The organism is Agrobacterium sp. DKPNP3, assembly GCF_052686535.1.
Window position 1 is genome coordinate 56,065 of sequence record NZ_JBQYSN010000001.1, and the last position, 85,201, is coordinate 141,265.

The 85,201-nt window shown below is 58.5% G+C and carries 93 protein-coding genes and 1 tRNA gene (1 of these 94 cut by a window edge); 43 read left to right on the forward strand and 51 right to left on the reverse strand.

All coding sequences use genetic code 11. From position 1 onward, the window contains the following. The 5 genes from ACUTJJ_RS00285 to ACUTJJ_RS00305 all read right to left on the reverse strand — a co-directional run. Positions 1–157, reverse strand: partial view of a type II and III secretion system protein family protein gene (locus tag ACUTJJ_RS00285; RefSeq protein ID WP_445540928.1) — the start only. 1,433 nt of this gene lie to the left of the window's left edge; only the first 157 of its 1,590 coding nucleotides appear in the window; the start codon lies at positions 155–157; its stop codon lies beyond the left edge, outside the window. Next, positions 154–960, reverse strand: coding sequence for a Flp pilus assembly protein CpaB (cpaB, locus tag ACUTJJ_RS00290; RefSeq protein WP_445540929.1), 807 nt, complete (start codon positions 958–960; stop codon positions 154–156). Before cpaB ends, ACUTJJ_RS00285 begins: the two co-directional genes overlap by 4 nt. A gap of 126 nt (positions 961–1,086) precedes the next feature. After that, positions 1,087–1,599: an A24 family peptidase gene (locus ACUTJJ_RS00295; RefSeq protein WP_445540930.1), complete on the reverse strand. Its 513-nt coding sequence runs from the start codon at positions 1,597–1,599 to the stop codon at positions 1,087–1,089. Positions 1,600–1,676: 77 nt separating this feature from the next. Continuing rightward, positions 1,677–1,868 (reverse strand): Flp family type IVb pilin, encoded by a 192-nt coding sequence (locus tag ACUTJJ_RS00300; RefSeq protein WP_445540931.1) that lies wholly within the window; start codon positions 1,866–1,868, stop codon positions 1,677–1,679. Positions 1,869–1,937: 69 nt separating this feature from the next. Continuing rightward, positions 1,938–2,171, reverse strand: a complete 234-nt coding sequence (locus tag ACUTJJ_RS00305) for a hypothetical protein (RefSeq protein ID WP_445540932.1) — start codon at positions 2,169–2,171, stop codon at positions 1,938–1,940. Positions 2,172–2,307: 136 nt separating this feature from the next. Here ACUTJJ_RS00305 and ACUTJJ_RS00310 point away from each other — a divergent pair, with 136 nt between their 5' ends. Then, the gene (locus tag ACUTJJ_RS00310; RefSeq protein ID WP_445540983.1) at positions 2,308–2,691 is read left to right on the forward strand and encodes a pilus assembly protein N-terminal domain-containing protein; all 384 of its coding nucleotides are present in this window, start codon (positions 2,308–2,310) and stop codon (positions 2,689–2,691) included. A gap of 182 nt (positions 2,692–2,873) precedes the next feature. On the opposite strand, the gene ACUTJJ_RS00315 is transcribed toward ACUTJJ_RS00310, so the two are convergent. After that, a tRNA-Leu gene (locus tag ACUTJJ_RS00315) sits at positions 2,874–2,960 on the reverse strand. Between the two features lie 119 nt (positions 2,961–3,079). Beyond that, the gene (locus ACUTJJ_RS00320; protein WP_063949463.1) at positions 3,080–3,385 is read right to left on the reverse strand and encodes a SelT/SelW/SelH family protein; all 306 of its coding nucleotides are present in this window, start codon (positions 3,383–3,385) and stop codon (positions 3,080–3,082) included. Between the two features lie 134 nt (positions 3,386–3,519). On the opposite strand from ACUTJJ_RS00320, the gene ACUTJJ_RS00325 reads away from it, so the two are divergent. The 4 genes from ACUTJJ_RS00325 to ACUTJJ_RS00340 all read left to right on the forward strand — a co-directional run bounded on the left by ACUTJJ_RS00325 (position 3,520) and on the right by ACUTJJ_RS00340 (position 6,324). Further along, positions 3,520–3,969 carry a DoxX family protein gene (locus ACUTJJ_RS00325; RefSeq protein WP_063949464.1) on the forward strand — a complete coding sequence of 150 codons (450 nt, stop codon included), beginning with the start codon at positions 3,520–3,522 and terminating at the stop codon, positions 3,967–3,969. Positions 3,970–4,074: 105 nt separating this feature from the next. Then, a complete protein-coding gene (locus ACUTJJ_RS00330) occupies positions 4,075–4,773 on the forward strand; it encodes a type 1 glutamine amidotransferase (RefSeq protein ID WP_445540933.1) in 699 nt (232 codons plus the stop codon). A gap of 86 nt (positions 4,774–4,859) precedes the next feature. Then, the gene (locus ACUTJJ_RS00335; RefSeq protein ID WP_063949465.1) at positions 4,860–5,048 is read left to right on the forward strand and encodes a YegP family protein; all 189 of its coding nucleotides are present in this window, start codon (positions 4,860–4,862) and stop codon (positions 5,046–5,048) included. A gap of 178 nt (positions 5,049–5,226) precedes the next feature. Further along, positions 5,227–6,324 carry a glycoside hydrolase family 25 protein gene (locus ACUTJJ_RS00340; protein WP_445540934.1) on the forward strand — a complete coding sequence of 366 codons (1,098 nt, stop codon included), beginning with the start codon at positions 5,227–5,229 and terminating at the stop codon, positions 6,322–6,324. 3 nt (positions 6,325–6,327) lie between these two features. Here ACUTJJ_RS00340 and ACUTJJ_RS00345 read toward each other — a convergent pair whose 3' ends face one another. Further along, positions 6,328–7,203, reverse strand: a complete 876-nt coding sequence (locus tag ACUTJJ_RS00345; protein ID WP_445540935.1) for a DMT family transporter — start codon at positions 7,201–7,203, stop codon at positions 6,328–6,330. 155 nt (positions 7,204–7,358) lie between these two features. On the opposite strand from ACUTJJ_RS00345, the gene ACUTJJ_RS00350 reads away from it, so the two are divergent. Next, positions 7,359–8,714, forward strand: a complete 1,356-nt coding sequence (locus ACUTJJ_RS00350; protein WP_445540984.1) for an aminotransferase-like domain-containing protein — start codon at positions 7,359–7,361, stop codon at positions 8,712–8,714. Between the two features lie 86 nt (positions 8,715–8,800). Beyond that, complete coding sequence (locus ACUTJJ_RS00355) at positions 8,801–9,118, forward strand: hypothetical protein (protein ID WP_144576158.1); 318 nt, start codon at positions 8,801–8,803, stop codon at positions 9,116–9,118. A 67-nt stretch (positions 9,119–9,185) separates the two neighbouring features. On the opposite strand, the gene ACUTJJ_RS00360 is transcribed toward ACUTJJ_RS00355, so the two are convergent. Continuing rightward, positions 9,186–9,644 (reverse strand): Rrf2 family transcriptional regulator, encoded by a 459-nt coding sequence (locus ACUTJJ_RS00360; protein WP_144576375.1) that lies wholly within the window; start codon positions 9,642–9,644, stop codon positions 9,186–9,188. A gap of 148 nt (positions 9,645–9,792) precedes the next feature. Here ACUTJJ_RS00360 and ACUTJJ_RS00365 point away from each other — a divergent pair, with 148 nt between their 5' ends. Continuing rightward, positions 9,793–10,686 carry an NAD(P)/FAD-dependent oxidoreductase gene (locus ACUTJJ_RS00365; protein ID WP_445540936.1) on the forward strand — a complete coding sequence of 298 codons (894 nt, stop codon included), beginning with the start codon at positions 9,793–9,795 and terminating at the stop codon, positions 10,684–10,686. On the opposite strand, the gene ACUTJJ_RS00370 is transcribed toward ACUTJJ_RS00365, so the two are convergent. Beyond that, on the reverse strand, positions 10,683–11,459 hold the full coding sequence (locus tag ACUTJJ_RS00370) for an AraC family transcriptional regulator (protein WP_445540937.1): 777 nt from the start codon (positions 11,457–11,459) through the stop codon (positions 10,683–10,685). The two genes, ACUTJJ_RS00365 and ACUTJJ_RS00370, sit on opposite strands and share 4 nt — an antisense overlap. Positions 11,460–11,553: 94 nt before the next feature. Here ACUTJJ_RS00370 and ACUTJJ_RS00375 point away from each other — a divergent pair, with 94 nt between their 5' ends. Then, entirely contained in the window at positions 11,554–11,961 is a 408-nt protein-coding gene (locus tag ACUTJJ_RS00375) for a DUF2000 family protein (RefSeq protein ID WP_209085923.1), read from the forward strand. A gap of 63 nt (positions 11,962–12,024) precedes the next feature. Here ACUTJJ_RS00375 and lepA read toward each other — a convergent pair whose 3' ends face one another. From lepA to ACUTJJ_RS00390, 3 genes are all read right to left on the reverse strand, one after another. Then, positions 12,025–13,851 carry a translation elongation factor 4 gene (gene lepA, locus ACUTJJ_RS00380; protein ID WP_144576155.1) on the reverse strand — a complete coding sequence of 609 codons (1,827 nt, stop codon included), beginning with the start codon at positions 13,849–13,851 and terminating at the stop codon, positions 12,025–12,027. Positions 13,852–13,923: 72 nt separating this feature from the next. Next, positions 13,924–14,793, reverse strand: coding sequence for a carbon-nitrogen hydrolase family protein (locus tag ACUTJJ_RS00385; protein ID WP_445540938.1), 870 nt, complete (start codon positions 14,791–14,793; stop codon positions 13,924–13,926). After that, positions 14,790–15,395, reverse strand: coding sequence for a GNAT family N-acetyltransferase (locus ACUTJJ_RS00390; protein WP_445540939.1), 606 nt, complete (start codon positions 15,393–15,395; stop codon positions 14,790–14,792). Before ACUTJJ_RS00390 ends, ACUTJJ_RS00385 begins: the two co-directional genes overlap by 4 nt. 72 nt (positions 15,396–15,467) lie before the next feature. Between ACUTJJ_RS00390 and ACUTJJ_RS00395 the strand changes: the two genes are divergently transcribed. The 3 genes from ACUTJJ_RS00395 to ACUTJJ_RS00405 all read left to right on the forward strand — a co-directional run bounded on the left by ACUTJJ_RS00395 (position 15,468) and on the right by ACUTJJ_RS00405 (position 17,083). Then, positions 15,468–15,869 carry a ketosteroid isomerase-related protein gene (locus ACUTJJ_RS00395; protein ID WP_445540940.1) on the forward strand — a complete coding sequence of 134 codons (402 nt, stop codon included), beginning with the start codon at positions 15,468–15,470 and terminating at the stop codon, positions 15,867–15,869. Between the two features lie 95 nt (positions 15,870–15,964). Beyond that, positions 15,965–16,546 carry a helix-turn-helix domain-containing protein gene (locus ACUTJJ_RS00400; protein ID WP_445540941.1) on the forward strand — a complete coding sequence of 194 codons (582 nt, stop codon included), beginning with the start codon at positions 15,965–15,967 and terminating at the stop codon, positions 16,544–16,546. Between the two features lie 18 nt (positions 16,547–16,564). Then, complete coding sequence (locus ACUTJJ_RS00405; protein WP_445540942.1) at positions 16,565–17,083, forward strand: GNAT family N-acetyltransferase; 519 nt, start codon at positions 16,565–16,567, stop codon at positions 17,081–17,083. 5 nt (positions 17,084–17,088) lie between these two features. On the opposite strand, the gene ACUTJJ_RS00410 is transcribed toward ACUTJJ_RS00405, so the two are convergent. After that, positions 17,089–18,162 (reverse strand): alpha/beta hydrolase family protein, encoded by a 1,074-nt coding sequence (locus tag ACUTJJ_RS00410; protein ID WP_445540943.1) that lies wholly within the window; start codon positions 18,160–18,162, stop codon positions 17,089–17,091. 143 nt (positions 18,163–18,305) lie between these two features. Here ACUTJJ_RS00410 and ACUTJJ_RS00415 point away from each other — a divergent pair, with 143 nt between their 5' ends. Next, positions 18,306–19,400 carry a helix-turn-helix domain-containing protein gene (locus tag ACUTJJ_RS00415; RefSeq protein WP_445540944.1) on the forward strand — a complete coding sequence of 365 codons (1,095 nt, stop codon included), beginning with the start codon at positions 18,306–18,308 and terminating at the stop codon, positions 19,398–19,400. A gap of 7 nt (positions 19,401–19,407) precedes the next feature. Here the strand turns inward: ACUTJJ_RS00415 and ACUTJJ_RS00420 are convergent, their stop codons facing one another. Beyond that, entirely contained in the window at positions 19,408–20,511 is a 1,104-nt protein-coding gene (locus tag ACUTJJ_RS00420) for a TRAP transporter substrate-binding protein (protein ID WP_445540945.1), read from the reverse strand. A 177-nt stretch (positions 20,512–20,688) separates the two neighbouring features. After that, positions 20,689–21,162, reverse strand: a complete 474-nt coding sequence (locus ACUTJJ_RS00425; protein WP_445540946.1) for a group III truncated hemoglobin — start codon at positions 21,160–21,162, stop codon at positions 20,689–20,691. Positions 21,163–21,299: 137 nt separating this feature from the next. Between ACUTJJ_RS00425 and mbfA the strand changes: the two genes are divergently transcribed. The 3 genes from mbfA (at position 21,300) to osmF (ending at position 24,466) form a co-directional block, all read left to right on the forward strand. Then, positions 21,300–22,283: an iron exporter MbfA gene (gene mbfA / locus ACUTJJ_RS00430; protein WP_445540947.1), complete on the forward strand. Its 984-nt coding sequence runs from the start codon at positions 21,300–21,302 to the stop codon at positions 22,281–22,283. 154 nt (positions 22,284–22,437) lie between these two features. Continuing rightward, positions 22,438–23,481 (forward strand): AbrB family transcriptional regulator, encoded by a 1,044-nt coding sequence (locus ACUTJJ_RS00435; RefSeq protein ID WP_445540948.1) that lies wholly within the window; start codon positions 22,438–22,440, stop codon positions 23,479–23,481. Positions 23,482–23,554: 73 nt separating this feature from the next. After that, positions 23,555–24,466, forward strand: a complete 912-nt coding sequence (gene osmF, locus ACUTJJ_RS00440) for a glycine betaine ABC transporter substrate-binding protein OsmF (RefSeq protein ID WP_445540949.1) — start codon at positions 23,555–23,557, stop codon at positions 24,464–24,466. Positions 24,467–24,700: 234 nt separating this feature from the next. On the opposite strand, the gene guaA is transcribed toward osmF, so the two are convergent. The 13 genes from guaA to ACUTJJ_RS00505 form a co-directional block, all read right to left on the reverse strand. Continuing rightward, the gene (guaA, locus tag ACUTJJ_RS00445; RefSeq protein ID WP_445540950.1) at positions 24,701–26,278 is read right to left on the reverse strand and encodes a glutamine-hydrolyzing GMP synthase; all 1,578 of its coding nucleotides are present in this window, start codon (positions 26,276–26,278) and stop codon (positions 24,701–24,703) included. Between the two features lie 82 nt (positions 26,279–26,360). After that, a complete protein-coding gene (locus ACUTJJ_RS00450) occupies positions 26,361–26,999 on the reverse strand; it encodes a 5'-methylthioadenosine/S-adenosylhomocysteine nucleosidase (RefSeq protein ID WP_209085899.1) in 639 nt (212 codons plus the stop codon). Continuing rightward, positions 26,996–27,445: a PaaI family thioesterase gene (locus tag ACUTJJ_RS00455; protein WP_209085889.1), complete on the reverse strand. Its 450-nt coding sequence runs from the start codon at positions 27,443–27,445 to the stop codon at positions 26,996–26,998. Before ACUTJJ_RS00455 ends, ACUTJJ_RS00450 begins: the two co-directional genes overlap by 4 nt. An 80-nt stretch (positions 27,446–27,525) precedes the next feature. Further along, positions 27,526–27,978: a TspO/MBR family protein gene (locus ACUTJJ_RS00460; RefSeq protein ID WP_445540951.1), complete on the reverse strand. Its 453-nt coding sequence runs from the start codon at positions 27,976–27,978 to the stop codon at positions 27,526–27,528. A gap of 51 nt (positions 27,979–28,029) precedes the next feature. Next, a complete protein-coding gene (locus ACUTJJ_RS00465) occupies positions 28,030–29,124 on the reverse strand; it encodes a DUF1513 domain-containing protein (protein ID WP_445540952.1) in 1,095 nt (364 codons plus the stop codon). Between the two features lie 4 nt (positions 29,125–29,128). Next, positions 29,129–30,250 (reverse strand): imelysin family protein, encoded by a 1,122-nt coding sequence (locus tag ACUTJJ_RS00470; RefSeq protein WP_445540953.1) that lies wholly within the window; start codon positions 30,248–30,250, stop codon positions 29,129–29,131. Next, positions 30,250–31,773: a di-heme oxidoreductase family protein gene (locus ACUTJJ_RS00475; RefSeq protein WP_445540985.1), complete on the reverse strand. Its 1,524-nt coding sequence runs from the start codon at positions 31,771–31,773 to the stop codon at positions 30,250–30,252. Before ACUTJJ_RS00475 ends, ACUTJJ_RS00470 begins: the two co-directional genes overlap by 1 nt. A 59-nt stretch (positions 31,774–31,832) precedes the next feature. Further along, on the reverse strand, positions 31,833–33,110 hold the full coding sequence (locus tag ACUTJJ_RS00480) for an imelysin family protein (RefSeq protein WP_445540954.1): 1,278 nt from the start codon (positions 33,108–33,110) through the stop codon (positions 31,833–31,835). 155 nt (positions 33,111–33,265) lie between these two features. Then, on the reverse strand, positions 33,266–34,555 hold the full coding sequence (locus ACUTJJ_RS00485) for an RsmB/NOP family class I SAM-dependent RNA methyltransferase (protein ID WP_445540955.1): 1,290 nt from the start codon (positions 34,553–34,555) through the stop codon (positions 33,266–33,268). Between the two features lie 61 nt (positions 34,556–34,616). Further along, on the reverse strand, positions 34,617–34,985 hold the full coding sequence (locus ACUTJJ_RS00490) for a septal ring lytic transglycosylase RlpA family protein (RefSeq protein WP_063949493.1): 369 nt from the start codon (positions 34,983–34,985) through the stop codon (positions 34,617–34,619). Between the two features lie 426 nt (positions 34,986–35,411). Then, complete coding sequence (locus ACUTJJ_RS00495) at positions 35,412–36,284, reverse strand: SDR family oxidoreductase (RefSeq protein ID WP_445540956.1); 873 nt, start codon at positions 36,282–36,284, stop codon at positions 35,412–35,414. 3 nt (positions 36,285–36,287) lie between these two features. Further along, entirely contained in the window at positions 36,288–37,439 is a 1,152-nt protein-coding gene (gene queG / locus ACUTJJ_RS00500) for a tRNA epoxyqueuosine(34) reductase QueG (RefSeq protein ID WP_445540986.1), read from the reverse strand. 79 nt (positions 37,440–37,518) lie between these two features. After that, positions 37,519–38,211, reverse strand: coding sequence for a glutathione S-transferase family protein (locus ACUTJJ_RS00505; RefSeq protein WP_003520121.1), 693 nt, complete (start codon positions 38,209–38,211; stop codon positions 37,519–37,521). Positions 38,212–38,369: 158 nt separating this feature from the next. Between ACUTJJ_RS00505 and ACUTJJ_RS00510 the strand changes: the two genes are divergently transcribed. Beyond that, positions 38,370–39,176 (forward strand): undecaprenyl-diphosphate phosphatase, encoded by an 807-nt coding sequence (locus tag ACUTJJ_RS00510; protein ID WP_445540957.1) that lies wholly within the window; start codon positions 38,370–38,372, stop codon positions 39,174–39,176. Between the two features lie 75 nt (positions 39,177–39,251). Here the strand turns inward: ACUTJJ_RS00510 and ACUTJJ_RS00515 are convergent, their stop codons facing one another. The 7 genes from ACUTJJ_RS00515 to dnaN form a co-directional block, all read right to left on the reverse strand. Next, a complete protein-coding gene (locus ACUTJJ_RS00515) occupies positions 39,252–39,407 on the reverse strand; it encodes a hypothetical protein (protein ID WP_172801621.1) in 156 nt (51 codons plus the stop codon). Positions 39,408–39,740: 333 nt separating this feature from the next. Beyond that, a complete protein-coding gene (locus tag ACUTJJ_RS00520; protein ID WP_445540958.1) occupies positions 39,741–40,721 on the reverse strand; it encodes a complex I NDUFA9 subunit family protein in 981 nt (326 codons plus the stop codon). Positions 40,722–40,842: 121 nt separating this feature from the next. After that, positions 40,843–41,130 (reverse strand): DUF1330 domain-containing protein, encoded by a 288-nt coding sequence (locus tag ACUTJJ_RS00525; RefSeq protein ID WP_445540959.1) that lies wholly within the window; start codon positions 41,128–41,130, stop codon positions 40,843–40,845. A gap of 18 nt (positions 41,131–41,148) precedes the next feature. Then, the gene (gene pyrF, locus ACUTJJ_RS00530; RefSeq protein ID WP_445540960.1) at positions 41,149–41,856 is read right to left on the reverse strand and encodes an orotidine-5'-phosphate decarboxylase; all 708 of its coding nucleotides are present in this window, start codon (positions 41,854–41,856) and stop codon (positions 41,149–41,151) included. A 4-nt stretch (positions 41,857–41,860) separates the two neighbouring features. Beyond that, complete coding sequence (locus ACUTJJ_RS00535; RefSeq protein WP_445540987.1) at positions 41,861–42,457, reverse strand: histidine phosphatase family protein; 597 nt, start codon at positions 42,455–42,457, stop codon at positions 41,861–41,863. Positions 42,458–42,554: 97 nt separating this feature from the next. Next, positions 42,555–43,148 (reverse strand): phospholipid N-methyltransferase PmtA, encoded by a 594-nt coding sequence (pmtA, locus tag ACUTJJ_RS00540; protein ID WP_445540961.1) that lies wholly within the window; start codon positions 43,146–43,148, stop codon positions 42,555–42,557. A gap of 194 nt (positions 43,149–43,342) precedes the next feature. Then, positions 43,343–44,461, reverse strand: coding sequence for a DNA polymerase III subunit beta (gene dnaN / locus ACUTJJ_RS00545; RefSeq protein WP_063949502.1), 1,119 nt, complete (start codon positions 44,459–44,461; stop codon positions 43,343–43,345). A 315-nt stretch (positions 44,462–44,776) separates the two neighbouring features. Here dnaN and rsmI point away from each other — a divergent pair, with 315 nt between their 5' ends. From rsmI to ACUTJJ_RS00595, 10 genes are all read left to right on the forward strand, one after another. Then, a complete protein-coding gene (gene rsmI / locus ACUTJJ_RS00550; RefSeq protein WP_445540988.1) occupies positions 44,777–45,667 on the forward strand; it encodes a 16S rRNA (cytidine(1402)-2'-O)-methyltransferase in 891 nt (296 codons plus the stop codon). Continuing rightward, complete coding sequence (locus ACUTJJ_RS00555) at positions 45,657–46,025, forward strand: YraN family protein (protein WP_445540962.1); 369 nt, start codon at positions 45,657–45,659, stop codon at positions 46,023–46,025. The genes rsmI and ACUTJJ_RS00555 overlap by 11 nt, the downstream gene beginning before the upstream one ends. Before the next feature lie 11 nt (positions 46,026–46,036). Then, positions 46,037–46,597 carry a sugar O-acetyltransferase gene (locus ACUTJJ_RS00560; RefSeq protein WP_445540963.1) on the forward strand — a complete coding sequence of 187 codons (561 nt, stop codon included), beginning with the start codon at positions 46,037–46,039 and terminating at the stop codon, positions 46,595–46,597. A 107-nt stretch (positions 46,598–46,704) separates the two neighbouring features. Continuing rightward, a complete protein-coding gene (locus ACUTJJ_RS00565; RefSeq protein WP_445540964.1) occupies positions 46,705–48,003 on the forward strand; it encodes an extracellular solute-binding protein in 1,299 nt (432 codons plus the stop codon). A gap of 83 nt (positions 48,004–48,086) precedes the next feature. After that, positions 48,087–49,055 carry an ABC transporter permease subunit gene (locus ACUTJJ_RS00570; protein WP_296065913.1) on the forward strand — a complete coding sequence of 323 codons (969 nt, stop codon included), beginning with the start codon at positions 48,087–48,089 and terminating at the stop codon, positions 49,053–49,055. An 11-nt stretch (positions 49,056–49,066) separates the two neighbouring features. Continuing rightward, positions 49,067–49,909 carry a sn-glycerol-3-phosphate ABC transporter permease UgpE gene (ugpE, locus tag ACUTJJ_RS00575; RefSeq protein WP_063949803.1) on the forward strand — a complete coding sequence of 281 codons (843 nt, stop codon included), beginning with the start codon at positions 49,067–49,069 and terminating at the stop codon, positions 49,907–49,909. Between the two features lie 10 nt (positions 49,910–49,919). Next, entirely contained in the window at positions 49,920–51,020 is a 1,101-nt protein-coding gene (locus ACUTJJ_RS00580) for a sn-glycerol-3-phosphate import ATP-binding protein UgpC (RefSeq protein WP_445540965.1), read from the forward strand. 108 nt (positions 51,021–51,128) lie between these two features. Next, positions 51,129–51,641 (forward strand): cupin domain-containing protein, encoded by a 513-nt coding sequence (locus ACUTJJ_RS00585; protein ID WP_063949508.1) that lies wholly within the window; start codon positions 51,129–51,131, stop codon positions 51,639–51,641. Positions 51,642–51,883: 242 nt separating this feature from the next. After that, on the forward strand, positions 51,884–52,843 hold the full coding sequence (gene gshB, locus ACUTJJ_RS00590) for a glutathione synthase (protein ID WP_445540966.1): 960 nt from the start codon (positions 51,884–51,886) through the stop codon (positions 52,841–52,843). 180 nt (positions 52,844–53,023) lie between these two features. Then, the gene (locus tag ACUTJJ_RS00595) at positions 53,024–54,556 is read left to right on the forward strand and encodes a YifB family Mg chelatase-like AAA ATPase (RefSeq protein WP_445540967.1); all 1,533 of its coding nucleotides are present in this window, start codon (positions 53,024–53,026) and stop codon (positions 54,554–54,556) included. Between the two features lie 306 nt (positions 54,557–54,862). On the opposite strand, the gene cysK is transcribed toward ACUTJJ_RS00595, so the two are convergent. The 3 genes from cysK to dut form a co-directional block, all read right to left on the reverse strand. Continuing rightward, on the reverse strand, positions 54,863–55,831 hold the full coding sequence (gene cysK, locus ACUTJJ_RS00600; RefSeq protein WP_063949511.1) for a cysteine synthase A: 969 nt from the start codon (positions 55,829–55,831) through the stop codon (positions 54,863–54,865). Between the two features lie 155 nt (positions 55,832–55,986). Next, positions 55,987–56,604 (reverse strand): LysE family translocator, encoded by a 618-nt coding sequence (locus tag ACUTJJ_RS00605; RefSeq protein ID WP_144576100.1) that lies wholly within the window; start codon positions 56,602–56,604, stop codon positions 55,987–55,989. 178 nt (positions 56,605–56,782) lie between these two features. Next, a complete protein-coding gene (gene dut, locus ACUTJJ_RS00610; protein ID WP_209085862.1) occupies positions 56,783–57,253 on the reverse strand; it encodes a dUTP diphosphatase in 471 nt (156 codons plus the stop codon). A 90-nt stretch (positions 57,254–57,343) separates the two neighbouring features. Here dut and ACUTJJ_RS00615 point away from each other — a divergent pair, with 90 nt between their 5' ends. From ACUTJJ_RS00615 to ACUTJJ_RS00625, 3 genes are all read left to right on the forward strand, one after another. Next, positions 57,344–58,927, forward strand: a complete 1,584-nt coding sequence (locus ACUTJJ_RS00615) for a peptide chain release factor 3 (RefSeq protein ID WP_063949514.1) — start codon at positions 57,344–57,346, stop codon at positions 58,925–58,927. Between the two features lie 69 nt (positions 58,928–58,996). Then, the gene (coaBC, locus tag ACUTJJ_RS00620) at positions 58,997–60,202 is read left to right on the forward strand and encodes a bifunctional phosphopantothenoylcysteine decarboxylase/phosphopantothenate--cysteine ligase CoaBC (RefSeq protein ID WP_296065887.1); all 1,206 of its coding nucleotides are present in this window, start codon (positions 58,997–58,999) and stop codon (positions 60,200–60,202) included. Further along, positions 60,199–60,573, forward strand: coding sequence for an MmcQ/YjbR family DNA-binding protein (locus tag ACUTJJ_RS00625; RefSeq protein ID WP_445540968.1), 375 nt, complete (start codon positions 60,199–60,201; stop codon positions 60,571–60,573). The genes coaBC and ACUTJJ_RS00625 overlap by 4 nt, the downstream gene beginning before the upstream one ends. Before the next feature lie 5 nt (positions 60,574–60,578). Here the strand turns inward: ACUTJJ_RS00625 and ACUTJJ_RS00630 are convergent, their stop codons facing one another. The 3 genes from ACUTJJ_RS00630 to ubiE form a co-directional block, all read right to left on the reverse strand. Next, the gene (locus ACUTJJ_RS00630) at positions 60,579–61,493 is read right to left on the reverse strand and encodes a sterol desaturase family protein (RefSeq protein ID WP_445540969.1); all 915 of its coding nucleotides are present in this window, start codon (positions 61,491–61,493) and stop codon (positions 60,579–60,581) included. 163 nt (positions 61,494–61,656) lie between these two features. Continuing rightward, positions 61,657–63,231, reverse strand: coding sequence for a 2-polyprenylphenol 6-hydroxylase (gene ubiB / locus ACUTJJ_RS00635; protein ID WP_445540970.1), 1,575 nt, complete (start codon positions 63,229–63,231; stop codon positions 61,657–61,659). Between the two features lie 36 nt (positions 63,232–63,267). Continuing rightward, a complete protein-coding gene (gene ubiE / locus ACUTJJ_RS00640) occupies positions 63,268–64,044 on the reverse strand; it encodes a bifunctional demethylmenaquinone methyltransferase/2-methoxy-6-polyprenyl-1,4-benzoquinol methylase UbiE (RefSeq protein WP_445540971.1) in 777 nt (258 codons plus the stop codon). A 143-nt stretch (positions 64,045–64,187) separates the two neighbouring features. Here ubiE and mutM point away from each other — a divergent pair, with 143 nt between their 5' ends. The 4 genes from mutM to dnaA all read left to right on the forward strand — a co-directional run bounded on the left by mutM (position 64,188) and on the right by dnaA (position 68,686). Then, on the forward strand, positions 64,188–65,084 hold the full coding sequence (mutM, locus tag ACUTJJ_RS00645; RefSeq protein ID WP_445540972.1) for a bifunctional DNA-formamidopyrimidine glycosylase/DNA-(apurinic or apyrimidinic site) lyase: 897 nt from the start codon (positions 64,188–64,190) through the stop codon (positions 65,082–65,084). Between the two features lie 32 nt (positions 65,085–65,116). Further along, positions 65,117–65,890 carry an enoyl-CoA hydratase gene (locus ACUTJJ_RS00650; RefSeq protein ID WP_445540973.1) on the forward strand — a complete coding sequence of 258 codons (774 nt, stop codon included), beginning with the start codon at positions 65,117–65,119 and terminating at the stop codon, positions 65,888–65,890. Between the two features lie 195 nt (positions 65,891–66,085). After that, positions 66,086–66,352 carry a 30S ribosomal protein S20 gene (gene rpsT / locus ACUTJJ_RS00655; RefSeq protein ID WP_006310170.1) on the forward strand — a complete coding sequence of 89 codons (267 nt, stop codon included), beginning with the start codon at positions 66,086–66,088 and terminating at the stop codon, positions 66,350–66,352. An 870-nt stretch (positions 66,353–67,222) separates the two neighbouring features. Then, entirely contained in the window at positions 67,223–68,686 is a 1,464-nt protein-coding gene (dnaA, locus tag ACUTJJ_RS00660) for a chromosomal replication initiator protein DnaA (RefSeq protein WP_445540974.1), read from the forward strand. 68 nt (positions 68,687–68,754) lie between these two features. On the opposite strand, the gene hemW is transcribed toward dnaA, so the two are convergent. From hemW to rph, 3 genes are read right to left on the reverse strand one after another with little or no spacing between them, the layout of a single operon-like run. Beyond that, positions 68,755–69,954, reverse strand: a complete 1,200-nt coding sequence (gene hemW, locus ACUTJJ_RS00665; protein WP_445540989.1) for a radical SAM family heme chaperone HemW — start codon at positions 69,952–69,954, stop codon at positions 68,755–68,757. Between the two features lie 5 nt (positions 69,955–69,959). Next, positions 69,960–70,604 carry an RdgB/HAM1 family non-canonical purine NTP pyrophosphatase gene (rdgB, locus tag ACUTJJ_RS00670; RefSeq protein WP_445540975.1) on the reverse strand — a complete coding sequence of 215 codons (645 nt, stop codon included), beginning with the start codon at positions 70,602–70,604 and terminating at the stop codon, positions 69,960–69,962. A gap of 17 nt (positions 70,605–70,621) precedes the next feature. Continuing rightward, entirely contained in the window at positions 70,622–71,338 is a 717-nt protein-coding gene (gene rph, locus ACUTJJ_RS00675) for a ribonuclease PH (protein WP_063949523.1), read from the reverse strand. Between the two features lie 136 nt (positions 71,339–71,474). On the opposite strand from rph, the gene hrcA reads away from it, so the two are divergent. Together hrcA and grpE are read left to right on the forward strand one after the other, a co-directional pair. Beyond that, complete coding sequence (gene hrcA, locus ACUTJJ_RS00680; RefSeq protein ID WP_063949524.1) at positions 71,475–72,566, forward strand: heat-inducible transcriptional repressor HrcA; 1,092 nt, start codon at positions 71,475–71,477, stop codon at positions 72,564–72,566. A 116-nt stretch (positions 72,567–72,682) separates the two neighbouring features. Beyond that, on the forward strand, positions 72,683–73,318 hold the full coding sequence (grpE, locus tag ACUTJJ_RS00685) for a nucleotide exchange factor GrpE (protein ID WP_063949525.1): 636 nt from the start codon (positions 72,683–72,685) through the stop codon (positions 73,316–73,318). An 82-nt stretch (positions 73,319–73,400) separates the two neighbouring features. Here grpE and ptsN read toward each other — a convergent pair whose 3' ends face one another. From ptsN to lptC, 6 genes are all read right to left on the reverse strand, one after another. Then, the gene (ptsN, locus tag ACUTJJ_RS00690; protein WP_004439537.1) at positions 73,401–73,862 is read right to left on the reverse strand and encodes a PTS IIA-like nitrogen regulatory protein PtsN; all 462 of its coding nucleotides are present in this window, start codon (positions 73,860–73,862) and stop codon (positions 73,401–73,403) included. A gap of 81 nt (positions 73,863–73,943) precedes the next feature. Further along, a complete protein-coding gene (hpf, locus tag ACUTJJ_RS00695; protein WP_003520085.1) occupies positions 73,944–74,516 on the reverse strand; it encodes a ribosome hibernation-promoting factor, HPF/YfiA family in 573 nt (190 codons plus the stop codon). A gap of 234 nt (positions 74,517–74,750) precedes the next feature. Next, on the reverse strand, positions 74,751–76,301 hold the full coding sequence (gene rpoN / locus ACUTJJ_RS00700; RefSeq protein WP_445540976.1) for an RNA polymerase factor sigma-54: 1,551 nt from the start codon (positions 76,299–76,301) through the stop codon (positions 74,751–74,753). 153 nt (positions 76,302–76,454) lie between these two features. Next, positions 76,455–77,264, reverse strand: coding sequence for an LPS export ABC transporter ATP-binding protein (lptB, locus tag ACUTJJ_RS00705; protein WP_445540977.1), 810 nt, complete (start codon positions 77,262–77,264; stop codon positions 76,455–76,457). Positions 77,265–77,270: 6 nt separating this feature from the next. Further along, positions 77,271–77,831, reverse strand: a complete 561-nt coding sequence (locus ACUTJJ_RS00710; RefSeq protein WP_371417845.1) for an LptA/OstA family protein — start codon at positions 77,829–77,831, stop codon at positions 77,271–77,273. Positions 77,832–77,847: 16 nt separating this feature from the next. Further along, entirely contained in the window at positions 77,848–78,513 is a 666-nt protein-coding gene (gene lptC / locus ACUTJJ_RS00715) for an LPS export ABC transporter periplasmic protein LptC (RefSeq protein WP_063949528.1), read from the reverse strand. Positions 78,514–78,747: 234 nt separating this feature from the next. Here lptC and sppA point away from each other — a divergent pair, with 234 nt between their 5' ends. The 7 genes from sppA to ACUTJJ_RS00750 all read left to right on the forward strand — a co-directional run. Continuing rightward, positions 78,748–79,701 carry a signal peptide peptidase SppA gene (sppA, locus tag ACUTJJ_RS00720; protein WP_445540978.1) on the forward strand — a complete coding sequence of 318 codons (954 nt, stop codon included), beginning with the start codon at positions 78,748–78,750 and terminating at the stop codon, positions 79,699–79,701. 2 nt (positions 79,702–79,703) lie between these two features. Next, the gene (locus ACUTJJ_RS00725; protein WP_219256707.1) at positions 79,704–80,030 is read left to right on the forward strand and encodes an integration host factor subunit beta; all 327 of its coding nucleotides are present in this window, start codon (positions 79,704–79,706) and stop codon (positions 80,028–80,030) included. Between the two features lie 66 nt (positions 80,031–80,096). Continuing rightward, complete coding sequence (locus ACUTJJ_RS00730; RefSeq protein ID WP_063949530.1) at positions 80,097–80,438, forward strand: LapA family protein; 342 nt, start codon at positions 80,097–80,099, stop codon at positions 80,436–80,438. Positions 80,439–80,529: 91 nt separating this feature from the next. After that, on the forward strand, positions 80,530–81,663 hold the full coding sequence (locus ACUTJJ_RS00735; RefSeq protein ID WP_445540979.1) for a class I SAM-dependent methyltransferase: 1,134 nt from the start codon (positions 80,530–80,532) through the stop codon (positions 81,661–81,663). Then, positions 81,660–82,520, forward strand: coding sequence for a TrmH family RNA methyltransferase (locus tag ACUTJJ_RS00740; RefSeq protein WP_296065832.1), 861 nt, complete (start codon positions 81,660–81,662; stop codon positions 82,518–82,520). The genes ACUTJJ_RS00735 and ACUTJJ_RS00740 overlap by 4 nt, the downstream gene beginning before the upstream one ends. Next, positions 82,520–83,008 carry a signal peptidase II gene (gene lspA / locus ACUTJJ_RS00745; RefSeq protein ID WP_063949533.1) on the forward strand — a complete coding sequence of 163 codons (489 nt, stop codon included), beginning with the start codon at positions 82,520–82,522 and terminating at the stop codon, positions 83,006–83,008. The genes ACUTJJ_RS00740 and lspA overlap by 1 nt, the downstream gene beginning before the upstream one ends. A gap of 55 nt (positions 83,009–83,063) precedes the next feature. Beyond that, a partial coding sequence (locus tag ACUTJJ_RS00750; RefSeq protein ID WP_445540980.1) for an ATP-binding response regulator occupies positions 83,064–85,201 on the forward strand: 2,138 nt, incomplete at its 3' end.

An 85,201-nucleotide genomic window follows, 5' to 3' on the forward strand; every position in this document is an offset into this window, starting at 1 on the left:
CGATGCTCGCGCTCTGCGCCTTTGCCTCGGCCAACCGCAGAGCATCGGGCACATGAGGGCCGGGAATGCCCGAGAATGCCACGCAAAAAGCAAGGCCGCCCATAAAAGATGACCGCAGGTGCTCGGTGAGACGCTTAGACATGGTACCCCCGGTCATTGTGATGCTCCTTGACCGCCCTTTATGATCGAGCCAGATTTGATGACCTGAATCTCCGGTCGGCCAGAACCACCGTTGAGAAGATAGCCCGCCGAAAGCGTGTCGTTTTCCTGCGCGTCCGATACGGAGCGAAGAGCAAGGGTCAGACGATCCGCCATCTGTTGCGCCACGGTTATGATCTTTGCCTGTTCAGGGGTCAGCTCCAGCGTCGCTGTGGCCCCCACGACGGCCGACGTTCCGTCCTCACCTTCCTTAATCTGTTGATCGATCGCGAGGACACGGACGTTGTTCAGCACGTTTTCTGTCAGAAAGTTGTTATTGTCGCCCTTGCGGACCATGATGACATCGACACGATCGTTCGGAAGAACAAATCCGCCTGCTCCGGTTGCAACGGAAATTTCGGTGGCCACCGCGCGTTTGCCAGCCGGCAGGAGCGAAGACATGATGCGGGTGCTGGAATCGACGACTTTTTCCGGTCGGATAGGCTCACCTTCAAACAAAGGCAGTCGCACGACCGCGCCAGCAAGCTCGGTGATGGCGTCGGGCCTCTTCGCGTCCGTGATGAAACTATCAACGACATTGCCCTTCGGCCATGGTGTCCATCGCACGGAGCTATCGTTAAGCCGGCTACCGACCGGCAGATTGACGGAGGAGACAAGAACGTTGACCGTCGGCTCTTTCTGGATGATCGTTTCCGCTCTTTCGATAACCTGCTGTGTGCCTGTTATCTGCATGGCGACAACACCGGCGAGACCGGCTGCGACCAAGGCAACGGAAAGAATGACAATGCGCGACGGCTTCATGCTCGATCCTTGAGGGAATCAGATTTTTCTGCTCTCAGGATGACGCGTGATTGGTATAATTATGGTTAATATTTTGCTTTTGATTACGGTTAAGAAGCCGTAAACAAAGATTGAGCGGCTCTTTGTCTAATTAAGACTTGCAATTGCTGCTTTAACGATCGGCGCCTCACCGTAGGTTATCAGCCCGGCCATCGCGATGCCGATTCCATATGGAATTTTCTTCGCGACCAGCAACGAATCCGGAATTGGGATGCCGATCGCCATAATCTCCTGCGAACGTGAACGCAAGAGCAAGATGCCGACGGTCAAGACGCCGCCCAGCATTGTCACCGCGAGAAGAAATTCTAGTAGAGATACGTTGAAGCCATACCACACCGCTGCCCCCGTCAAGAGCTTTGCATCGCCTCCCCCCATTACGTTGGTAGCGAAGAGCATGAAACAGCCAGTAAATACGGCCACTCCCGCAGCAAGGCTTAATGAAAGTGTCTGAAAATCCATTCCCGCCAGTGGCGCAACAATAACGAAAGAAAGCAAAAGCACGGCTGATATAACGTTCGGGATTGTCATGCTAAAGAGATCATTCAAGGCAGCAAAACTTAGGCAGAGCGGGACGATGAGAAAAATCGCGGCAACAACCATAAGTATGATTCCCAGCTAAATTAAATAAAGCAGGTGATGTTCCAGCTGGAACATCACCTGCACTGTGCTTCCAGTAATCAAGCGCCGCCGGTTGCCGCCTTGGAATTCGTAAACTGAGTGCCAATGTAATCAAAGGTCGTCTTAAGTTTGCTGCCGACGATGCCAGCACCACCGACGATAGCAACGGAAATAAGCGCTGCGATCAGGCCGTATTCGATGGCGGTCGCGCCGGATTCGTCTTTGAGAAAACGAGTGAAAATCTTGGTCATGGGTCTCTCCTAACTCTTGTTTGGTTCAGCACGCCGACAACTGTTTTCCGTTGTTCGGTTGGGCTCAAGCTACAGCGGAGCGATTTCCAAGCGCTTAAAAAAAACGCTTAATTCAAAGTAAACACCATGATGAGTTTCACGTGGTAAATAAATACAAAAAGTATTCTGTGTATTTTTATTTTTGCTGATAAATGAATATATTGCAGCGATGCTGAGGGTGTTCCTTGAAGCTCCTCCGCTCTTGCGCAACGCTTCAGCTGTACAGTTTTGAGGCGTAGCGGGATCAGCGAGGTGCCAATACATGACGCCAGCCTCCAACTGCGAGCGGCAAATGCGCTTCATTTAACCCTTAATTCACTAAAAACACGCATTCTTGGAGGAGCAAAGTGGGGCATAAGCAGGGGCCGAAGGCGTGTCATACGGAAAACTGGCGAAAATCGTGGTCGGCGTGTCCGCCTTGCTGTCGGCATCACTGCAGCCTGCCCTTGCTCAGGACGAGATTTTGCGGGTTTCGATGAACCACGCCCGCGTTCTTCGTCTTGATCGCGCCGTCAGCAAGGTCATCGTTGGTAACTCCAAGGTCGCTGATGCCACGGTCGCCGATGCCACCACGATTGTTCTGACGGGCCGCAGTTTCGGCACGACCAATCTAGTGCTTCTGGATGCCGATGGTAATCCGATTCTCGATGAACGCATTCTCGTCTCCATCGACGAGGGCAATACGGTTCGCGTCTTCCGCCAGACGGAGCGCACCGTTCTATCCTGCACGCCAAACTGTGAGCAACACTCTCAAAACAGTGGCGACAAGGAAGCTCAGCCGTAACACGGTCATCCAACTGTAGCACTGACGGCAAACGGCCTTCCGACGACGAAGGAGGCTGTCTGCGTAACGATTTTGCGACGAGAGAAAAGCCAAAAAGCAACATGCTTCCCGGCGTATGCCGGTCGGCTATATGTTGCTTTTTTTTGGCTAAGTATTTGATCTGGCTAAGATCAAAAATGGAATGGTGCCCAGAAGAGGACTCGAACCTCCACACCCTTGCGAGTACCAGCACCTGAAGCTGGCGCGTCTACCAATTCCGCCATCTGGGCGACGGAGAGCGATGTACGAGGGCAGCCGCTCGGTGTCAACAGACTTTTTGAACTTTTATGACGATCGTTGATTTTAAAGGGAAAAAACTTGGCGGAGACTGTTGGAACGTGTCGCCGGGTCAGGTGTCGAGACCCTCACGATTCGTTCTGTCGACATGACCGAGATCGCGCTCCGGGTCGATGATGTCACGGATTCTCTGCTTGAGTTCTTTGGGGCCGGGAAAACCGCCATCGCGTTTGCGTTCCCATATGGTCGTCCCATCAGCGGTGATCTCGAACAGGCCGCCGGTCGAGGGTACGAGACTGACTTCGCCGACATCGGAGGCGAAGGTTTGCAAGATTTCCTGCGCCATCCAGCCTGCGCGAAGCAGCCAGTTACACTGTGTGCAGTAGCGAATGATTATCCGGGGTTTGGTCTCGGTCATTCCTGGGCTCCTTCAGCACGATAATGCTCACGATAATGTCAACATTTCTACTCATGTTTTTACGGGCATGTGCTTGTTCTTATCAAGTGGCTTTGCGAACAGAGAAGCTGTCGAAGCCTGAACATGGAGATCCTATGGCCCAGTATGAGAATAATCGGCAGCGCCTTTTTGTGCCGGCGGTTGCGCCGCTTTATAATTCGACCCATGACCTGGTTGAGACCATTCTGCGCGTCGCGGCAGGACTTCTGCTCGTCACGCATGGGTTCGGCAAGATCGTCAATCCTTTCGGTGCCGTTGGCATGGTGGAGAGCCTTGGCTTTTACCCTGGTGTCTTCTGGTCGCCATTGCTGGCTGCCACCGAGTTTTTCGGCGGCATCCTGGTTGCGATCGGTCTCTTCACGCGCCCGGCCTCTTTCGCGGCCATGATCGTCCTTTTGGTAACCGTCTATTTCCATGGAATCGTCAAGGCGGAAGGCTTGGGTGGGGCGGAAAAATCGATTCTTTGGGCTGCGATCTTCCTGTTCTTTGCCGTTCGCGGCGGCAACAGGCATTCGGTGGATGCCCGGATGGCGCGGGAATTTTGAGGCAGATCGTCATTCCATCGGCCTCCCGCCTCGCGCCTCTTGAAAATAGGCTTTGGCCGTGATGAAGCTGCGCGCAATCGGTTTCTTCACATGCCAAGAGGTTTCATGCGCGTTGCAATCATCGAAAATATGGCGGGCACGCCATGGGGCCAACTGGGCGTCGCCTTGACAGAGGCCGAGGCCACGGTCGATGTCATCAAAGCCTATGCGGGTGAACCTCTCCCGCAGCATGCGGGAGATCATCACGCGCTTGTGGTTCTTGGCGGTGAACAGAATGCGCTTGACGATGCCTTCAGCCCCTATTTCCCGGATTTGACCCGCCTCATGAAATCCTTTGGAGATGCGGGCAAAGCGGTGATGGGCGTCTGCCTCGGTAGCCAGTTGCTGGCGCGTGCCTATGGTGGCGAAAATATTCTGGCTGGCCCACCGGAATTTGGGTGGGAAGAGGTATCCGTCACTGAGGAAGGGGCGTCCGACCCGCTCATGGCCGGACTTGGGAAAAGTTTCCCGATTTTTCAGTGGCACTGCGATACGTTCACGCTTCCTGACGGCGCGACGCGGCTGGCGACCAACGCGGTCACGAAGAACCAGGCCTTTCGCGTCGGGCGCGCCGCCTATGGCACACAATTTCACTTCGAAGCATCCACGTCGGTTGTCGATGCGTGGAGAAAGACCTTTCCCACGTCGATCGAAAAAATGTCGCCGGGCTGGCTGGAGAACTATGACTCGCACCGCAGCAGACGGGCGGATGCGGCAGATGGGGCCGGACTGGAGATAGCCCGTGTCTGGGTACGGCTGATTTAGTCCCTGCAATTATCCGTTGCGAAGTGAGCGCAAGGCTGCTCAAAATTGCCTCGTTCACCCCTGATTTGCACCGGAGGCGCAAAGACATGTACAAATTCGAAATCTACCAAGACAAGGCCGGGGAATATCGTTTCCGCTTCAAGGCATCCAACGGCGAAACCATGTTCTCGTCTGAAGGCTACAAGGCCAAGGCATCGGCTGTCCATGCGATCGAATCGATCAAGAAAAACGCGCCCGGCGCCAACACCGTCGACACGACGACAATGACTGCCTGAGCACCAATGCCACCTCAGACCTCGAAGCGGTGCGCCCCTGACAAATGAGGGGCGCATCGGCAGGTGCCAGCGTAAAGATAAGATTCAGTCTTTTTTGATAATCTTCCGTTAGCATTTGTTTTTCGAGGTCTCCGGGCGGCATCTCCATGTCCCCGAATTGTTTTGCGTACGGGTTCTCATGCGTTCATCGGCTGTGCCAGCACTTCTATTCGGTTGTCTTTTGCTCGGCGGCTGCACGTCCAGTTCCGGCCCGGAAAGCCTGATGGCTGGTTTGCCGTCCAAGGAAACCACGAGTTCGGTCAAGCCATCTGCGCCGGTGCCGCAAGCAAGCGTCGGCACGCAGCCGATTGCTGCGCAGCCGCGGCAGGAGGTTCTTGCATGGGGTGGCCCGGTGCCGGGCGAACCGAAGGCTTTTTCCGCCGTCACGCCCAGAGCTTCCGTGCCCGGCAACGCGCCTGAAATCCGCTTGCCGGTGCCGTCGCAGAGCGGAATGGCGCGGCCCGTCGAACAGCCAATGGAGCGCCCTGTCCAGCTGGCAATGGCTGCCGCACCGGTTGCAAGTGCCGGCGCTCAGATACGCTCTCGCATCTTCCGCTCAAGCTTCAGCGATGCAAAGCCGATCAACTTCGGCCGCGTCCAGCCCCGTCATTTCCAGGTTCACGGCGTGGATGTGTCCCGCTGGCAGGCCAACATCAACTGGCCGCAGCTGCGCACGCGCGGCGCCAACTTTGCCTTTATCAAGGCGACGGATGGCGGCGATCATCTCGATCCGATGTTCCGTACCAACTGGCAACGCTCGAAAGAAGCGGGTATTCGCCGTGGCGCCTACCATTTCTTTTACTGGTGCCGCAATGCAAGCGAACAGGCGGACTGGTTCATTCGCAACGTCCCGCGTGATCCGGACGCGCTGCCGCCGGTTATAGACGTCGAATATAACGGCGAATCCAGCTGCAAGATGCGCCTTTCCCGCGAGCGCGTCCTGGAAAAGATGCGCGTTTTCATGGACAAGCTCGAACGCCATTACGGTCAGCGGCCGATCATCTATACGGCGCCCGACTTCTACAAGGATAACCTTCAGGGCGAGTTCCTGGACTATCCCTTCTGGCTTCGCGCCGTTGCCCAGCATCCTTCGGTGGTCTATCCCGGCCGCAAGTGGCTGTTCTGGCAATATTCCGGCTCCGGCCTGTCGCACGGCGTCGATGGTCGCATCGATCTCAACGTCTTCAACGGCAGCGAGGAGGCTTGGCATCGCTGGGTGGAACGTCGTTCGAGCTGAGGATCACCGCGCGAATCTCCGCGCGCCTGCCACACACAGAACGACAACCATCGTGACGGCGATCATCACCGGGCTCACATCTTCATGCAGCAGGGACGCGGCAAGCGCGAGGCCGAAAAAAGGCTGGAGCAACTGCAACTGTCCCACAGCGGCGATACCGCCAAGGGCTAGTCCGCGATACCAGAATATGAAGCCGATCAGCATGCTGAACAGCGAGACATAGGCGAGACCACCCCATGCCTGCGGAGCGATGCCGGCAAGCGTATCTGGCCCGCTCACGAAGGCAAGTGGCAACATGACCGGCAGCGAAAGCACCAGCGCCCAGGAAATGACCTGCCAGCCGCCGAGTTTGCGGGAAAGGGCCGCCCCTTCCGCATAACCCAGACCACAGACGATAATCGCACCGAACATCAAAAGATCGCCGGTCAGCGACGTTTCGATTCCACTGGCGAATGAGTTCGACAGTGAAAATCCAGCGACCAAGGCGCTGCCAAGACAGGAAAACAGCCAGAAAACGGGGCGTGGGCGCTCTCCACCGCGCAAGACGGCAAAGATGGCCGTCGCAAGCGGCAGCAACCCGACGAAAACGATGGAATGCGCGGAGGTGACGTGCCGCAACGCCAGCGCGGTCAAGAGCGGAAAACCAACAACGACTCCGAGCGAGACGATGAACAGCGATGTCAGGTCATCGCGCGCAGGTCGCTTTTGCCGGAAGAGAAACAACAGTGCCAAGGCCAGTAGCCCCGCGATACTCGCGCGGGCGACAGTCAGGAAAACGGGGTCGAAACCCGTTACCGCCAGACGGGTTGCCGGGAGCGAGCCGCTGAATATCACCACGCCTGTCAGGCCGCTTAACCAGCCACTTGTCGCCTTGTCCATCGTCAACTCCTGCGTTTTGCCCTTCTTGATCCCGAACGGCTGGCGTGAACAGCGACAGTCATATACAATTTCAAAAAACTGTTGTGGTTATGGGAGCAATACAGTCGGGGACTAAGGTGGATCAGATCGCAGCCGGGACGCGCATTGAAAGAGTGATGGCCAATGTCCGCCAGCGCATCGCTGCGCGCAGCCTTGTGCCGGGCGCGCGCCTTCCATCCGTACGGGCATTGGCCAAGACAATGCAGGTCTCGACCTCGACTGTCGTTGAGGCTTACGACCGGCTCGTCGCGGATGGTACGATCAACTCGCGCCCGGGCTCGGGTTTTTTTGTGTCAGGTCCGCTTGCGCCTCTCTCGCTTGCCAACATAGAACCGCAACTTGACAGGGCTGTCGATCCCTTGTGGGTGTCGCGACAGTCGCTGGAGGAAGGGTCTGCGCTCGCCAAGCCCGGTTGCGGCTGGTTGCCTGCCTCGTGGATGCCGCAGGAGGCATTGAAGCGGGCGATGCGGGGTCTTGCCCGCGCGGACGCCGCCTTGTTGACGGATTATGGAACCCCGATGGGCCTGTTGCCGCTGCGCCAGCTTCTGTCGCGCAGGCTGGCCGAACATGGCGTGCAGGCGAATGTAAGCCAGATCATGCTCACGGAGTCCGGCACCCAGGCAATCGATCTTCTCTGCCGTTTCCTGCTGCAGCCCGGCGATGCGGTGATCGTTGATGATCCCTGTTACTTCAATTTCCATGCTTTGTTGCGGGCACATCGTGTGAAGATCATAGGGGTGCCCTATACGCCGACGGGGCCGGACCTGCCACTTTTCGAGCAGGCGTTGAGAGACCATCAGCCGCGGCTTTATATCACCAATTCCGCCATTCATAACCCGACTGGCGCAAGACTTTCCGCCGTCTCCGCCCATCGCCTGCTGATGCTTGCCGAACAGGCCGGGCTGACCATCGTCGAGGACGATATATTTGCCGATTTCGAAACGCAGCCATCTCCGCGGCTGGCCGCTTTCGATGGGCTGAACCGTGTCGTGCAGATCGGCAGTTTTTCCAAAACGCTATCAGCGTCGGTGCGGTGCGGTTTCATCGCCGCTCCCACGGCATGGGTGGACGCCCTGACCGATCTCAAGATCGCCACCACTTTCGGTGGAACACATTTTTCTGCGGCGCTCGTCCACACTCTTTTGACCGACGGCAGTTACCGCAAACACGTGGAGGCGCTGCGGCACCGCCTTGCAGACAAGATGACGGAAATGTCTGCACGTCTGAGGTCAATCGGGTGCGTGCCGTGGATCGAGCCGCAGGCAGGCATGTTCCTATGGTGCCGCCTGCCGGATGGGATCGATGCCGCTGATGTCGCGCGTCGGGCGCTTGCGCGACGGATGGTGCTGGCCCCGGGCAATGTGTTCAGCTCGTCGCAAAGCGCGTCTGGCTTCATGCGGTTCAACGTATCACAGATGGCAGATTCGCATGTCATGACGGTGCTGACAGAGGCACTCCTACAGCAGCCTTGATGCCGCGTTTTTGATGCGCTTGTCGAAAATCGGAACAAAATCCCGTGAACGTCGTTTTCTCCGCAGAATGAAGAGGAGGAAACACCATGACATTCGATCCCAACAATCCGCGTCCGGACCGCGATCTTCGTCCGGAACTGAATATCAGCAACGACACGCGTGCCCGTACGTCGTCGTCCTGGGTGCCGTGGCTGGCGATCATCGTCGTCGTTCTGGTCGGCGTTTTCGCCTGGTCGCAGATGAGCGGCCCGACCACCGACCCGGCAACGACGTCCTCGACCACGCCGCCAGCGGCGACTGACCAGGCACCGGCACCGATGGCTCCGACCACGCCGGCAACGCCGCCTGCAAACAACGCAGCACCGGCTAGCCCGGATGCCGGTGGCACGAAGACCCAGCCCTAAAGGGTCGAGCAATCAAAAAAGCCGTCTGCCCCGGGGCAGGCGGCTTTTTTGTGCGGCCATGGGCCCCTTAGAGCTTCTCCATCGCCGAAGGATTGTTTGCGAGCCTCGACCACCGATTGATGGATTCTTGTGCAAGCTGGGAAAGCGCGATGCTTCCAAAACGGGACAATAAGATTGTTTCGGCTTCCCGCATGGCATCGAAAAGGGCTGCATTCACCGCTTGCTCGATGACACAATCGGGATTATCGCCCGCAAGTCCGATCGAAAACAGTTCGGGCGCGCCGAGCGCTTTATAGATGTCGAGAAGCGTTATTTCACTGAGCGGCCGTGCCAACACCCATCCGCCGCCATGGCCCTTCTCCGACGATACATATCCATGCTCGCGCAAACCGGCCATGGTTCTGCGCACCACAACGGGATTGGTCTGAAGCATCGCTGCGATGCTCTCGGACGTTGCCGCTCCCTCATGTTTTTCCATGTGGATCAGAATATGCAGCACCCGCGAGAGGCGCGTGTCGTGTCTCATTGCTCGAATCCGTATTTCGTCCAAATGCTACCAGTATTGCTGTGACGTAACAATATAAGTTGCATGACCCTTGACGTCTAAAATCATGTAACAATATAAGTGTCGTGAAATGGCGGCACGTATGTCCGCCTGAACGGAGGGTGTGCCCATGAAATTCGACGTTATCATTATCGGTGGCAGCTATGCCGGCCTGACCGCGGCCTTGCAGCTTGGCCGCGCCAGAAAGAGCATCCTGATTATCGACGCTGGCGAACCTAGAAATCGTTTCGCCAGCCATTCGCACGGTTTTCTCGGACAGGATGGCAGGGCGCCGGGGGAGATCGTTGCCGAGGCGCGACACCAGCTCGAACGTTACAACACCATACAATGGGCCGAGGGCAGGGTGACCGACGCCGCTGGGTCATTCGGCGATTTCGTTGTCATGATCGATGGTAACCGACAGGAAAAGGCGGACCGGCTCATCCTCGCCATGGGCGTGACCGATGACCTTCCCGACATCCCCGGGCTAAAGGAGCGGTGGGGCTCCTCCGTCTTTCATTGCCCCTATTGCCATGGCTATGAACTCGATCGGGGCAAGATCGGCGTCATTGCAGCTTCGCCCATGGCTATCCACCACGGGTTGATGCTTCCCGACTGGGGCGAGACGACCTTTTTCACCAACGGGATGTTCGAGCCGGATGCGGACCAGCATGCGCTTCTGGCAGCACGCGGTGTCCACCTGGAGGCGGTTCGGATCAGGGAGATTGCGGGGCATGCGGACGTCGTTCTGGCGGATGGGCGCAGCATGGCCCTGGCTGGCCTCTTCACACAGCCGAAGTTGCGGATCAGCGCCAACTGGATCGAAAAACTCGGCTGCAAGATCGACGAGGGGCCGATGGGATCGACCATCGTCACCGACCCGATGAAACAGACCACCGTCCGCGGGGTCTTCGCTTGCGGCGATGTGGCAAGAGCAGCCGGCTCGGCTGCGCTTTCCGTCGGTGATGGCGCCATGGCGGGCGCTGCGGCGCACCGGTCCATTCTGTTTCCAGAGATGAGTTAGCGTGAGACAAGGCTTAGCCAGCGGCCGGGCGGCATGCCGAAGGCATTCTTGAAATGCCGGGTGAAATGCGCCTGATCCGCGAACCCGCAGGCAAACGCCGTTTCTGCAAGCCCTGCACCCGTGCGCATCATTTGCTTGCACTTTTCCAGTCGCCGCATGATGAGGTAGCGGTGCGGACTTGTACCCAACAGACACCGAAAATGCCGGAAGAGCGTGAAGCGGTCTATCCCGCTCACCTGTTCTAGTTCCTGTGACTCAACGATCTCCGCGCTGTTCTCCAGCAGATAGTCCCGGCACCGCAGAACGGCGGCGCGGTCGATCCACTTTATGGGCTTTGGGCTTCCGTTCGAATGTTTCCAGAGCAGATCCGAAAGCCGCGATTGCCAGTCAGTGAGAAGCAGGCTGTCAGGTTCGCTGGCGAGATTACCGAGTGCCTCCGTCAGGCATTGGCGAAATTCTTCATCCTCAATGACCGCACGTGTGGCAAACGGCAGCGTATGACACCCCGCCTGCGTCGTTTTCTCGGGCGGAAGGTAAAGCATGCGATAGTGAAGCCCTTCCTCGGTGCCTGCGCCGCCGTCATGGACCTCATCTGGATGCAGCACGATGACGTTTCCGGGCATGCTGAAATGCGACGTGCCGCGATAGGTAAAGGTCTGGACGCCGGAAAGCGTGACGCCCAATGCATAGGTATCATGCCGATGCGGCGCATAGGCGTTGCCGTGAAAGCGCGCGTCTATACGCTCTATGCCCTCGCTGGAACGGGCTTGCACGATCCCTTCAAATTTGCACGAACGTTCAAGATCGTTGCTGCTCCGAGGCGCTATCGTTGCTTCTCTTTCGTAACCACAGCCAGATTGAGTTCGCATGTTTGATACCAAGATCGCCATTATTCTTCGCGATGACCTTGCCGTATGGCAGAAATTGAACGTCACCGCATTCCTCATGTCCGGCATCGTCGGCCAGACCCGAGAGATCATCGGGGAAACATACCGCGACGGAGCCGGCAACGTCTACAATCCCCTTTCCATCCAGCCAATCGTCATTATGGCCACGGATCAGGAGGTGCTGCGCAAAATTCACCAGCGATCGCTGGAGCGGGACGTCACGACTTCGCTCTACATCGAGGAGATGTTTTCCACCGGCCACGATGCCGCCAACCGACAAGTCTTTTCGGAGTTTTCTCCCGATAACGCCAAAGTCGTCGGCCTGGCGCTACGCGCGGATAAAAAGATCGTCGACAAGATCACCAAGGGTGCGAAGCTGCACGCCTGATCGCCAGACGCAAAAGGGAGGCCATGAGCCTCCCTCTAATTGCACTTGCGGATGCGTTGGCGCTTATTCGTCGTTCATCTTCAGAGCGGCGATAAAGGCTTCCTGCGGGATTTCAACCTTGCCGAACTGGCGCATGCGCTTTTTGCCTTCCTTCTGCTTGTCCAGGAGTTTGCGCTTGCGCGTCGCGTCGCCGCCGTAGCATTTCGCGGTCACGTCCTTGCGCAGCGCACGCACGGTTTCGCGGGCGATGACCTTGCCGCCGATGGCCGCCTGGATCGGGATCTGGAACATATGCGGCGGAATGAGTTCTTTCAGCTTTTCGCACATGCCGCGCCCGCGCCGGTCGGCCGCAGAGCGGTGCACCAGCATGGAGAGGGCATCAACAGGATCGCCGTTGACGAGGATCGACATCTTGACGAGATCACCAGCGCGATAGTCAATGATATTGTAGTCGAAGGACGCATATCCCTTGGAGATCGATTTCAGACGGTCGTAGAAATCGAACACCACTTCGTTGAGCGGTAGCTCATAGGTGATCATGGCGCGGTTGCCGACATAGGTCAGCTCCGTCTGCAGGCCGCGCCGGTCCTGACAGAGTTTCAGGATGCCGCCGAGATATTCGTCGGGCGTCATGATCGTCGCCTTGATCCACGGCTCGCGGATTTCCTTGATCTTCACCACGTCGGGCATGTCCGCCGGGTTATGAAGTTCCTTTTCCGTGCCGTCCGTCAGCGTCATTTCGTAGACGACCGACGGTGCTGTGGCGACGAGATCGAGATTGAACTCCCGCTCAAGGCGCTCCTGGATGATTTCGAGATGCAACAGGCCGAGGAAGCCGCAGCGGAAACCGAAGCCAAGGGCGGCAGACGATTCCATTTCGAAGGAGAAGGAAGCGTCGTTGAGGCGGAGTTTACCGACCGCCGCGCGCAAATCTTCGAAGTCGGCGGCATCGACCGGGAAGAGACCGCAGAACACCACCGGCTGCGCAGGCTTGAAGCCGGGCAGCGCCTGCGCCGTCGGGCGCTTGTCGTCGGTGATGGTATCGCCAACGCGTGTATCGGCCACTTCCTTGATCGAAGCGGTAATGAAGCCGATCTCGCCGGGCCCGAGGCTGTCGACCGTGACCATTTTCGGGGTCAGCACGCCGACGCGCTCGATGCCGTATTTCGCGCCCGAGCCCATCATGCGGATCTGCTGGCCCTTGCTCAGCACGCCATCGATGACGCGCACGAGAACCATGACGCCGAGATAGGTGTCGTACCAGCTATCGACCAGCAGCGCCTTCAGCGGGCCGTTTTCGCCGACTTCGCTCTTCGGCGGCGGCAGACGGTTGACGATGGCTTCCAGAACGTCGGGAATACCAAGACCGGTTTTGGCCGAAATCATCACAGCATCGGAAGCATCGATGCCGATGACTTCCTCGATCTGTTCCTTGATGCGGTCAGGTTCGGCCGCGGGCAGGTCGATCTTGTTCAAGACCGTGACCAGCTCGTGATTATTGTCGATCGCCTGATAGACGTTGGCGAGCGTCTGGGCTTCCACACCCTGCGATGCATCGACCACCAGCAGCGAGCCTTCGCAGGCCGAAAGCGAGCGGGACACTTCATAGGCGAAGTCGACGTGGCCGGGAGTGTCGATAAGATTCAGCACATAGGTCTCGCCGTTATTCGCCTTGTAGTGCAGGCGCACGGTCTGGGCCTTGATGGTGATGCCACGCTCGCGCTCGATATCCATAGAATCGAGAACCTGTTCCGACATGTCGCGTTCGGCAAGGCCGCCTGTCGACTGGATCAACCGGTCGGCCAGCGTCGATTTGCCGTGATCGATGTGGGCAACGATCGAGAAGTTGCGGATATGGTCCAGGGGCGTGCGGGTCGAATTTGTGCTCATGTTCCGCGCTATAGCAGGGGCTTGTCATGCCGCAAAGCGGGAATTTGGTTAAAAGCCCTTTAAAATGGGCTTTCAGACCGCAAATTGCTCAGGCCAGTCGCGGCGGGTGGCAACCTGCCCCTCGGTGCGGAGTCTTGCCACGGCGGCAAGATCAATATCGGCAATCAAGAGCGTGCTTTGCGTCACGGCATCGCTTTCGCTTTCCCCGATGATGCCGGATGCGGGCATGCCGTAGTCCGACGGCACATAAAGGGCAGCACGACCACGATTTTCATCGACAGCCGGGGACCATGGCGCTTCGCCGGCCGTGGGGGATGACAGCACCGCATACTGATTTTCCAGTGCCCGCGCCTGCGCGCCGATGCGAACCCGATAGGCCCCGGCGAGCGTATCGGTGCAACTCGGCGCAAGGACCAGATCGACGCCGAGCTCGGCCAGCTTGCGGCCAAGCATCGGAAACTCATTGTCGTAACAGATGAGGATACCCAGCCTCCCAATCCGGGTCTCGAAGGCTTTCAGACCCTCGACGCCAGCTGCAATATTCCATTGTTCCCGTTCGAACCGGGTCATGATCTGCTTGTCCTGATAACCGATCAGCCCGTCAGGTCCAAATAGCCACGCCCGGTTGCGGAACTTGCCGTCGGGGTCTTTCACCGGCGCACTGCCCGGCTGGAAAAGGATTTGATGTTGCCGCGCCAGCTCTTCGCAAAGCTCTACCCAAGAGGGGATGAGCGGCTGTATCTCTTCAATGGAACGGTGCAGATCGGAGCGCGCATCGGGTGACAATTGCCCGGTCAGCGTCATCGCCGAATATTCCGGCAGCAGCAGCAGTTCGGCGCCCTTTTCCTTGGCCTCGCGGACGATGGCGGAAAGATGCGCGGCATAGGCCTCCCATGTCTCGATCAGTTCGATGGCATATTGGCTGGCCGCTAACCGTGTCATTCGTTTCCATCTCCGGCCATGGGTTTCATCCAGAAGGACAGTGTTTTCGGGCTTTCGCTGGTTTCATCCAGGTCCTGCCAGGTGAAGCTGGTGCGCAATTCCGGATGATGGCGATAGCCGCGCTTTTCCCAGAAGCCATTGAGCGGCACGTAATCGCTCGGCCGGCGGGGATGGTCGGCCGGCCGCTCGACAGCGCAGAAGGTGCACTGGTCGAAGCCGAGCCTCTTTGCATGCGCCTCCCGTTCCTCGAAGAAGCGCACCCCTATCCCGTGACCGCGATAGCTGGCCAGCAGCACGCTTTCACCGAAATAGAACATCCGGTCCGGATCGTAACCTGCCTTGACGAAGGGAGCCTTCACCTCATCGGTCTCCGCCGCCATTGGCATGCCGGTGGACATTCCAACCACTCTGCCGTCATCGAGCGCCAGCACGAAAACCGCGCCGTCCGTATCGGCATAGGTCGAGAGATATTTGCGCTCGTAATCCAGCGAGCCGTCATAGAGGTAAGGAAAAGCGCGAAACACCTCGATCCGCAGGCGCGCGAGGTCATCGAAATAGGATGTGGCGTCAATGCCGGAAAGAGACTTGATTTCGACGGTCATGGGCATTTCACTTTCGGTTGCACTGGTTATACCGTGGTGGAGAAGCCGCGCAAGCACTGAACGGAGACGATAATGACCGCTGCCGAAACCATCCGCGCCTATTACGAAGCCTTCAATCGTCAGGACATGAATGCTTTTCTGGCGCTGCTTCACGATGAGGTGGTGCACGACATTAATCAGGGCGAACGCCAGACCGGCAAGGCCGCCTTCGCTTCCTTCATGGACCATATGAACCGCTGCTACCGCGAAAACCTCACCGAGATAGTGATCATGGCGAGCGAAGACGGCACGCGGGCATCTGCGGAGTTCGTCGTTAACGGGGAATATCTGGCCACCGACGAAGGCCTGCCGGAGGCGAACGGTCAGACCTATGTGTTGCCGGCCGGCGCATTCTTCGAGTTGAAGGACGGCAAAGTCAGCCGAGTAACGAACTACTATAATCTGAACGACTGGATTGCCCAGGTCGGCGCCTGAGACGTTCTTTTGCCGCAAAGCCACCAGCGGCAAAGAAGATGATAGTTTCCATTATCGTGGATATTGACTCCATCATATGAGAGTGCAATTCTCATATGATGGAAAATGAAGATCATATTCTTGAGCGCTCTATCGGCGAGCGGATCAAAACGTTACGGGCTGAAAACGGCCTGACGCTGGACCGTCTCGCGTCCGAATCCGGCGTCAGCCGCGCCATGATCTCCCGCATCGAGCGCGGTGAGGCGAGCCCTACGGCCTCGCTGCTGGCCCGCATCTGCGCAGCCCTTGGCCTGTCGCTTTCCGGTTTCTTCGCTGAAAATGAAGAGGCTGTTTCCCCGCTCATGAAAAAGCGTGATCAGCAGCTCTGGAAAGATCCGGAGACCGGTTATGTGCGCCGCGCCATTTCCCCGCCGCGTGTGGGATCCGATGTCGATATCGTCGAAGTCGAATTTCCGGCCGGCGCGCGCGTCGGCTTCCCTCCGCATGCGGCGAGCCGGGGGATGACGCAATATGTCTGGCTTTTCGAAGGTGTGCTGGAAATGACGAGCGGCGGAGAGGTTTATCGGCTGGAGCCGGGCGACTGCCTGTTCATGCCTGTTGGAGAGGGGCATGTCTTCCACAATCCATCTGAAAAACCCGCCCGTTACGCCGTCGTGCTCGATCAAAGACAGCGTTGATTTACCCAAGGAGTATTCATGGCAACCATCCACGTGTTGAACGGGCAACAGACGATCGATGCCCTGCCTGAGCTTTGCGACGTCCTCGCCGCCTGCGTGAATGGCGGCGCGTCCGTTGGCTTCATGTTGCCTTTTTCGCCGCAGGATGCGGAGCCTTTCTGGCGATCCGTCGCGGAAAATGTAACGGACGGCAGCACCATCCATGTGGTCGCTGAAGTGGAGGGCCAGGTGATGGGCACCGTGCAGGTGGGTCTCGCTTCCAAACCCAATCAACCGCATCGCGGCGATCTCATGAAGCTTCTCGTGCATCCCTCGGCACGTGGTCTCGGCCTCGCACGCAAGCTCATGCAAAGGGCGGAAGAAGAAGCGGCGAAGCGTGGCCGCAGCCTTCTGGTGCTGGATACGGCCACGGGCAGCGATGCCGAGGCGATTTATCCTCGCCTCGGTTGGGAACGGGTGGGCGTTATCCCGGACTACGCCCTGTTTCCCGATGGCCGCTATTGCGGCACGACCCTGTTTTACAAACGGATCGGCTAAGGCCTCTATTGCCCCGGCTTCAGCGTCCGGTTGAAGGCGTCGATGATGATCTTCTCGAGTTCTGCGTGGATTTCGGCCCGGTCTCGCGGCCCGGCCGGTTCGCAGATTGGATCGCGCTCGCCGATGGATTTGAGAAACGCATCCGCATCCGGTTTGCACAACGGCAGGAAGCTGAAATGATTGGCCCCGTCCACTCGGTGGTAGATGGCGCCGGGCACATCCTCCGCGAGCTTGTCCGCCAGCACAGCCGCCGGAATTTTTCCCTTGCTGCCAAGATTGATGAAGGTCAGCGGAATGTCGACCTTCTGCAAGCTCTCCTGTTTGAAGGCCAACGCCAGACCGGGATCGACGAGTACGGCGGAGCGGATACGCGTGTCGCGGTTCTGCTGCTCGAAACGGGCTTTGTCCAGAGATCGCAGATCAAGCTTCGGCACGTTGACCGGTTCGTCGTTCTGGTAACCCCGTCCGCCAGCAAACCACTGGCAATCTGGCATCGTGGCATAGTCTTCGCAATAACGCGAATAGGCATCAAGATCGGCGCGCGCGCCCGAAATCTCCATGGCGGCGCTGCCGCCCAGCGAAAAGCCGAGAACGCCGATTCTGCGCGCATCGATAGAGGCCGACCATTGGCCTTGTGTCGTGAGGGCCGTGACGATTGTAGAAAGATCGCCGGTCCGTTCCCAGATTTTAGGCGTATCGGCCGGCGTGGAATCGCCGCTGGTCGTGCCGGGGTGGTTGGCTCCGGCCACAATGAAACCTTCGCTGGCAAGTTTCGAGGCGATCCAGGACATGCTGCGCACGCTGGCACCCGAGCCATGGGAGAGAAGCACCAGCGGAAGACGGCCAGACTGCAGCGCAGCGTCCTTGAAGGCGGATGTGTCCTGAAAAATGCGGTCCTCGCCTGAAAACACCTGCGTGCCCTTGCCGTCCGTTGGATACCAGATCGTCACAGCAAGGTCCTTGCCCCGTTCAGGCGAGTGAATGGCAATGTTGCTGACGCCGACAGCCTCACCCGCAAAAAGCGGTTGGGTGGCCAGAGCGGAAAACAGTAAGGTCGTAATGGTGGTGAAGGTGTGCATGAAAACCTCGTGCAGTGAAAGGAACGAGGTGCAGTCTGCGCCAGCGCCGCTTTTCCGCGTCCTTAATCGCGTTTCAGGTCGTACCGAAACGCGATCTGGTCCATGACTGGGCAATATTGAGTCTCGCTGATGGGATATCGCTCGTGCTGTTCATTCCGCTGCCTTTTGTCGTGGCGCTTCTGTTGATCGTCATGTTCATCGTCTTCCTGCGAAGCGGAGACGATGTGCGGACCAACCGGGCCTTTCTGGCGTCCATTGCCCTTTGCGCCGTGCAATCCATCCTTGTCGGCCTGCGCTGGGGGTACGGTATCAGCGAAATACGTTATGTTCTGCCGATCCTTGCCGCCTGCCTGCCGCCGCTCGTCTACATCGCCTTTCGCGGATTGATAGGGGCGGGGGCCGAAAGCCGCAGAACGATGCTCGCCAGTCTGCTCGTGTCGCCATTGTTGATCGTCGTGCTGGAATTTACCCTTCCCGCTGCGATTGACCTTGCCCTGATCGTCCTCTTTGTCGGCCATGCCGTCGCGCTCCTTCTTCTGGGGAGGAAGGGCCCGGATGGGCTTGATGAGGCGCAATTCGCCAACGTTGGCTCGGCGCATCGGGCGCTGATCATCGCTGCCATTGCTTTGTGTGTTTCCGCTCTTTTCGATCTGCTGGTGTTTTTTGATTTCCAGTGGGCGCGGGGCGAAAATGTCGCAGCCCTCGTCAGCAACGCCAATCTTTTTGGCCTGCTCTTGATCGGCCTCATGGCTGCTCTCGCCGGTAAAAGCAAAGCGCCACAAGCGGCCGCGGAGCCGGTTTCTGATTTGTCGCCGTCGGCAGAACCATCCGAACAGGACAGGGACATCGTCGCAAGGATCGACCGTTTGATGGAGGCGCACGCGCTTTACCGCGACGAGAACCTCAACCTGTCCCGGCTTGCACGGCGCCTCGGCCTGCCAAGCCGGCAGATATCCGGTGCGATCAATCGCTTGCTCGGCATCAATGTCTCGCAATATGTCAACCAGCTGCGCATCCGCGAAGCCTGCCGGCTTCTCGAGGAAACGCAGCAATCGGTAACGGCGGTCATGTTCTCGTCCGGCTTTCAGACGAAGTCGAACTTCAACCGCGAATTTCGCCGCGTGACCGGAATGAGCCCGGTTGACTGGCGTGAGAGGGAGGTGTGGAAGCTGGTCTCGTCAAACAAAACGGCCACCCAGCAGATGCAGGATGACCGTCTAAAGATCGTCAGTAAATGATCGCGGATCAGAGCGTGCCGTTGCGCTGCTGGATCATCATGTAGGTATCATAGGTATATTCGGCGATCTGGGCCCAGAGATAGGCGTCCTTCTTGAAGGCCTGCTGGCTTTCGTAGATCTTTCTGAAGCTCTCGTTCTTGGCTGAAATCTCAGCATAGGTTTCCTGCGCCGCCTTGTGGCAGACATCCAGGATTTCCTGGCTGAAGGGGCGCAGGATGGCGCCCTGTGCCACGAGTTCCTTGAGCGCCTTCGGGTTGCGGGCATCGTAGCGCTCCAGCATGCTGGCGCTGCCGGCGGCGCAGGCGTCTTTCAGGATGCGCTTGTAGTTCTCTGGCAGATCGTTGAACTTCTGCAGGTTGACGAAAGCATGCACGGCCGGGCCGCCTTCCCACCATGCCGGATAGTAATAGTACTTCGCGACCTTGTAGAAACCGAGCTTCTGGTCGTCATAGGGACCGACGAATTCGGTGGCGTCGATCGTGCCCTTTTCCAGCGCGGCATAGACATCGCCGCCGGCGATCTGCTGCGGTGTCACGCCAACCTTCTGCATCACCTGGCCGGTCAGGCCGGCGATACGCATCTTCAGACCCTTCAGGTCGTCGATGGTATTGATTTCCTTGCGGAACCAGCCGCCCATCTGGGCACCGGTGTTGCCGAGCAGTACCGAGTAGATATTGTGCTGGGCGAGGAATTCATTGAGCAGCTCGTTGCCGCCGGCCTGGTTGAACCAGGCATTCGTCTGGCGCGCATTCAAGCCAAAGGGAACCGAGGTGCCGAGCGCGAAGGTCGGGTCCTTGCCAACGTAATAATAGGAACAGGTATGCGCCATTTCGACGGTTCCTGCCGTTACGGCGTCCGCGGCCTGCAGCGCAGGAACGATCTCACCACCGGCAAAGTGCTGAATGACGAAGTTGCCGCCCGAGGCCTCCTTCACATGATCGGCGACAATCTGGCCCGCACCAAAAAGAATGTCGAGTCCCTTGGTGAAGGACGACGTCATGCGCCAGGTGATCTTCGGGTTTTCCTGTGCGATGGCCGGGGCGGCCAGCGCAGTTGCGGTCACACCGGCGCCAACGGCGCCCGCCTTGCGAATAAATGATCTGCGATCCATGTCGATAAGCCCTGCTATGCTGCATACTCAGGCGAACCGCACGGTACGCCTCCCGCTGGCTACTAAACATTTATCACAGTGATCAGCAAGGGGAATGTTTAGGACCTGCATGATCTCTCGCGAGGCTGACAGGTGTTGGTTTGAGCGCGCATTTCTTGGTTGGTCGTGCTACGTCGGCTATGGCGTGACCGGCTTCAAGGCAGGGTCGTCAAGCGCAGGATTATAAAACAGTGAAAGCGTCAGGCTTTTCGCGATGCGCTCTGCCGTTTCCATGAACCAGTCATGGGCCTCTTTGCTGGGCGCGATATCATCAAGCGTGGCTGAAAACAGCGCGAGCCACTGCGGAAAAAGCCCTGCGGACATGCCCTTTACGCCCAGATGCGCCTGCACCGGTTTGCCCCCGTAATGACCGTCTTTGAAAGCAATCGCCGTCCAGAATTGCTTCATTCTGGCCATGTGTTCCGGCCAGCGTCCGGCAAGCCGCGCATCGAACACGGGGCCTAACGTGGGATGTTCAAGAACACGGCTGTAAAATGTCTCCACGAGCAGGCTAATGAAGGCGGCATCGACGCCGATATCAGCCATCGCCTTTTCGGCCTTCTGCTTGATGTCGGCATGATGGGCGGCACGCCCTGTGATCTGTTGCTGCATCGTTTTTCCTTTCAACCGGATTTATACCCCGACAACGTCGGCTGCAATGCGACCTATCGTCTTTTGGAATAATTCTAAAATGTCTTGATCCTGATATAAGTCGGATGTATTTAGAATTATTCTAAAGAGGTCCCGCGATGTTCCGTAGTCTTTTCTCTCTTTCCAAACGCCCCTTTTCCTCCCTGAGCGAGCAGGAGATTCTCGCGCTTGCCATCTCCTCCGAAGAGGATGATTCCCGGATCTACCGGTCCTATGCCGATCATCTTCGCGGCCAGTATCCGCAATCGGCCAAAGTCTTCGACGATATGGCAGAGGTCGAGCAGCAGCACCGGAATGTCCTGATCGAGATGCATCGCGAGCGTTTTGGTGAGACGATACCGCTGATCCGCCGTGAACATGTGCGCGGTTTTTATGAACGCGCACCGGATTGGCTGGTGAAGAACTTGTCGCTCGACAAGATCAGGGCCCAGGCGGAATTGATGGAAGCGCAGGCCATCCGGTTTTATGACGAAGCGGTCAAGCGTACGACCGACGCCTCGACGCGCAAGCTCCTCGGCGATCTGGCGGAGGCTGAACGGGGCCACGAAGATATCGCCCATATGCTGGAGGAAAAACACCTCGATGAAAACGGGCGGACGGAAGAGGAGGAAACCGCCAAGCGGCAGTTTCTCCTGACGTATATTCAGCCTGGTCTCGCCGGACTGATGGACGGCTCCGTCTCGACGCTGGCGCCGATCTTCGCGGCGGCATTCGCTACGCAGGACACATGGCAGACCTTCCTCATCGGTCTTTCCGCTTCCGTCGGTGCCGGCATTTCCATGGGCTTTACGGAAGCCGCCCACGATGATGGCAAGCTTTCAGGACGTGGATCGCCGCTGAAGCGGGGTCTTGCATCGGGCATTATGACGGCTGTCGGTGGCCTCGGTCATGCGTTGCCCTATCTCATTCCCCATTTCTGGACCGCAACAGCCATTGCAGCCATCGTCGTTTTTGTGGAACTCTGGGCCATCGCCTTCATCCAGAACCGTTTCATGGAAACACCCTTTCTGCGCGCGGTGTTTCAGGTCGTCCTCGGTGGCTCACTGGTGCTCGCGGCCGGGATCATCATCGGTAACGGCTAGTGAATTGAGAACGCGACGGCGTTTGATCCCTAACGCCGTTGCCATTTATGAGACACGCGTGAAATCGACTATTTCTCGCCCGGCAGGTTGACGCGGCGATGCGAAGCGTGTGCATCTGGTGTGGAGCTTTTCAAAGCAACCAACCAACGCCGCAATGATCATTAAGCCTGAATTTCACACTTTTGCGCTCACCGCCCTCGTTGGCAGCATCGGCGCCCTGCTTGCCAGCCTTCTCGGTGTTCCCGCCCCGTTTCTATCGGGGCCGGCGCTTGCGGTGACGCTGACCGGCCTTGCTGGCGTGAAACTTGGAATTCCCGTCGCCATCCGCAACGCCTGTTTTGTCGTCGTCGGCATTTCCATGGGAACGAGCGTCACGCCTTCGGTGCTTGACGCCGCGAAGACATGGCCGCTGAGCTTCGTTGTCGTGCTCGTTGCCGTCGTCATCATGCTTTACGTGGCCTATTGGATATTGCATTACGGTTTCGGCTACGACCGGACGACCGCGATGCTCGGCGCCTCTCCCGGTCATCTCAGCTATATCATCAGCCTTGGCGCAGAGACGAAAAGCGACCTTGCGACCGTCAGCATCGTGCAAAGCGTGCGCGTGTTGGCGCTCACACTTTCGGTGCCGCTGATCGTCGAATATTTCGATCTCGTCAGTACCGAGCCCCTGCTGACGAAGCCGCCAATGGACCTTCTCACTCTCGGCCTCACCATTGTGGCCTCCCTGGTAACCGGCTGGCTTTTCCTGCGCTGGAAGTTCCCGGCGGCGCTGTTGCTGGGCGGCGTTGCGATTTCCATCAGCACGCACATTACCGGCCTCACCGAGGGCGGCGTGCCGACATGGCTCAGCTTGCCGGTCTATGTCCTGATTGGCTGCCTGATCGGCACACGCTTCTCCAATGTTTCGCTGCTGGAGGTGCGGAAAGGCTTCGTTGCGGGTTTTGTGGTTACCATCGCCGTCATGGTGATCGCCGGCAGCATCGCCTGGTTCATCTCATCTGTCACGGGCGTTCCCCTCAACGCCGTCATGATCGCTTATTCCCCCGGCGGCCTCGAAACAATGGCGGCGATGGCCGTCATGATGCATGCAGATACGGCCTATGTCGGCTCTCACCATGTGATCAGACTGTTATTTCTTTCGGTGCTGATGCCTCTTGTCATGGGCAAGGGGGCACGGATGCGAGATGGCGGCTGACCGTCATTTCATGTTCTGCCGGGGTTGCAGTGACAATTTCATCTGAAGGGCGCTGAGGTATGGAGAACCATGTATGAAACGCTTGATGATGTTGACAGCGGCAGGACTTGCGATTGCCTTTTCAGCTACCGTTGCGCAGTGCCAAGTGGTGGTCTCGTCGAAGATTGATGAGGAGAGCGCCGTTCTCGGCAACATCATCCTCGCCGTCCTCAACCATAACAAGATCGAAACCACTTATCGTCTTCGGCTTGGAACCACTCCAGTTATACGCAAGGCGATGATCGCGGGAGAGATCGACATCTACCCCGAATACACCGGCAACGCCGCGTTCTTTTTTTCCAGGGCGGACGATCCGCTCTGGAAAGGCGCTTCGACAGCGTATGAGGAAGCGAAGAGACTGGATTATGACGCCAACAAGATCGTCTGGCTGACGCCATCCCCTGCGAACAGGGCTTGGGCTATTGCGTTGCGCAAGGATGTTGCCGACAAGAACGAGCTAAAGACGCTGTCCGACTTCGCCAGATTTGTCGTCGAGGGCGGAACAGTGGTTGTTGCGGCTTCATCGGAGTTCATTCATTCGGCCGCAGGATTACCGGCCTTTCAGACCGCATACGGCTTTACCTTGAAGTCTGATCAGCTGACCACTGCTTCCGCCGGAAATACTGCGTCCACCATTGCCGCGGCAGCAAACCGGACGGACAACGCCAATGCGGCAATTGTTCATGGCACGGATGGCGGCATCTCTCGTTCCGATCTTGTTGTGATGGAGGATGACAAGCACGCGCAATCGGTCTATCAACCCGCGCCGATCATTCGCGAAGACGTTCTAAAAAAACACCCTTTCATTAAGCAACTTCTGAAGCCCGTATTCGCTGCGCTTGACCTTAAAGCGTTGCAGGAACTGAACGCGCGCGTTCAGCTTGGCGGCGAATCGCCGAAAGAGGTAGCGATCGACTTCCTGATCAGGAATGGCTTCGTGAAGTGACACTTGCTAGTGGCGGGGAGCTTTCGCGATGCTCGGTGCATTGAAGTGATCTGCGACTGCCGCTTATGACTCTCGGCGGGCGTGAGCAATTGCGATCCTTCGTTGGCCTCAATCCCCAGATGTTCCACCTCGCCAAGCAGAACAGAAACGCCGCGAACCAGTCGCGGCGTTGTCTTTAAAGCGAGGTTTGACGCTTCATATTGAGGGACCACATCAACCGTGTCGATGTAGCCCTTATTCCCACTCGATCGTGCCGGGCGGCTTGCTTGTCACATCGTAAACGACACGGTTGATGCCGCGCACTTCGTTGATGATGCGGGTTGCCGCACGGCCGAGGAAATTCATGTCGTAGGGATAGAAATCGGCGGTCATGCCGTCTACCGAGGTCACTGCGCGCAGGGCGCAGACGAAGTCATACGTGCGATAGTCGCCCATGACGCCTACGGTCTGCACCGGCAGAAGCACGGCAAAGGCCTGCCAGATGGTGTCGTAGAGACCCGCCTTGCGGATTTCATCGAGATAAATCGCATCCGCCTTGCGCAGAATATCGAGCTTCTCGCGCGTGATCGCGCCGGGGCAGCGGATTGCAAGACCCGGACCAGGGAAGGGGTGGCGACCGATGAAGCTTTCCGGCAGGCCGAGTTCGCGGCCGAGCGCACGAACTTCGTCCTTGAAGAGCTCGCGCAGCGGTTCCACAAGCTGCATGTTCATGCGCTCGGGAAGGCCGCCGACATTGTGGTGGCTCTTGATGGTGACGGATGGGCCACCGGAGAAGGAAACACTTTCGATGACGTCGGGGTACAGCGTCCCCTGCGCCAGGAACTTTGGTGCACCCTTGCCATCGGCAGCGATCTTGGCCGCTTCGGCCTCGAACACTTCAATGAACAGGCGGCCGATCGTCTTGCGCTTTACCTCAGGATCGGAAACGCCAGAGAGTTCGCCGAGGAAGAGGTCGGACGCATCGACGTGAACGAGCGGAATATTGTAGTGGTCACGGAACATGCCGACGACCTGCTCGCTTTCGCCAAGCCGCATCAGGCCGTGGTCAACGTAAACGCAGGTCAGCTGATCGCCGATCGCCTCGTGGATGAGGATAGCTGCAACCGAGGAATCGACGCCGCCGGACAATGCACAGAGCACGCGACCAGTGCCGACCTGCTCGCGGATCTTGCGGATCATCTCGGCGCGATAGGCCGCCATCGTCCAGTCGGATTTGAGGCCGACGATCTTATGCACGAAGTTGGAGAGCAGCTTGCCGCCATCGGGCGTGTGCACCACTTCCGGGTGGAACATGGTCGTGTAATAGTGACGCTTCTCGTCAGCCGCGATGGCGAAAGGAGCGTTCTCGGAGGTTGCGATAACTTCGAAACCTTCCGGCAGCTTCGTGACGCGATCGCCATGGCTCATCCAGACGGGATAGCTCTTGCCCTGTTCCCAGAAACCGTCGAACAGTGGGCTTGCCTTCTTGATGTCGATATCGGCACGGCCGAATTCCGCCGCATGGCCACCTTCCACGACACCGCCGAGCTGCGTGCAGAGAGTTTGCTGACCATAGCAGATGCCAAGGATCGGAACCTTGCTGTCAAACACTGCCTGCGGTGCGCGCGGGCTGCCTTCCGCCGTTACCGATGCCGGGCCGCCCGAGAAGATTACGCCCTTCGGCTGAAGCTTCTCGAAAGCCTCTGCGGCGTTCTGAAACGGATGGATTTCGCAATAGACCCCGGCTTCGCGGATGCGGCGCGCAATCAGCTGCGTCACCTGGCTGCCGAAATCGATGATGAGAATGCTGTCGGGATGGGCTATCTGGGTCATGGCGAGCCTTTAAAGAAAATGACGGCTTTAGGCAACCCGCATGGAAGCGGCAATGGGCGGAAATTTGCGAAAATCGCAAGGTTTAAAGGGCGATCGAACCGTCTTTGATGGCCCGCGACAGGCGCTCGACAACCTCCGCCAGCTTTTCATCGATGATATCAAGATATTCCGTCCAGTCATCGACATGCTTCACATCCGACTTGCCATCGGAAATGCCACGCAGAGCGACGAGCGGAACGCCGTAGCGCTGGCAGGCGCGCAGAACCGCAAACGTCTCCATGTCCACCATATCGGCATCGACCAGACCGTAGGCAGCACCGGAAACGACATTGGCGCCGGTTGAGAGCCTTGCCTCCGCAACATCGGGGATACGCAGTGGTAATGGCACCTCGACTGGCAGGTCCAGGAAAGGCGTACGCCCCTTCTCGAAACCGAAGGCGGACGCATCCATATCGCGGTAGGACACCGACACCGCCTGATAAATGCCCGTTTGCTCCAGCGTTCGCGACCCGGCAGAGCCGAGCGAGACGACAAGATCGGGCAGGTGATCCGCGGCATCGAGGCCGGCAAGAACCGCCGTCACTGAACTTGCCGCTTCGACCGGGCCAACGCCGGTCATCAGTGGGGCAATCCGTGCCTGGAGGTGAGGGCCGTATTCGGCGGAAGCAGCCATGACGAAAAGAACGGATTTATCCGCGACATGCAAAAGCCGGTAGCTCATCCGGTAATGTCCTCACGCCCTTTCACCACCATCATGGTGCCCGTCATCGAGGCGATCAGCTTCGCGGGCCCATCTGACAGCGCGTAGGCGCGACCATCGGCAACGATCAGATTGTTGCCGGGCTTGATGATTTCACCACGAAACAGAAACCGCTCACCTCGCCCCGGCGACATGAGGTTCACCTTGAATTCGATTGTCAGGAGTGAAGCGTCCGGCTCGATGATCGTGTAGGCGGCATAGGTGCAGGCTGTATCCAGACCGGCAGCAATAACGCCCGCATGCAGGATGCCGTGCTGCTGCGTCAGCTTATCGTGGAAGGGTAGCTCAATTTCCACCAGTCGGTGTTCGATCCGGCTGATCTCGGCATTGATCGCCTGAACGACACCCTGCCGTGCAAAGCTGCTTTCTATCCGCTGACGAAAATCGCCGGGATCCGTGATCTCCATGGCTTACCCTGCCTGCTTCTACCTGATCGCAAACTGACATGGCGCGCCGCGTCAGGCAAGGCAAGGGGAATAGCGGCTTTTTAGTTCAACACGACGATGCTGGCGTTCAAGGCAGTGGCAAAAGCGACCCACAGCGCGTAAGGCGCGAACAGCAGGCTCGACAGCCGGTCGCGGGTAAAAGTCAGAACCATGAAGGCGATGATGCAGATTAGCATGGGGATGATGATGACGAGCGCGCCGACCGGGCTTTGCATGCCGAAAAAGATGGGCGACCACAGGAAATTGAGGACCATCTGTGTGAACCAGAGGCGCATCCGCGTACCCGTGGGCCTTCTGATCCAGGTGCGCGCACCCGCGATGCCGATCAGCACGTAAAGCGTTGTCCAGACTGGACCAAAAATCCAGTTCGGTGGATTGAAGAAGGGCTTTTGCAGCGACTGGTACCATTCACCAGGCACATTGTTGACGCCGATGAGAGCTCCGATGGCGACAACGGCGACGATAAAAACAATGTAGACGGTGAGGTTTTTCATGACGCTTCCAATGCGCGGCCCATATTTTTGTTCCCAAGCCTTTTCAATATTTTAGCCCGCGATGCGCACGATATGCTGGTCCCACGCGACGTCGCTGCGAATGGATCCGAAAAATCCATCATAGGAGGAAACCGCGATACCCTTGGCGGCGGGGGCCACGCCTGCAGCTTCGCGCATGGGCGTCTCGGAAACGACACGACCGGATTTTGCATCGAGCATCACCGCGGCGTTGCCATTGGGCGAGGTGAGGCCCACCAGCCCTTCGTGTCTGTTGACCGCGATGGCCCCGACATAATTGGCAAGGCGTATCGTTGTCTCCTCCGGCAGATCAAGGAAGGTTACATCCTCTCCCCTGGAGAAGTGGCCGACGAGCGGCGGAAGATCGTTGCGTGGTCCCTCATATTGGCATGCGAACCAGATACGGCCATCGTCACCAAGATCAACATGGCGGGTGGAAAGCTGCCGTAGTTTTTCCGGCATAGCGTGTTTCTGGATCAACCGGCCCGCTGCGGCATCCAGCAGCACGAGGGAAGGCTGCATCGCGTCGATATTGAGTTTCGTGCGGCCGAAATCCGGATGGGTTTCGATGCCGCCATTGGCGATCACGATCAGCCGACCATCATCGCTGACCGTCATATCGTGTGTGCCGATGCCGTGCGCGTCATATTCGCCGATGCGGGCAAAGCCGTTGCGGGCGTCATAAAGGCCGATAACACCGCGATTGCCATCGAAATCGTTTTCGCTGGCGTAGAGGATCGAACCATCCGGCGAGAACTGCCCGTGACCGTAGAAGTGGCGGTTCTCCGGCGTATGCATCACGACAGGTTCGCGCCGCCGCGTAGGGTCGAATGCCATGAAAAATGTGCCGGGACGGCGCGAAAAGGCCACAGTCATGCCGGTCGCGTGGCTGGTCGCCAAGCCATGGGCCCGAGCGGGAAGGGTGACCCGGTCGATGATCTCGCCCGCTTCGCTTACCGTTGCAATGCCGTAGGAGCCATCGCGGGCGCGGAAGGCGGAGGCAAAGACAGCGTCGGTTCTCTCCAGTGCATGGAGTGACCGTGGAGCAAGAGCAGCGAGAAAGGGAATACCCGCCGCCTTGATGAAGCTGCGCCGGTCTATCAGCAGCGGTCGACGATCCGGTGCCATCGGTTCAATCCCCGTCGGCGAAGGAGAAGCCGGAACTGAGGCCGATCGCCCCGCCATACTGGTCGTTGAGGCGGTAGATGAGATCTTTGCCATTGAGCAGCAGATAATCCACTTTCGCGCGCTGATCGTCCTGATCCAGTGCCTTCTGCACATCGGTGTCGATGGTTCCGGCGACGCGGACCATCGATTTGGCGATGAAGTCGATGGAGTTGACAATGGAGCGCTGGTCGGGCGGCACGAGTTCGACCATATCCGCTGCGTGCAGCAGCGTCTGAACAGCTTTGATATTGGCGGAGATGCTCTTCCAGGTCAGGCCGGATCGCCAGTAAATGGCGGTTCGGGCAAAGATTGCCTTGTCCGGTCCCTTGTAGAAGGTTTCGATCCGCTGGTCGCGGATTGCCTCTGCGCCGTGCACGAGAATGCCGAGCAACCCGACGAGCGCCTCGCGCTCGTCGCGGAAGACGGGGTTGTCCGGTCCCGGCTGTGTCCAGTTTTTCTGTGCACCATCAGGCGCGTTCCAGCTGTCGGAAAGCTCTGTCGCCACATTGGCGATGTTACCGGCGATGGCGGCGCCGAAGCGGCAGCGGAAATCGCCCTTCTTGTCGAGCAATTCTTCCGCGCCCGTGCCGTAAAGCACGAATTCCAGCGCGCCAAGCCCCTGTGCCGCGACGCTCTTGCCTTTCAGGCCATCGGCGGTGGTAACGCTTTCATCCTTTTCCGAAAGGTAACGCTGCACCTGCTTCAGGCCGAGACCCTTCTTGTCGGGGTAATAAAGCACGCGTTCGAAACGGTTCTTCTCGATGACAGGTCCAACCCGCACGATTTCGATGGTCGACCAGCTTGATACGGTATCGGCAAAAGCCACCTTGGCCGCTGTTTCCGTCACCGGGGAGGGAGCTTCGCAAAGGGCTTTCATGCTGCCCTCGAGTTTTTCCGCGGCCCCCCTGAAGTGGTCGTAGCCGGGGCGGATAAATCCATTCACCGCCTTTTCCATCACGCTGCGCACCTGCACAGGGTCAAGCGGCGGTGGTGGCAGCAGTTCCACATCCTGCGCCCTTGCCAGGGGCGCAGCGAAAAGCAGAAAAACGGACAGGACACTGGATAATTTTCGCATGGCAAGCTTCATCAAAGGGACTCCAGAAAGGCCAGCAAAGCCTGCCGGTCGGATTTTTGCAAGGCGGCGAAGGCGTCGCGCGCCGTCTTCCCTTCGCCACCGTGCCACAATATCGCTTCCAGCAGGCTGCGCGCCCTGCCATCGTGCAGGTAAAAGCCGTTACCGTTCACGCGCTGCGTCAAGCCGATACCCCAGAGCGGCTGGGTGCGCCAGTGCCGCCCGCTGGCTTCGCCCACCTGCTGACCATCGGCAAGATCCTCTCCCATGTCGTGCAACAGGAAATCCGAATAGGGCCAGATCAACTGAAAGGAATGCATGGGGTCGGTGGCGTCGCGGCGGGTGACGAATTTCGGCGTGTGGCAGGCCGTGCAGCCGGACGTATAGAAAAGTTGCTTTCCATGGAGGACGACCGGATCATCAACATCTCGGCGGCGAGGGACGGCGAGGTTTTCGGTGTAGAAAGTTACGAGATCGAGTATGGGATCGGGTGCTTCCACCGGCCCAAGCCGGTGTTGCACGCCCGTCGGCATGGCAAGACAGTTCTTCTGTGCAGAAGTGCAATCGCCATAGGCATTCGGCGCATCCGGCGTGGAAATGCCGATATCGTGGGAAAAGGCGCTGGCGCTCTGGTCGCGCACGCTGGCATTCTGCGCTTTCCAGCCAAACCGGCCAAGCTTCGTCTCGCCGGTGCGGTGATCCTTCACCCATGCCGGACGCCCGGAAATGCCGTTGCCATCTTTATCGTCAGGGTCGGCATTGGCCAGAATATCGGCCTGCCCAATCGCTTCGATGAGACCAAGCCCGAGCGTGGGCATGGCAATGCGCGCTGACAGCGTCGTGTCAGCGCCGATGGGGCCATAACTCAAATCTTTAACGACGTAGGCAGGCTTGCGCAGCATTATCACTTCACCATCCGAAAGCTTGACCGGCGCTTCAGTGTAGGTGATGACCGGTTTGCCTTCGGCTGCGAGCCCCGGGATAGCCAGAGTCTGCAACTGCCGGCCATAGGTCTCATCGGGAAAATTCAGCACCTCATGGCGCGCAATCGCTGCCCGTTCCGTCTCGTCCCGGGCCGGTCGCGCCAACCGCAGAAACAGAGAAACGGGGTCTTCTCCGGCAAGTGGCGGGCGGCCCCTGCCGTCATTCACGTGGCAGGTCTGGCAGGATCGCGCGTTATAGAGAGGGCCGAGCCCATCCGAGGCCTGTGTGGAGGAGGGCGAGGAAACCCAAAGTTTCTGGAAAAGCGCGTTGCCAAGCTTGAAATCCTGCTTTCGTTCGAAAGGCATCGTCGCGGACGGATGGGAAAATGCGTTGCCATCGACCTTGCCGGTGCTGGTGGTCGCGCCGCCGGACATGGCCTCGAAGGGCTCCGGCTTCGTGAAATCGGTCGTCGGCGCAGTGACAGCCAGCACGCGGCTTCGGTCGGCCTCCGTCAGGTCGTCACGCAGCGGTGCCGCGAGCGTCACCGACGCCACCAGGCAGGCTGCCCCGGCGACGAAAAACGGCTTGCGGATCGGAGGCAGCGACATTTCCATGACGGTGGGAAAGCACATTTGACAGGCGGGCCGCAGTGGACTGCGGCCCGCCCGAATGATTATTTGAAGACGGTGGTCGGATTGTCCAGGCTGTCCGAACCCTCAAGCTGGATCTTGCCAAGATCGAGTGCCGCAATAACGCGTTCGACCGTCTTGGTCTGGTCGATCAGGCCATCGATGGCCGCCTGAACCACGGCGTTTCCTTCCTTGTTGCCTTCGCCGATCATCTGGTCGTAGGCCTCGACCGTCTGGGCACGCTTTTCCATCGCATGCATGGCGTCGAGCGTCTTGTTAAGCTTTGCCAGCATCTCGTCGTTCAGCGCTTTGTCCTTGGCGCCGACGAGTTCCGACAGCGACGCACCAGTCATCTTCGTGCCGTCCACGCGGGTGTAGTCCCCCGTATAGGCGGCCGCGATGCCGATCGCGTCGTTGAGATGCGAATTATAGGTATTGTCCGAGAAGCAATCATGCTCCTCTTCAGGATCATGCAGCAGCAGGCCAAGCTTCATGCGCTCGCCCGCAAGCTCACCATAGGAGAGTGAACCCATGCCGGTCAAAATGGCGGTGAGGCCCGCTTTCGGATCGGCTTCCACCGTCTTCGTCGCCTCACCCTCCGGCGCCCAGGCATCCACCATTTCCTGAAGATCCTTGATCAGGAGAGTGGAGGCTGATTTCAGGTAATCTGCGCGGCGGTCACAATTGCCATTGGTGCAATTCGCCTTGTCGTAATCTGTGTAGGGGCGGTTGCCGGCGCCCGGCCCGGTGCCGTTCAGATCCTGACCCCAGAGCAGGAACTCAATGGCATGGTAACCGGTCGTCACATTGGCTTCAACATCCCCCGCCTCGTGTAGGCTTTCGATCAGCTCCGGGGTGATCTTGGAGGCGTCGACGTCCTCACCGCTGATCTTGATCTTCGGATTGGCAATGATGTTGGCAACGTAGAGCTCGTTCTCATCGCTTTCCGTACCGTAAGAGGAGTCGACATAATCGATCAGACCCTCATCCAGCGGCCAGGCGTTGACCTTGCCTTCCCAGGCATCGACAAGCGGATTGCCGAAACGATAGACTTCCGACTGCTGATAGGGAACGCGCGCCTTGATCCAGGCTTCGCGGGCGGCTTTGAGGGTCTCTTCGCTCGGCGTTGCGATCAGCGCGTCGATAGCCTTGTCGAGCGCCTTCGCGGTGGTCAGCGAATCCTCATATTTGGCATGGGCCACATCCGCATAATGCTTGATCACGGCTGCGGCGTCGGTCGCTGCCCGTGCAGGTGGCGCGGTGAAGACCGCCGATGCGGCCAGAAGCGCGAAGGACGCGCTGAGAATTGTCTTGCGGATCATGAACCCTCTCCTTCGGCAGACACGACATAACGTCGCGCTGCGGCAGGCGAGTTCTGACCTAATCACAAACTTGTGTCAAACATTCTAGTTTAGAATGCTTAGAAACAACGCCGCGCCGCGCTCCTCAACTAAAATCGCTGCGTGCAAAACCTGTTTTATGCTTTGCGGTTCATCACGCAAAAGAAGAATCCATCCGTATCTGTGGTTGCAGGCGTCAGCGTTACTGTCTTGCCATCGGAAGAATGCGGTTTATTCGCTTTGCCGCCGAAAATCGTCTGCCAGCGCTCAATCGCGGACTCAATGGCAAATTCAGGGTTCTCCTCACAGAAGCGGCGCACCTGCTGTTCGTTTTCTTCCGGCAATACCGAACAGGTAACATAAAGCAACTCGCCGCCCGGTCGCACGAAGCTCTTCGCCTGCGAAAGCGCCTCGCCCTGCTGCTGCACACGCTCTTCCAGATTGCGAGCCGTCAGCCGCCATTTCGTATCAGGGCGGCGGCGCCATGTTCCGGTGCCGGTGCAGGGGGCGTCGACCAGGACGCGGTCGAATTTTCCCTCGAACGGGGCAAGGCCGGAGGCGCGGTCATGCACCTGCACATTGCGTGTACCGGCCCGCTTCAGCCGCTCGATGATCGGTGCGAGCCGTTTGCGATCAGCATCGAAGGCGTGAACCTGGCCCTTGTTGTTCATGCTGGCCGCCATGGCCAGCGTCTTGCCGCCGCCGCCGGCGCAGAAGTCCAGGATCTGTTCGCCTTCATGGGCACCGGCAAGATCGGCGACGATCTGCGAACCTTCGTCCTGCACCTCGAACCAGCCCTTCTGAAAGGAAAGTTCGGCTGTCACGTTCGGAAGGCGGGAAGGTCCTGCGCCGGCCGGTATACGAACGCCCTGCCGGGCAATCTGCGTGGCTTCCGCGCCGCTCTCCTCCAGCGCCTTCAGCACCTTGTCGCGCGTTGCCTTCAGCGTGTTGGCGCGAAGATCAAGCGTGGGGCGCTCGTTCAGCGCCTGCGCCTCGGTGAGCCAGCGCTCTCCAAATGCCGTTTCAAAGGAAGTTTGCACCCATTCGGGAATATCGCCCTGAATATAGGCCGGCGCCTCGGTGAGCGAACGGGATAAGAACGCCTGCTGCTTTTCCGCATCGGGTGCGGCGGGGGCGAACTTGTCGCCTTCGAATTCCGCCGCGAGCGCCTCGAAGCTTTTGCCCCATTGCCGCAGCAAAACTGCGTAGGCGAGAGAGGAAGCGCTATCATCATCCATCAGCCAGGCGTGCGAGAGCTTCATGCGCAGCGCGTCATAGACGATGTTGCCGATGGCCGCCCTGTCGCCGGAACCGGCGAAACGATGGGCAAGGCCCCAATCCTTCAGAGCATCGGCGACGGGACGTCTGCGTCCCTCAATGTCCGCCAATACTTCGATCGCTCCGGCCAAACGTCCGCCTAAACGCATTGTCTACCTCGTTCTTCTGATAAGCCCGGTTGGTAGACGCGAAAGGCGGCGAGGGCAAGGCTCAATCGGCCTTGACGACCTCATAGCAGACCTTGGCGGTGCCGGAACTGATCATGCCGATGTTCTTGGCGGCAGCCTTGGAAAGATCGAGAACGCGGCCCTTGATGAATGGCCCGCGGTCGTTGATGCGCACCACGACCGCCTTGCCGTTGCGGGCGTTGGTAACCTTGACCTTGGTGCCGAACCGCAGGGAGCGGTGAGCGGCTGTCAGGTTGGCAGCGTTCATACGCTCGCCTGAAGCAGTCTTGGAGGACAACGCATACCACGATGCGCCTCCACAACCATTTGCCGCATTCGCCTGAAGAGGCGCGATGATGGAACAGGCGGCTATAGTTGCAGCGGTGAAAGTTATACGACGGATATTCAACAAACTGTACTTCCCTGAAAATCGGCCCCGCGCCGATTGATTGTGCCCTTGCTAAACGGCCATTTACTGGCCTGAACGCCTTTTGATGCGAGATTGTAGGGCGAGGGAAAAATGGCGAAAAAAAGCTGATCTCAAATCACGAACTGTTACAAAGTGTAACATTCGTGATAACCAGCAGGAAAGGCGTCCCGACGACACGCGCCGTAACACTCGCAAAAAATAATGCAGAATCAAGGGTCAAGGGGAATGCTATTGCAAGTCACCGCTTCGTGAATCCTCTTCACGAAACGTGAGTGAAATATTTTTCCAATGAGTAGTATTTTAGCGATTCGGCGTAGTTAATTAAGTCTTAATTCGCCTGATTTCAACGAAAACCATCCGCTAAAATGCCATTGGATGGATTTTTCATCGTTTCCGCACCGCGCGTATTCAGCCTCGCCAAAGGCCGCTTTCCCAAAGTTGGCGCAGGGACTGTCGGTATTCCGGATAGGCAAAATCGAAGCCGAGATCCCGCATTTTGGCATTTGAGACACGCTTGTTCTCGCCATAAAAGGAGCGCGCCATCGGCGTTAGATCGGCGGTGTCGAAATCCTGCTCCGCGGGTGGTTCAACGCCCATCACTCCAGCTGCATAGCTCACCACATCCTGCGGCGGGCATGGCTCGTCGTCGGTAACGTTGAAGATGCCACGTTCATTTAGACGTGCCAAAAAGGCAGCGGCCGCGCCGATATCCTCCACCCTGATGCGGTTGAACACCTGGTCCTTCTTCACCAGCCGCCGCGCTGTCCCCTTCTCGAAGTTGATGAAGGTGTTGCGACCCGGACCGTAAATTCCGGAAAGACGGAGAATGGCAAGCGGCACATCGGCTTTCTCAGCTGCTTCGGTCCACGCAGCTTCCGCCGCCACGCGCTCCACGGACCGTGCGGAAACGGGACGGCAGGTTGTTGTCTCATCAACCCAGGCGCCCTGATGGTCGCCATAAACGCCAACGGTGGAAAGGTAAGCCAGCCATTTCAGATTTGGCAGCAATTTTTTGAGATCGTCGCCGAGACACGCAAGTAAAGGATCGCCTTCCTTGCTTGGCGCGACGGACTGTACGAGATGCGTCACATCGGCCATGGCGGCGATGAGCGCATCATTGAGCTGCGAGCCGTCAAAGATAAACGGGGCCATGCCTGCAGCGGCAAGGCTCGGGAATTTATCGGTGCTCCGCGTGGTGCCCGAGACGGTTGCTGCATCTATTTTCAGCGCGGTTGCGATGGCTTTTCCTGAATATCCCGCGCCGAAAATCATTACATGCATGCGTTACGCCTCTGCCTGTTGCCATTCCATTTCCGCCTCCGGATCAGTCTCCGGCGCGCGACCGGCAGAGTATGTACGGAATTCGTCCCTGTCCATAAGGCGCGATAAAGCCCAGACGGCCATGCCGCGCACGTCCGCGGAAGAATCGTTCTGCGCAAGTGTCTTGCACTGCTCGACAAATTGCCGGTCGGCAGAATTTCCAGCTGCAATCAGTACATTACGGATGAAGCGATTGCGGCCAATGCGCTTGACGGGCGAGCCGCTGAAAAAACTTCGGAAGGCGGCATCGTCGAGGGTCAGCAGGAAGGCGATGGACGGCTCCTTCAAATCCTCGCGCGCCTGCAACTTCATTTCGGAGGCGCTCGCCGCAAACTTGTTCCATGGACAGGCGGCAAGACAGTCGTCGCAGCCATAGATGCGATTGCCGATCATCGGCCGGAATTCGTGCGGGATCGGCCCCTTGTGCTCAATGGTAAGATAGGAGATGCAGCGGCGCGCATCCAGCTGATAGGGGGCAGGGAAGGCCGCCGTCGGGCAGGCGTCGAGGCAGGCGCGGCAGGAGCCGCAATGATCCTTCTCGGCCTCATCGAAACATAGCTCGGCCGTGGTGAACATGCTGCCCAGAAACAGCCAGGAGCCATGGCTGCGGCTGACGAGATTGGTATGTTTGCCCTGCCAGCCGAGACCGGCCGCGGCGGCAAGCGGCTTTTCCATTACCGGGGCAGTGTCGACGAAGACCTTCACATCCTCACCGGCGCGGGCAGCAAAGCGCGTGGCGATCTCCTTCAGCCGCCCCTTGATGATGTCATGGTAATCGCGGTTGCGGGCATAGACCGAAATGGCTGCCTTGTCCGGTTTCAGAAGCAGGTGGCGCGGGTCTTCCTCCGGGCCGTAATTGAGACCGAACATGACGATGGAGCGCACATCACCCCAGAGCGTTTTGGGTTCCGCCCGACGCGCCTCGGTTTCCTCCATCCACGCCATGGTGCCGTGGTAGCCATTTTCGAGGAACTGCCGCAGCCGCTCCGGTGCAAGCGGAATGCTGTCGGGTACCGTGATGCGACAGAGATCGAAGCCGAGCGAAATCGCCTCCCGACGAACGAAATCCGTCAGTTTGCGCGCGCGTACCCGCTGCTTGTCGTCGGCAACGTCGATCGTCTTTCCTCCAGAGGCCTATTGTGCGGCATATATAAGCTGAGGCGCACGCCACAGCAAATAACAGGGAGGACAGCCCTCAGAAATCCAGATCGGCGTAGTGCGAGGAGGGGGCAAGACGCGGGATGCGTTCGCTGAGAAACGGCCGGAATGACGGACGGGATTTCACCCGCTGATACCACTCCTTGGCAATAGGCGCTTCAAGCCAGTTGATCTCACCGAGATAATCCAGCACCGAAACGGCGGCGGCGGCGGCGAGATCGGCATAGCTCAACCGGTCACCAGCCAACCACGTGCGCGAGCCGGCCAGCCACTCCAGATATTTGATGTGCTGGCGGATGTTGTTGCGAGCCGTGCGCAGCAGCTTGGAATCCGGCGGTCCGCCACCCTGCGCCGCTGTCATCTGCAATTTGTAAACCCGTTCGCGCACCAGCGGCCGGGTCACGTCATTTTCCATCTTTTGCAAAAACCACTCCGTCAGACGGCGGATTTCCGCGCGCTGGAATGGGTCTTCCGCCAGAAGCCGCCGGTCGCGCTTCAAAACCCCATGCGTCTCGTCCAGAAATTCGGCGAGCACATAAGGGCCACTCAACGAGCGCATGTTGTCATCGAGATAGACCGGCAGGGTGCCGGCTGGATTGAGCGCCAGAAACTCCCGCCGCCTTTCCCACGGCTGTTCCTCGACGAGATCGGTCTGGAAGCCGTATTCCGCGAGAATCAGACGAACGAACCGGGACGCGGTCGACATCGGAGAGTGATAGAGAGTTGGCATTGGTACTCAATTTTTACGATTGGTTGGTATGATCGGCATTTGCCGGAAAACTTTTTCAGTTTCGCTTCATCAAGACGCTATAAGAGCTTGGCTAATTTAAAACAAGTTTAACGCAATTGCCTTCCATCGCCACTTTCCCCTGAAAAGAAGGATACCCCATGGGTGACCAGTCGATCATCAGCGCGATTTTGCTGGGCATTATCGAGGGGCTGACGGAATTCATTCCCGTGTCCTCCACCGCGCATGTGTTGCTCGCTGGTCATTTCCTCGGCTTCAAATCGCCCGGAAACACCTTCGCCGTTCTGATCCAGCTTGGCGCGATTCTCGCCATTCTTCTCGTTTATTTTCATAAGCTTGTCTCGATCGCTCTGGCGATGCCGACAAGTGCAAAGGCACGTCGTTTCGTCCTTGCCGTCGCGCTGGCCTTCCTGCCCGCGGCCGCCATCGGTGCTCTGGCGCATGACTTCATCAAGACAGTGCTGTTTGAAACGCCGATGCTGATCTGCGTCATGCTCATCGTCGGCGGGGTTATTCTGCTCGCCGTCGATCGCATGCCGCTGAAGCCGAAATATACCGACATCATGGAGTATCCGCCGTCGCTTGCGTTCAAGATCGGCCTTTTTCAGTGCCTTGCGATGATTCCCGGCACCTCGCGCTCGGGTGCCACCATCGTAGGCTCCCTGCTGATGGGGACGGACAAGCGTTCGGCGGCTGAATTCTCTTTTTTCCTGGCGATGCCGACCATGCTCGGCGCTTTTGTGCTGGATCTCTATAAGAACCGCGATGCGCTGAGCTTTGATGACAGCGCCCTGATTGCCGTCGGCTTTATCGCGGCCTTTGTGTCCGGCCTCTTCGTGGTGAAATCACTTCTGGATTTCGTGTCGCGCCGGGGTTTTGCGCCGTTTGCGTGGTGGCGCATCGTCATCGGTGCGCTCGGCCTTGTCGCACTACTCGTTGTTGGCTGACCCGCCGACGACCGCACAATAAAAAAGCGCCCCGGAAAACCGGCGGCGCTTTTTCTTTTAAAGCTGTAAGGCTGATCAGTTCGCGCTGATCGAAGCCGTTGCACAGGGGTCGACGCCGTAAGCCGGAGCACAGCCGGTCTTGCCCGCCGCAACCGTGCCCGGCGCCATGAAAGAACCCGCCAGAACCACCAAAGCCGCACACGCAAAAAAGAGTGCGATAGATCTGCCCATTTTATGATTGCCTTTCAGACGTTCGTTCGTGCGGATCGCGCCGCCGTGTGTGAATTGAGGGTTCGGGATATGTTTGGAATGTGGCGAATATCAATAAAGCAGCTTGCTGAATACCGGGTTAATGCGAAGTCTTTCCCACAGTTGCGCTTGTGCCACGCTTACCTGTTCCAGCACGTCGCCATTAACCAAACCGTCTGCTCTGCCGCTTCGTTTTGATTGGTCCTCCCCACCCCATCTTGCGGTGGAAATGCGCTGAAAGCGGTTTGGTTGCGATTTAAGGCACAAAAAAAGCGGGGACGTTGCCCCGCTTTGATGTTGGACGATGTGCGAGCCTCAGGCGGCCTTGCCGGCATTCGCGAACTGGCCGTGCTGACGGTATTGCACCATGTAGGACGGCAGAACAGACGAGACCCGAACGGGCGTGATGCCAATGCCTTCGAGCGTCAGCCCATTCTTTTCGGCATCAGCGGAAACGACATTGTCTTTCTTCAGGAGGGTCACCTGATCAGCTGTCAGCGGCGGCGAGATCAGCGGCACCAGCGACGCGACCTTGCCGATCATCGACGCAACGCCGAAAGGCAGATTGACGAAAGGACGTTCGCGATAGGTCGCGGCGAGAACCGCCTCAAGACAGTCGCGGAAGGTCATGACGTCCTGACCGCCGAGTTCGTAAATGGCGCCGGGCTTCAGCTTGCCGTCGACACTGCGGGCAACGGCCTCGGCAACGTCCTCGACGTAGACAGGCTGGAACCTGGTTTTTCCGCCGCCGATCAGCGGCAGGACTGGCAGGCTGCGAGCCATCTTGGCGAATTTGTTGAAGAAGTCGTCTTCCGGTCCGAATATGATCGAGGGACGCAGGATAATGGCTGCAGGCAGGACAGAATGGATCGCAGCTTCGGCGCGGCCCTTGGTGCGGCCGTAACCGGTCGGCGAATTGGCTTCTGCACCGATGGCGGAAATGTGTGTGAGCGTTGCGCCGGCATCGCGGGCCGCTTCGGCAATCGCTTTCGCACCGAATTCCTGAACGGCGTCAAACGTATTGCGCCCGCTCTCTGTCAGAATGCCGACGCAGTTGACGACATGATCCGCATCGGCAACGGCGCTGACAATGGAGTCGCGATAACGCAGGTTCGCCTGCGCAAAGGAAATCTGGCCGACATTGCCGAGCGGCTGCAAAAAGCCGGCAAGATCCGGACGGCGCACGGCGACGCGGATGCGATAACCGCGCTTGGCAAGCACTCTGACGACATGCCGCCCGACAAAACCCGAACCGCCAAAAACGGTAACGAGGGGGGGAAGGTTGGCCAAGGTCATGGGAGGCTCCTCAGAAGCTGTCGAAGAAATGTTTTTCAGTCTCTTAGCCCAAAGCTGCGCGCAGGTGAAGGGATGTTATGACGGTGCAGCGGAGGGTGCGCCAAAATGCGTCGGCTGATCGTCAAATCCCCTCGACGATCATCATTTCTGCATCTGAGACTTCCTGCCGAATTTTGGCGGCCGCCTGGTATTCCGGCGAATTATAGCAGTCGATCGCGTGCTGGACGGATGGGAATTCGATGATCACGTTGCGGGCACGTGCCTTGCCCTCAAGCTCCGTCACTGCGCCGCCACGCGCCAAAAAATTGGCACCGAAACGCTCGAAGGCGGGTTTTGCTGTCGAGACATAATCTTTGTAGCGTTCGCTGTCGCGCACATCGACGCGGGCGATCCAGTATCCCTTGGCCATGTCATTGCCTCCCATATCTTATTGGTTTGCCGGGTAGCTGGCCCGCAGCATGTCATCGAGAATGGCGCGGGCCGCCGCTTTCGGATCTTCCGCCCTGACGATCGGGCGGGCGACCACCAGATGGCTCGATCCTGCCTTGATCGCGTCGAAGGGCGTCATCACCCGCTTCTGGTCGCACAGATCGGCACCGGCGGGGCGGATGCCGGGAGTAACGACGGCAAGGTCAGGGCCGAGAATTTCGCGCACGGCCCTCGACTCTTCCGCGGAGCAAACGATACCGCCCATGCCCGCCTCCCGCGCCTGTTCCGCGCGGCGCAGCACGAGCGAACGCGCGTCGGAGGCATAGCCGGCCTCGGCAAGGTCGCTGTCGTCCATCGAGGTGAGTACGGTGACACCCAGCAGACAGAGGCCGGAACCTTCCGCCGCCTTGACCGCCGCGCGCATGGCTTTGGGATAGGCGTGGAGCGTCAGCATCGACATACCCATGCGGGCAATGTTCTCGACGCCGGAAGCAACCGTGTTGTCGATATCGAGCAGCTTCATGTCGAGAAAGACCTTCTTGCCGCTCTGGACAAGGTCACGCGCGAATTCCAGACCACCGGCAAACACCAGTTGATAGCCGATCTTGTAGAAAAGGACTTCGTCACCGATTTTCGAAACGATGTCTTCGGCCTGCTGCACAGTCGGAACATCCAGCCCGACGATGAGTTTTTCGCGCGCGGTCATTGTCTTATCCCTGCCATGTTTCCATTGCCGTCCAGTCGCATGTGGGGGAGGCGGCTGCAAGCAAAAATTGGGCGACTGAGAAGCGGAACAGGTTGCCGCCGCCCGGCGGCTGGTCCTCGGCGCGGCTGATGCCGCGGCCTTCGATATGGCATTTCAAAAGTGTACCCACGCCGCCATGGCCGACAAAGGCGATTGGCTGCTGCCCGTCGTGTCGGTCGAGAACGGCCCGGACAGCGCCGACGATCCGCGCCTGCGCGTCGATCGCCCGCTCCCAGCCCTGATAACTCTCCTCAGGATGGGCGAAGAACCAGTCCGCCGCCTTCTCGAATTCCGTCGGCGGCAGGAAGCCGGTGGCGGACCGGTCGTTTTCATGCATCACCGAGATGATCTCTATCGTCGCACCGGAGGTTTCTGCGAGGATACGGGCAGTCTCGATCGCCTTGGTTTCAGCACTGGAAACGATGCGGCGCAGTGATTTCGCCCAAGGCAGACGGCTCGCCTGCCTTGCCCGTTCTGCGCCCTTTTCAGAAAGCTCCCATTCAGGAACGGGGACGGCCGCGTCGATCTTGACCTGTGGGTGGGTGATGTAGAGCGCGTAGATGGATATCGGTCCTCAAAAGGCGATGGTTAGGGGAAATCGGCGCCCTAACCAATCGTTGCGACCGGAAATGCCGGCCCTGTCCAGTCAACGGGGCCGATCAGGCGCGCGTATAGGTCCACAATTGCGCCGGCGGAATATTGCGCACGATGAAATCGAAATGCCGGATATGGTAGAGATGTGGCTGCGCGACGATCGGGGAAATGGGGCCGTAGGATATCTGTACCACGGGGCGACCATGCGGCAGGCGCTTCAGCAATTCATCCAGAAGCTTGATGCGGGCGGCCATCGGAAAATTCAGCATCGGAACCGCCGAGATGACGCTGTCGAACATCTGGTCCTTATGCTCGCCAAGAGTCGCATCGAGATCGAAGGCGTCGCCGTTGACGAAGTTGACGCCGGGATAGCTTCTGAGCAGCTGCTGAAAGAAGTCGGTGGAATATTCGATCGCTGTCAGCTTCTCCGGCTTGATGCCGCGCGCCAGGATGGCCTTGGTGATGACGCCGGTGCCGGGACCGAGTTCCAAAACAGGCAGGCCGGAATGGGGGTTGATGACACTCGCCATTTTTTTCGCCGTGATCGACGATGTCGGGACAATAGCGCCCACTTTTTTCGGCTGGCTCACCATGCCTTTGAAAAAGCGGATTTCTTCCTCGAATTTCTGTTCAAAGCGTCGTTTCAGGTTAAGTGCCATAATTCCCCTCAGATAAATTTAGTCATTGTCAAAAAACTGTTACCGCAATGTTGATCCCATTTGGCGCAAAAACAAGGCAAAATGTCGTAACTGAGAAAATTCGCCCGTAGAACCTTGTCGCGCCCGCTCGAATCAAAAAACGCGGATGAACTGGTCACCGGCGCTTCCTTGGAAATATCGAAAAATGGCCGGTGTCAGACGCGCATCGGCATCAGAACATAAAGCGCATCGTCGCCCGCCGTGTCGCGGACGAGCGTCGGCGAGCCGGCATCGGCCAGCAGGAAAATCGCGTCGTCACCGGAGAGTTGCGACGTGATGTCGAGGAGATATTTGGCGTTGAAGCCAATTTCCATCGAATCATTGTCGTAACCAACAGCGACTTCTTCAGTAGCGCTTCCCGAGTCGGGATTGTTGACGGTTAGCGTCAGCTGGCCGTCAGTCAGCGCCAATTTCACTGCCCGGCCTCGCTCCGACGAAATCGTCGAAACACGGTCCACGGCACGAGCGAAGGTTTGGCAATCGACGCGCATCTCCTTGTCGTTGCCGGTTGGGATCACGCGCTGGTAGTCGGGGAAAGTGCCATCGATCAGCTTCGAAGTCAGAACGACCGTGCCGACGGTCAGACGGATTTTCGCATCCGAAACTTCCACCGTGACTTCCAGTTCCGGATTGTCCATCAGCTTCTGCAATTCGCCGACAGTCTTGCGCGGAATGATGATGCCCGGCATGCCTTCGGAGCCAGCGGGCGCATCGACGTCGGCGCGCGCCAGACGGTGACCGTCAGTGGCGACGGCACGCAGCTTCAGTTCGCCATTGCTTTCGATCGTGTGGAAGAAAATACCGTTCAGGTAATAACGCGTCTCTTCGGTCGAAATCGCAAACTGTGTGCGGTCGATCAGCATCTTCAGATCGGTCGCCTTCAGTTTGAAGGTGTGGCTGAAGGTGCCGGCGGTCAGATCGGGGAAATCCGCTTCCGGCAGGCATTGCAGTGAGAATTTCGAGCGACCGGAGGCGACGGTCATGGTGGAACCGTCAGGATTGGTCGCCAGAAGCACTTCCGAACCATCCGGCAGTTTGCGGACGATTTCATAAAGCAGGTGCGCCGGAACGGTGGTGGCGCCCGCCTGCTCCACCATAGCAGGTGTCGCTTCAGTGATTTCGAGATCGAGGTCGGTCGCCTTCATGTCCAGATTGGCGCCGGAGGCGCGCAGGAGCACGTTGGACAGGATCGGGATCGTATTGCGACGCTCGACGACCCGGTGAACGTGGTTCAGCGATTTCAGAAGGTTCGACCGCTCAAGAGTAATACGCATGGACGCTACCGCTTTCAACCGTTGCGACCCGGCCACCGCCGGATCGGCAAGAAGAGTCTTCACCGGCAAATGCCGGATAATGTGGACGGGCAAAATGGCAGAGTTATTGCAGAAAATGCAAGAGCGGAGTGCATCTGTCGCGCTTCATTTTGCTGCTATACAGCATGATCCACAGCCTTCCGCCGGCCGCTGCCCTTGTTCACCGCGTCTCTATTGCCCATAAAGAGCAAAACAGCAGAGAGTGGCTGGTCTTGACCGGTCCCAAAGATTGGAAGCCCTGTGAGGCAGGAAACATCAAATCGCGACGCCAGACAGATGGCGAAGGAATTCAGGATTGGTACCGCTACCGTTCCGGCGCGGCCGCTGGAGCCGGCGCTTTATCTCGTGGCGACCCCTATCGGCAATCTCGGCGATATCACCATCCGCGCGCTGGAGACGCTCGCCTCGGCCGACGTTCTCGCCTGCGAGGATACACGCGTCACCCGCATTCTACTTGAACGTTACGGCATTCTCACCCGGCCGCTTGCCTATCACGAGCACAATGCCAATGAAGCCGGGCCAAAGCTCATTGCCGCGCTGGAAGCGGGAAAATCCGTGGCGCTGGTGTCGGATGCCGGAACGCCGCTTGTCTCCGATCCCGGCTATCGGCTGGGCCAACTCGCGCTTGAGGCCGGCCATCGCGTGGTGCCGATTCCCGGTGCCTCCGCCCCGCTTGCGGCCCTTGTCGGGTCTGGGATGCCGAGCGACTCCTTTCTGTTTGCGGGCTTCCTGCCAGTGAAGGACCGCGGCAAACGCGACCGCTTTGCCGAACTGGCAAAAATACCGGCCACCCTCATATTCTTTGAATCGCCCCATCGCATCGGCGCCTCCATCAAGGTCGCGTCCGAAGTGCTGGGCCGCGATCGTCGCGGTGTGGTCTGCCGAGAGCTGACAAAGACATTCGAGGAGTTCCGTCGCGGCACCCTTGGCGAACTCTCGGATTATTATAATGACGACCGGGTGGTGAAGGGCGAGATCGTGCTTCTGGTGGAGCCGCCATCCTATGACGAGATTCCCGATATTGAGGATGTCGAGAAGCTTCTGAAAGATCTTGTCGCCACCATGTCCGCCGCAAAGGCTGCCGGCGAAGCCGCGAAGCTGACAGGCCTGCCGCGCAAGGAGCTTTATCAAAGGTTGCTTGATATGAAGGAAACGGATGGACGCTGAAGGGCCAAGCAGCAGAAGGCGCAAAGCCGAGCGCCGCGGCCATGTCGCCGAATATTGGGCGGCGTTTTATCTGCTGTTGAAGGGATATCGCATTCTAGCCATTCGCTATCGAACCCGGCTTGGCGAAATCGATCTCATCGCTCGCAAGAAAGATATTATTGCCGTCATCGAGGTAAAGGCGCGGCCTTCGGGCATGGGCGCGGTTGATGCGGTTGGTGTCCAGTCGCAACAGCGCATCCGGGCGGCGGCAGACCTCTGGCTTGCCCGCCGAAAGGACGCCGAACGGCTATCCCTGCGCTTCGACATCATTGCCATCATGCCGAGGCGTCTGCCGCAGCATTTCATCGACGCGTTCTGAGGAGGGAAACAATGTCCACCGAGCTGGAAAAAATGGCTACGGGCGATTGGTACAGCTGCATGGACGCTGAACTCGACAGGCTGCGCTGGAATGCGCGGCGGGCCGTTCATGAGCACAATACCATGCCGCCGGATGAGCGCGGCGCCATCGGACCGCTTCTGCGCGCCCTTTTTTCTTCCGTGGGTGAAGGCGTGTTCATCGAAGCGCCATTTCATTGCGCCTACGGTTTCAATATCTCGTTCGGCCGAAATGTTTATCTCAATGCCGGCTGCACCATCCTTGATTCCGCCCGCGTCACGATCGGTGACGGGTCAATGCTGGGCCCCGGGGCTCAGATTTATTGCGCGGAGCACCATCTGGATCCGGGACCGCGCGCGCAAGGCATTGAAATTGCAAAGCCGGTCACGATCGGGCGCAAGGTCTGGATTGGTGGCGGAGCGATCATTCTGGCTGGCATCAACGTTGGCGATGGCGCGATCGTCGGCGCCGGTTCGGTGGTGACGCGGGATGTCGCGCCGGGTGCGACCGTTGTTGGAAATCCGGCACACCCTATAGAACGCATAGCCGGCTGAGATACTCGCCAGCCGCTGTTATAAATCTGACATGGAACTGTCAAAGAGGCGTCATTGAACCCCTCTATTCGCATCCTCACCCCAATAAATGGTGGAGAGGATTTGACATGTTCAAGAAGTTTTCCATGGCCGCTGTGGCCGTCAGCATTTCGGCGACCTCTTCCATGGCGGCGACCAACATCACCTGGTGGCACGGCATGGGCGGCCGGAACGGCGAAGTCATCAACGAAGTTTCGCAGAAGTTCAACGAAGCCCAGAAGGAATGCGCGCTGACGCCGGTTTCCAAGGGCTCCTACGAAGAAGCGCTGGCTAGCGGCATCGCGGCTTTCCGTTCGGGCGAACAGCCGAACATTCTTCAGGTTTTTGATGCCGGTGCCGCCACCATCATCAACGCCAAAGGCGCCGTCATCCCGGCTGAAGACCTGATCACCAAGGCCGGCTACAAGTTCGACCGTGACGCCTTTATCAACGGCGTACGTTATTTCTATGCTGCCGCTGACGGTAAGTTTGTCGGGATGCCGTTCAATTCCTCCGCGCCGATCATGTACATCAACGACGAAGCCCTGAAGAAGGCCGGCGTCGAAGCGCCGAAAACGTGGGAAGACTTCGAGAAGATCGCACCGAAGCTCAAGGAGGCCGGCTACATCCCGCTGGTTCAGTCGCAGCTGACCTGGCAGTTCACGGAAAACTTCTTCTCCCGCAACAACATCCAGTTCGCCACCAACAACAACGGTTACGACAGCGTCATCGACACCAAGCTCAAGGTGACCGACCCGAACCTCGTCATGATGTTCGAGAAGCTGAAGGACTGGAAGGACAAGGGTCTGTTTGCCTATTACGGCGCCGGCTGGAACGATAACCAGAAGCCATTCGAAGAAGGCAAGGTTGCTCTCTGGATCGGTTCTTCCGGTTCCTTCGGCGGCCTCCAGAAGACGGCGACGATGCCATTCTCGGCAACCTTCCTTCCGTATTGGGGCTCGATCAAGGGCGCCGGCACCAACTCCTTCATCGGTGGTGCTGCTCTCTTTGCAATGTCGGGCAAGTCGGAAGCCGAAAACAAGTGCGTGGCCGACTTCTTCCAGTTCCTGACCTCGCCTGAAATCCAGGTCTTCTACCACAAGGCAACCGGTTACGTCGCCATCACCAAGGCCGCCTACGAAAAGGCCAAGGCAGAAGGTTATTACAAGGAAAAGCCGGTCGCCGAAGTCGGCATCCAGCAGCTGTCCCTGCCGGGCGGCGAGTGGTCCAAGGGTTATCGCCTTGGCTTCTATCCGCAGATCCGCGCCGTCATGGAGCGCGAATATAACCGCATCTTCTCCGGCGAAGTGACCCCGAAGGCTGCCTTCGAGATCATCGAGAAGGAAGGCAACGACCTTCTGGCCCGCTTTGCCAAGACGGCTGGTTGATCAACCGCGTTCGAAATCAAAGATCGTTGCCGAGCCTCCTTTCCGCGGAAGGGAGGCTCGCTTCTGGAAAAGGAAGCGCAAGCGTGGCCTACACATCTTCTCAACCCGGCACCGTTTTGGCTGGCCGTTCGAACAAGACGGGAAAACCGGCGAAGGCTGCTGAAGCTGGCATGAAGCGTGTTCAGTTTTCTGCGTCCTACGTGCCTTATCTGTTCCTGGCGCCACAACTCGCCGTTATCTTTGTTTTTTTCTACTGGCCATCCGTTCAGGCCATACAGTCGTCTTTTTACATCGAGGATCCGTTCGGCTTCGGCGCCTCCTTTGTCGGCTTCGCCAATTACACGGATGCGATCTTCAGCCCCGAATATGTCAGCATCGCCAAATTCACGGTGGTCTTCACCATCTTGGTAACTTTCTTTTCGCTGGCGCTCGGCCTGCTGCTCGCCGTCAAGGCTGATGCGGTCATTCGCGGCAGTTCGACATACAAGACGCTGCTGATTTCGGTTTATGCCATCGCGCCGCCCGTTGCCGGCCTCATCGGCATGATGTTTTTCGACCAGCACATCGGCCCCTTCGTAAAGATGGCCGCGTTTTTAGGCTGGGACATGAAGGTCGGGCTCAATTATTCAGACACGGCTTTCGCCATGATCGTTGTCGCGGTCTGGAAGCAGATCCCCTACAACTTCATCTTTTTCCTTTCCGGCCTTCAGAGTGTGCCCGTCTCCGTGCGGGAAGCTGCGGCGATCGACTGCCGCTCGGGCTTCCGCCGGTTCTGGACCGTCATCATGCCGCTTCTGGCGCCGACCGCCTTCTTCCTGCTGATCATCAACATCACCTATTCGCTTTTCGACACCTTCGGCGTCATCGACGTGATGGTGAAGGACAAGGCGGCGAATAATCCCATCACCCTGGTCTACAAGGTGTTTCTCGACGGCTTCCGCGGCAATGATATCGGCGGATCGTCGGCCCAGTCCGTCATCCTGATGCTGGTCGTCTTCGTCCTCACCATCATCCAGTTCCGCTTCATTGAGAAGCGCATCCATTACAATTGAGGGATATGACGATGTACAAGACAAAACCCCTCGATCATCTGGTTCTGATCATGGGCGCTGTGTTCCTGATCCTGCCGGTCATTGTTGCCTTCATGACGTCCACGCATACGGCCGCGGAAATTCATCGCGGCGGCCTGGCTATCCTTCCCGGCGACAATTTCCTCGAGACCTACGAAAAGGTGCTGACACAGAAGGGCGGATTCACCGGTCAGGTCACGGGCCTCAACATGGTGCTGAACTCGCTGATCCTCGGCATTGGTTTCGCCGTCGGCAAGATCGTCCTGTCGATGACGGCGGCCTATGCAATCGTCTATTTCCGCTTCCGGTTTGCAACGCTCGCCTTCTGGATCATCTTCACCACGCTGCTGCTGCCGCTCGAAGTGCGCATCATGCCGTCCTACGAAGTAATGAGCAAACTCGGCCTTTTGAACTCGTACACCGGTCTCATCGTGCCGCTTCTCGCATCTGCCACGGGTACCTTCTATTTCCGGCAGTTCTTCAAGTCGGTCCCGGAGGAACTTCTGGAGGCTGCCCGCATCGACGGGGCGGGGCCGGTGAAGTTCTTTATCGATGTGCTCGTTCCGCTCTCGCGCACGATGATGTCGGCGATCTTCATCATCATGTTCGTTTATGGCTGGAACCAGTATCTCTGGCCGATGCTGATGACGACGGATGAAAGTTTCTTCACCCTGATGCGCGGCATCAAGTCGATCCTGCAGGTCTGGGTCGGTTCGCAAATTCCCGATTACAACGAAGCTTTCGCGCTCGCCGTGCTGGCCATGCTGCCTCCGGTGCTGATCGTCGTCATTTTCCAGCGCTGGTTCATCAAGGGCCTGACCGAAAGCGATAAATAAGGAGACCAAAATGGCCGCTATAGACATCAGTCAGGTCTGCAAGGATTATCATGGCGGCGTGCGTGCCGTGCACGACGTCGACATCGACATCAGGGATGGCGAGTTCATCGTTCTCGTCGGCCCCTCCGGCTGCGGCAAGTCCACGCTGCTGCGCATGGTTGCCGGCCTTGAGGATATCTCCGAAGGCACGGTCAGGATCGGCGAGCGGGTGGTGAACCAGGTTGATCCCGCCGATCGCGATATTGCCATGGTGTTCCAGAACTACGCGCTTTACCCGCATATGTCGGTGCGTGAAAATCTCGAATACGGCCTGAAGAACCGCAAGACGCCAAAGGCGGAAATCGATTCACGTGTGGCCGAAGCCGCGCGCATGCTGCAGCTCGAACCCTATCTCGATCGAAAGCCGCGCGCCCTGTCCGGTGGCCAGCGGCAGCGTGTGGCCATGGGTCGCGCCATTGTGCGCAAACCGGCGGCCTTCCTGTTTGACGAGCCCCTGTCCAACCTTGATGCCAAGTTACGCGTTTCCATGCGCGGCGAAATCAAGCGTCTGCAAAAGCGTCTTGGCACCACGTCCATCTATGTCACACACGACCAGCTAGAGGCCATGACGCTGGCGGATCGGCTTGTGGTGCTGAATGGCGGGCGGATCGAGCAGATCGGCGCGCCGCTGGAGGTTTATCACACCCCGGCCTCCACCTTCGTTGCCAGCTTCATCGGCTCGCCGGCCATGAATCTGCTGAATGCGGAGTTGCACGGCGACAGTCTGGCTGTCGGACCGTCGCTCTTTGCACTTAATGGGTTTGCCCCCGCCTCCGGGCCGGTGACGGTGGGCATGCGGGCGGAAGATTTTCGCCTCGCGGCAGCGGGTGAGCAGGGCTTCTCACTACGGGTCGATTACATTGAGGAGCTGGGCTCGCAGCGCCTTATCCATGGCATGATCGGCGACCAGAACCTGACCGTGGCTTTCCCGCCTGAAATCGACATTCCCGCCGTGTTTTTGGTGACGATCAGCCCTGAAAAGCTTCACTTCTTTTCCAGCGAAACGGGCAAGCGCATCGGCGGAAACGCCAAGCAGATTGCCAACCAGCCAGCCCAACTGGCGACCGTGTAATATCCGCGGTGAAATCGGCGCAATTCGTAAAATTGCGCCGATTGTCTGAGATGCTTTTTTACAATCCCGGTGCTAGAAGACTCCAATATTTCATGGGGGCTTTCTAACATGTCTTTGAAAATGATGTTCGCTGCCGCGGCAACCATGGCGGTCCGAACCATTCCGATATTGCCGGTCTATCTGCGGCGTAACCAAGATGAGGGCGTTGTCAGCGCCTCGTGCACCGATCTGCGGCTTCAGCCCGCCCCCATCAACCCGGAATGGATCGTCTCCGGCAACCCGCAGGCCCGCGCGGCCGATCACTCCCGCAGTGGAGACCGTGCGTCCAGCACTGCCATGTGGGATTGCACGGCCGGCGAATTCCGCTGGTTTTTCGGCTGGGACGAAACGGTGTATATTCTGGAAGGCGAAGTGCATGTGACCGCAGAAGACGGTTCGGTCAGCATCCTCAGGGCAGGCGATGTCGCCTATTTTCCGGCCGGAACATGGGCCACCTGGCGCGTGGACGACTATGTCCGCAAGGTTGCCTTCATGCGGCGTCCCTTCCCCAAGGCACTTGCTCTAGCTTACCGCGTCAAGAACAAGCTGTTTGCCGGCCGTTCCTACAAGCTCGCGGCGTGAACCCATAGAACCTGACCCGAGGCGGCACCTCGATAGCGCCGCCCTGGATTTGTGAAGGTTCAATAAAACTCACACCAACGACGCCTTGCAGCAGTTGCCTTTGAATGGGCGCTGCCCTACATCTCCTGAGGTTTTCTGAAGCATTTCCGGTTCTCCTCCGGTCCTGCCGGGGAGCCTGAAAAGACGGGACAATGGGCATGGCGGGGCCGATGACGCTCTCATGCTGCAAGAGGAAGATGCGCATGGCGAAGATCAAGAACGTCGCGATCCAGATGGATCATGTTTCCGGTATCAACATTGCCGGTGACTCCACCTTCGCCATCAGCCTTGAGGCGCAGGCGCGCGGCTACCGGCTGTTCCATTATACGCCTGAGCGCCTCTCCATGCGCGACGGCAAAATTTACGCCACCGTCGAGCAGATGGAGCTGCGCGACATCAAGGGCGACCATTTTTCCCTGTCTGAACCGCAGCGTGTCGATCTTTCGACCATGGATGTCATCCATCTGCGTCAGGATCCGCCCTTTGACATGGCCTATATCACCTCGACTCATCTGCTTGAGCGCATTCATCCAAAGACCTTGGTCGTCAACGACCCCGTCTGGGTCCGCAACTCTCCCGAGAAGATCTTCGTCACCGAATTCGCGGATCTGATGCCGAAGACGCTGATCACCAAGGATGTGGAGGAGATTGCCCGGTTCCGCAACGAGATGGGCGACATCATCCTGAAGCCGCTCTACGGCAATGGTGGCGCGGGAGTGTTCCATTCCGCGCGTGACGACCGCAATTTCTCCTCACTGCTGGAAATGTTCGGTCAGATGTTCCGCGAACCCTATATCGCTCAGCAATATCTGCCTGATGTCCGCAAGGGCGACAAGCGCATCCTGCTGGTCGATGGCGAGCCGGTTGGCGCCATCAACCGTGTGCCTGCGGAAAACGACGCCCGCTCCAACATGCATGCCGGCGGCCGGCCGGAGCCGACGGAATTGACCGCGCGCGAAAAGGAGATCTGCAGCCGCATCGGGCCGGCGCTGCGCGAACGTGGCTTCCTGTTCGTCGGTATCGACGTCATTGGCGACTACATGACGGAAATCAATGTCACCTCTCCAACGGGCATCAGGGAAGTGCGAAAATTCGGCGGTGCCGATGTTGCCAGCCTCTTGTGGGACGCGATCGAGAAAAAACGCGACGCTCAGGATTTCTGACGCGAGGGTAACGATCCAGCTTTGTTCCACGAGTACAACTAGATACAACTAAAATACATCGACAGCGAGAAATGGTTCGCTGGATGTTCTTGTTTTATTCTTTGGCCTGTGGCACGTTGCTTACCAGTAGCTGCAGAGAGGGCTCACCCCTCTCAAACAGCCGGTTTGCGGGGGCGGGCCATGGTCGCAAGGGTCAATACGGTTGCATTTCAAGGAATAGAGGGCGTGCCCGTTGAGGTGCAGGTCATGGTCGCGCCCGGGCGGGTCGGCATCCAGATCGTCGGCCTGCCGGATAAGGCGGTCGCCGAAAGCCGCGAGCGGGTGCAAGCTGCGCTTCACGCCTCTGGTCTTGCCCTGCCGGCCAAAAAAGTCACTGTCAATCTCGCGCCTGCGGATCTGCCAAAGGAGGGATCACATTTCGACCTTCCCATCGCGCTCGGTCTAATGGCTGCCCTGGGCGCTATTCCGGCGGAAGCGCTCGCAGACTATGTGGTCCTCGGCGAACTTAATCTTGACGGCACCATTGGGGTGGTTTCAGGTGCCTTGCCAGCTGCGATCGGCGCGAATGCGCTCGGCAAGGGACTGATCTGCCCTGCCGAAAGTGGGCCGGAAGCAGCCTGGGCGGGCGCCGGTATCGATATTCTTGCGCCTCGAAGCCTTATAGCGCTTGCCAATCATTTTCGCGGGACGCAGCGCCTTTCGCGTCCCACGCCAGCCATCCGTCCCAATCCGGTCAATCTGCCTGATCTCGCCGATATCAAGGGACAGGAAAGCGCCCGGCGCGCGCTTGAGGTTGCGGCCGCCGGCGGCCATAATCTGCTGATGGTCGGTCCACCCGGCTCGGGCAAATCCATGCTTGCGGCTCGTCTGCCGTCCATTCTGCCGCCGCTGGAGGCGGCGGAATTGCTGGAAGTGTCCATGGTTCACTCGATAGCCGGCCAACTGTCCGGTGGTAGGCTCTCCGACCGAAGGCCGTTTCGCACCCCACACCATTCCGCGACCATGGCGGCGCTGATCGGCGGCGGTCTTCGCGCTAAGCCGGGCGAGGCCTCGCTCGCCCATCACGGCGTGCTTTTTCTGGACGAGTTTCCCGAGTTTGCGCCGCAGGTGCTGGATGCGTTGCGCCAGCCGCTCGAAACGGGCGAGTGCATCATTGCGCGCGCCAATCACCGCGTCAGCTATCCCGCAGAAATCCAGCTCGTCGCCGCGATGAACCCGTGCCGGTGCGGCATGGCGGGCGAGCCGGGCTTTACCTGTGCCCGGGGTCCGCGTTGCGTCGCTGATTATCAGGCCCGCATCTCAGGCCCGCTGCTCGATCGCATCGATATTCGCATCGACGTCCCTGCCGTTTCCGCTGCGGATCTCATCCGTCCGGTGGCGTCGGAATCGAGCTCGACAGTTGCCGCGCGCGTCGCGAGGGCGCGCTATGCGCAGCAGGAGCGATATGCGACCGCTGGCTTTCCGGCCGTTCGCACCAACGCCCGGTGCACGACAACGCTCATCGAAAAATATGCGGAGCCCGATGCGTCTGGCCTGCAATTGCTGCGCGATGCCGCTGAACGCCTCAAGTTTTCCGCACGTGGGTATCACCGTATTCTAAAGGTCGCGCGGACGCTCGCTGATCTAGATGACAAGCCGACGGTTGGCCGCATCCACGTCGCGGAAGCCGTTTCATACCGCATCGCTGGAGAAAGGTTGACGGTGGCGGCTTAAACATCTCCGCCAAAAGGGCGGGGGCTCAGCGTCAAGCATTTCCGGCAAGGTTGTGCAGCGGCTTTACGTCCGGATAACATGACAAAGCAAGGAGACAGGGACGTCAGCCGCTTCCGCTTTAACGGGCGTGGTCCATATACCGGTATCGCGGACGGACAGGCGCCTAAAAGGCCACGGCCCGAACCGAACTCGTCCCGGCCTCAGAACGGTGTTGGAACCGCAAAACAGATGTGCCGCCAGGGCGTAGGCGGCACATTGGATTTATCGGATCACTGGGAGCCATCAAAGCCCAATCGAAAGCGAAGTTTAAAGCCCCAGGCCCTCGAAAAGTGCGGTAGAAAGGTAGCGTTCCGCAAAAGAAGGAACGATGACGACGATATTCTTGCCGGCATTTTCTTCCCGCGTGCCGACCTTGATGGCCGCCGCCAGTGCCGCACCCGATGAAATGCCGACGGGAACGCCTTCAATCCGCGCGACAAGACGTGCAATTTCGAAAGCATCGTCATTGGTCACGGTGACGATCTCGTCGTAAATGCCGGTGTCGAGAATGGCGGGCGCAAAACCGGCCCCGATGCCCTGAATCTTGTGCGGGCCGGGATTGCCGCCCGAGAGAACCGGGCTGTCAGCAGGCTCGACTGCTATAACCTTGAGCTCGGGCTTGCGGGCTTTCAGCACCTGGCCGGTGCCGGTAATGGTGCCGCCAGTACCGATGCCGGAAACGAAAATATCAACCGCGCCGTCAGTGTCGTTCCATATCTCTTCTGCTGTCGTCTTGCGGTGAATCTCGGGATTGGCAGGGTTTTCGAATTGCTGAGGAATGATGGCGTCGGGCAGCGTTTCCGCCAGTTCCTGCGCCTTGGCGATTGCGCCCTTCATGCCCTTCGGGCCTTCGGTCAGAACCAGTTCGGCGCCCAGCAGCGCCAGCATCTTCCGGCGCTCAACCGACATGGTCTCCGGCATGGTCAGGATCAGCTTGTACCCCTTCGCCGCTGCGGCGAAGGCTAGCGCAATCCCTGTATTGCCTGAGGTCGGCTCGACCAGCGTTGTTTTGCCGGGTGCGATCTTGCCCTGTGCTTCCAGGGTTTCGATCATCGCCACGCCAATGCGGTCCTTGACGGAAGCAATCGGATTGAAAAATTCGAGCTTGGCCAGAAGGTTGGCCTTCACGCCCTTCTCCTTGGCCAGCTTATCGAGCCGCACGATCGGCGTATCGCCGATCGTTTCCGTAATCGAGGAATAGACGCGTCCGCGTCCGGGCTTTCTGGCTTCGGTCATGATGCTCTCCTGTATGAAGGCCACGCGGCGGTGACCGCAAGGTTCGAGCGGCAGAATAGGAGCAATCGCTCTTTCAGGCTAGCGAACGTTCGTCCTTATATAGACGGCTTGCCGGAAAAATTTCGTGATAAATAGTGCAATTGCACGAAATTATTTTACGTGCTGCGGATTGCGATCATGGTCGCGGTTCCCGCCAGAATGCCCGCCGCCGTGCGGTTGAGGATCGTCAGGGCGCTCGGCTTTTTCAGAAGGTTACGCGCCTTGGCCGCAAGCAGGATGTACGGCAGGAGGACAGCCATCAAGACAACGAAGGTGATGGCGAGGAGCGAAGCATATTCGGAAGGCCCGATCATGCGGATATCGATCAGCGTCGGCACCAGCGCCACGTAAAACAGCATGGTTTTCGGGTTGCCGAGGGTGATCAGCAGGCCGGACAGAAAGGACATCGGCATGCTCGTGCTTTTCTTGGCCTTCAGGTCCTGTGGCAGGAGGCCCGCCGTCCAGAGTTTCCAGGCGATGTAGAGGAGGTAGGCCGCGCCCGCGAATTTCAGGATCATGAAAGCTTCCTGAAAGGTTTGCGCGACAAAAGCTAGGCCCAGGATCACAGCGGTCAGGTAGATCATGTCGCCGAGTATGAGCCCAAGGCCCATGAAGAAAGTCTCGCGGAAACCGGAGCCCAGCGCCCGGGCCACGATCGCCGTCATGCCGGGGCCGGGGATGGCAGCCGCAATGAAAAGGGCGGTGGCATAAGCAAGAATGGTCGTCAACGTCATGATCGTTCCTCGAAACTCCGCCAGATCAATAGCGAAAATTCGACGCCAAGACAATCGGATCGCATGTGCCTACGGAGTGGAGCATTTCCAGCCAAAGCGGCTTCGCTTCGGCGTCGGACAATGCGGTAAAACAGAAGGATAGAGCATTTGCGGTGGTCCCGTGATTACCGCAAATATTCTAGACCCCTGTCGAGCCGAAACCACCTGAACCCCGCGCCGTTTCAGAGGTTTCCGTCACCTCAAGAACGGTAACCTGCGTCACCGGCGCGATCACCATCTGCGCAATGCGCATGCCCCGTTCTATGACGAAAGCGTCCTGACCGAGATTGGCGAGGATGACCTTTACTTCGCCGCGATAATCGCTGTCCACCGTGCCGGGGGAATTGAGGCAGGTGATGCCGTTCTTGATGGCGAGGCCGGAGCGGGGGCGGATCTGTGCCTCGTACCCCTGCGGAACCTCGAAGATAAATCCAGTCGGCACCAGCGTCCGCTCGCCTGGCTGCAGGGTCAGCGTTTCGCCGGATGGCACGGCCGCGCGCAGATCCATGCCCGCGGCGCCGCGGGTTTCATAGGATGGCAATTCGAGATCTGCGCCATGGGCGAGGCGCACAAGGCGCAGAGGGGGGAGATTGTCGTTTTGAACGGTCATGCGGCATTAGTTTGCGCAGATCGCGGCAAGGTCAATTGCAAATGCGGCCCTGAAACGCTAGATACCCCGCAATTCCACAGGATTTGTCAGATGGCCGAAACACTTGCCGAGGCGGTCTCCCGCCGCCGCACCTTTGCTATTATCGCGCACCCGGACGCGGGTAAGACGACGCTTACCGAAAAGCTGCTGCTGTTCGGCGGAGCGATCCAGCTCGCGGGTGAAGTGAAGGCGAAGAAGGATCGCATCCAGACCCGTTCGGACTGGATGAAGATCGAGCGCGAGCGCGGCATTTCTGTCGTCACCTCGGTCATGACCTTCGAATATAACGATCGCGTCTTCAACATTCTCGATACGCCCGGCCACGAAGACTTCGCTGACGACACCTATCGCACGCTGACGGCCGTGGATGCGGCGATCATGGTCATCGACGCGGCCAAGGGTATCGAGCCGCGCACGCTGAAGCTGTTCGAAGTCTGCCGCATGCGCGACATTCCGATCATCACCTTCATCAACAAGATGGACCGCGAAAGCCGCGACCCCTTCGAGATTCTGGATGAGGTGGAAGAGAAGCTTGCGCTCGATACGGCGCCCATCACCTGGCCGGTGGGGCGTGCCAAAACCTTCTGCGGCGCCTATAATCTTGCGGACAGCACGTTCCGCGGTGTCGACACGCAGGTTGAGGCCATGAAGGTCAACGGGCCGCAGGCCGTGGCGGATCGACTTCCGGAAAATGAGCGCGATGCCTTCATCGAAGAAACGGAACTGGCGATGGAAGCCTGCCGTCCCTTTGACCGTCAAGCCTTTCTTGAAGGCCACATGACGCCGGTCTTCTTCGGTTCGGCGTTGCGCAATTTTGGTGTGCGTGATCTCATCAACGCGCTCGGGGAATTCGCGCCGCCGCCGCGCGATCAGGTGGCGGATACCCGCACCGTGCATGCGGCCGAAGAAAAAATGACGGCTTTTGTTTTCAAGATCCAGGCCAATATGGACCCGAACCATCGTGACCGCATCGCCTTCGCCCGCATCTGCTCCGGCAAGCTGGAGCGCGGCATGAAGGCTCGACTTGCTCGCACAGGCAAACAGATGGGCCTCACCGCGCCGCAATTCTTCTTTGCGTCGCAGCGCCAGCTGGCTGACACCGCTTTTGCGGGTGATGTGGTCGGCATTCCCAATCATGGCACGCTCCGCATCGGCGATACGCTGACCGAGGGTGAAAACCTCGTATTCCAAGGTGTTCCAAACTTCTCGCCGGAAATCCTGCGCCGCGTGCGTCTCGAAGATGCGATGAAGGCGAAGAAACTGAAGGAAGCCCTGCAGCAGATGGCGGAAGAGGGCGTCGTACAGCTCTTTTCGCCGGAAGACGGTTCGCCGGCCATCGTCGGCGTCGTCGGTGCGCTGCAGCTTGATGTGTTGAAGGAACGGCTGATGGGCGAATATGGCCTGCCGGTTTCCTTTGAAATGTCGCGCTTCTCGGTCTGCCGCTGGATTTCGTCCGATCAGCCGGCAGAAATGGACAAGTTCCTCAACGTCAAGCGTGGCGATATCGCCCGCGATCTGGATGGCGATCCGGTATTTCTGGCGCAGGATGCCTTTTCGCTGCGTTATGAATCCGAGCGTTTTCCCGCGATCAAGATGGTCGCGATCAAGGAATATCACGTCGCCAAGGCGGCGTGATACCAGCCGGATTGCACTTTGTATGCCAAGGGCTTAGTTTCCCCGTAAACGGGAAACTGGTCCGGCATCATGACGCTTTCAGGCAAACATATTCTTCTCATTATCTCCGGCGGCATCGCGGCCTATAAGAGCCTTGATCTCATCCGCCGCCTGAAAGAGCGCGGCGCCAGGGTCACGCCGGTCATGACGAAGGGCGCGCAGGAATTCGTCACGCCGCTCGCCGTTGGTGCATTGTCTGCGACCCATGTTTTCACAGAGCTTTTTTCACGGCAGGACGAGCAGGATGTCGGCCATATCAGGCTGGCGCGCGATTGCGATCTCGTGCTGGTGGCGCCCGCCACCGCCGATGTGATGGCGAAGATGGCACATGGTTTGGCTGACGATCTGGCCTCGGCGGTTCTTCTCGCGACCGACCGCAAGGTGCTGGTTGCGCCAGCGATGAACCCCAAAATGTGGTCGGCAAAACCGACAACGCGCAATGTCGATACGCTGAAGAAAGACGGCGTGTTTTTCATCGGGCCGATGGCCGGCGAGATGGCGGAGAAGGGTGAGGCCGGTCTTGGCCGGATGGCGGAGCCTTTGCAGATTGTCGAAGCAGTCGCCGCATTGCTGGATGGAGGGCCAAAGCCCCTGAAGGGTAAAACGGCAATCGTAACCTCCGGCCCGACCCATGAGCCGATCGATCCGGTGCGCTATATCGCCAACCGTTCATCGGGCAAGCAGGGCCATGCGATTGCAGCGGCTCTTGCAGAGCTCGGAGCGGAAGTGACGCTTGTTTCCGGTCCAGTCACCATTGCTGATCCCGCTGGCGTGACGGTAATCCGTGTCGAGCGCGCGGAGGAAATGCGGGACGCGGTGATCTCAAGGCTGCCGGCGGATATTGCCGTCATGGTGGCCGCCGTCGCCGACTGGCGGGTGGCGGGCTCATCAGAACAAAAGATCAAGAAACAGCCGGGTGATGCGCCGCCAGCGCTCCAGCTGACGGAAAACCCCGATATTCTGAGAACCGTTGGCCATCACGTAAACCGCCCGAAGCTTGTGGTGGGCTTCGCTGCCGAAACGCAGGACGTTGAAAAAAATGGCCGCGCCAAGCTGGAACGCAAGGGCGCGGATTACATCGTCGCCAATGACGTCTCGGCGCAAACCGGCATCATGGGTGGAGACCGCAACAGCGTGAAGATTATTTCAGCCGAGGGTGTCGAGGCGTGGCCGGACCTCGACAAAGCGGAAGTCGCAAAACGTCTTGCGGCCCTGATCGCCGAGAAATTGGCATGAGCCTGTTCAATCGCAAGACATTTGACAGGCTGCTCGGCGAATGGCCGGGCGTGCGTTTCGTCGACCAATGGGATTCCCATGTCGCAAAAGTCGGCGACAAGGTTTTTGCCGTGCTGGGCGAGCGCGAGGATTGGCGGCTGGTCGTCAAATGCTCCGAGGAAAGTTTCGAGATCCTGACCTCGCTCGAGGGCATAGCGCAGGCACCCTATTTCGCCAAACGCAAATGGGTGTCGATCGGCGATCATTCGCCGCTCGAGGAGGAAGAGTTGCAGCACTATGTGCGCCGCTCCTATGAACTCGTCGCTGCAGGTTTGACGAAGAAGGTGCGAACCGAACTCGGTATCGTGATCGATACCCCGCCCTCCCGCTAACGGGATCAATTTATCTTTGTATCTTTACCGATGATCTGGCGCACACCATCCTTTGTAAACGGCTGCACAAGCTGCGGCACAAAACCCTTCGCGATCTCACCCTTGATGCCGATATCGGTGGATGAGGGCCGGTCGGGGTTATGGTAGGAGCCGAAGATGATGTCGAAGATGACGAGGTTTTCGCCGTAATTGGTATTCCCTTCCGGAAGTTGTTTCGAATGGTGCCAGCGGTGCAGGCGCGGCGTGCTGAAGACGTAATCGAGCAGCCCTGTTTTCATATCGACGTTGCAATGGGTCAAAATACCGATGAAGGCGGTCACGGCACCCAGCCACCAGAAAACCTGAAGCGGTGCGCCCATGAAATAGAGCGGTATCTGGCTGAGCGCGATCTTGAACAGGGAATCGGCCACATGGAACCGTCCCGTATTGACGACCCAGAGACGCACGACGCTGTGGTGCAGGGCATGGAACCGCCAGAAAAAAACAGTTTCATGCGCGATGCGATGGGCCCAGTAGAGGCCGAATTCGGCAACCGTCACCGCAAGCGCGACCTGCACCACCATTGGCAGATGCGATGGCCACAGGTCAAAGCGCATGGCCGCGAGCGGCTGCAGCACGTTTGCCGCCAGCATCGGGAAAATGGCAGATGCGGCTGCGGCAAGTTGCACGATCCCCTTGGTCAGAAGCGTATGGCCGATGCTGGTCATCGTCTCGCCATCCCCTTCGAGCCATTCGACCTCGTAGGGAATATAACGCTCGAGAAGAAAGAGAGCGATGACCGCACATGCATAAACACTGAGAAACGCTGCGATCGGATGGCTGCTCGTGAAGGCGAAGTAAGACCCTACGAGGCCGCCACCAAAAACGAGTGGCCAGGACGAATAGGACAGGGTCTGTTTCAGTATCTGCGCTTTTGCCATCACAATAAAATCCCGTACGGCATCATCCGTCTCTCACACCCGCGCAATCTCGCGGCTTCAAAGCAGCCCTTTACCCCGCACAACCTGCCCGACCGAATGACAGGCCAGGTCTTTATCACCTCGAGACGTTACACAAACATGGCACGGGAAGGTGCCGAGATGTTCAGCTTACTTTGATGGCAATATAAAGAAGCGTCAGCGCAATAACCCACAGCGCTATCCGCCCCCACCTGGTATGGCGCGCTTCCGCCCCGCCGATGGCTTCTGCGGTTTGGGCATCGAAACGCAAGCCGTTCTCGCTCATATACATCAGTTCGGAATGCAGCTTTTCCGTTTTGGCGGCTATCTCCGGCGCTGCCTCGGCGAGCTTGAGGGCAGCCTTCACGCCATCCTTCAGATCCGTGACGATGCGTTTCGGGCCGAGATTGTCCCTGATCCAGCCACTGACAACAGGATCAGCCGCCTTCCACATGTTGAAGCGTGGGTTGAGCATGCGCGAGACGCCTTCCACCACCACCATGGTCTTTTGCAGCATCACGAGTTCCGGGCGCGTTTCCATGTCGAAAAGCTCGGTGACTTCAAAGAGAAGGGTCAGGAGCTTACCCATGGATATCGTCTCGGCCGGTTGGCCGTGAATAGGCTCGCCGATGGCGCGGATCGCCTGTGCGAAACTCGCTATGTCGTGATGGCCCGGCACGTAACCGGCCTCGAAATGCACTTCCGCCACCCGCATGTAATCGCGCGTGATGAAGCCGTAGAGGATTTCGGCGAGAAAACGCCGTTCCTTTTTGCCAAGCCGTCCGGCAATGCCCATATCGACGGCGACTATCATGCCCTGCGGATCGACGAAAAGATTGCCGGGATGCATGTCGGCATGGAAAAAACCGTCGCGCAGGGTGTGCCGCAGGAAGGACTGGATCAGTGTGTCGGCAAGCTTGTTCAGGTCGTGACCGGCGGCCTTCAGGCCCTCGATATCCGACATCTTGACGCCGTCGATCCACTCCATGGTGACGACGTCACGACCGGTGCGTTCCCAGTCGACTTCGGGAACACGAAAACCGGGGTCTTGCCTGGTGTTTTCCGCAAGCTCGGAAAGGGCGGCGGCCTCAAGCCGCAGATCCATCTCGATCTTGGTCGTCTGCTCCAGCGTGCGCGTCACTTCGACCGGTCGCAGCCGACGGGCCGAACGGACAAAGCGCTGTTGCAGGTCGGCGATCAGATACATCGCCTCGAGATCGTTCTGGAAGCGTTGCCGCACGCCGGGACGGATCACCTTCACGGCAACTTTGCGCGGTCCCTTCGGTGTATCCACAATTGCCGGATGAACCTGGGCAATGGAGGCGGCGGCGATAGGATCGCCGAATTCTCTGTAGAGATCGGACACCGAACGGCCGAGCGAACCTTCAATATTGGCTTTCGCCGCCGAAGGCGGGAAAAAGGCCATGCGGTCCTGAAGGCTTGCCAGATCGTCGGCAAATTCTGCCCCGACCACATCCGGCCGGGTGGCGAGAAACTGGCCCATTTTCACATAGGAAGGCCCCAGCCGCTCGACCGCCACAGCCAATCTGTCGCTGCGTTGCGCCTGTTTTGCCTTGCTGCGGGCAAAGGGCTTCAGCAACGCCTTCAATACCTGCGCGGGCGCAGGCAGATCGTCGGACGGCAGGGCGAGCACGACGCCTTCGCGCACGAGAACCCAGCCAACCCTTGCGAGGCGAAAATATGCGCCCAAAGTGCTCATGCTTATGCTTGTCTCCTGCCTTTGCCGGCCATGGTCTTAGAGCTTCCAGCCGGAATGCAGGGCGGCGATGCCGCCGGTGTAATTGGTATAGGTGACGCGGGAGAAGCCGGCGGTGCGGATCATCGTCGCGAAATCCTCCTGATTGGGAAATTTGCGGATCGATTCGACCAGATACTGATACGGTTCAGCGTCGCCGGTGATCATCTTGCCGAATTGCGGAATGGCGTTGAACGACCAGGCGTCGTAAACGCGGTCAAGCAACGGCATCTCGACTTCGGAAAATTCCAGCACCAGCAGCCGCCCGCCGCGCTTCAGCACACGATGCGCTTCCTTCAGCGCCACGTCGATGCGCGGCACATTGCGAATGCCAAAGGCAATCGTATAGGCGTCGAAGCTGTTCGCCTCAAAGGGTAGCTCCTCGGCATTGGCCTCCACGAATGTCAGATTGTCCGAAAGCTTCTTTTTAGCCGCGCGCTCTTCGCCAACGGCAAGCATCGAGCCGTTGATATCGAGAACGGTGGCATGCGCCAGACGGTTGGAAGCTTCGATGATCCGGAAGGCGATATCACCTGTACCACCAGCCACGTCCAGAACCTTGTAGGAGGGATCCTTGCGCGGCGAAAGCGAGGAGACCATAGCGTCCTTCCACAGCCGGTGCAGGCCGGCCGACATCACGTCGTTCATGATATCGTAGCGCTTGGCCACCTTGTGGAAGACCTCGTTGACCATCCCCTGCTTCTTGCCTTCGTCCACCTTGTGGAAGCCATAGGACGTTTCCATGCCGCCTTGGGCAGTGGTACGGGCGTCGGTCATCGTCTGTCTCCATATTTATTGCGTGGCGGACCATAGCGGAAACGCCATGGCGACGCTATCTGTTGCCGCATCGCCTGGGCGCGACATTTCGCGTGCACTTTATAGACCACATGGTCCTAACGAAAAACTGCCGGATAAGCCAGATGCCAGAATTGCCAGAAGTCGAAACCGTCAGACGCGGCCTTGCTCCTGCCATGGAGGGGGCAAGGGTTCGCAAGCTCCGTCTCGGCCGCCCCGACCTGCGGTTTCCGTTTCCAGAGGATTTCGCGGAGCTTATCGAGGGGAAGACAATTGTCTCGCTCGGAAGACGGGCAAAATATCTTTTGATCGAGCTGGAGGACGGGCTGACGATCGTGTCCCATCTCGGCATGTCCGGCTCTTTCCGCGTGGAAGCGGAGGCCGATGCAGAAGGCAGCGTACCCGGCGTATTCCACCATCCCCGCTCGAAGGACGGCAAGCATGACCACGTCGTCTTTCATCTCGACCGGGGAGTTGAGCGTGTCTCCGTCATCTATAATGATCCGCGTCGCTTCGGCTTCATGCATCTGGTGGAGCGCAACAAGCTCGATCTTTATCCCGCCTTTGCGGACCTTGGCCCGGAGCCAACAGGCAATTCGCTGAGCGCCGATTATCTCGCAAGCCGGTTCGACGGTAAAAGCCAACCGCTGAAAAGCAGGCTGCTGGACCAGAAGGTTATTGCCGGCCTTGGCAATATCTATGTGTGCGAGGCGCTTTGGCGTGCGCATCTGTCGCCACTGCGGGCGGCAGGAACGCTGGTGACGAAAGCTGGCAAGCCCAAAGCACAACTCGTCGATTTGACGGAGAAAATTCGCGATGTCATCGCCGATGCCATCGCCGCCGGGGGCTCATCATTGCGCGACCACATACAGACGGACGGCACGCTCGGTTATTTCCAGCATTCCTTTTCGGTCTACGATCAGGAAGGTCAGCCTTGCCGGACACCCGGATGCGGGGGTACGGTCGAAAGGATCGTCCAGGCCGGCCGTTCGACATTCTATTGTGCCGCCTGCCAGAAGTGACAATGTTGGAGTACGGAAAAGGGGAGATTGCCGTGGATTATGAAACGATATTGGTTGAGAAACGCGACGAGGTGGGTGTCATCACCCTCAATCGTCCGAAGGCCCTCAACGCCCTCAATTCAGCGCTTCTGAAAGAACTGCGGCACATTCTGTCTTCATTTTCGAACGATGATTCCATCGGAGCGATCATTATTACCGGCTCCGAAAAGGCCTTTGCCGCTGGCGCTGATATCAAGGAAATGCAGGGGCTGGATTTCGTCGACGCCTATGTCGGCGATTTCCTCGGCGGCTGGGACGAGGTGGCCGCGACCCGCAAGCCGGTGATCGCTGCAGTCTCGGGCTTTGCGCTAGGAGGCGGCTGTGAACTGGCAATGATGTGCGATTTCATCATCGCCTCCGAGACCGCAAAGTTCGGCCAACCGGAGATCACCCTCGGCGTTATCCCGGGCATGGGGGGCTCACAGCGGCTGACGCGGGCGGTCGGGAAGGCAAAGGCCATGGATCTGGTTCTGACCGGACGCATGATGGATGCGGCTGAAGCCGAACGCGCCGGTCTCGTCTCTCGCGTCGTGCCCGCTGCAAGCCTGATGGATGAGGCCATGGAGGCTGCAACGCGCATCGCCTCGCTGTCACGCGTCTCCGTGCTCATGGCCAAGGAAAGCGTCAATCGCTCCTTCGAGGTGCCGCTGTCGGAGGGCCTGAGATTTGAAAGGCGCTCCTTCCAGTCGCTGTTTGCCACGGCGGATCAAAAGGAGGGCATGGCGGCCTTCGTCGAAAAGCGCAAACCCGCTTTTCGGAATCGCTAAGGATTCGGAATATCGGCGCTTTTAAGCGTTTTGCGCGTTGACGGGCGTAAGCTTTAGCGGTATATGCCCGCCCACGGTTAAGGAAAGCCATCCGGCTTGTCTGAAATTACTCCCGCATTCTTGGGTTACCTGAGGTCTTCGAACGACCCGATCCTATGGTTGCGGAATTTGGTTTGAATTCGAAGAGAGGCATACATGGCCAATACAACTTCGGCGAAAAAGGCGACCCGCAAGATCGCTCGCCGTACCGCAGTCAACAAGGCTCGCCGTTCGCGCGTTCGCGGCTTCATTCGCAAGGTCGAGGAAGCAATCGCTACCGGTGATCTCGCTGTCGCTACCGAAGCTCTGAAGGCTGCCCAGCCAGAGATCCAGCGCGCAGCCACCCGCGGCGTCCTGCACGGCAACACCGCATCCCGCAAGGTGTCGCGTCTCGCCCAGCGCGTTAAGGCTCTTTCGGCCTAATCCGGCTAATCACAATTAACTATTCAGAAAGCCTGGTCTTTTGACCGGGCTTTTTGTGATTCTAACTGGCCGTTAACCATTGCCGTCGTAACGTGACAAACGCGTGTCAAACAGACGACAGGAAAATAAAAGCAAAATCAATATGTTATCGGAGGTCTTCTCGGGGATGGCAGGCTTTCTCTACGGAAGTCGCATCGAGATTTGAGTCAAGAAGATTTTTATTTTTTCGGTAAAAACGGCTCTTGGAAATCGCCAAAATTGAATCTCATTGATTCATAAGCGATTCTGCTTAGCACCCCTTCGGTGATGCAAAACGACCTTTGCGAGTCAATGGCCGTTCTCCGTTTTTGCAGAAAAAACGCCATTGATCTCTACCCACGATCCTGCCTAAATGCATTTCAACAAGGGGTGCGGATCTCAGTCCACAGATTATCTCGATGATCGTCATCGGCGATATTCACCTTCTTGCTGGCGGTTCCTTCGGGGTCCGTTTTTTCAAGTCATGGAGCTTTTTGTGCCGTTTCGGTCTCGGAACGGGATGGGTTCTTTTGTCTTCAAGAATGCGCCTTAAGGTTGTAGCGAAAGGAGCGTTTTTTAGCGTGTCGCATGCCTCTCTATGAGGGGGAGGAAAAAGGGATAACCGACTCGCAAACGGGTAAGAGCTCTGGTGTTCTTTCGAGGGGGACACTGGGGGCATAAATAAACGAGGGGGATCCCTGACGATCGATCTTTGATCGTCAGGCTATGATTGGCAATTTGAAAGGCGGCAATATGCAATTGAATTTGGCGATGGGTGCGGTGGCTGATGGGGACCGCGCACCAAAGGCATGTGATGCAGCTTGCTCAGACGCGGCAGGGGACAAATCGGCTGTGACGCACGATGCGCTATTTGAACGTTTCAGCGCGCGGCTCAAGGCACAGGTCGGCCCGGAGGTCTATGCAAGCTGGTTCGCACGGCTCAAACTCCATTCCGTTTCGAAAAGCGTCGTCCGTTTTACAGTTCCGACGACTTTTTTGAAGTCCTGGATCAACAACCGTTATATGGATCTGATCACGAACCTCGTTCAAAGCGAGGACCCGGATGTGCTGAAGGTGGAGATTCTGGTCCGCTCGGCCAGCCGCCCGGTGCGCCCGTCCCAGATCGATGACAAGGCGCAGCCCGCTGCGGATGCCGGTGCAGCGCCACGTAACAAGTCCTTTATTCCGTCGCAGCCGGCCGCGGCCCCCGTGGCGCAGCCTGCCGCAGTGCAGTCTACCATGCGCCAGGGCGGGTCAGGGCCGTTGTTCGGTTCGCCGCTCGACACACGCTTCACCTTTGATACCTTTGTCGAAGGCTCGTCCAACCGCGTCGCACTTGCGGCGGCAAAGACGATCGCCGAAGCCGGTGCGGGTGCCGTGCGCTTCAATCCGCTGTTCATTCACGCGGGTGTTGGCCTCGGCAAGACACATCTTCTGCAGGCGATTGCCAATGCGGCGATAGACAGCCCGCGCAATCCGCGCGTGGTCTATCTGACGGCGGAATACTTCATGTGGCGGTTTGCGACCGCAATCCGCGACAATGATGCGCTGACGCTGAAGGACACGCTGCGTAACATCGACCTGCTCGTCATCGATGACATGCAGTTCCTGCAGGGCAAGATGATCCAGCACGAATTCTGCCATCTGCTCAACATGCTGCTCGACAGCGCCAAGCAGGTCGTGGTCGCAGCTGATCGTGCGCCATGGGAGCTGGAATCGCTCGATCCGCGTGTCCGTTCCCGCCTTCAGGGTGGTATGGCCATCGAAATCGAAGGTCCTGACTACGACATGCGCTACGAGATGCTGAACCGCCGTCTCGGCTCGGCCCGTCAGGACGATCCGTCCTTCGAGATTTCGGATGAGATCCTGACCCATGTGGCGAAAAGCGTGACGGCAAGCGGTCGCGAGCTGGAGGGCGCCTTCAACCAGCTGATGTTCCGTCGCTCTTTCGAGCCGAACCTCTCGGTCGACCGTGTCGATGAGCTGCTGTCGCATCTCGTCGGAACGGGTGAAGCCAAGCGTGTCCGTATCGAGGATATCCAGCGCATCGTCGCCAAGCACTATAATGTGTCACGGCAGGAGCTGGTGTCCAACCGTCGCACCCGCGTCATCGTCAAACCGCGCCAGATCGCCATGTATCTCGCCAAGATGCTGACGCCGCGTTCCTTCCCGGAGATTGGTCGCCGGTTCGGAGGTCGCGATCACACCACGGTTCTGCATGCCGTGCGCAAGATCGAGGAACTGATCTCTGGCGACACCAAGCTCGGCCATGAGGTCGAGCTGCTGAAGCGCCTGATCAACGAAAACAACGCATGAAAAAAGCGGCCTCAGGGCCGCTTTTTTATTCTCATCTTGCTCTATGGCTCGTACAAGGCGCGCTGATGTCAGCAGGCGAGATCAGCCACCACGGCATCCAGAATAAGCATGCCTGATGGTGTGCAGCGCAGGCGGGAATTGCCGAGCCTCTCCACGAAACCGTGCTGAAGAAGAAACTCTTCCTTTTCCGGGTCGAGGTCGCGGCCGGAAAGGTCGCTCCAGCGGGCGAGGTCGATGCCCTCGCGCAGGCGAAGTCCCATCAACAGCAATTCGTCGGCCTGCTCGTCGACGCCAAGCAGTTCCTGATCGATCATGCCATGGCCCTCCCGTTCGACCGTTTCGAGCCAAGTCTCGGGGTGGCGTTCGGTTGCCGTTGCGAGCTTGGAAGCGCCACGCGTCAGGCGTCCATGTGCGCCGGGGCCAATGCCGGCATAGTCGCCATAGCGCCAGTAGGTGAGGTTATGGCGGCTTTCGGCGCCGGGCCGGGCATGGTTGGAGACCTCATAGGCCGGCATGCCGTAACGTTCGGTAATTTCCTGCGTCGCCTCATAAAGCACGGCCGAGTGCTCACCGTCGGGCACGATGAGCTTGCCGGCCTTGTGCAGGCCATAAAAGGGCGTGCCTTCTTCGATTGTCAGCTGATAGAGCGACAGATGGTCGACGGCGTAGGAGACGGCTTCCTTTAGCTCGGCGTCCCATTCCGCCACCGTCTGGTTCGGCCGGGCATAGATGAGGTCGAAGGACATGCGCGGAAAAATCTCCCGCGCCAGCCGGATGGCTTTCAACGCGTCGGCGACATCATGCAGCCGTCCGAGGAATTTCAGGTCGCGGTCATTCAGCGCCTGCACGCCGAGGGAGACACGATTTACTCCCGCCGCGCGATAACCACGAAACCGCTCTGCCTCGACGCTGGAGGGATTGGCCTCCATGGTGATCTCGATTCCATCGGGCACATGCCAGAAACGCGCAACGCCATCCAGCAACGCGCCAACCGTCTGCGGGTCCATCAGCGAGGGCGTGCCGCCGCCCATGAAGATGCTGGTGACGACGCGCGGGCCGCTCAGAGACCGCATGTGCTCCATTTCCTGCAGGAAGGCAGCCGTAAACCGCTCCTGATTCACCGGGCGGTGGCGGACATGGCTGTTGAAGTCGCAATAGGGGCACTTGGCCGCGCAGAAGGGCCAATGCAAGTAGATCCCGAAACCGGGATCGCCCGTATCCGGCAGAAGCGATGCGCCGGGGGCAGAAAGTTGATGCTCCCCGACCATCGGGTTCATGCCTCCAGGCAGGTTTCTACGAATTTTTTAAAGGCGCGCGCCCGATGCGACAGCGCAAAGCTGTCGCCGTGCTTCCAGCCGTGTTTCTCTTCCGCCGTCATCTCACCGAATGTGGTGTCGTAACCTTCGGGTTTGAAGATCGGATCATAACCAAACCCGCTGGTTCCGCGCGGCGGCCATACGACTGTGCCTTCCACCTCTCCACGGAAATATTCGACATGGCCGTCGGGCCAGGCGAGGCACAGCACGCTGACGAAACGGGCCGTGCGATCTTCCGGCTTTGAGGCGCCGCGTTCGGAAAGCGCATCCTCGACCTTCTGCATCGCCATGGCGAAGTCGCGCGTGCCGTCAGCCGTCTCCGCCCAGTTGGCGGTATAGACACCGGGCGCACCGTCAAGGGCGTCGATGACAAGACCGGAATCGTCAGACAGGGCAGGCAGGCCGGACGCCTTGGCGGAAGCAAGCGCCTTGATGGCAGCGTTTTCCTCGAAGGTGGTCCCGGTTTCGTCAGGCTCGATAAAATTGAGCTCGGCCGCCGATTTGGCGGAGAAACCGAAAGGCCCGATCAGATCGGCGATTTCGGCGATCTTGCCCTTGTTGTGGCTGGCGACGACGATCGTTCTGGTATCGAGCTTGCGCATGGTACTTTCCTGTCGGCTCAGGCGATCGCCTGTTTCTGAAGGGCGACCAGCTCGCTGCAGCCGGCCTTGGCGAGACCGAGCAGCGTCAGGAATTCTTCTTCGGAAAAGGGCGCGCCTTCAGCCGTTCCCTGAACCTCAACGATGCCGCCCGAGCCGGTAATGACGAAATTCGCGTCGGTCTCGGCAGAAGAATCCTCGAGATAGTCGAGATCGATCACCGGCTGGCTGGCGAAGATACCGCAGGAGATCGCGGCGATATGGTCCTTCAGAACTTTCTCGACCTTGATCATGTTGCGGGTTTCCATCCACTTCAGGCAATCATGCAGCGCAATCCATGCGCCGGTAATGGAGGCGGTGCGGGTGCCGCCATCGGCCTGGATGACATCGCAGTCGATGCTGATCTGGCGCTCGCCAAGTGCCTGTAAGTCAACGACCGCGCGCAACGAACGGCCGATAAGACGCTGGATTTCCTGGGTTCGACCGCCCTGTTTGCCGGAGGCAGCCTCGCGCTTCATACGCTCATGGGTGGAACGCGGCAGCATGCCATATTCGGCGGTGACCCAGCCCTTGCCGCTGTTGCGCAGCCACGGTGGCGTCTTTTCTTCAAGACTGGCGGTAACGAGCACATGCGTGTCGCCAAACTTCACGAGACAGGAGCCCTCGGCATGCTTCGAGAAATTGCGCTCGAAGGAAACCTTGCGCATCTGGTCGGTTTTTCTGCCTGAAGGCCGCATATGATCCACTCTCCATGTTGGTTCCTGCCTTCTAAGACGCGGGCCGTTCTTTTGCAAAGCCAATTTCCATTTTGCCGGAGCCGCGCGACGCATTATATTAGCCACGACAGGACACAGACGACAAAGAACGGACGAGATGGGTTTTTCTGCACCGCTTTCAAAAGATCAGGCATCCCTGCTGGATGAACGGTCGCGGGAAATTTTCCGGCGCATCGTCGAAGGCTATCTCGATACGGGCGAACCGCTCGGGTCGCGCAGTCTGTCGCGACTTCTGCCGATGTCGCTTTCGCCTGCTTCCGTTCGCAATGTCATGAGCGATCTTGAAGAGCTGGGCCTCATCTATTCGCCGCATATCAGCGCCGGGCGCTTGCCCACGCAGACGGGATTGCGCTTTTTCGTCGATGCCTTCATGCAAGTGGGCGATCTGCCCGCCGAGGAAAGGGCCAATATCGATCGCCAGATCGGGCCCGTCGCTGGCCACGAGCAATCGCTGGACGGATTGCTGACAGAGGCGAGCCGTATGCTCTCGGGCATGTCGCGCGGTGCGGGGCTCGTGCTGACCGCGAAAAACGACGTTATTCTGAAACATGTGGAATTCATCCGCTTGGAGCCAACCAAGGCACTTGCCGTGCTGGTGGGCGACCATAATCAGGTGGAGAACCGCATCATCGAGTTGCCGGCGGGCATTTCCTCGTCGCAACTGACCGAGGCGGCGAATTTCATCAATGCCCACCTGTCGGGCCAGACGCTGCAGGAACTGCGCAGCCAGTTTCAGACGCAGCGGGCGGAACTTCAGTCGGAACTCGGCACGCTGGCACAGGACCTCGTCGAGCGCGGCCTTGCCATGTGGGCTGGCGACAGCGAGGACGGCAAGCTTGGCCGCCTCATCGTGCGTGGTCGCTCCAACCTGCTGGAGGGACTTGCCGGTGAAGAAGACATCGACCGGGTCCGGCTGCTGTTCGACGATCTCGAGCGCAAGGAAAACCTCATCGAAATCCTCAATCTTGCTGAAAGCGGGTCAGGCGTGAGGATTTTCATCGGTTCGGAAAACAAGCTGTTTTCGCTGTCCGGCTCCTCGCTGATCGTCGCGCCCTATCGCGATGAGGACAATCGCGTCGTGGGTGCGGTCGGCGTCATCGGCCCGACGCGGCTGAATTATGCCCGCATCGTGCCAATGGTGGATTACACCGCACAGATCATGGCGCGCCTTTCCCGCAAGCAGCGATAGGGCGGCCCCCTGGTCCCCCAAGAGATTGCGGCAAGCTTTTCGCCGCAAGCCTTGATTTTTGCCCGTCAAAGCTCGATATCGGGCGCAACCACTAACTGTCTAATCTGGAGAACGTCATGACCGACGATACAAAAAAGCCCGGACCTGACGCGGACGTCGCGGAAGAGTTTGTCGAACCTGCCCAGGCAGGTGAAGAACAGGCCGAAACGGCAGAGCCCGATCCGGTGGAGGTGCTCAAGGCTGAGAACGCCGATCTGCGCGATAAATTCCTGCGCCTTGCCGCCGAGATGGACAATCTTCGCCGCCGCACCGAGCGTGATGTCAAGGATGCCAAGGCCTATTCGATGGCTGCCTTTGCACGCGATATGCTTGCCGTTTCCGATAATCTTCGCCGCGCGCTGGAAGCCATTCCCGATGAGCTCAAGACCAATGGCGAAGCCGGTCTCAACGGCCTGATTGAGGGCGTGGAGATGACCGAGCGGTCAATGCTGTCGACGCTGGAACGCCACGGCGTGAAGAAGATCGATGCCGAGGGCCAGAAGTTCGACCCGAATTTCCACCAAGCCATGTTTGAAATTCCCAACACGGCCGTTCCCAACAACACCGTATTGCAGGTGATTCAGGCCGGTTTCACCATTGGCGACCGCGTTTTGCGCCCCGCCATGGTCGGTGTCTCCAAGGGCGGCCCGAAGGCGGAAGCTGCTGCCTCGGCCGAACCGGGCACCGCGTCCGTGAACGAAAAAGACGCTTGAGGACATCCGTTTGGATGTAACGAAAAACGCGCCTTCTGGGCGCGTTTTTTATTGCCATTAACTGGGAAAAGAAGGCCTGCCGTCAGGCAGCCGTCGCCTGTTCCTGATTGAGGAAGGCGTAGATTGCGGTGTCGGAATCGGTAGCACGCAGCTTGGCCACCAGTTCAGGGTCGCGCAGGGCCCGCGCAATGCGCGAAAGAGCCTTCAGATGATCAGCGCCGGCGCCCTCCGGTGCGAGCAGCAGAAACACGAGATCGACGGGCTGATCGTCCAGTGCCTCGAAATCAACCGGCGTTTCAAGACGCGCGAAAACCCCGGTGATCTGCTGAATGCTGTTGAGCTTGCCATGCGGAATGGCAATGCCGTGGCCGACACCAGTCGAACCGAGCTTTTCACGCTGGAGGATGACGTCGAAAACTTCCCGTTCCGAGACTCCGGTAATTCTGGCTGCCTTTGCGGCCAGCTCCTGAAGCAACTGCTTTTTGGAATTCACCTTGAGGGCGGGAATAATCGCATCTTGTTGCAGCAGATCTGCCAACGCCATTCTCTTTTTCCTTCATGCCATCGAGAGAGGTGGGGGACAGAGGCGCTTTCGCGCTCTGCCTCCCACGTCTTGTCAGACTGTTCAGCTCTTGATCGTTTCCGCGTCGATCCAGCCAATATTGCCGTCATGACGTCGGTAGACGATGTTGAGATATTCCTTGCCCGGGCTGCGGAACAGCAGAACCGGTTCGTCCGTCATGTCGAGCGCCATCACGGCGCTGGCGACAGACATGGTCTTAATCTGTTTCGAACTTTCGGCCACAATGGTGGGTGCGTAATCCTCAGGGACCTCATGGTCCTCATCGGGAATAGCATCCATGACCGTGTAAGCGATTTCCTGCGACACACCGTTCGCACCATTGTGGTGGTCTTTCAGCTTGCGCTTGTAACGACGCAGGCGCTTCTCGATCCGCTCTGCGGCGGCGTCGAAGCTCGCCTGCGGATCATTTGCCTGACCCGCCGCATGCAATACAACACCGGTATCGAGATGCAGCTTGCAATCGGCCGCAAAACGCGATCCGGACTTCTCCACCGTCACCTGGCCTGAATACCCCCCATCGAAGTATTTGGTAACTGCCAGACCTATATTGTCCTCAATCCGCTGACGGAAAGATTCACCGATCTCCATATGTTTACCAGATACACGCACACTCATGGAAATTTTCCTTTTTGTAGTGATTTGCGAGTACCAGCTTACGTCAAGCCGCGCGCGCATCCAAGCGTTTCGAAGACCTTAAAAAGCCCTCATTCGAATTTTACGCCCATGGACGGTGGAGGTGAATCCGTTACAAATGACCTTGCTTACGTGTGCGGCGGGCTTCTAGCCCCTGCCGTTGAAAGAGTCAATGGTGCGGCAAAAAACCGCTGCGAACGTGATCGGGTACCTCGATTAAAAAGCGGAGAGCTTAGCCATAGCCTTCTTCTCCCGGCGCCTCTGCACCGAGGAGGGAATATTCATCGCTTCGCGATATTTCGCAACGGTGCGGCGGGCGATATCGATGCCACCCTTTTTCAGATTGTCGACGATATCATCGTCGGAAAGCACCGCATCGGCTGCTTCCTGGGCGATCATGGCCTTGATGCGGTGACGAACCGCTTCGGCGGAGTGGCTGTCTCCGCCCTCTATTGCGCTGATCGATACGCTGAAGAAATATTTGAGCTCGAACAGCCCACGCGGCGTGAGCATGTACTTCTTGGACGTCACCCGGCTGACGGTGGATTCATGCATCTTGATGGCGTCGGCCACCGTCTTGAGGTTCAGTGGGCGCAATTGATCGACACCGTTGACGAGGAAGGCATCCTGTTGGCGGACGATTTCCGTCGCCACCTTCATGATTGTGCGGGCGCGCTGGTCGAGGCTGCGGGTCAGCCAATGGGCCGTCTGCATGCATTCGGAGAGAAAATCCTGATCTTCGCCGGCACGCGCCTTGTGTTTCGACACCTCGGCGAAGTAGCTCTGGTTGATAAGCACGCGCGGCAGGGTCTCGGGATTGATTTCCACCAGCCAGCCGCCGGCGGAGGAGGGACGAACGATGATATCGGGAACAATGGTTTCTGAAACCATCGCGTCGTAACCCGCACCGGGACGGGGATTGAGCGTGCGGATTTCGGCCAGCATGTCGAGAAGGTCTTCCTCATCGACACCGCAGATTTTCTTCAGGGTCGCGAAGTCCCGTTTCGCGAGCAGTTCCAGATTGTCGATGAAGGCCCGCATCGCCGGGTCCAGCCGATCCTTTTGTGCCAGCTGGATTGCCAGGCACTCGCTGAGAGAGCGGGAAAAGACTCCCGGTGGGTCAAAGCTTTGGAGTGTCCTCAGCACCTCCTCGACTGATGAAGGACTTGTGCCCAGCCGCTCGGCGACATCCTCGACGGCGTCGGCAGCGATGTATCCCGTCTCGTCAAGCTGGCCGATCAGCGCATCGGCAATCATCCGGTCTTCTGCGGCAGCTATGGCGAGGGGCAATTGTTGATTGAGATGGTCGCTGAGGCTCTGCCTGGCAGCAACGAAGTCGTCGAGGTCATAACTTTCCCCGGATTCCTGCCCGGGCATCGACTTCCATTGGCCCGCCAGTTCAGGAGCATCGGCTTTTCTGGGCTCTGCATCGTCAGGAAAGACATTTTCGAAGCTGGTATCCAGCTGCTCTCCGAGATTGGCGGCCCGATCGCCATACCAGTCGTCGCTGTCGGCGGTGACATCAGGTGATCGCTCCGCACCATCGCCATCCGCGTCGCCGAAACTTTCCGCGTCTAGGGGTGAATCGCTGCCCAAATCACTGTCGTTTGCTGCAATTTCCAGCAGCGGATTACGCTCCACTTCCTGCGCAATGAACTGCGTCAGCTCGAAATGCGTCATCTGAAGCAGCTGGATCGACTGCATCAGTTGCGGTGTCATCACGAGAGACTGGTTTTGACGCAGCAAAAGGCTGGCAGACAATGCCATGGCGGACGCGAAACTCCCTTTACAGCTTCTCCGTCGCCTGATTTTCCAAAAATTTTACTGAGACGACGGAACTTGGCCCAAAAATTGCTTTTTTATTTTGTTTGGTCAAGCGTCAGCGCGGGGCGCGATGAAGAATCTTTCGCGCCCACCATCCTAAAGGCTGAAATTGTTACCGAGATAGAGCCGTCTTACGTCCGGATTATTCACGATGTCGTCAGGGCGGCCGTGCGTCAGAACCTCACCAGCGTGGATGATGTAAGCGCGGTCGATGAGGCCCAGTGTCTCACGCACATTGTGGTCGGTCACCAGAACGCCGATGCCGCGGGCTGTGAGGTGCCTCACCAGATTCTGAATGTCGCTCACCGAAATCGGATCGACGCCGGCAAAAGGCTCGTCGAGCAGCATGAATGTCGGATCGGTCGCAAGGGCGCGTGCGATTTCCAGGCGGCGGCGTTCACCACCCGAAAGCGCGACGGCAGGCGATTTGCGCAGCTGCGCGATATGAAACTCTTCCAGCAGCTCATCGAGCTTGCGGTTGCGTTTCGCCGCGTCAGGTTCATGCACTTCGAGCACGGCGCGGATGTTTTCCTCGACGGTAAGGCCGCGGAAAATCGATGCTTCCTGCGGTAGGTAACCAACGCCAAGGCGCGCGCGCCGGTACATCGGCATCGTGGTCACATCATTGCCGTTAATGGCGATCTTGCCGGTATCGACGGGAACCAGACCCGTAATCATGTAGAAACAGGTGGTTTTGCCGGCGCCGTTGGGACCAAGCAGCCCGACGGCCTCACCGCGACGCACGACAAGCGAAACGCCGTTGACGACGCGACGGGTATTGTACGTCTTGGTCAGGCCATGCGCGATCAGCGTTCCCTCATAGGGGGTTTTATCGGCCGGTGAGGCGGCAGCTGCGGCTCGGCTGCGCCCGCCGCCGAATATCTTTGAGATGGAAGCTATGTTCACGAGAAACTACTGTTTTTTCTGCGACTTCGGATCAAGCATGATCCGAACGCGACCGCCGCAAGCATCGAGCTTTGCCTGCCCCGTCTCCATGAAAACCGTCAATTTGCAGCCGGTAAAGACATTGGTACCCTCCGAGAGGACGACCTGCTTGCCGGTGAGGATGAATGTCTGGCTCGCCATATCGAATTCGCCGTGATCAGCGGTCGCATTCTGCGTGCCTGAGGTCAGGTAAACGTTGTTGTCGACGAAGATCTTTTCGATCTGGGCGTTGCCACCGGTCAGCGACGCGCCTTGACCGGCATAGTTGACCGTCATCTTGCCGGCTTGCAGCGTCGTCGTGCCCTGCACAACCTTCACGTTTCCGGTGAAATAGGCCTTGCGCTCCTGGTCTCGAACCTCCGCCTGATCGCTGTCGATCGTGATCGGCTCGTCGCTTGACAGCTTGACGCCCTGCATATTGCTGGTCGTGCTCTGTGCAACTGCAGCGGTAGCAAGACAGGAAAAAATCAGGCCCGCATAAGCGATGCCTGCATATTTGCCAAAGGTAACGGGACGGGACATTTGCATCATCTGGACCGGGCTCTCACTTGCCTTCATTTTTAATATTGGATGCAGCGATACGTGCCCGTACCTGCCCCGAAAATACGATGGTTTTGCCATTATCGGCGATATCAATCGATTGCGCAACAATCGACCCGTCGTTTGTTTTGATTGAAACAGGGTCCTTGCTGCTCATTTTTCCGGCCTTCAGATCGACATCTGCAGACTGGAACTTCGCTTGTATGCCATTGCTGAGATTGATGTCAAAAGGGGCCGTCATCGTCAGCTTGTTCGTGGCCCTGTCAAAAACGCCTTCCTTCGCGATCACCTGCGCAACGCCGTCGTTGACCGGCACCGCCGCAAGAACCTTCTCCAATGTCATGAGATTGGGGTTCGCAATGTCCTGCAACGCCCGGTCCGCGTTCATGGAGTAGTCAATCCCCTTCTCGTTGCGGCCTGCAACGGCAGGTTTTTCCATCACGATCTTGCCGTCTTCGATCCTCGCGCTTTCCAGCGAGACATTTTCAGGCGCCCAGGTTCGAATAACCGAGACAGCGATGAAGACGAGCGAAATAATCACCGCGCTGACCGGAAGAATGATCTTCAGGCGCTTAACGCGCGCGGAATGGCGAAGAGCCACGCCGTAGGCGCGGTCGTGGTCATTCGGCAACGGAAATGCTGGCGCGGCTTCGCGGAGTCTTTCAAGCATAAGAGTGGGTCCGGAACGCTTCTTCGGCACAGCCAATCGGGCCCGCACCAGAAGCTACTGTCGTGAACAATCTTTTTGGCACGAGTGCCGTGCCCTGCCAATATGGTTTTTATCGGGAGAGGCGCAAGGGAAATGCTAATATAATTGTATTTCCGGTTTCCTATTGTTTCCTTGCGGCTTCGCGCTAGAAGTTCCATATGGCCTGAAACGCAAAAGCGGACGATAGAGGTTTTGATGGACAATATGGCGATAGCGGATCGCAGGCGGTTGCGCCGCAAGTTGACTTTCTGGCGTATTGCCGCCGTTCTGCTGCTTGTCGCGGGCGCTTTTGGCCTCTATCGGGTCTTCTGGGAAGGGCCTCCGCAGAGCGCGAGACCGCATATCGCCCGGGTCGAAATCACCGGCCTGATCACCGACAATACCGAACTTCTTGAACGGCTCGACAAGATCGCCGAGAGCGATAACGTCAAAGGTCTGATCGTCTCCATTTCCTCGCCCGGTGGCACGACCTATGGCGGGGAGCGCATATTCAAGGCCATCAGGGCTGTGGCGGAAAAGAAGCCTGTCGTTTCCGATGTCCGCACGCTTGCAGCGTCGGCAGGCTACATGATTGCATCGGCGGGTGACGTCATCGTCGCTGGCGACACCTCCATCACCGGCTCGATCGGGGTGATTTTCCAGTATCCGCAACTCGGCCCGTTGCTGGAAAAGCTCGGCGTCTCGCTCCAGGAAATCAAGTCATCGCCGATGAAAGCCGAGCCTTCTCCGTTCCATGATGCGCCGGAGGAAGCCAAGACGATGATCCGCGCCATGGTGATGGATAGCTATGGCTGGTTTGTCGATCTTGTGGCCGATCGCCGCAAGCTGCCGCGCGAGGACGTGTTGAAACTGGCTAATGGATCGATCTACACCGGCCGTCAGGCGCTTGCCAACAAGCTGGTCGATACGCTGGGCGGCGAAAAGGAGATTCGCGCCTATCTCGAAACCCGTGGTGTGACAAAGGATCTGCCGATCGTTGAATGGCGTGCGCCGTCGTCGAATTCGCCTTTTGCGCTGTTCAGTGTTGCGCAAATAGCGAAGTTTCTGGGATACGACGATTTAATTCCCTTTGCGGGGGCTGGCCAGCTCGGAGCGGACAAGTTGTTTCTTGACGGTCTTGTTTCCGTTTGGCAGGTTGAGCCGCGTTAAAAATCCAATTCTTTCAGGGGGCAACCGTGATCAAGTCTGAACTGGTGCAGATCGTTGCTGCGCGTAACCCGCACCTTTATCACCGCGATGTGGAAAACATCGTCAATGCGGTGCTGGATGAAATCACCGATGCCCTGGCCGCAGGAAACCGCGTCGAGCTTCGTGGTTTCGGCGCATTCTCCGTCAAAAACCGTCCGTCCCGTTCCGGGCGGAACCCGCGCACGGGTGAGTCGGTTTTCGTCGAGGAAAAATGGGTGCCTTTCTTCAAGACGGGCAAGGAACTGCGCGAACGCCTCAATCCCGGTATGGGTGACGAAGAGGACGATTGACCGCCCTTGGAGCCTGGCGATTAAGGATGTGCCGGTCGTGCGTTTGCAGTGATGGAGTATTGTCGGATGTCGAAGAAAATCATCAACCTCATCATTCTGCTGCCCCTGGCGATCATCCTCGTGATCCTCTGCGTCGCCAATCGACAGTCCGTGACGCTGGCCCTTAATCCCTTCCGGCCGGATGACGGCGTTCTGTCCTTCACGGCGCCCTTCTTTGTTTTCCTCTTCCTGGCGGTCATTTTTGGTGTCCTGCTGGGGTCGGCGGCCACATGGGTCGCGCAGGGAAAACACCGCAAACGCGCCCGTATCGAGGCCAGGGAAGCCATTCGCTGGCATGATGAGGCGAACCGTCAAAAGGCGGCAACGGGCGGCGCCGTACCGAACGCGGGACAGCTCCCGGCAAAGTGATGGTGCCGAGAATTGTTGTGGCTCTGGTAGAGCGGCGTTCGGGATGCTATTTGCTGCGCAATAAGACGCGGGCATAAGCGGAAAGATTCCATTGAAGAAAAAAGACAGCCGACCGGGCACGCGCGCGCGGGCCGGGGCCGATAAAAAGCAGATTAACGCCGCGAAGCCGGCACGAAGACCGGATGCAGCGCCGAAAAAGCGTGAGCCCGACGCCGTGCGCAGCATGCCAAAAACGCCGGCCAAGGAAAAGGTCAGTATAGCATCAGCCGTAGAACAGGCGCCCGCACGTCCCCTCAAGGAGCGCACCGGGATTTTGCCTGCCGAGCAGGTTCCCGTCATTCTCGAATCAAGCGGTGCCGGTGATTTTCACCTGATTGACAGCGGCAACGGCCTGAAGCTTGAACAATATGGTGATTACCGCGTGGTCCGTCCGGAGGCCCAGGCGCTGTGGAAACCCTCTGTTCCGGACCGCGTGTGGCAGAATGCCGATGCCATCTTCACCGGCGATACGGATGAAGACGGCATGGGTCGCTGGCGTTTCCCGAAAGCGGCGCTCGGCGAGACCTGGCCCCTGTCGTTGCTCGGCGTCAATTTTCTCGGCCGGTTCACCGCATTCCGCCATGTCGGCGTTTTCCCCGAACAGATCGTCCACTGGGAATGGCTGAAACATGCGGTCGAGACGGCCGACCGGCCGCTGAAGGTTTTGAACCTCTTCGGCTACACCGGTGTCGCCTCGCTTGTTGCGGCGGCGGCCGGGGCTGAAGTGACCCATGTGGACGCGTCGAAGAAGGCAATTGGCTGGGCGAAGGAAAACCAGTCGCTCGCAGGATTGGAAAATGCGCCAATTCGTTGGATCTGCGAAGACGCGATGAAGTTCATCCAGCGGGAAGAACGTCGTGGCAACACCTACGACATCATCCTCACCGATCCGCCAAAGTTCGGCCGCGGCACCCATGGCGAAGTCTGGCAGCTGTTCGACCATCTGCCGCTGATGCTCGATATCTGCCGGGAAATCCTCTCGCCCAAGGCGCTAGGCCTGGTACTGACTGCCTACTCCATCCGGGCCAGCTTCTATTCGATGCATGAACTGATGCGCGAAACGATGCGCGGCGCGGGCGGCACTGTTGCGTCTGGAGAACTGGTGATTCGCGAGGCCGGGCTAGACGGCAAAACGCCGGGCCGCGTTCTTTCCACATCGCTGTTCAGCCGCTGGGAGCCGAAATGATGAAGGACATGCGCGAAAACACCACGCGACGCGTTGGCCAGGTCAAGGAAGTGACGAGTCTTGCTAATCCCATCATCAAGGATATCAAGGCACTGACCCAGAAAAAGGGCAGGGAAGAGACGGGCACTTTCATGGCTGAAGGCCTGAAACTGGTCATCGACGCCCTTGAGCTTGGCTGGACGATCAAGACCCTGGTTTACGCCAAGGCCGCCAAGGGCAAGCCTCTGGTGGAGCAGGCGGCGGTAAAGACCGTGGCCTCGGGCGGTCTCGTACTCGAAGTCAGCGAAAAGGTCATCGCCTCGATCACCCGCCGCGACAATCCGCAGATGGTGGTCGGCATTTTCGAACAGAAATGGAAGCCGCTGAAGGATATCCGACCGGAAAAGGGCGAGACCTATATCGCGCTCGACCGGGTGCGCGATCCCGGGAATCTCGGCACCATCATTCGCACGGCGGATGCGGCGGGCGCTTCAGGTGTCATTCTGGTCGGCGATTGCACCGATCCATTTTCGCTGGAGACGGTGCGCGCCACCATGGGCTCGGTCTTTGCCACCCCGGTCGCTCGTGCCTCCGTCGCTGAATTTCTGGCCTGGAAAAAATCGGCTGGCGTCAGTGTTGTTGCCACGCATCTTGCCGGTTCGGTCGATTATCGAAAGATCGACTATGCTGGCAAACCGGTCGTGATCCTGATGGGTAACGAGCAATCCGGCCTCCCGCCGGAACTCGCCGGCAAGGCGGACCAACTGGCGCGCATTCCCCAGCAGGGCCGTGCCGATAGTCTCAATCTCGCCATCGCAACCGCCGTCATGCTGTTTGAAGCACGGCGACATCTCCTCGAACTGGCACCGGTGACGTAATGGCCAAAGCGGCATTGTTCTCGAAATTCGGTCCTGCTTTTGCGCTGATCGTCGCGGCACTGGTGCTGGACCAGGTCGTCAAGCAGCTGGTTGAGGCCTATCTGCCGCTGCAACAGATGGTGCCCGTCGCTCCGTTCCTTGCGCTCTACCGCACCTACAATCTCGGTGTTGCCTTTTCGATGCTCGAAGACATGCACGGCTGGTTCATCGTCAGCATGCGGCTTGTGATCGTCGTCTTCGTTCTATGGCTCTGGCGCAAGACGGCAGCGGACCGCACCTTCGCCCATCTCGGCTTTGCCTTCATTATTGCAGGTGCCGCCGGCAATCTTCTCGACCGGTTTTTTTACGGCCACGTCATCGACTACATCCTGTTTTACACTGAGACTTGGTCCTTCGCCGTTTTCAATCTCGCAGACAGTTTCATAACCATTGGCGCAGCTTGCGTTATCCTTGACGAAGTTTTGCACGCCCGGGCAGCCAAAACGTAAAATTTTAGGGTTGCCGCCAAACATATCAAAACCGCTGCCGTGGTAGCGGTTGAGCATGAGCGAACTGGCAAGACTGCGGCAAAAAGTTTCGGATGGGCTCGGCCTGGCCGCCACGGCGGAACAGGCGGCAGATCGCATCGATACCACGCCGCGACGAGCGGACGAGGATCATGCGATCCATGCCAGCTCTGTAGCGCTCCACATCGCCGCATCCTTATCCGTTGGAGGCTTTGTCGCGGCCCTGGTTGCACTTGCAGTGCCCTATGCGACGACCGTCGGCCTGGCAGTCTTCTTTGGTTTGCTGCTCGTCGGCCTCCTTGTCTACGCGCTCTTTCGCACGCCTCCTCAGCGGCCGGTTACTCAGGTCGCGGAATCCGATCTCAGGCTCCGGCAGACGCAAAACCGATCGTTGATCGCGGAGATGCAGGAATCCATGGGCGACATTGTCGTGATCCGTGACATGAACCGGCGCATCGTCGAGGCGAACCGGATCTTTCGCGAGATGACCGGTTGTGCGGCGCCGGAAGGATTAAGCTGCGAGGAAATCGGCATTGCTTTCCGTCCGGGTGAGAAGGTTCACGCCTATGATGTCGAGATCGCAACGCCGTTCGGTCAGCGCATCTTTTCCTGGCATGATGTCGTGACGCGTGATCTTTCAAGTAGCCGACTTATGATCAGCAGCATCGCGAGAGACGTGACCGAGGAGCGGCTTGCGCTCGCCGAGCGGGAAGACGCCCGGTTACGAGCCGAAAAGGCCGATGCCGTGAAGGCAAGGCTGCTTGCCACGGTCAGCCACGAGATCCGGCTGCCGCTTTCCGGCATGCTCGGCATGAACCATCTTCTGTCCCAGACCAAACTTAACGAAGAACAGCGCAATTATCTGGATGGCATGCGGCAGTCCGGCCAGTCGCTGGTGCAACTGGTCGAGGATCTCCTGGATTATTCGACACTGGAGGCAGGTCGCTTCAGGCTCAATCCGCGCGCTGAAAATCTGCGCCGGCTGATCGAGAGCGTCGTTGAGATGCTGGCCCACCGCGCGCACGAAAAGGGCATCGAAATTGCCTCCTTCGTAACGCCTGATGTGCCCGATCATCTCGATTTCGATCCGGCAAGGCTCCGGCAGGTTCTCTTCAATCTCATCGGCAACGCCGTTAAATTCACGCGGGAAGGCGGTGTGGTCGTCAGGGCGCACATGGTTGGCGGGGAATTATGCATCGGCGTTGAAGATACCGGTCCTGGCATGAGCGAGGCGGAGCAGAAACGTATCTTTGGCGAGTTCGAGCAGGCCGGGCCTGTATCGCAGCAAAGCGCTGGCACGGGTCTTGGCCTCGCAATTTCCGCCCGCATCGTGCGCGAATTCGGTGGCAGCCTCACGGTTTCCAGCCGAAAAGGAAAGGGGAGCACCTTTAAGCTGACGTTCCGGCCGGCTGGCGCTCCTGCCGAGATGGTGGATGTCGGACGGCGTGGGTGCCTGCGGCATACGAATGTCCTCCTTATCGCGCCGGAAGGTGTGGCGGCAGGGGTGACCATGGAGGCGATCAAAGCGCTCGGGGGACGATGCCAGCTCATTCACCAGCCAGATGATCTTGAAAGGCTGCGAAACGACGCCACGGTGCAGGCGGAGGGGCTTACCGATATCATTGTCGACCGGCGTATTTCACCGCTGTTCAGGGATGCACTTAAGGGTTGGCCGCACCAGGATGTTCGCCGCACGCTGCTGGTCAGCCCGGAAGAGCGCCCCTCGACAATGCATGTATCCTTCGATGCCTGGTTGATCCGGCCGCTGCGCGAAAAATCCCTGATCGACGTCCTGTGCGGCCGTCTGCGCGGGATCGAGCGTCGGGATGCGATCAACGACAACCATCCGGATGTGGGATTTTCCTCGCGCGTCATGAAAGACCCGACGGGCGGCATTGAGATCCTCGTTGCCGAAGACGACGCCGTCAACCAGCGCATCGTCCGCGCTGTTCTGGAAAAAAACGGTTATGTCGTTCGTCTTGTCGAAGACTTCGAGGGGCTCCGGCACTCTTTGGAACCGGGCGCGCGCCGTTTGCCTGATCTTATCATATCCGATCTCAATATGCCGGGCGGTGAGGGGATGGACGTGCTTCCCGAGCTTTTGCGGAGCATGGAGGCTGACAGAAGTATTCCCGTCATTGTACTGAGCGGCGATGCGACGACTGCGACCGCTGA

Excerpts from the sequence above, each read along its gene's own strand:
- rpsT (WP_006310170.1), top strand. The coding sequence starts at position 66,086 with ATGGCCAATACAACTTCGGCGAAAAAGGCGACCCGCAAGATCGCTCGC.
- ACUTJJ_RS00480 (WP_445540954.1), bottom strand. The coding sequence starts at position 33,110 with ATGATCCGCAAGACAATTCTCAGCGCGTCCTTCGCGCTTCTGGCCGCA.
- hemW (WP_445540989.1), bottom strand. The coding sequence starts at position 69,954 with ATGGTCGGGGAGCATCAACTTTCTGCCCCCGGCGCATCGCTTCTGCCG.
- sppA (WP_445540978.1), top strand. The coding sequence starts at position 78,748 with ATGGACAATATGGCGATAGCGGATCGCAGGCGGTTGCGCCGCAAGTTG.
- mbfA (WP_445540947.1), top strand. The coding sequence starts at position 21,300 with ATGTTCCGTAGTCTTTTCTCTCTTTCCAAACGCCCCTTTTCCTCCCTG.
- hpf (WP_003520085.1), bottom strand. The coding sequence starts at position 74,516 with ATGAGTGTGCGTGTATCTGGTAAACATATGGAGATCGGTGAATCTTTC.
- ACUTJJ_RS00495 (WP_445540956.1), bottom strand. The coding sequence starts at position 36,284 with ATGCATGTAATGATTTTCGGCGCGGGATATTCAGGAAAAGCCATCGCA.
- ACUTJJ_RS00475 (WP_445540985.1), bottom strand. The coding sequence starts at position 31,773 with ATGGAAATGTCGCTGCCTCCGATCCGCAAGCCGTTTTTCGTCGCCGGG.
- ACUTJJ_RS00365 (WP_445540936.1), top strand. The coding sequence starts at position 9,793 with ATGAAATTCGACGTTATCATTATCGGTGGCAGCTATGCCGGCCTGACC.
- ACUTJJ_RS00465 (WP_445540952.1), bottom strand. The coding sequence starts at position 29,124 with ATGGCACCGGATCGTCGACCGCTGCTGATAGACCGGCGCAGCTTCATC.
- pmtA (WP_445540961.1), bottom strand. The coding sequence starts at position 43,148 with ATGGCACTTAACCTGAAACGACGCTTTGAACAGAAATTCGAGGAAGAA.
- ACUTJJ_RS00360 (WP_144576375.1), bottom strand. The coding sequence starts at position 9,644 with ATGAGACACGACACGCGCCTCTCGCGGGTGCTGCATATTCTGATCCAC.
- gshB (WP_445540966.1), top strand. The coding sequence starts at position 51,884 with ATGGCGAAGATCAAGAACGTCGCGATCCAGATGGATCATGTTTCCGGT.
- ACUTJJ_RS00405 (WP_445540942.1), top strand. The coding sequence starts at position 16,565 with ATGGCAACCATCCACGTGTTGAACGGGCAACAGACGATCGATGCCCTG.
- ACUTJJ_RS00565 (WP_445540964.1), top strand. The coding sequence starts at position 46,705 with ATGTTCAAGAAGTTTTCCATGGCCGCTGTGGCCGTCAGCATTTCGGCG.
- ACUTJJ_RS00375 (WP_209085923.1), top strand. The coding sequence starts at position 11,554 with ATGTTTGATACCAAGATCGCCATTATTCTTCGCGATGACCTTGCCGTA.
- ACUTJJ_RS00435 (WP_445540948.1), top strand. The coding sequence starts at position 22,438 with ATGATCATTAAGCCTGAATTTCACACTTTTGCGCTCACCGCCCTCGTT.
- ACUTJJ_RS00615 (WP_063949514.1), top strand. The coding sequence starts at position 57,344 with ATGGCCGAAACACTTGCCGAGGCGGTCTCCCGCCGCCGCACCTTTGCT.
- ACUTJJ_RS00420 (WP_445540945.1), bottom strand. The coding sequence starts at position 20,511 with ATGGATCGCAGATCATTTATTCGCAAGGCGGGCGCCGTTGGCGCCGGT.
- rpoN (WP_445540976.1), bottom strand. The coding sequence starts at position 76,301 with ATGGCATTGTCTGCCAGCCTTTTGCTGCGTCAAAACCAGTCTCTCGTG.
- dut (WP_209085862.1), bottom strand. The coding sequence starts at position 57,253 with ATGACCGTTCAAAACGACAATCTCCCCCCTCTGCGCCTTGTGCGCCTC.
- ACUTJJ_RS00425 (WP_445540946.1), bottom strand. The coding sequence starts at position 21,162 with ATGCAGCAACAGATCACAGGGCGTGCCGCCCATCATGCCGACATCAAG.
- ACUTJJ_RS00390 (WP_445540939.1), bottom strand. The coding sequence starts at position 15,395 with ATGACCGTCGAAATCAAGTCTCTTTCCGGCATTGACGCCACATCCTAT.
- ACUTJJ_RS00350 (WP_445540984.1), top strand. The coding sequence starts at position 7,359 with ATGGCCAATGTCCGCCAGCGCATCGCTGCGCGCAGCCTTGTGCCGGGC.
- ACUTJJ_RS00520 (WP_445540958.1), bottom strand. The coding sequence starts at position 40,721 with ATGACCTTGGCCAACCTTCCCCCCCTCGTTACCGTTTTTGGCGGTTCG.
- ACUTJJ_RS00305 (WP_445540932.1), bottom strand. The coding sequence starts at position 2,171 with ATGTATTGGCACCTCGCTGATCCCGCTACGCCTCAAAACTGTACAGCT.
- ACUTJJ_RS00510 (WP_445540957.1), top strand. The coding sequence starts at position 38,370 with ATGGGTGACCAGTCGATCATCAGCGCGATTTTGCTGGGCATTATCGAG.
- coaBC (WP_296065887.1), top strand. The coding sequence starts at position 58,997 with ATGACGCTTTCAGGCAAACATATTCTTCTCATTATCTCCGGCGGCATC.
- ptsN (WP_004439537.1), bottom strand. The coding sequence starts at position 73,862 with ATGGCGTTGGCAGATCTGCTGCAACAAGATGCGATTATTCCCGCCCTC.
- ACUTJJ_RS00355 (WP_144576158.1), top strand. The coding sequence starts at position 8,801 with ATGACATTCGATCCCAACAATCCGCGTCCGGACCGCGATCTTCGTCCG.
- ACUTJJ_RS00555 (WP_445540962.1), top strand. The coding sequence starts at position 45,657 with ATGGACGCTGAAGGGCCAAGCAGCAGAAGGCGCAAAGCCGAGCGCCGC.
- ACUTJJ_RS00330 (WP_445540933.1), top strand. The coding sequence starts at position 4,075 with ATGCGCGTTGCAATCATCGAAAATATGGCGGGCACGCCATGGGGCCAA.
- pyrF (WP_445540960.1), bottom strand. The coding sequence starts at position 41,856 with ATGACCGCGCGCGAAAAACTCATCGTCGGGCTGGATGTTCCGACTGTG.
- ugpE (WP_063949803.1), top strand. The coding sequence starts at position 49,067 with ATGTACAAGACAAAACCCCTCGATCATCTGGTTCTGATCATGGGCGCT.
- lspA (WP_063949533.1), top strand. The coding sequence starts at position 82,520 with ATGGCCAAAGCGGCATTGTTCTCGAAATTCGGTCCTGCTTTTGCGCTG.
- rsmI (WP_445540988.1), top strand. The coding sequence starts at position 44,777 with ATGGCGAAGGAATTCAGGATTGGTACCGCTACCGTTCCGGCGCGGCCG.
- ACUTJJ_RS00740 (WP_296065832.1), top strand. The coding sequence starts at position 81,660 with ATGATGAAGGACATGCGCGAAAACACCACGCGACGCGTTGGCCAGGTC.
- ACUTJJ_RS00730 (WP_063949530.1), top strand. The coding sequence starts at position 80,097 with ATGTCGAAGAAAATCATCAACCTCATCATTCTGCTGCCCCTGGCGATC.
- ACUTJJ_RS00455 (WP_209085889.1), bottom strand. The coding sequence starts at position 27,445 with ATGGAGATCACGGATCCCGGCGATTTTCGTCAGCGGATAGAAAGCAGC.
- ACUTJJ_RS00585 (WP_063949508.1), top strand. The coding sequence starts at position 51,129 with ATGTCTTTGAAAATGATGTTCGCTGCCGCGGCAACCATGGCGGTCCGA.
- lptC (WP_063949528.1), bottom strand. The coding sequence starts at position 78,513 with ATGCTTGAAAGACTCCGCGAAGCCGCGCCAGCATTTCCGTTGCCGAAT.
- cysK (WP_063949511.1), bottom strand. The coding sequence starts at position 55,831 with ATGACCGAAGCCAGAAAGCCCGGACGCGGACGCGTCTATTCCTCGATT.
- ACUTJJ_RS00515 (WP_172801621.1), bottom strand. The coding sequence starts at position 39,407 with ATGGGCAGATCTATCGCACTCTTTTTTGCGTGTGCGGCTTTGGTGGTT.
- ACUTJJ_RS00485 (WP_445540955.1), bottom strand. The coding sequence starts at position 34,555 with ATGCGTTTAGGCGGACGTTTGGCCGGAGCGATCGAAGTATTGGCGGAC.
- mutM (WP_445540972.1), top strand. The coding sequence starts at position 64,188 with ATGCCAGAATTGCCAGAAGTCGAAACCGTCAGACGCGGCCTTGCTCCT.
- ACUTJJ_RS00505 (WP_003520121.1), bottom strand. The coding sequence starts at position 38,211 with ATGCCAACTCTCTATCACTCTCCGATGTCGACCGCGTCCCGGTTCGTT.
- ACUTJJ_RS00450 (WP_209085899.1), bottom strand. The coding sequence starts at position 26,999 with ATGAGCTACCGGCTTTTGCATGTCGCGGATAAATCCGTTCTTTTCGTC.
- ACUTJJ_RS00335 (WP_063949465.1), top strand. The coding sequence starts at position 4,860 with ATGTACAAATTCGAAATCTACCAAGACAAGGCCGGGGAATATCGTTTC.
- rdgB (WP_445540975.1), bottom strand. The coding sequence starts at position 70,604 with ATGCGCAAGCTCGATACCAGAACGATCGTCGTCGCCAGCCACAACAAG.
- guaA (WP_445540950.1), bottom strand. The coding sequence starts at position 26,278 with ATGACCCAGATAGCCCATCCCGACAGCATTCTCATCATCGATTTCGGC.
- ACUTJJ_RS00345 (WP_445540935.1), bottom strand. The coding sequence starts at position 7,203 with ATGGACAAGGCGACAAGTGGCTGGTTAAGCGGCCTGACAGGCGTGGTG.
- ACUTJJ_RS00470 (WP_445540953.1), bottom strand. The coding sequence starts at position 30,250 with ATGAAGCTTGCCATGCGAAAATTATCCAGTGTCCTGTCCGTTTTTCTG.
- osmF (WP_445540949.1), top strand. The coding sequence starts at position 23,555 with ATGAAACGCTTGATGATGTTGACAGCGGCAGGACTTGCGATTGCCTTT.
- ACUTJJ_RS00295 (WP_445540930.1), bottom strand. The coding sequence starts at position 1,599 with ATGGTTGTTGCCGCGATTTTTCTCATCGTCCCGCTCTGCCTAAGTTTT.
- lepA (WP_144576155.1), bottom strand. The coding sequence starts at position 13,851 with ATGAGCACAAATTCGACCCGCACGCCCCTGGACCATATCCGCAACTTC.
- grpE (WP_063949525.1), top strand. The coding sequence starts at position 72,683 with ATGACCGACGATACAAAAAAGCCCGGACCTGACGCGGACGTCGCGGAA.
- ACUTJJ_RS00525 (WP_445540959.1), bottom strand. The coding sequence starts at position 41,130 with ATGGCCAAGGGATACTGGATCGCCCGCGTCGATGTGCGCGACAGCGAA.
- ACUTJJ_RS00460 (WP_445540951.1), bottom strand. The coding sequence starts at position 27,978 with ATGAAAAACCTCACCGTCTACATTGTTTTTATCGTCGCCGTTGTCGCC.
- ACUTJJ_RS00580 (WP_445540965.1), top strand. The coding sequence starts at position 49,920 with ATGGCCGCTATAGACATCAGTCAGGTCTGCAAGGATTATCATGGCGGC.
- ACUTJJ_RS00710 (WP_371417845.1), bottom strand. The coding sequence starts at position 77,831 with ATGCAAATGTCCCGTCCCGTTACCTTTGGCAAATATGCAGGCATCGCT.
- cpaB (WP_445540929.1), bottom strand. The coding sequence starts at position 960 with ATGAAGCCGTCGCGCATTGTCATTCTTTCCGTTGCCTTGGTCGCAGCC.
- ACUTJJ_RS00340 (WP_445540934.1), top strand. The coding sequence starts at position 5,227 with ATGCGTTCATCGGCTGTGCCAGCACTTCTATTCGGTTGTCTTTTGCTC.
- hrcA (WP_063949524.1), top strand. The coding sequence starts at position 71,475 with ATGGGTTTTTCTGCACCGCTTTCAAAAGATCAGGCATCCCTGCTGGAT.
- ACUTJJ_RS00625 (WP_445540968.1), top strand. The coding sequence starts at position 60,199 with ATGAGCCTGTTCAATCGCAAGACATTTGACAGGCTGCTCGGCGAATGG.
- ACUTJJ_RS00595 (WP_445540967.1), top strand. The coding sequence starts at position 53,024 with ATGGTCGCAAGGGTCAATACGGTTGCATTTCAAGGAATAGAGGGCGTG.
- ACUTJJ_RS00560 (WP_445540963.1), top strand. The coding sequence starts at position 46,037 with ATGTCCACCGAGCTGGAAAAAATGGCTACGGGCGATTGGTACAGCTGC.
- ACUTJJ_RS00605 (WP_144576100.1), bottom strand. The coding sequence starts at position 56,604 with ATGACGTTGACGACCATTCTTGCTTATGCCACCGCCCTTTTCATTGCG.
- rph (WP_063949523.1), bottom strand. The coding sequence starts at position 71,338 with ATGCGGCCTTCAGGCAGAAAAACCGACCAGATGCGCAAGGTTTCCTTC.
- ACUTJJ_RS00320 (WP_063949463.1), bottom strand. The coding sequence starts at position 3,385 with ATGACCGAGACCAAACCCCGGATAATCATTCGCTACTGCACACAGTGT.
- ACUTJJ_RS00395 (WP_445540940.1), top strand. The coding sequence starts at position 15,468 with ATGACCGCTGCCGAAACCATCCGCGCCTATTACGAAGCCTTCAATCGT.
- ACUTJJ_RS00410 (WP_445540943.1), bottom strand. The coding sequence starts at position 18,162 with ATGCACACCTTCACCACCATTACGACCTTACTGTTTTCCGCTCTGGCC.
- ubiE (WP_445540971.1), bottom strand. The coding sequence starts at position 64,044 with ATGACCGACGCCCGTACCACTGCCCAAGGCGGCATGGAAACGTCCTAT.
- ACUTJJ_RS00630 (WP_445540969.1), bottom strand. The coding sequence starts at position 61,493 with ATGGCAAAAGCGCAGATACTGAAACAGACCCTGTCCTATTCGTCCTGG.
- ubiB (WP_445540970.1), bottom strand. The coding sequence starts at position 63,231 with ATGAGCACTTTGGGCGCATATTTTCGCCTCGCAAGGGTTGGCTGGGTT.
- ACUTJJ_RS00400 (WP_445540941.1), top strand. The coding sequence starts at position 15,965 with ATGATGGAAAATGAAGATCATATTCTTGAGCGCTCTATCGGCGAGCGG.
- ACUTJJ_RS00325 (WP_063949464.1), top strand. The coding sequence starts at position 3,520 with ATGGCCCAGTATGAGAATAATCGGCAGCGCCTTTTTGTGCCGGCGGTT.
- ACUTJJ_RS00385 (WP_445540938.1), bottom strand. The coding sequence starts at position 14,793 with ATGACACGGTTAGCGGCCAGCCAATATGCCATCGAACTGATCGAGACA.
- ACUTJJ_RS00300 (WP_445540931.1), bottom strand. The coding sequence starts at position 1,868 with ATGACCAAGATTTTCACTCGTTTTCTCAAAGACGAATCCGGCGCGACC.
- dnaN (WP_063949502.1), bottom strand. The coding sequence starts at position 44,461 with ATGCGTATTACTCTTGAGCGGTCGAACCTTCTGAAATCGCTGAACCAC.